This is a genomic window from Streptacidiphilus sp. MAP12-33 (assembly GCF_041261265.1).
Taxonomy (GTDB): domain Bacteria; phylum Actinomycetota; class Actinomycetes; order Streptomycetales; family Streptomycetaceae; genus Streptacidiphilus.
The window spans coordinates 1-113,010 of sequence record NZ_JBGCCA010000034.1 but is presented as its reverse complement, the minus strand read 5'-3'; the positions used below and the strand labels follow the sequence as shown (position 1 = coordinate 113,010).

Below are 113,010 nucleotides of genomic sequence, written 5' to 3'. Positions count from 1 at the left end.
TGCTGCGCCTGGTCGGCAAGCGCGGGCTGGCGCAGCTGAACACCTTCGACCTGGTCGTGATGCTCCTCCTGTCGAACGTGGTGCAGAACGCCGTCATCGGCAACGACAACTCCGTCAGCGGCGGGATCTTCGGCGCGGTGGTGCTGCTGCTGACGGACGCGGTGCTGGTGCGGCAGGGGGCGCGGTGGCCGTGGATCGCGCGGCTGCTGGAGGGGTCGCCGACGACGCTGGCGCAGGACGGGGCACTGAACCTGCCCGCGATGCGGCGGCAGGGCATCTCGCGCGGTGACGTCGCCCTCGCCGTGCACACCCAGGGCGGCGACGGGATCGAGGAGACCTCGCTCGTCCAACTGGAGCCGAGCGGTGCGGTGCTGGTCCGCCTGCGCCACGGAGACCAGTTCGCCGACAAGGACGACGTGGCCGCGCTCCGCGCGCTGCTGGAGCGCATCGAGGCGCGGCTGCCCGGCGAGGGCCGGACCTGACGTCAGCGGGGCACCCTGTTGAACACGTCCGGGCCGAAGTCCGAGGCCGACGCGGCGAAACCGAGGTGGCCGCGGCCGTCGGCGCCACCGGTGGTCAGGCCGAGCAGGTCCTCGAAGGTCCGCAGGGCCGAGTAGTGGTTGTAGGCGCCGGTGGTGTCGACGCTGCCCGGGGTGATCCAGAAGCGGTTGAACAGCACCGCGCCGACGCGGCCGCCGCCCGGCATGGTGCCGGCGGGAGGCTGCTGGCCCGGGGTCAGGCCGGTGACGCCGAGGAGCTGGTAGTAGGTCGCGCCGCCGAACGCCGGGATCGGCGTGTTGAGCAGCGGCGAGTAGCCGGGGTTGGCGTTGCCGGGACCGGGCCGCTCGTTGTCCGTGGCGGCCGTGTCGGTGTCGTCGCCCTCGTCGAAGGTGACCATGACCAGCATCGACCCGTCCCGGTAGGCGGGCGAGTTCAGGATCAGTGGCATCCACGCCTTGAGGAAGGCGTCCGCGCCGGCCAGGCCGCCCGTCGTGGTACCGGCGGCGTTCACGCCCGCGCAGGTGGCGTCGTGGCCGTCGTCGCAGACGTTCGGGCTGATCATGGCGAAACGCGGGGTGGTGAAGGGGCCGGCCAGGTCTCGGGCCAGGTGTCCGGAGTAGCGGTAGCCGCCGGAGGGCTGTGCGGTGGCGGCGCCGAGGGGCACCACGTGCCGCGCGCAGGAGGCGGCGGCGTCGGTGACGGAGTGGAAGTAGACGAAGGGGTTGTGCCGGTCGACGTACTGGTCCGTGATGCCGGACCTCACCTGCGAGCCCGTCGCGTTGGGGCCCTCGGCGTTCCCCGTGGCGTCGGCGGCGGACCCGGCGGTCTGGGTCGGATGGGCGCAGTCGGTGCCGCCGAGCGGGTCGGTCGCGCCGCCGTCGCGGGCCGGGTCGTTGCCCATGTCCTCGGCGTACTCGCGCCAGTCGACGACGGTGGGGAGGCCGGGCAGGTAGGAGGCGGACTGCAACTGGTCGCCGATGGTCGGTACGCCCGCCGGGTAGACGCAGCCCTGGCCGTCGACCTGGCCCGGGTAGCGCGTCTGGTCCGGGTCGGGCGTGCCGGGGCGGACGTCGAGGTAGCCGGCGCCGGTGGCGGTGCCGCAGTCGCTGCTGGTGACCAGGTTGGGGGCCTGCCCGGAGACCTGGGCGAGGTAATTGTCCAGGCTGACGTGGCCCACCGCGGCGTAGTTCTGCACCAGTTCGCCCTGCGGCAGCAGCGTGCCGTTGAGGTAGGCCGCGGGCGAGCCGGGGCCGAAGGTCGCGGCGTAGCTCTCGTTCTCGAGGTCGATCACCAGGACGTGGCCGACGGCGCCGGCGGGCGGCAGCGCTCCGGCGGAACCGCCGTGGTGTCCGGCGTGGGCGGCGGCCGGTGACGCCGCGGTGAGGGAGAGGGCCAGCCCGGTGGCGGCGACCGCGAACAGGGCGGCCTTGCGGGGCGTTCGTCGTGTCATGAGGGTTCCTCGTTCCGTGTGCGGGTCGGGGATGGTGACACGTGCAAGCGGAGGCGCCCGAGCATGATGGGGCGCCGGAGCGGAGAACACAAGACGTCCGGCACGACCGCGTCGGGCCACGTCGGGCCTTGCTCCGGCTCTACGCCACAGCGCTCGATTGGTGCCGGTATCACCGGATTCATCCGTTCGCGACGTACCCTGTTGCGGACCACAGGCAGGCAGCAGGCGGGCGGAACGGGGGCAGGGATGACGGCGGCTCACGACGCGGGCCCGGCGTGAGCGCGCTGCAGCTCGCCGCCGATCCCGGGACCCCCGAGGCGGTGGGCGCACCGGCACTGACGCTCCTGGTCGCCTTCGGCTCGGTCGTCCCGATCGTGCCGACGGCCGCGCTGGTCAGTGCGACGGCGGTGGCGGCCTTCCACTCCTCCTGGGCACCCCTGGACGTGCCGCTGGTCGTGCTGGCGGGCGCGGTCGGCGCCTGGTGCGGGGACGTGACGCTGTACAGCGTGGCCGGGCGGGCCGAGAACCGCTGGGCGGCCGCGATCCAGGAGAAGATCGACGGCAGTCGCCACGGCCACCGCGCCCGTGAGGCCCAGGCCCGGCTGGACGCGCACGGCGCGGGCGCGCTCGTCGTCGCCCGCCTCGTCCCCGGCGGCCGCGTTCCCACCTTCGCCGCCTGCCTGCTCTCCGGCTGGCCGAGGCGCCGGTTCGCGCTGGCCGACCTGCCGGCGGCGCTGGTCTGGGCGATCGCCTTCGTCGCGGTCGGCGTGGTGGGCGGCGCGCTCTTCCCCGAGCCGTGGGAGGGCGTCCTCGCCGCCTTGGTCCTGGTGCTGCTCGCGGGCGCGGTCCCGCCCCTCTGGCGCCGCCTGCGCCGCAGGCCGCGACGCGTCGACGGCGGCGACCGGGACCGGCCCGCACCGACCCGGACCTGAGCAGACCCCGGACCCGAGCAGACCCCGGCCCGGCTGCCGTCCCGCCGGTGAGTCATAGACTCGTGCGATGACCGACGAGGACGACGCGCTCACGGCCCTGGGAACGCTGGGCGATCCGGTCCGGCGCGGGCTCTACCGCTTCGTCGCCGCGGCGCCCGCCGAGGTCGGGCGGGACGCGGCGGCCGAGGCCGTCGGGATCTCCCGCGCGCTGGCCGCGTTCCACCTGGACAAGCTCGTCGAGGCGGGACTGCTGGAGGTGGCCTTCCGTCGGCTCTCCGGGCGGACCGGCCCGGGCGCCGGGCGTCCGGCCAAGGTGTACCGGCGGGCGGGGCGCGAGCACGCGGTCTCGATGCCGCCGCGCTCCTACGACACGGCGGCCGGGCTGCTGGCGGAGACGGTCGAGCAGGCCGGACTGGACCACGCCCTCCAGAGCGCCGCCCGCGCGCGCGGCGCCGCGCAGGCGCCGCAGGGCGATCCCGTCGCGGCGCTCCGCGCCCGCGGCTACGAGCCCTGCCCGGACGGCGAGGACGAGACCGTCACGCGGTTGCGCAACTGCCCGTTCCACGCGCTGGCGCAGGAGTTCCCGGCGCTGGTCTGCGGGATGAACCTGGCCCTGATCGAGGGGCTGCTCGCTGCGGGCGCCTCCGCGTCGCCGGAGTCGAGGGGCTGGAGCGCCGAGATGTCGCCCGGCCCGGACGGCTGCTGCGTCGCGCTCCGACGGATCGCACCTGGCGATCTCTAAAACAAAAAATCATTGACGATAGAGCAGCGTGGCCGCCATCCTGGCTCCATGACTGGCTTTCATCTCGCCCAGGTCAACGTCGGGCGCATCGTCGCCCCCATCGACAGCCCCGAGCTCGCCTCGTTCGTGGAGCAGCTGCCCGCCGTCAACGAGCTCGCCGAACAGTCGCCGGGGTTCGTCTGGCGCCTGGTCGACGACAGCGGCGCGGACGCGACGATGCTGCGCCCGGAGGACACCGACGACCTGCTGCTGATCAACTGCTCGGTCTGGGAGTCCGTGGAGGCGCTGCGCGCCTATGTCTACCGCAGCGACCACCTGCGCGTGCTCAGCCGCCGCCGCGAGTGGTTCACCCGCATGACCGAGCCCCACGCGGTCCTGTGGTGGGTCCCGGCCGGCCACCGGCCGACCGTCGGCGAGGCGATGGAGCGCCTCGCCCTGCTGCGCGAACGAGGCGAGGGCCCCGAGGCCTTCACCTTCCGCGACCCCCACCCGGCCCCGGCCTCCGCCGGCCGATGACGGACCGTCATCGCGTCTGCGCGAAGCTCCGGCGGTAGTCCGCCGGGGCGACGCCGACCGCGCGGCGGAAGTGGTGGCGCAGCATCGCCGCCGTGGCGAAGCCGCAGGCACGGGCGATCTCCTCGACGCTCATCGGCGTCTGCTCCAGCAGGCGGCGGGCGTGCAGGATGCGCTGGGCGGAGAGCCAGCGGTGCGGGGTGGTGCCGGTCTCGGCGACGAAGCGGCGGGCGAAGGTGCGCTCCGACATGTGGGCCTGACGGGCCAGGTCGGCGACACTGTGCTCGCTGTCCAGCCGCTCGGAGAGCCAGGCGATCAGCGGGTCCAGGCTGTCCGCGCAGTGCTCGGGCACCGGCTGGACGATGAACTGCCGCTGCCCGCCGTCCCGTTGCGGTGGCACCACCATCCGGCGGGCGATCGCGGTGGCCGCCTCCGAGCCGAGCTCGCGGCGGACCAGGTGCAGGGCGGCGTCGATGCCGGCGGCGGTACCGGCGCTCGTGGTGATGGAGCCGTCGTCGACGTAGAGCACGTTCGGATCGAGCCGCGCCAGCGGGAAGCGCGTGGCGAACTCCTCGGCGTGGCGCCAGTGCGTGGTGCAGGCGCGCCCGTCCAGCAAGCCCGCCTCGGCCAGGGCGAACGCGCCGCTGCAGACCGTCAGCAGCTGCGCGCCGCGCGCGTGGGCGGCGCGCAGCAGCTCGATCAGCTCGGGCGGGTACGCGGCGCGGATCAGGTAGGCGGGGACGCCGATCAGATCGGCCTCCAGGGCGGCGTCGAAGCCGTACGTGGTCGTCATGGTGGTGCCGACGGTGGTGCGGACCGGCTCACCGGGCCGCGCGGAGCAGACCCGGAAGTCGAAGGGCGGCACACCGTCCTCGGTCCGGTCGATGCCGAAGACCTCGGCGAGGACGCCGAACTCGAAGGGGGCGAAATCGTCGATCAGGGCGACGGCCACGGTGCGCAGCATGCGGACATCGTACGGCGCCCTTGGCAGGATATCGATGCACCTGGACACTTCTGCCACTGGTGGCAGGATCTGAACGAGCGCAGGATTTATGCCATGGGCATCCTGATTCTCCTCATCGTCGTCGCCGTCCTCGTCCTCGGGCTGGAGCGCAACGCGCGCCTCACCCGACGTCAGCCCCCCTCCAGGTCCGCCGGCTCGGCCTGGCCCGCCTCCGCCGACCGGCGCGACCGCGACGCCGAGCGACTTCTGGACGAACTGCGGGCCCGGGGCTAACCTCTGTCAGCCCGCCGTGATCGGCACGACGGAGAGGCCGGACCCTCGGGCCAGGCCGTTCACTTCCGAGGAGTGCAGAACCATGGTGTTGGGCGTCGTGGGCGTCGTCGTGGCGGTGGTCTTCCTGATCGGGCTGCTGAACAGCCTGCGGGTGGTGCAGCAGTACGAGCGCGGTGTGGTGTTCCGGTTCGGCCGGGTGCGCCAGGCGGTGCGGCAGCCCGGACTCACGCTGCTGGTTCCGGTCCTGGACCGGATGCGCAAGGTCAACATCCAGACCGTCACCATGCCGGTCCCCTCCCAGGAGGGCATCACCCGCGACAACGTCTCCGTCCGGGTGGACGCGGTGCTCTACTTCCGGGTCGTCGACCCGGTGACCGCGTCGGTCAAGGTGCAGAACTACACCTTCGCGATCGGCCAGGTCGCACAGACCTCGCTGCGCTCGATCATCGGCAAGAGCGAGCTCGACGAGCTGCTCTCCGGCCGCGAGGCCCTGCACCAGGGCCTGGAGGTGATGCTGGAGAGCCCGGCCGCCGAGTGGGGCATCCACATCGACCGCGTCGAGATCAAGGACGTGGCGCTGCCGGAGTCGATGAAGCGCTCGATGGCCCGTCAGGCCGAGGCCGACCGCGAGCGCCGCGCCCGCGTCATCACCGCCGAGGGCGAGCTGGAGGCCTCGCAGAAGCTGTCGCAGGCCGCGCGCGAGATGTCGGCCACGCCCGCCGCGCTCCAACTGCGTCTGCTGCAGACGGTCGTCGAGGTGGCGGCCGAGAAGAACTCCACCCTGGTGATGCCGTTCCCGGTCGAGTTGCTGCGCTTCTTCGACAGCATGACGCCCAAGGACGCCCCCGGCACCCCGACCCTTCCGGCGCAGCGCCAGGAAGCCCCCGACGAGGGCTGATCGCCCGCCCCACACGGCCGCTCCTCCCACCCGGGAGGGGCGGCCGTCGCGTTGCCGGACAGCGGCACCCGGACGGCGCGAACTCACCCGTTCGGGGAAAAAGGCTTGGACGCCCCGGACGGCCCGGCGGGACACTCGTTGACCCACCCCTCCGTACTCGCACGGATGGTTCCGCATGCCCTACGACACTTGGGACCTGCGATGTCCAAGCCGGAATCCACCGAGGGACGACCGCGTCGCGGCGCGGTCCTCCTCGCCCTTCGATATTACGGCCGGGAACTGACCCGGCTTCGGCTACTGACCCTGCCCGCCATGCTCGGCCCGGCCGTCGGCAACATCGGAATCGCCTACGTGGCACCGCTGTTGGTCGCCAAGCTGGTCGCCAGGATCGCCAACGGACCGGGCACCGGCGGGCCGGGCGCCGGGACCGGCCTCTCCGCCCTGCTCCCCTACGTGCTCGGCTTCGGCGCCGTGCTGCTGGTCTCCGAGGCCCTGTGGCGCGTCGGCCTGCACTGCCTGAACCGCGTCGACGCCCTCGGCATCGAGCACCTCTACGTCGTCGGCATGGACGAGCTCTTCGCCAAGGACTCCGCCTTCTTCCACGACAACTTCGCCGGCTCGCTCACCAAGCGGGTGCTCAGCTTCGCCTCCCGGTTCGAGGACGTCATCGACACGCTGACGTTCAACGTGGTCGGCAGCGTGGTCCCGCTGGTCTTCGGCTCGGTGGTGCTGTGGCACTACCAGCCGCTGCTCGTGGTGACCCTGCTGGCGATGATCCTGCTGACGGCCGTGATCGTGGCCCCGCTGATCCGCCACCGCCAGGCGCTGGTGAACCAGCGCGAGGAGGCCATCGCCAAGGTCTCCGGGCACGTCGCCGACAGCCTGATGAACATGGACACCGTGCGGGCGTTCGCCGCCGAGGCGCGCGAGGCGGCCGAGCACCGGGCCCGCGTCGCGGAGTCCCGGCGGCTCTCGCTGCGCTCGTGGGACTACGGCAACCTGCGCATCGACACCCTCGTCGCGCCGATGTCCGTGCTGGCCAACGCGGTCGGCCTGCTGCTGGCGGTCGTCGCGGCGACGGACGGGCACGGCGGCGTGGAGGAGGTCGTGGTGGCCTTCACCTACTTCTCCAACGCGACGCGGATCATGTTCGAGTTCAACCAGATCTACCGGCGCCTGGAGAGCTCGATGACGGAGGCGGCGCAGTTCACCGAGCTGCTGATGACCCCACCGACCGTGGTCGACGTGCCGGAGCCCGAGCCGCTGCGGCCGCGTGGCGCGGACGTGCGCTTCGAGCGGGTGGTGTTCACCCACGGCGGCGCCGACAAGCCGCTCTTCTCCGGCCTGGAGCTGGCGGTGGCGGGCGGCGAGCGGATCGGCCTGGTCGGCCGGTCCGGCGGCGGCAAGACCACGCTGACCCGGCTGCTGCTGCGGATGACGGACATCGAGGGCGGCCGGATCCGGATCGGCGGCCAGGACATCAGCCGGCTGCGCCAGGCCGACCTGCGCAGCCTGATCTCCTACGTGCCGCAGGACCCGGCGATGTTCCACCGCACCCTGCGGGACAACATCGCCTTCGCCCGCCCGGACGCCACCGAGGCGGAGATCCGCCAGGCGGCGGAGGCGGCCCACGTCACGGAGTTCGCCGACAGCCTGCCGGACGGCTTCGCCACGATGGTCGGCGAGCGCGGGATCAAGCTCTCCGGCGGCCAGCGCCAGCGGGTCGCGCTCGCCCGCGCGATCCTGCGCGACGCGCCGATCCTGCTGCTCGACGAGGCGACCAGCGCGCTGGACTCCGAGAGCGAGGTCCTGGTCCAGGAGGCGCTGTGGCGCCTGATGGAGGGTCGCACCGCGCTGGTCGTCGCCCACCGCCTCAGCACGGTGGCCGGCATGGACCGCCTGGTCGTGCTCGACCGCGGCCGGATCGTCGAACAGGGCTCCCACGCGGAGCTGCTGGCGGCGGAGGGTGCCTATGCGAGGCTGTGGCAGCACCAGTCCGGGGGCTTCCTGGAGGAGTCCGGCCTGGACGAGCACGGGCTGGACGAGCACAGCGAAGCCGTGGTCTGAAGCCGTGGTCTGAACGCGGCGGGCCGAACGCGACGGGCCCCGCACCCGTGACGGGTGCGGGGCCGGTTCGCCTGGCTACCGGAATGCGACGGGGATCAGACCGCCGGGGCCGGGAAGGTCGGGTACTCGACACCGGAGACGTACTGGACGACCCGGATGACCTGGCAGGAGTAGCCGAACTCGTTGTCGTACCACAGGTAGAGGATGGCGTTGTCGCCCTCGACCTTGGTGGCGCCGGCGTCCACGATCGACGCGTGACGCGAGCCGACGAAGTCCATCGAGACCGCGTCGGGCGCCGTGGTGAAGTCGATCTGGCGGCGCAGCGAGGAGGTCAGCGAGACCTCGCGCAGGTAGTCCAGCACCTCGTCGCGGTCGGTCTCGCGGGCCAGCTGAAGGTTCAGGATGGCGATCGAGACGTCCGGGACGGGGACGCGGATGGAGCTGCCGGTGATCTTCGCCTTGAGGTCCGGCAGGGCCTTCGCGACGGCGGAGGCGGCACCGGTCTCGGTGATGACCATGTTGAGCGGGGCGGAACGACCGCGACGCTCGGCCTTGTGGAAGTTGTCCAGCAGGTTCTGGTCGTTGGTGAACGAGTGGACGGTCTCCACGTGGCCGCGGAGCACGCCGAACTTGTCCTCCATCGCCTTCAGCGGCGGGACGATCGCGTTCGTGGTGCAGGAGGCGCAGGAGATGACCTGCTCGTCCGGCTTGATGGTGTCGTGGTTGACACCGTGCACGATGTTCGGGACGTCGCCCTTGCCCGGCGCGGTCAGGACGACCTTGGCGATGCCCGGCTGCAGGTGCTTGGACAGGCCCTCGCGGTCACGCCAGCGGCCGGTGTTGTCGATCAGGATGGCGTCGTCGATGCCGTACGCCGTGTAGTCGACGGTGGTCGGGTCGTCCGAGTAGATGACCTTGATCGCGTTGCCGTTGGCGATGATGGTGCTGTTCGCCTCGTCGACCGTGATCGAGCCGTTGAACTGGCCGTGGATCGAGTCGCGGCGCAGCAGCGAGGCGCGCTTGACGATGTCGTCGTCCGCGCCCTTGCGGACCACGATCGCCTTCAGGCGCAGCCCGTTGCCGGAGCCGGCCTTCTCGATCAGCAGGCGGGCCAGCAGGCGGCCGATCCGGCCGAAGCCGTAGAGCACGACGTCGCGGGCCTCGCGACGCTCCAGCTTGTTCTCCCCGGTGGCACCGGCGACGGCCTCGGCGGTGAATGCCTCGACGGTGAGGCCACGCGAGTCCGCCTTGTACATCGAGGCGAGAATGCCGAGGTCGATCTGGGACGGACCGAGGTCGAGCGTGGTGAGCGCCTGGAGGAAGGGAAAGGTCTCGGTGACCGAGAGCTCCTCGCCGGCGATCTGGCGGGCGAACCGGTGGGTCTTGAGGATGCTGACCACCGACTTGTTCACCAGGGAGCGGCTGTGCAGCAGGACGTTGACGTCCTTCTCCCGGTGGAGTCGGCCGATGATCGGAATCATCGACTCCGCGATCTCCTCGCGGTTCATCCAGTCCGTGAACACGTCGTCATTGACAGTCACAAAATCATCTTTCGCGGTAATCGAGCCGGGCGACGCCGACCATGCTATCTTCCGCCCGCACGGCTTCCGCTCTCAGCCGGACGTGAGCTACGCCGCAACGGCGGGCGCGGGGGGCCGGGACAGGCCACGAGAGGGACGGACGCCTGCGGGGCCCGGCCGGGCGTTTCCGCTGCCCGAGGACGGCCGCGCCGTGCCTGCGGTCACGGCGACGAGCGGGGGCGGGCCGACCAGGTGTTAGCCCGAGGCCATCGACGGGTGGCTTCGCCGCGCGGGGGTGCTCAGCCGGCCTGGTACGCGGCGATGTGCGGCGGGAGCGCGATGCCCGGGGCGAGGTCCGGCGCCGGGACGGGCGCGTCCAGCACGGTGCGGATCGGGACGTTGCCGGCCCACAGGCCGAGCTCCGCGTCGGGGCCGTCGCCGTCCTCCGGCGGGCCGGAGGCGATCTTGACGGAGGCCTCGGTCAGGTCGAGCGCGAGCAGCGCCGTGGCGGCGAGCTCCTTGCGGTTCGGCTGCCGGGCGTAGTCCCACTGGCCGGGCGCGCTCTGCTCGGTCAGCACGCGCAAACCCTCCAGCTTCTCGTCGCCCTCCACCAGGCGCGGGGTGCCGTAGACCATCACGCAGCGGTAGTTGATCCCGTGCTCGAACACCGACCGGGCCAGGCTCAGGCCGTCGACGTGGGTGACGGTCACGCAGACCTCGGCGGCGGGGTCCTGCCGCAGGCTGCGGCTGGCGACGGAGCCGTGGAAGTAGAGCGTGTCGGCGGTGGCGCCGTAGCAGGTGGGCACGACCATCGGGGTGCCGTCCACGACCACGCCCAGGTGGCAGACGAAGCCCGCCGCCAGCACCGCGTCGAGGTCCTCGCGCCGGGTGCTGCCGTTCTCCCGCATCCGGCGGTGGCGCGTACGGTCCGTGACTGCGATTTCTGACATCTCATGCCCTCCGGGGCAACCGTTTTCGTTTCGCTCTTACAGATCAGACACTGATTTCGTACTTCTGATCGTCACGGTAGACGAGAGCGGGGCACGGAATCAATGGTCTTTCGGCCGGTGGTCCGCCGCCAGCAGGCCGTACACCAGGTCGTCCGTCCACTCGCCCTTCATCCAGGTGGCCTGCCGCAGCCGGCCCTCCCGGGCGAAACCGACGCGTTCGAGCAGCGCTGCCGAGCGGACGTTGCGGGCGTCGCACTCGGCGGAGACCCGGTGCAGGCCGCGCGCCTCGAAGAGGTCGTCCAGCACGGCCCGGACCGCCTCGGTCGCGTATCCGCGCCCGTGCGCGGCCCCGGCCAGGGTGAAGCCGAGCTCGGCCTGGCGCAGGTTCTCGTGCATCCGCACGCCGATGTCCCCGATCAGGCGGCGCTCCGCCGTCAGCTCCACGGCGTACTGGAACCAGCCGGGCCGCTCCAGCGAGCCCGCCGCGAAGTCACGCACCCACGCCCACGCGGTCTCCGGCGCGACCGGCGCCGTCCAGCTCTGGTAGTGCGCCACGTCCGGTTCGGAGCGGTAGGCCGCGAGCGCGGCCGCGTCCTCCTCGCGGAACCGGCGCAGGGTCAGTCGGGGTGTGTGCAGCGACATCGGTGTCCCTCCCTCGGGTGGTCCGTCGAATCTATGCGACACCCGAGGGGGAACCCCCGAAACCGGCCGCCGTCAGGCGGTGTAGCCGAGGCGGCGGGCGGCGAGGGCGGTGAGGATCTCGTCCGCGCCGCCGCCGATGGCGAGGATGCGGACGTCGCGGTAGTGGCGTTCGATCTCCGCGTCCCGGAGGTAGCTGCGCGGCAGCTCGCCCTCGCGCTCCCAGGCGTCGAGGTGTGGCAGCACCTCGGTCTTCACGAAGCGCCGGACGGTCTCGCGCAGCAGGACCCGCTCGGGTGTCTCGCTCATACGGCTCCCCCACACTGCTCGGTCGGCTCCGGTCCGCGCCCTCGACCGGGCGGGCCCGCGAAGGCCTGGGCGAGGCCCAGCCAGGTGCGCGCGTCCGGGCCGAGAGCGACCAGGCCGGTCGCCGCCGCGTCGACGCGCTGGGTGACCACGAGGCAGAACTCCAGCGCGTCGCCGCTCACCCGCTGGGCGGCGTCCTGCGGGCCGAACACCCAGATCTCCCCCGACGGCGCCCGCAGCTCGACGCGGAACTCCCCGGCCGGCGGCGTCAGCCCGTGCAGGCCGAAGGCGAAGTCCCGGGTGCGGAAGCCCAGTCGCGCGATGTGCCGCAGCCCGCTGCCCGGCCGCGGCCCGAGGCCGAGCGCGGCGCGGACGTCGAGGCCGTGGGCCCAGGTCTCCATCAGCCGCGCGGTCGCCATCGACGCGACGCTCATCGGCGGCCCGTACCAGGGAAAGCGGGCACCGGGCTCGGCCTCGGCCAGCGCCGCCGCGAGCGCGGTCCGCCCGGCACGCCACTCCGCGAGCAGCCGCGTGCCCGGCTTGCGGGCCTGGGCCCGTGCGGCGGCGTCGACGAACTCCTCGCCACCGGCGAGGGCACGGCCCACCTCCTCGCCGAAGGCCTCCGGGCTGCGGACGGCGATCAACGCCCGCCGGTCCGTCCAGGCCAGGTGGCCGATCTGGTGGGCGACCGTCCACCCCGCCGCCGGGGTCGGCGCGGCCCAGTCGAGCCCCTCCCCGGCCACCAGGGCGTCGAGTGCCCGCGACTCCGCGTCCAGGTCCGCCAGGACCGGCGCGGCCTTGCCCGACGGTGACAGTGACTGCGCCACGGCGTCGCCTCCTTCGGCTTCGCACGTGACGATGACACCGGACGAAGATCCAATCAACGGTGCCTCAGGACGGCTCTCCGAACTGTTCGCGCAGCACCCGCTTGAGGATCTTGCCGGTGGGGTTGCGCGGCAGTTCGTCGAGGAAGTGGACCTGCTGGGGCTTCTTGTAGGAGGCGATGCGCTCCCGCGTGAACGCGATCAGCTCCTCCGGCTCGACCCGTCCCGCGTCCGGACGCAGCACGACCGCGGCGGTGACCGCCTCGCCCCAGCGCTCGTCGGGCGTGCCGAAGACGGCCACGTCCAGCACCGACGGATGCTCGGCGAGGGCTGCCTCCACCTCCACCGGGTAGACGTTCTCTCCGCCGGTGATCACCATGTCCTTGATCCGGTCGGTGATGTAGAGGTAGCCCTCCGCGTCGAGCCGGCCCGCGTCGCCGGTGCGCAGCCAGCCGTCCTCGCCGAAGAGGCGGGCGTTGTCGTCCTCGCGGTGCCAGTAACCGGGGGTGACGTAGTGGGAGCGGGTGCAGATCTCCCCGACCGCGCCAGTGGGCAGCGGCTCGCCGGTGAGCGGGTCGGCGACGCGGATCTCCACGTCGGCCCGCGGGTTCCCGGCGGAGCGCAGCAGATGGGCGCGGGGCCCGTCCGGGTCGTGGTCCTCGGGCAGCAGGCGGGTGGCGGTGCCGGCCGTCTCGGTCTGGCCGTAGATCTGCAGGAAGCCGCAGCCGAAGCAGTCCATCGAACGCCGCAGCAGCGCCGGGGTGATCGGTGGTGAGGCTCCGTAGGCGATCAGCCGCAGCGCGGAGAAGTCCCGCTTCTCGATGTCCGGCAGCGAGGTCAGCATGTGCAGCACCGCCGGGACGAAGAAGACGTGGCTGATCCGCTCCCGCTCCATCAGCTCGACGACGTGCTGCGGCACCAGGTCCGGCACGGTGACCGTGTGCGCGCCCGCGACCAGCGCGTGGGCCAGCCACGCCGTCCCGGCGATGTGGAAGAACGGCATCGCGTTCATGCTCACCGCCTGCTCGTCCCACCCCACTTCGCGCATCAGGTGGTCACCCGCGTCGAGGTTGCGCAGGGTGAGCTGGACGCCCTTGGGCTGCCCGGTGGTGCCGGAGGTGTAGAGCTGGAGGCAGACGGTACCGCCCTCCCCCGCACCGCCGCGCCCGGGGTCGGCGTCGGAGGCGGCGGCGAGCCAGGGCTCGTAGGCGAGCCCGTCCGGCCCCGCCGTGCCGTCCGCCTCCGCCGTGTCGGCCACGTCCACGATCAGGCGCGCCCCCGGCAGCGCCGCGCGGACGGCGAGCGCACCGGACAGGAACTCCTCCTGAGTGATCACCGCCGCAAACCCGGCGTCCCGGGCGACCGCCGCCAACTCCGGCTCTGCAAGCCGCCAGTTGAGGGGCGTGGCCACCAAACCGGCCTTGGCGCAACCCAGCAGGAACTCGGCCGAAAGGATGCCCGGCCGCACCAGGCAGGCGACCCTGGCCCCCGGCTCGATCCCCTCGGCGAGCAGCGCCTGACCGAGGCGGTTGCTGCGCCGGTCCAGGGCCCGGAAGCCCACGGTGCGGTCGCCCTCGCTGACGGCGGGCGCGTCGGGGCGGCGCACCGCCTGGTCGCGGACGGCATCGGGCAGGAACGGGCCCATGAGGGAACCCCCATCTTCGGCGGCGCGGAGCGGAACACGGCGGGGAGCTGCGGGAGCACGAGGCTTTCACGCACGTACCGCGCTACGGAAGGCAGCGGGCACGCCTCGTTCGGCGACTCAGTCGGCGGCTCGTGCGGCGGCTCGTTCGGCGACGGCCGGGTTCCCCTCGCTGTGGGGAACCGGGCAGCCCCCGCCCGCGGGAAACACCCCGAGCTCGGCCAGGCGGTAACCGCCCGAACAGCCGCGGACGTTGGGGCCCTTGCGGGCGGGGAACGGCTCCCGGCGCGGCGGCAGCAGCCGCACGATCCGCCCCCGCAGCCGCATCCCGCCGCGCACGGCCGCGACGAGCGCGCGGCGGCGCGGGATACCGGAAGGCCTCGCGCAGCTCGTCGTCGAGCAGGCAGACGGTGGCGTGCCGCATCAACCGCCCCACCGGGCCCGGGTACCAGGACCGGACGATGTCCAAGGTGGCGTCGGAGACCGCCCGTCCGCCCGCGTCGAAGGCGAAGCGCTCGCGCTCGTAGGCGTCCAGCAGCGCCTCGAACCCGGCGTAGCTCTCCGGGAGGCCGGTGATGCCCAGGTGCCGGCCGAGGGTGCGGTAGTGAGCGCATCGCCGCGCACGTCGGGACGCCACCCACCGCCGCCCATCGGCGATGATGGACGGGCACCCCGTCCAGCCTGCGAAGGAACCCGTCCGTGGCCCAGATCGTCCTCTTCCACTCCACCTACGGCCTGCGTCCGGCCGTCCACGCCGCCGCCGAGCGCCTGCGTGCGGCCGGGCACACCGTGCACACTCCGGACCTCTTCGACGGCCGGACCTTCGACGACGTCGAGTCGGGCCTGGCCTACCGGGACGAGATCACCCGCGAGGAGCTGCTGCACCGCGCGGTCAAGGCGGTCGCCCCGCTGCTGGGCACGGACGGCCCCGGCCTGGTCTACGCCGGGTTCTCCCTGGGCGGCGCGATCGCACAGAACCTCGCCCTCGCCGACGACCGCGCCCTCGGCCTGCTGCTCCTGCACGGCACCTCGGACATCGCCGACGACGCCGCCACCTCGATCCCGGTCCAGCTCCACGTCGCCGAGCCCGACGTGTACGAGACGGAGGACTGGCTCAACGCCTGGTACCTGCGGATGCTCCGGGCCGGCGCCGACGTCGAGATCCACCGCTACCGGGGCGCCGGCCACCTCTTCACCGACCCCGAGCTCCACGACTACGACGCCCAGGCCGCGGACCGCACCTGGGCGGCCGCGCTGGACTTCCTCGCGGAGCTGGACGAGCGCTGACGCCGGGTCGGCGGCACGGCTTTCGGCGGCACCGGCGGCGGCACTGGCAGGGGGCAGGTCGCGGTCACGGTGATCGTTGTGCCTACGATGCCCTCGCCACCGCTGTTCGCCGAAAGGCCGTTCCCCCGAAAGACCGCTCCCCGAAAGACTGCTCCCGAAAGGATGTGCTCGTGCCGTTGCGACCCCGTCTGACGCGGCGGTGGACCGCCGCCGCCGTCGCCGCCCTGGTCGTGCTGGGCGGGGGGACCGCCGTCGCGGCGAGCGGGGGTGGCGGGGCCGTGGCGGTGACGGAGCAGGACCAGGTGTTCACCATGCCGGAGACGCCCGGGAGCTCGCAGAGCGTCAGGATCGACACCGCGTACTTCACCACCGGGGACGCCACGCCGCGGCCCGCCGTGCTGCTCGCGCACGGGTTCGGGGGCAGCAAGGACGACATGGCCGCCGAGGCGCGCTTCCTGGCGCAGCACGGGTACCGGGTCATGACCTGGTCCGCGCGCGGCTTCGGGAAGTCGACCGGCGCGATCGGGCTGGACGCGCCGGACCGGGAGGTCGCGGACGTGCAGCGGCTGATCGACTGGCTGGGACACCGCCCCGACGTGCTGCGGGACGGACCGGACGATCCGCGGGTCGGCATCGCCGGGGCCTCCTACGGTGGCGCGATCTCGCTGCTGACCGCCGGTCACGACCGCCGGGTGGACGCGATCGCGCCGCAGATCACCTGGTGGGACCTGAACGACGCGCTCTTCCCGGACGGGGTCTTCAAGAAACTCTGGGCCGGGGTCTTCTTCACCACCGGTGGCACCGGCAGCACGAACGGCGGGCACGGCGGCACGGGCGGCACCGACGCCACCGGTTGCCGGTTCACCACCGCGCTGTGCCAGGTCTACGAGCGCGCCGCGCTCTCGGGCACCTCGGACCCGGCCGCGACCGCGCTGCTCGCGCAGTCCAGCCCTGACTCGGTCGCCGGGTCGATCAAGGTGCCCACCCTGATCACCCAGGGTCAGAACGACTCGCTCTTCCCGCTCTCCCAGGCCGACGCGATGGCCCGCGCGATCCGCGCCAACGGCGCGCCGGTCGCCGTGGACTGGTCCTCCGGCGGGCACGACGGCGGGGACCAGGAGAGCGCCCGGGTCCAGGCCCGCACGCTGGCCTGGTTCGACAGGTACCTGAAGCACGACCAGGGCGTGGACACCGGCCCGGCGTTCCGGGTCACCCGGACCGGGGGCGTGTCGGTGTCGGCCGGACAGGTGGTGCAGATCGGCGCGAGCGCGGACCGCTACCCGACCGTCGACGGCACCGGACGCCGGACAGTCGCACTGGACGGGCCGCCGCAGGCGGTGGCCAACCCGGCGGGCGGCATGCCGCCCGCGATCTCCTCGGTGCCGGGGCTCGGCGCGCTCGGACAGCTCGGCGGCCTGCTCGGCGGGAACGTGTCACTGAGCCAGGACATGCCCGGCCAGTACGCCGCCTTCCAGTCGGCGCCCCTGGGCAGCCCGCTGCAACTGACCGGCTCACCCGGCGTGAAGGTCCAGGTGACGGTGGACGGCACGGCCCCGGCCGTGCTCTTCGCCAAGCTGTACGACGTCGCCCCGGACGGCACCACCACCCTCCCGCACCAGCTGGTGACGCCGCTGCGGGTCACCGCCTCCGGCCCGGTCGAGGTGCGGCTGCCCGCCGTGGACCACGACTTCGCCGCCGGTCACCGGCTGCGCCTCGTGCTGGCCAGCACCGACCTGGGCTTCTCCTCCCCCGCGCAGCCCGCCGTCTACCGGCTCTCGCTGGCGCCCGGCACGGCGCTGACCCTGCCCACGGACGCGGCGCTGACCGACGACCGGTCCTCGCTGCCGCTCTGGGTCTGGCTGGTCCCGCTGGTGGCCGCGGCCCTCGCGGTCGCCCTCGTGGTCACCGGCCGCGGGGCGCGGCGCCGTCGGGTGACGCGGGCGTTCGACCAGGAGCTCGCCACGCTGCCGCTCGTCGTCGAGGGGCTGTCCAAGCGCTACCAGGGCTCGACGGACCGCTACGCCGTCAAGGACCTGTCCTTCCGGGTCGAGCGCGGCCAGGTTCTGGGCCTGCTCGGTCCGAACGGCGCGGGCAAGACGACGACGATGCGCATGCTGATGGGCCTGATCCGGCCGGACGCGGGCAGCGTGCACCTGTTCGGGCACCCCGTCACCGCCGGGGCGCCGGTGCTGTCGCGGGTGGGCGCGTTCGTCGAGGGCGCGGGCTTCCTGCCGCACCTGAGCGGCCGGGCCAACCTGGACCTGTACTGGCGCGCCACCGGCCGCCCCGAGGCGGACGCGCACGTCGCGCAGGCGCTGGAGATCGCCGACCTGGGCGAGGCGCTGGAGCGCCCGGTGCGGACCTACTCGCAGGGCATGCGGCAGCGCCTCGCCATCGCCCAGGCCATGCTGGGCCTGCCGGAACTGCTGATCCTGGACGAGCCGACCAACGGCCTCGACCCGCAGCAGATCCGCGAGATGCGCGCGGTGATCACCCGCTACGCCGCCGGCGGCCGGACGGTGATCGTCTCCAGCCACCTGCTCTCCGAGGTCGAGCAGACCTGCACCCATCTGGTGGTGATGACGCAGGGCCGGCTGCTGGCGGCGGGCCCGGTCGCGGAGATCACCGGCAACGACGACGAACTGCTGGTCGGCACCGGCGAGATGAGCGCCGAGGCGATCGACTCGGCGGTCACGGAGCTGCGCAGGCTGGACGGCGTCGCCTCGGTGGCCCCCGCCACGGAGGAACCGGGGCTGCTGGTCCGACTCGACGCCGGGGGCGGCTTGCCCGTGGCCGGCCTGCTGGCCGAACTGCTGCGCCTGAACGTGCCGGTGGAGCGGGTCGGCCCGCACCGCCGCCTGGAGGACGCCTTCCTGACCCTGACCGGAGACCGCGCATGAGCAGCACCGAGACCGTCAACGTCCAGACGTCCGGCGCCGCACCGGGCTACCGCCCCTCCCGCACGCTGCCGTTGCGCGTCGAGGCGCGCCGACAGCTGTCGCGGCGCCGGACGTTCGTCGTCTTCGGCATCATGGTCGCGCTGCCGGTCATCGTCTGGGCCGCCTTCGCGGTCGGCGGGACTCCCTCCGGGCGGGACGGCAGCCCGTCGCTCATCGCGGCGGCCACCGCCTCCGGAGTCAACTTCGCCTTCGCGGTGCTCTTCATGGCCAGCGGCTTCCTGCTCAGCGTGCCGGTCGCGCTCTTCTTCGGGGACACCGTCGCCTCCGAGGCGAGCTGGTCCTCGCTGCGCTACCTGCTGGCCGCGCCGGTGCCGAGGGCGCGGCTGCTGGCGAGCAAGCTGACGGTCGCCCTGGGCTTCAGCGCCGTCGCGGTGCTGGTGCTGCCGCTGGTCGCCCTCGGCGTCGGCACCGCCGCCTACGGATGGGGCGAGCTGCACCTCTCGCTGGCCGGCTCGCTGCCCGCCGGCACGGCGGCGGGACGGCTGGCGCTGGTCGCGGTCTACCTCCTGGTCTGCCAGCTCTCGATCGCGGGCTTCGCGCTGTGGATGTCGACGCTGACCGACGCGCCGCTGGGCGCCGTCGGCGGCGCGGTCGGCCTGGCGATCCTCTCCGGCATCCTCGACAACATCACCGCGCTCGGCTCGCTGCGCGACTTCCTGCCCACCCACGGCATGTACGCGTGGGTGGACGTGCTCCAGCCGAACCCCGACTGGACCGGCGTGGTCGAGGGCCTGTCGATGGCGGTCGCACTCGCGCTGGTCTTCGGCGCGCTGGCGTTCCGGCACTTCCGCGCCAAGGACGTCGTGTCCTGAGCCCGCCCCCATGACGGGTGCTCAGGTGGCGGCCCGGCGCGGCTGCGCGCGGACGTGCATGCGCTCGCCCTGCGGGCCGAACAGGCTCAGCACCTCGACCGGCGCCGTGCCGGTGCTGCCGAACCAGTGCGGCAGACGGGTGTCGAACTCGGCGGCCTCACCGGCCTTCATCACCAGGTCGTGGTCGGCCAGGACCAGCCGCAGCTCTCCCGCGAGCACGTAGAGCCACTCGTAGCCCTCGTGCGTGCGCAGGTCGGGCTCACACCGCTCGGGCGGAATGATCATCTTGAAGGCCTGGACGCCGCCGGGGTTGTGCGTCAGCGCCATGATCGTCGCGCCGTGCCGGTGGACCGGCTTCAGCCGCACCCGTGGATCGCCGACCTCCGGCGCACCGACCAGCTCGTCCAACGGCACCTGGTGGGCGCGGGCGAGCGGCAGCAGGAGCTCCAGGGTGGGCCGGCGCTCGCCGGACTCCAGCCGGGACAGGGTGCTCACCGAGATCCCGGTCGTCTCGGCGAGCCCGGCCAGGGTCGTGCCGCGCTTCTTCCGCAGCTCCCGCAGCCTCGGGCCCACCAGGGCCAGCACCTGTGCGTCGTCGTCGCTCTCCGGATTTGCCATATCGGCAACGTTACTTTGCCGATCGCGAGGGTCGGGAGCACCGTGGCGGGGACAGGTCGGAACGGCGAGAGGAGTCCCCGGTGAACGAGGCGTACGACGTGGTCGTGGTGGGTGGTGGCGCGGCCGGACTGAGCGGCGCGGTCGCACTGAGCCGAGCGCGACGCTCGGTCCTGGTCGTCGACGCGGGCGAACCGCGCAACGCGCCCTCCGGGCACGTCCACGACTACCTGGGCCGCGAGGGCGCCACCCCCACCGAGCTGCTCACGGACGGCCACGCCGAGCTGGCCGACTACGGCGGCGAGCTCGTCGCCGGGCGGGTCACCGACGCCGCCAAGGACGGCGAGGGCTTCGTCGTCACGGTGGCCACGCCCGGGGACACCGTCGCCGTGCGGGCGCGCAGGCTGCTGGTCACCACCGGCCTGGTCGACGAACTCCCCGACGTTCCGGGGCTCGCGGAGCGCTTCGGCACCGACGTGCTGCACTGCCCGTACTGCCACGGCTGGGAGGTGCGCGGCCGTGCCGTCGGCATCCTCGCCACCGGCCCGGCGGCCTGGCACCAGGCCGAACTGTGGCGGCAGTGGACCGAGTGCGTCGTCGTGCTCCGGCACCGGGCCGAGAGCCCCGACGCGCGGCAGGCCGAGCGCCTGGCCGCGCGGGGGATCCACGTGGTGGACGGCCCGGTCGTGGCCGTGGAGTCGGCCGAGGACCGTCTCACCGGCGTCCGTCTCGCCTCGGGTGAGCTGGTCGCGCTCGACGCGCTGGTCGTCGGGACCCGGATGACCGCGCGGGCGGAGCTGCTGGAGTGCCTCGGGCTGTCGACCGTGCCGGTCGAGTTCGCCGGCCAGGTCGTCGGCAGCCGCGTCCCGTCGGACCCGACGGGGGCGACGGACGTGCCGGGCGTCTGGGTCGCGGGCAACGTCGCCGATCCCGCCGCCCAGGTGGTCGTCGCCGCCGCGGCGGGCCTGCGCGCGGGCGCGACGATCAACGCCGACCTCGTCGAGGCGGACACCCGCGACGCGGTCGAGGCCTACCGCGAGCAGACGCGGACCATGTTCGAGCAGGACGCCTGGGAGGACCGGTACCGCGCCCGCCCGACCCTGTGGAGCGGCAACCCCAACGCCCAGCTCGTCGCCGAGGCCGCGTCGCTCACCCCCGGCCGCGCGCTCGACGTGGGCAGCGGCGAGGGCGCCGACGCGATCTGGCTCGCCGCGCGGGGCTGGCAGGTCACCGGCACGGACATCTCCACCGTCGCCCTCGCCCGCGCCGCCGAGCACGCCCGCGCGGCCGGCGAGGAGACCGCGGGCCGCCTCACCTGGTCCCACACGGACCTCCGCGAGGCCCCGCCCGCACCGGGCTCGTTCGACCTGGTCACGGCCCAGTTCATGCACCTGCCGACGGACCCCCGCCGGGCGCTCTTCGCGGCGCTCGCCGACGCCGTCGCCCCGGGCGGCACCCTCCTGATCGTCGGCCACCACCCGCGCGACAAGCGCGACGGCGGCGGGCCGGGTGTCTTCCTCGACATGATGTACACCCCGGAACAGGTCGCCGCCGACCTCGACCCGGCCATGTGGCAGATCCACGCGGAGACCCGCGCCCGCACTCTGCCGAACGGCGAGACCCTGCACGACGCGGTAGTTGTGGCACAGCGGAAGTAGGCACTACCTCAGGGGCGCGAGGCTCTGCGCGACAAGCCACTGACATGCGGACGGTCCGGAACGCGCAGGGCCATTCGCACAGGGTGGTTTCTCGCGCGGAGCCTCGCGCCCCTACGGGGTCACTCGACCGAGACGAGGCCCGCCTCGTAGGCCAGGATGACCAACTGCACGCGGTCCCGCGCGCCCAGCTTCGCCAACAGCCGCGTCACGTACGTCTTCACCGTGGTCACGCTGAGGACCAGCGCCTCCGCGATCTCCGTGTTGGAGAACCCCCGCCCGATCAGCGTCAGCACCTCCTGCTCGCGGTCCGTCACCGCCAACCGGGCCGATGTCCGCGCCGCCCGAGGCCGGGCGAACGCGCCGATCAGACGCCGCGTCACGCTCGGCGCCAGCAGCGCGTCGCCGGAGGCGACGACGCGGACCGCGGTGAGGATGTCGTCCAGGGCCATGTCCTTGACCAGGAAGCCGGATGCGCCCGCACGCAGCGCGCCGTAGACGTACTCGTCGTCGTCGAAGGTGGTCAGCATCAGGACGCGGCAGGTCCCGTCCGCGTCGACGATGCGGCGGGTGGCCTCGATGCCGTCCATGCCGGGCATACGGATGTCCATCACGACGACGTCCGGGCGCAGGTCGCCCGCCACGCGGACGGCCTCCGCTCCCTCGCCGGCCTCAGCGACGACGGTGAGATCGGGCGCGTCGGTCACGACCATCTGCAGCGAGGCGCGGATCAACGGCTGGTCGTCGACGAGGACGATCCGCACGGGCGCGGCGGCGCTCACGCACCCACCTCAGCCAGCGGCAGGCGGGCGGTGACGCGGAAGCCGGTCCCGTGCGGGCCCGCGTGGAACTCACCGCCGAGGAGGTCCACGCGCTCGCGCATGCCGAGCAGACCGTAGCCGGGCGTGGCGCCCTCCCCTCGCGCGCCCGGCCGGGCACCGCCGGGATCCGCGACCTCCACCAGCAGCGAGCCCTCCCCCCTGCCGACCGAGACCCGGCAGGACCTCGCCCCCGCGTGCCGGACGACGTTGGTCAGCGACTCCTGCACGATCCGGTACGCGGCCAGCTCCACCTCCGGTGCCAGCGGCGGCCGTTCACCCGTCATGTCCAGCTCCAGCGCGACCCGGACCCCCGCCGCCGTCGTCGCGGCCGCCAGCCCGGGCAGGTCGTCGAGGCCGGGCGCGGGATGCAGGGGGGCGGCACCGCTCCCGGACGCGGAGCCGTCGACCGCGCGGAGCACGACGAGCATCCGGCGCAGGCCCGCGAGCGTCTCCCGGCTGGCGTCCTCGACCGCGCCGAGCGCCTCCCTGGCCCGCTCGGGCTGGGTGGCGATGACGCGGCGGGCCGCGCCGGACTGAAGAGCGACGATGCCGAGCGTGTGGGCGACCATGTCGTGCAGCTCGCGGGCGATCCGCAGCCGCTCGTTCACGACCGCGTGCTCCGTGGCGTGCACGGCCTGCTCGGCCTGGCGCTCGCGCGACTGGCGGGCCGAGCGGCCGAGCAGCACCGCGACGGCGACGGTCAGCAACGCCGACAGCTCGTCGGGGGTACCGATGGCCCAGCCCTTCGCCAGCCGCGCCGCGCAGTACCCGATCACGACGCAGACCGCCATGGCGGTCGCGATCCGCGTGCGCAGCACCGGCCGCGTCGCCGCCACGAACCAGAGCGCGACGTCGCAGGCCAGCAGGTTCGGCACCTGGATCGCCGAGGAGTTGTGCACCATCGCGGAGCACACCGCGCCGGTCAGCAGCAGCGCCATCGCGGTCAGCGGGCGGCGGCGCAGCAGCGCGCTGCCGCCGAGTGAGAAACCCGCCGCGACCAGCAGCGTCGTCAGATTTCCCGGCGGCAGGCTCAGTCCGGGGTGGAAGTCCTGCGGCGACTCCCCCGGCAGGGGGACCAGGACGAGGAGCACCGAGACCATCCCCGCCGCCCACGCCAGCGCCGCCCACACGCCGACCGGCACCCGCCGCAGCAGCGGTTGCGACGTGGCGGGCTCGGCGGGGAGCGGGGCGGAGGCAGACGGAGCGCTCATGCGGTGATCGTACGTGGACCGCCCTCACCGGACATCGGCCCGCGGGCGTACGACCAGGGGTGACACCGACGGTCTCCAGATGTCCGCCCTGGGCCGACGACGCGGCACCGTCCGCACGGGCACGGTGGTTCGTGTGATCGAAGTCAACCACCTCACCAAGCGCTACGGCTCGACGACCGCCGTGGACGAGCTGACCTTCACCGTGCGGCCCGGCTGCGTCACCGGGTTCCTCGGCCCCAACGGCGCGGGCAAGAGCACCACGCTCCGCATGATCATCGGGCTGAACGACCCGACCGGCGGCTCCGTCAGCGTCCAGGGACGGCCGTTCCGGCAACGGCCGCGCGGCCTGCGGCACGTGGGCGCCCTGCTCGACGCCGGCGACGTCCACGGCGGCCGGAGCGCCGCCGCCCATCTGGGCATGCTGGCCCGCACCAACGCGATCCCGCTGCGCCGGGTCGGCGAGGTACTGGCCGAGGTCGGCCTGACCGACGCCGCGCGCCGCCGGATCGGCGGTTTCTCGCTCGGTATGAAGCAGCGCCTCGGCATCGCGGCGGCCCTGCTCGGCGACCCTCCGGTGCTGCTCTTCGACGAGCCGTTGAACGGCCTGGACCCGGAGGGCGTCCGATGGGTGCGCGACCTGTTCCGGCGGCTGGCCGCCGAGGGCCGGACGGTCTTCGTCTCCAGCCACCTGATGAGCGAGATGGAGCACACCGCCGACCGTCTCGTCGTCATCGGCCGTGGCCGGCTGATCGCCGACGAGCCGCTGGCCGCCTTCGCCGCACGCGGCCAGGGCTCCGGCGTCCGGGTCCGCACGCCCGACGCGTCGGCGCTGGCCGGGACGCTCCAGGCGGGGGGCGCGGACGTGACCCGCGACGGCGCGGGAGTCCTGCTGGTCACCGGCATGGACAGCGAGCGGGTCGGCGACCTCGCCTTCGAGCACGGCCTGCGGCTGCACGAACTCGTGGTCACCACTGCCTCGCTGGAGCGCGCCTTCATGGAACTGACCGCTGACAGCGTCGAGTACGCCACAGGAGAAACCCGATGACCGCCCTCAGCACGGCCCCCGCCGCCACGACCGCGCCGCGCGCCGAACCCGACGAGCCGAGCGCCCGGTTCCGCGACCTGCTCGCGGGCGAGTGGTTCAAGCTCTGGTCGATGCGCTCGATGCGCTGGGGCTACGCGCTCGGCGCGATCGGCATCGTCTGGCTCAACGCCAACTCCGCGCTCGCCGACGTGCAGGACTGGGACCACTTCTCGGCGGCCCAGCGGGCGGGCTTCGTCCCCGGCAGCGCGTTCGCGGACACGTTCACCAACAACGCCGGGATCACCGTGCTGCTCGTGGCCGGCGTGCTCGGGGCGATGTCGCTGGTCAGCGAGTACTCCTCGGGCCTGATCCGGGTCAGCTTCGCCGCCGTGCCGTCCCGGCGCGCGCTGCTGGGCGCGAAGATCGCGGTACTGACCGCGGTGATGCTGGCCTTCGGCCTGGTGCTCACCTTCACGTCCTTCGGCCTGTCCGAGGCCATCCTGTCGAGCAAGCACGCCGGCATCTCGCTCTCCCAACCGGGCATCCGGTCCGGCCTGACCGCGGCGATCCTGCTCCCCGTCGTGAGCGGCCTGGTCGGCCTGGGCCTGGCCGCGGTGATCCGGCACAGCGCCGCGACCGTCGTCGCGGTGGTCTCCCTCCTGCTGCTCATCCCGGACTTCCTGACCGACCAGCACTACTGGTCGGCCTGCCTCGACCACGCCATGCCGTTCCGGGCGTTCCAGTTCCTCCACGACCTGACGCCGTACCGGGTCAACCCCTACATGAAGTACCCGGTGCACCCGCGGGGCGAGTGGTGGGTCTTCCTGCTGTGGCCACTCGTCTCGGTGGTCGTCGCCCTCGTCCTGGTGGAGAAGCGCGACGTGTGAAGCCGGATCGGCGCAAGTCCGGCGACGCCGCACCCGGCGTCCTCGTACCATCCTGCGTATGCGATCCGACGTGCAGCGAAGCCCCAAGCTCTCCCCCGGCGACTCCGTCGCCGTCGTCTCACCCTCAGCCGGGCTGCCGGCGCTGTTCCCGGCCCCGTTCGAGCTGGGCCTGCGCCGGCTGGCGGAGGAGTTCGGGCTGGTTCCGGTCTGCTACCCGACGACGCGGCGGATGGGCGCGACCCCGCAGGAGCGCGCGGCCGACCTGCACGCGGCCTTCGCCGACCCGCGGATCAAGGCGGTGGTGGCCAGTATCGGCGGCGACGACCAGATCCGGGTGCTGCCGTACCTGGACCGGGACCTGCTGCGGGCCAACCCCAAGCCGTTCTTCGGCTACAGCGACAACACCAACCTGCTGGTGCTGCTGTGGAACCTCGGCGTCCCAGCCTACCACGGCGGGTCGGTGATGACGCAGTACGGCCGCCCCGTCGCGATGCACGCGCTCACCCTCGACACGCTGCGGGCGGCGCTCTTCGAGAGCGGACCGCGCGTGCTCACCGAGCCCGACCGGGTCGACTGCGTCGTCGGGAACTGGGCCGACGCCGGGACCTTCACCCGCGAGCCGGAGACCGAACCCGCCGAGCCGTGGCACTGGCACCACGCCGACCGCCGCGTCGAGGGCCGCACCTGGGGCGGGAACCTGGAGATCCTCTCCTGGCTGCTGATGGCTGACCGCGAGATCCTGCCGCCGGACGCCTACGAGGGCTGCGTCCTGCTGCTGGAGACCTCGGAGGAGATGCCGAGCGCGACGGAGGTCCACCGGATCCTGCGCTGCATGGGCGAGCGCGGCCTGCTGCGGCGCTTCCCCGCACTGCTCGTGGCCCGGGCCAAGGCGTGGAACTTCGACCGCCCGCTCGGCCCGGCGGAGCGCGCCGCGTACCGCAAGGACCAGCGCGAGGCCGTCCTGCGGGCGCTGGCCGAGTACGCGCCGGACACGATGGCGGTCTTCGACGTCGACTTCGGACACACCGATCCGCAGCTGGTCCTCCCCTACGGCGGGCTGCTGACCGTCGACGGCCCGGCCCGGCGGATCACGGCCCACTACTGAGACGCGGTGCCCGCGCAGAGCGGAAAACCAGGTGCCGGACGTCGGCGCGCGTGGCACCCTGCGTCCGGTGAACCGTGACCAGCTCTCCCTGATCGCCCATACCGACCACCCCGTCGCGGCGCCGCTCGACGACGACACGGTCGGCTCGCTGATCGACCACGCCGTCGCCCACGCGGCGGCCCGCGAGGACGGCGGCCGCGTCCTGGATCTCGGCTGCGGCAGCGGCGAGTGGCTGCTGCGGGCGCTCATCCGGCACCCCCGGCTCCGCGCCGTGGGCGTGGACCTCTCCGCCCGCGCCCTCGCCGAGGCCCGCGAGCGCGCCGAGCGCCTCGGCGTCGCCGACCGGCTGACCCTGGTCCAGCAGGACGCCGGGGCCTTCGCCGACCCGAACGGCGGTGACGGCTTCGACGCGGTCCTCTGCGTCGGCGCCGCTCACGCCTTCGACGGCCTGCCGGGTACCCTCGCCGCCACCTCCGCGCACCTCGCCCCCGGCGGCCGCCTCCTCGTCGGCGACGGCTACTTCGAGCGCGAGCCCACCGCAGAGGCCAGGGAGATGCTGGGCGACTCGGGCGACCTCCCCACCGTGCTGGCCCAGGTCACCGCCGCCGGCCTGGTTCCGGTCCAGGGCCACCTCTCCACCCGCCGCGAGCTCGACGCCTACGAGTGGTCCTGGACCGGCTCCCTGGCCGCTTGGGCCCTGGACCACCCGCAGGACCCCTCCAGCGCCCAGGCGTTGGAGCTCTCGGCGACCCACCGCGAGGAGTGGCTGCGCGTCTACCGCGACACCTGGGGCTTCGTCACCCTGGTCCTGCGCCGCCTGCCGCAGGCGTAGCGCCGACACGCGACGCGGCGGCCCGGCGACGCGGCGCGGCAGCGCGCCAGCGCGGCGATATCCGCTGGCTCCGGACGGCAAGGCCGCCTAGGGTCGGCGGGAGGGTCCCGAACAGGTGGCGAGTCGGGCAGGAGCGAGGAGCGACACCGTGCCCCCGATCATGCGTCCGGCGGCCTTCACCCTCGACTGCCCCGACCCGGCGGCCCTCGCCGCGTTCTACGCGGAGGCGACCGGGCTCGCCCTCCACCCGGGCTCCGACGCGGAGTTCGCCGGGCTGATCGGTGAGCACGGCCTGTTCCTCGGGTTCCAGCGTGCTGCGGACCACCGTCCGCCGACCTGGCCCGACCCGACCGTCCCGCAGCAGGCGCACCTCTGCTTCGAGGTCGCCGACCTCGACACCGCGGAAGCCGCCCTGCTGCGGCTCGGCGCCACCCGGCCCGAGGCCCAGCCGAACCCGGACCACTGGCGCGTCCTGCTGGACCCGGCGGGCCATCCGTTCTGCCTCTGCGCGAAGAGCTGACGGACCGACAACTCCGGCTGCCGCCACCGCCTCGGAGAACGTTCCCGCTCTTGACATGACCTATGCGCCTCCGCACACTGCTCGTGCGAGAGAGCGCTCTCTCAGGCTGGCCGCCGGGAAGCCTCCCCCTCACTCTCGCTGCGCGTCCCACCCACCTGCACGCACGCGCGCCTGAGGAGTCGCCGTATGCCCGGAGCACAGTCACTGACACGCGGAAGGGCGTCCCTGCGCGCCCTTCTGGCGGTGGCCGCCCTGCTGGCCAGCCTGCTGCTGGCCCTCGCACAGTCCCCGCCCGCCCACGCCGCCGCGACCCTGCTCTCGCAGGGCAGGCCCGCCACCGCCTCGTCCACCGAGAACGCCGGCACGCCCGCCTCGGCGGCCGTCGACGGCAACACCGGGACCCGCTGGTCCAGCCAGTTCAGCGACCCCCAGTGGCTCCAGGTCGACCTCGGCGCGAGCGCGACCATCAGCCAGGTCGTCCTCCAGTGGGAGACCGCCTACGCCACCGCCTACCAGATCCAGACCTCGCCCGACGGCAGCAACTGGACCACGATCTACTCCACCACGACCGGCACCGGCGGGACCGAAACCCTCAACGTCACCGGCACCGGCCGCTACGTCCGCATGTACGGCACCGCCCGGGCCACCCAGTACGGCTACTCCCTCTGGGAGTTCCAGGTCTACGGAACGGCGGGCGCCACCAGCGGCTGCGGCACCACGAACGCGGCGCTGAACGCGCCCGCCACCGCCTCGTCGACCGAGAACGCCGGCACGCCCGCCTCGGCGGCCGTCGACGGCAACACCGGGACCCGCTGGTCCAGCCAGTTCAGCGACCCCCAGTGGCTCCAGGTCGACCTCGGCAGCAGCCAGACCATCTGCCAGGTCGTGCTCCAGTGGGAGACCGCCGCCGGGAAGGCGTACCAGATCCAGGTCTCGGACGACGCCACCAACTGGACCACGATCTACTCCACCACCACGGGTGCCGGCGGCACCGAGACCCTGAACGTCAGCGGCACCGGCCGCTACGTCCGCATGTACGGCACCGCGCGAACCACCCAGTACGGCTACTCCCTCTGGGAGTTCCAGGTGTTCACCGCGAACTCCGGCACCACAGACCCGTTCTGGGGTGACACCAGCAGCATTCCGCCCGCGCAGAACGTGCTCATGGTCAAGGTGCTCAACCGCACCAACGGCGCCTACCCGGACAGCCAGGTGTACTGGAGCTTCAACGGGCAGACCCACTCCATCGCGGACCAGCCCTACCTCGACATGCCCGCCAACTCCTCCGGCCGGATGTACTTCTACCTCGGCTCACCCACCAGCAAGTACTTCGACTTCATCGAGTTCACCGTCGGAGCCGGCGTCTTCAACGGCAACACCACCCGCGTCGACGCCTGGGGCCTGCCCATCGCCATGCGGCTGCACGCGAGCGACGGCTACGACGTCCAGGTGGGCGACACGCAGCAGGTGTTCGACGAGAGCCGTGCGCAGGTGTTCACGGACTTCCAGAACGCGGTGCCACAGGAGTTCAAGGTGCTGGCACAGACCCAGGCGCCCTACCGGATCATCGCGCCCGGCTCCGACCCGAGCTTCCAGACGGGCGGCGTGAACGCGAACTACTTCACCGCGTACGCGAACTCGGCCGGCGTCAACGAGACCACCTCGAACATCTTCGGCTGCGCGGGCACCCTGGCGAGCAACGCCGCCGAGTGCGCGGCGCTCAACCGCCACGTGGCGACGCTGCCGCAGGCCCAGTGGTCCGACCCGAGCCAGTACTACCTGGCGGCCCCGGCCAACTACTACGCCAAGTTCTGGCACGACCACGCCATCAACGGCCTGGCGTACGGCTTCCCGTACGACGACTACGCGGGCCAGTCCTCGTACATCTCGCACGCGAACCCGCAGTGGCTCGAAGTCGCCGTCGGCTACTGAGCGCCTCCACGAGCGAAAGGACGTCATGAACGCACAACGCTCGCCGGGGTTCGCTCCTGCACCCCGACGGACCGTCAGATCACTGTGGACGGCGACGCTCGCCGTCCTGGCCCTGCTCACCGCGCTCGTCGTCTCCGGTGCGCCCGCCGCGCACGCCGCGGGGACGCTGCTGTCGCAGGGCAGGACCGCCAGCGCCTCCTCCACCGAGAGTGCCGCCTTCCCCGCCTCGGCGGCCGTCGACGGCGACACCACCACCCGCTGGTCCAGCGCGGCCAGTGACCCGCAGTGGCTCCAGGTCGACCTCGGCGCGAGCGCGAGCATCAGCCAGGTGGTCCTCCAGTGGGAGACCGCCTACGCCACGGCCTTCCAGATCCAGACCTCGCCCGACGGCAGCAACTGGACCTCGATCTACTCCACCACGACCGGCACCGGCGGCACCCAGACCCTCGACGTCACCGGCACCGGCCGCTACGTCCGGATGTACGGCACCGCCCGGGCCACCCAGTACGGCTACTCCCTCTGGGAGTTCCAGGTCTACGGCACCACCGGTGCCGGCGGCGGTGCGTCCTGCGGGACGACGAACGCCGCGCTCGACCAGCCCGCGACCGCCTCGTCCACCGAGAACGCGGGCACGCCCGCCTCGGCGGCCGTCGACGGCAACACCGGAACACGCTGGTCCAGCGCGTTCAGCGACCCGCAGTGGCTCCAGGTGGACCTCGGCAGCAGCCTTCCCGTCTGCCAGGTCGCCCTGGACTGGGAGACCGCGTACGCCACGGCGTTCCAGATCCAGACCTCGACCGACGGAACGAACTGGACCTCGATCTACTCCACCACCACCGGGACCGGAGGCAACCAGACGCTCAACCTCACCGGCACCGGCCGCTACGTCCGGATGTACGGCACCGCCCGCGCCACCGGCTACGGCTACTCGCTGTGGGAGTTCCAGGTGTTCACCGGTGGCAGCGGCAGCTCGGGCGGCGGTGGCGGCGGCGGTGGGACCGGCAACTGCGGCACCACCAACGCGGCCCTCGGCCACCCGGCGACGGCCTCCTCGATCCAGGACAGCAACCCGGCGTACGACCCCTTCTACGCCACCGACGGCAGCACGCTGACCCGTTGGTCGAGCGCCTCCTCGGACCCGCAGTGGATCGACGTCGACCTCGGCGGCAGCCTGCCGATCTGCCAGGTGGTGCTCCAGTGGGAGAACGCCTACGCCTCCGGGTTCCAGATCCAGACCTCGACCGACAACACCAACTGGACGACGATCTACTCCACCACCACCGGGACCGGCGGCACCCAGACCCTCGACGTCACCGGCACCGGTCGCTACGTCCGGATGTACGGCACGGCGCGCGGGACGGGCTACGGCTACTCGCTGTGGGAGTTCTCCGTCTACACGGTCGGGAACCAGACCGTCACCATCCCACCGCCCACGCCTCAGCCAGCACCGGGCAGCTGCCCCTGGATCAACGAGCCGAACGTGGCCGTCTCGACCCGCGTCGCCCAGCTGATGGGCGCCATGACGCAGGACCAGAAGGACGCCATGCTCTACGGCGACGGCTCGAACGTCTACATCGGGCAGATCGCCGGCCAGCCCTCGCTCTGCATTCCGAGCGTCAACCTGGAGGACGGGCCCAGCGGAGTCGGCGACGGCCTCGGCGGGGTCACCCAGTTCCCCGACGGCGAGGTCTCGGCGGCGACCTTCGACACCGACTACGAGCACAGCTTCGGTGTCGCGGTGGGCCAGGAGTTCGCGGGCAAGGGGGTGAACGTCTCCCTCGGCCCGACGATCAACATGGTGCGCGACCCGCGCTGGGGCCGCGCCTACGAGACCTTCGGCGAGGACCCCTACCTGACCGGCGAGATCGTCAGCGCCGACGTCCAGGGCATGCAGAGCCAGGGCGTGATGGCCGAGGTGAAGCACGCGGCCGCGTACAACATCGAGCAGCCGAACGCGCCCGGCAACGAGATCATCGACCCGCGCACCCTGCAGGAGATCTACCTGCCGGGCTTCCAGACCGCCATCGAGAAGGGCGGCGCGGCGGCGCTGATGTGCGGGTACAGCATGGTCAACGGCAACTACTCGTGCCAGAACCCGGCCATCGAGAACGTCCCGATGTACCAGCAGGCCGGGTTCCAGGGCTTCATCACCTCGGACTGGGGCGGCATCCACTCCACCGTGCCGTCGGCGAACGCCGGTGAGACGGTCGAGATGCCCTTCGGCGGGTTCTTCGCCTCCTCGCTGGAGCAGGCGGTCGCCGCAGGGCAGGTCACCCAGGCGACCTTCGACACGATGGTGTCCCGGGTGCTGACGCAGATGTTCCGGTTCGGCATGTTCGACAAGGCGCCCAGCGGCTCCACCACCGCGATCGTCGCCACGCCGGCCCACCGGGCGGTGGCGCTGCGCGGCGACGAGGAGGGCACGGTGCTGCTGAAGAACAACGGCGTCCTGCCGCTCGACCCGAACGGGTCGGAGTCCATCGCGGTCATCGGCACGGACGCCTCGTCCGGGGCGATCACCGGCGGCGCCGGCAGCGGCAGCGCCACCAGCACCGGCACCTACGACCCGCTGTACAGCCTCCAGCAGCGCACCGCGGGGACCAACGTCCAGGTCGCCTACAACGACGGCTCGGACCAGGCCTCGGCGGTGGCCCTGGCGCAGTCCTCCAAGGTGGCGATCGTCTTCGCGGCCGACAACTACGGACACGAGGAGTCCGACAACACCACGCTCAACCTGCCGAACAACCAGGACGCGCTGATCTCGGCCGTCGCCGCGGCCAACCCGAACACGATCGTGGTCCTCAACGACAACTCGGCGATCATGATGCCGTGGCTGAACCAGGTCGCGGGCGTGTTCGAGGGTTTCTACCAGGGCCAGGAGTTCGGCCAGGCGATCGCGGCGCTGCTCTTCGGCGACGTGAACCCCTCGGGGCACCTGCCGATCACCTTCCCGACCTCGCTCACGCAGGTCCCGGCGAACACGGCCGCGCAGTGGCCGGGCGTCAACGGGACGGTGCAGTACTCCGAGGGGCTGGACATCGGGTACCGGTGGTACGACGCGAACAACGTCACGCCGCTGTTCCCGTTCGGCTTCGGGCTGTCGTACACCAGCTTCTCGTTCGGCAACCTTCAGGTGGGAGCGGTGAACAACGGTCAGGCGACGGTGACGGCCACCGTCACCAACACCGGCAGCCGCGCGGGGACGGAGGTGGCACAGCTCTACGTCGCCGATCCGGCGTCCGCGGGTGAACCCCCGCACCAGCTCAAGGGGTTCCAGCGGGTCACCCTCAACCCGGGCGCCTCCACGACGGTCACCTTCACGGTCACTGCTCACGACCTGGCCTCGTGGGACACGACCAGCAACCACTGGATCGCGGGCGCGGGCACCTACCAGATCCTGGTCGGCGACTCGTCCCGCAACCTGCCGCTCTCGGGCGGGCTGACGCTCGGCTCGGCGATCACCGCGGACGCGATGGACTAGCGAACAGCGAGGGTCCAGCACAGAAAGCGCCCGCGTGCCGGCCTCCCCCTCGGGGAGGCCGGCACGCGGCGTTGTCAGTCCTCCCGGATAGGTTGATCGTGTTCCGCCGGGTCCGGCAGGAGCATCTCCCTTTTCGCCTCGAGGAGGCTTTGCCTTGCCCGTTTGGGAGGAGTCGAGCCTGGTGCGCGTGGTGCAGCCCGCACGGCCGCGCAAGCTCGCGAAGGTCCCGTTCGTCGAGCTCGCCGACGGCCGGCTGCAAGGAGTGGTGTCGAGCGGCTCGGACATCTCACGCGTCTACGTGTCGTCCGTGGCCGCCGGGGACTTCGCGTACGCCTGCCGCACCAACAACAACCGCCCCTGCGGCGGGATCCGGGGCGGGTTCTGCAACCACATCGGCGCCCTGATCGGTGAGGCCGTGCTCCAGTACGGCGGCGAGCGGGTGGCCCGGTACCTGCGGACCGACGTCACCGACGTGTCCCCGGAGGCGCACCAGGTCTCGGCGGCGATGAGCGCGGCGCGGCCCCAGCAGGCCGCCGACGCGCCGGCCGTCACCGGGCAGGTCTTCTCCCGGTTCCTGCGTCACCTGAGCTATCTGGAGCTGCCGGTGACCACCGCGCCGCTGCCCGAGATGCACTGGTTCCCCTCAGCCGGGGCGGTGGCCTGATGCGCGCCGAACTGCTGACGGGTGCCCTGCCCGGGCTGGACGAGGCGCTCGCCGCCGTCGACGCGTTCGACCGGGTCCTGGCGGGCGGGCTGATACGGCCTCAGCCCGCCCAGGCCGCCGGCTTGAGCGCGCTGGTCGACGCCGTCTGCGGGTCCCCCGTCGACGCGCTGGTCGCCGAGGCGGCCGAGAAGGCGGCGGCCGGGATCGCGGACGAGCAGCACCTCACCGCCCTCGCCGCTGGGCGGACGGCGCTGCTGGGCGCCGTGCACGACGCCCTGGTGGCCCGGGTCGACGAGGCGACGGCCCGCTCGCGCGCGGTGGCGCCGCCGTTCGAGCCGGGTGCGCCGCTGCCGGTCAACCTGCTGGCCGCGGCACGGGCGTGGCTGTGCGATCTGGCGCGTGCGGGCTGGTCGGGCATGGACCACGAGCTCGTGGCGGGGGCGGCGCCGGTCGTGTCGGCGCTGCTCCCCGAGCCCGGGCTGCGGCGGCTCGCCGTGCTGCTGGACGGCTTCGCCGCCGAGCTGGCCGCGTCCTGCCCCGGCCGCACGCTGGAGCGGCCACCGCTGCGCCGCTGGGCCGACCTGTGGGCCAGGGGCATGCTGCTGACCCAGCCGGGTGCCCTCGGCGCCCAAGCGACGACCACCACCTCGGTGACGGGTCGGCTGCTGCCGCTCGGGGTGGACCTCCAGGAGCACGCGACGGCGGTCCAGGCCCAGGTGCACGGGGTGTTCGAGCCGGCGGACGGCGGTCCGGCGCGCCTGGTGCGCGCGTCCGTGTCCGCGCCGAAGCCGGACACCGTCGTCGGGGCCGGGGGCTGGCAGCTGCTGCGCCCGCACCTGTCGCTGCTGGCCGCCGCCGGTGAGGGCCGGGCCATGGAGCTCACGGAAATGCCCCTCACCGACGAGGGGGATCTGCTCTGGAGCGAGGGTCGGGCCGCCCCGGGTGCGCACGCGGACGCGTTCGCGACCGCGCGCGTCGCCCTGCCCGCGGTCTCCGGCCCGGCGACAGCCGCGTTGGACCGGCACCCGGCGCGGATCGCCGAACCGGTGCTCGTCGAGGGCTACACCGTCGAGCGCGAGGCGGACGAGGGGAGCGTGGCGTTCCTGATCGGCGGTCAGCGGCTCGCGGTGGACGTCGACCGCCTGCCGGCGGCCTCGCCGCTCACCGCGGAGGCGCTCTCCACGTCCTCGGCCTGCATCGCCCTGCTGCGCTGGGACGGGGGCTCGTTCCGGCTCCAGCCGCTCGCGGTCCAGGCCACGGTGCGCAAGAAGCCCGTCGCGGTGCACGCCGGCGCCTGGGCCGGTGGGACGACCGACAAGAACGGCGCCAAGGCCGAGAAGGCGGCCACCGACGCCGTCGAGGTGCTGCGGGAGCGCGCCGGAAAGCTGCTGCGCTCATGACCGACGACGCAGCCCTCACCCACGCCGCCCTCACCACCACGGCCACCGGCACGCCCGGTGCCCCGCTGCCGGACCCGGAGGCCAACCGCCGTCAGGTCCTGTACTGGCGGCTGCTGGCCCGGCTCTTCGACCACGACGAGCAGCCGGCGCTGGAGACGGCGTCGCTGGACGTCGTCGAGGCCCTCGGCCTGCCGTCCGCGCTGTTGGACCCGCAGGCGTCCGTCGACGCGGTCGTGCAACGCCATCCGCAGCTCGCCGAGGAGTTCGACTCGGTGATGGTCCCCGCCGAGGACACCGGACGCGACCGGGCCGCGGAGGTGCGGCGGGCGGCGCTGGTGTCCAAGGTGCTGCTGAACACCTTCGCCACCGGTCGCGGGGAGGTGACCGCAGGCCAGTTGGCCCGCTGGCAGTCCGACACCGCGTGGCTGGAGCGCGCGCTCGGCTGCCGGCCCGGGGAGCTGCGCACCAACCCGCTGGGCCCGGAGGTCGCCGACATCGAGGCCGACCTGGTCCGGCGGATGCGTCTGCGCGAGGTGCTGGCCGACAACGCCCTGGCCGCGCAGCTCACCCCGAGCATGTCGCTGATCGAGCAACTGCTGCGGGACAAGGACAACCTGGACGGCGTCGCCCTGGCCAACGCCAAGCGACTGATCCGCCGGTTCGTCGACGAGGTCGCCGAGGTGCTGCGCACCCAGGTGGCGCAGGCGAGCGTCGGCGAGCTGGACCGGTCGGTCCCGCCGAAGCGCACCTTCCGCAACCTCGACCTCAAGCGCACGGTCTGGAAGAACCTCCCGAACTGGGACCCGGAGGGCGAGCGGCTCTACGTCGACCAGCTCCACTACCGCCACACCGCGCGAAAGACGACACCGCAGGACCTGATCGTGGTCGTCGACCAGTCCGGTTCGATGGTCGACTCGATGGTCAACTGCACCATCCTTGCCTCGATCTTCGCGGGGCTGCCCCGGGTCCGGGTGCACCTGGTCGCCTACGACACCCGGGCGCTGGACCTGACCCCGTGGGTGCGCGACCCCTTCGAGACGCTGTTGCGCACCAAGCTCGGCGGCGGGACCGACGGCACGGTCGCGATGAACCTGGTCCAGCCGATGATCACCGATCCGCGCAACACCGTCGTGGTGTGGATCAGCGACTTCTACGAGTCGCGCTGCGAGCCGCTGTTCGCGAGCATGGCCGCGATCCACCGCTCCGGCGCGAAGTTCATCCCCGTGGGCTCGGTCACCAGCTCCGGCCGGGCCGCCGTCAACCCCTGGTTCAAGGACCGGTTCAAGGACCTGGGCACGCCGGTGATCTCCGGCCATATCCGCAAGCTCGTCCGCGAGCTCAAGACCTTCCTCGCCTAGCACCGCGCCCACCAGCGCCGCGCCTAGAAAGGCCACACCCCGAACATGTCCGACCTGCTGCGCGCCCCCGCCGAGACCAAGTACGCCGACGAGCTGGCCTGGCTGGAGTCCGTCGACACCGGCACCAAGCCGTTCACCTGGCGGCTGTCCCCGAAGATGATCCGCACCTTCGTGCTCGGCTCCCGGCCCGGGGACGGGCTGGACCGCACGGTGGAGCAGAAGTGGTTCGGTGACGCCTCGATCGTGGAGCGGGCGATCGTGACCCTCGCCTCCGACCGCGGGCTGCTGCTGATCGGCGACCCGGGCACCGGCAAGTCCTGGCTCGCGGAACTGCTGGCGGCTGCGGTCTGCCGCGACTCCACCCTCGTGGTCCAGGGCACCGCCGGCACCACCGAGGACCACATCAAGTACTCGTGGAACGTGTCGATGGTCATCGCCCAGGGCCAGTCGCGCGCGTCGATGATCCCGTCCCCGATCATGACCGCCATGGAGACCGGTGCGGTCGGCCGGTTCGAGGAGCTCACCCGGGCCACCAGCGACGTCCAGGACGCGCTGATCTCCATCCTCTCCGAGAAGTACATCTCCGTCCCGGAGTTGGACGAGGACGGCATCGTCTTCGCCAAGCCCGGCTTCTGCGTGATCGCCACCGCCAACAGCCGGGACCGGGGCGTCAACGACCTCTCCTCCGCGCTCAAGCGCCGGTTCAACTTCGTCCGCATCCCGGTGGTCACCAACCGCAGGAGCGAGGCGGAGATCGTGCGGTTCCGCACCGAGGAACTGCTGCGCCGCCACGAGATCGAGCTGGACGTCCCGCCGACCCTGCTGGACGTGCTGCTCCAGTCGTTCAGCGACCTGCGCGAGGCCGCAGCCGCGGCCGGGAGCGACGACGAGCGGCTGGAGTCGGCGCTGTCCAGCGCCGAGCAGATCGGCGTGCTGGAGGACGCGATCCTGCACAGCAACTTCTTCGGCCGCAAGGCGCTGGGCGCGGACGCGCTCGCCTCCTCGCTGGTGGGCTCCCTGGCGCGGCGGGACGAGGACACCTCGATCCTGAACAAGTACCTGCACGGTGTCGTCGCCCCGCGCGGCGAGAAGAGCGAGGAGTGGACGCAATTCCTCCACGGTGGCCAGAGCGCGCTGAAGGCCCTCGCGTGAGCCCGGCGCCCGACGGCGTGTTCGACGCCCTGCGCGCCCAGCTCCACGACGCCGCCACCACGCTCGCCGACGGCCCGGACGCCCTGGAGGGCATCCTCCTCGGGATGGTCGACGACGTGGACCGGGCGGCGCGCGAGCCGCTGGAGATCTTCCCCGTCTGCCACCACTCCCCCGCCTCCGCGGCCGCGATGGCCCGCCGCCTGCGGGAGAAGCAGCCCAAGGTGGTCTACCTGGAGCTGTGCGAGGACATGGCGCCGCTCCTGGCGGAGCTGCACAACTGCGCGCTCCCGGTGGCGGTGCAGGCCTTCGCGACCGAACTCGACGGCTTCCCGGCCGATTGGGCCCCGCTGTCGGTGGTGGCGCCGATCACGGAGGCCTCCGCCGAGTACCAGGCGATCGCCTACGCGGCGACGACGCCCGGCGTCGAACTCGTCCTGGTGGACCGCTCCAGCGACCACGTCTTCCAGTGGGAGCCGCGCCGGACGGAGCCGGGGCCCGCCGCCGCCGAGCCGGACGAGGAGGAGGGCGCCCTGCACGGCGACGCCGTCGGCGTGGAGATCGGCGACCTGCGCCCGCGCTTCGCGGAGCTGGAGGAGCACCTGCTGCGCAACGGGCGGGTGCGGCGCTGGTCCGAGTGGTGGCACCAGTACGTGGAGCTGCCGCTCGGCGACGCCGACCACGAGACCTACCGCCAGGTCATGTTCCTCATCGGCTCATTGTTCCGGCGTCTCGCGCCGGGCGACACGCGACGCGTGCGGGTCGACGAGGACCGCGAGCGTTACATGTGGACGCGGATGCGCGCCCACCTGGCGGCCACCGGCACCGCTCCGGGCGAGGCCGTGTACGTGTGCGGTGCCTTCCACGCCGCCAGCCGCGTCGCCGAGTTCGGCTTGGAGGGCGCGGACGGCTTCGAGATCGCTCCGCGTACGGCCACCAAGTGGCAGTACGGCCTGATCCCTTCGAGCCACACCGCGATCGAGGCGCAGTTCGGGCTCGCTCCCGGATCGGTGTCGATCGCCGCGACGCAGTGGACGAAGAACCTCAAGCGCACCCGCGTGGTGCCGTTCCGTCTGGCGGGGCAGGCCGGCGGCGGGAAGAACGCTCCCGCCCTCCCCGCCGCTCCCGCGCCGGTCGCCGGCGAGGCCGTGCGGGAGGACCGGCTCTCGGGATTCCTGCGGCGCCCTCCGGCGCTCGACCAGCTGGACCAGGCAGAACTGCTGGGGTGGTGCGTGGGCATCGTCCACGCCGCGCGCCGGGCCGGCTACCTGGCCTCCACCGCGGACGCGATCGCGGTCTTCGAGACCTCCGTGCTGCTCGCGGGGATGCGGGACCGGGCCAAGCCCACCCCGTACGACTTCCAGGACGCCGCGGTCACCTGCATCGAGAAGGACACCGTGCCCGGCCGCCGGGACGTGCGCCGTCTGGTGGAGATCATGATGGGCGGCGACAGGATCGGCCGGGTCGGCTACGACGCGCTGCCGCCCCTGGCCCGCGACGTCCACGACCGGCTCGCCCCGCTCGGCCTGAACCTCCAGCAGCGCGGTGTGAAGCGCGCCCTGCTCGACATCGCCTCCCGGCCCGAACTGGAGCGCTGCTCCGACCTGCTGTGGATGCTGCGCTACCTCATGCCCGTAGGGGCCGCCCGCCCGATCATGGGCGAGCGGCTGCTCGGGCAGCGCCCGATCCAGGAGTCCTGGGACGTCGCGCTGGGCACCCACCAGCGCTCCCTGATCGAGCTCGGCTACGAGGGCATCAGCATCGAGCAGGTCCTCGAACAGCGCCTGCGCCGCAAGGCCTACCACCCGCTGGCCACGACCGCGACGGTGCTCGAGGCCGTCGAGGACGCCGTCCTCCACCTGCGCTCCGCCCGGTTGGCGGACGAGCTCGGGTCGCGCGCCCTGAAGGTCCTGGCCACCGAGCGCAGCGTCGACAGCGCCCCGGAGGTCCTTCGGCGGGTGCGTCGCCTGCTCGCATTCTACCGCACCAGCGAGCCCCGCCTGCCCACGTGGATCGAATCGTTCGTGACGGCCGGGTACGCGCACTACTGCACCCTGCTGCCCCGCGCGTTCGCCGACGAGGACGCGACGGTTCGTCAGGTCGCGGCGATGCTGGGGTTCCTGTTCACCATGGAGTCCCTCGCCCTGTCGCTCGGGTGCGACCGGACGCAGCTGGAGCTCGCCGTCGACCAGTCCCACCCCGCGGAGCCGTCGAAGCTGGCGCTGCTGTGGGCCGCCCAGGTGCACCTCGGTCGGCTGCCCCGGGCCGAACTGCGCAGCCGATGTGACGAGCTGCTGGACAACCCGCTGCTGCTGCCCGCCTACCCGCAGTACCTCAGCGGCCTGGTCCAGGCGCTGGAGCCGGTCCCGGGGTTGACGGACCTCGTGGTGGAGGCTGTCTCCAACGCGTTCGGCCGCCTTCCCGACCCGGTGCTGCTCCCGTGGCTGCCGACGCTGATCACCGCCCTGCGCGACGGCGGCGCCGATCTCGCACCGTTGCTGATCCGCGAGGCGGGTCGGGTCTTCCCCGACCGGCTCGAAGCCCTGGACGCCTTCGTCCCGCCGTGGCGCGCACCCGCGCCTGCCCCGGGCCGGCACCCGGGCGAGCACAGACGGGGCACGGGAGGGGTCGCCCTGTTGGCCTCCCATCCGGCCGCTCTCGAAGCGGCGGCGCGGCTGCTGGGATGCGAGGGGACGTGGTCGGCCGGGCCGTCCGGTCCGGCCGGAGTCGGCGTTCTCGCCGATCACGCGACGACCGCCCGGGCCCTGGAGGCGCTGCTGGCCGGGCGGTGAGCCGGGGATCAGCGCGGGAGCGACGCGGCCTCGTCGGCGGCCCGGCGGAGTGCCTCCGCCGGGTAAGGAGTCTGCCGACTCCTTCGCTGGAAGCCGCGGTTGAACTCGGACATCACCGCGGCGACCGGCGCGAGCCGGGCGAGGAGGGCCGCGGCTCCCGCCGGAATTCCGGTCGGGAGCTCGCCGTCCGCGTACGCGCGGACGAGCGCGAGGCGGGCGTCGCGGTCCTCCCGCCGCAGCCCGCACAGGGCCGTGACCAGCCAGTTGACCAGGTAGGTCGCGGTGTAGCAGCGGTCGTAGCCCTGGTTGCGGTCGAAGAACTCGGCCTCGTGCGGCGTCAGTTCGAACCGGTCGGCGAGGGCGAGGCCGTAGTCGGCGAAGTAGAGGCGACGGCCGTCGGTCAGGATGTTCTCGAAGTGGGCGTCGAAATGGAGCAGCCCGCGGCTGTCCATGAACCTCACGCCCGCCTCCAGCTCCCGCTCCACCATCGCGCAGGCCCGGTCCACGGCCTCGTCCCCCGCCTCCACCTGGGCGGTCAGCCACTCGTGCAGGTTCTGCGGGAGGTACTCCAGGAACAGGGCGACGCTCGCGGAGGAGCGCTCGAGGGCCTCGATCCGGTCGCGTACCTGCGGCGATCCGTCCCAGTAGGCGACAGCTCGGTCGATGTCGGCCAGTTCGTCGGGCAGGGGCGCCGAGTCCGGCAGCACCCGCCAGTGGTGCATCAACGGGAAGCCTTCGAACTCCCCCGCCAGCACCCAGTTGGTCGTCATGCCGTGCACGGCGAGCTCCCGCCAGGCTCCGAAACCCGGCCCCCCGATCAGGCCGACGCCGTACTGGCAGGACAGCGGGACCCCGAAGAGGTTGGCCGTGGAGCGGACGTGCTCGGGGCGGCGCTCGAGGTCGGTGAGCGGCACCCGCTTGACGAAGACCGGCCGTCCCTCGACCTCCAGCAGGGCCGACTTCCCGCCGATGCCGGCGCCGACGGGGGCGGCGGCGTCCAGCAGCTCGGCCAGCGCGCGGTCGCTGTGGAGGGCCAGGGCCGTGGAGACGGCACCGTGGGCGGTCAGCCGGGCCTCGCGCGACAGGTCGGGGAACTCGGTCATGTCCGCACCCTACGGGTACGGACCGACGCCGTCCACGCTTTCAGCGGGGGGTGAGCAGGCAGAACTCGTTGCCCTCCGGGTCGGCCAGCACGGTCCACGAGATCGAGGCCTGGTCGATGTCCGGGTCGGTGGCCCCCAGGGCGCGCAGGCGGGCCGCCTCGGCGGCCGGGTCGTCGCCGGGGTACGGGCGGACGTCGAGGTGGACGCGGTTCCACACGGTCTTGGCGTCCGGGGTGCGGACGAAGTCGAGGTAGGGGCCGACGCCCTTGGCCGAACGCAGGGTCGCGTACTCGTCGGTCACCTCGTGCAGCGTCCAGTCCATCGCCTCGCCCCAGAACCGGGCCATCGCGTGCGGGTCGGCGCAGTCGACCACCACCGACGCGACCGGCCCGGTGTCCCGGTACATCTCGCGCGGTTCCAGGACGCAGAACTCGTTGCCCTCGGGGTCCGCCATGACCGTCCACGGGACGTCGCCCTGGCCCACGTCGGCGCGCGTCGCCCCGAGCGCCTCCAGTCGGGCGACCAGCTGCTCCTGGTGGGCGGTCGAGGTGGTGGCCAGGTCCAGGTGCACCCTGTTCTTGACCGTCTTGGGCTCGGGCCTGGCGACCAGGTCGATGCAGACGGCCACCGGGTCGGGGTAGGTGAAGCCCAGGGGTTCGAGGTTGGTCACGCCGGGCCCCTCGCTGTCGACCCCCCAGCCGAGTGCCTCGGCCCAGAACCGGCCGAGTGCGGAGTCGTCCCGGGCCTTCATGTTGATCTGCACGAGTCGCGTCGCCATACCGCCGATCCTAGGCCGGACCGGCCGTGTCACGCGCTCTCACGCACCACCAGAGTCGGCTGGAAGACCCGGGACTGGAGCGTGCGCTCCGGCGCCGCGATCTGTTCCAGCAGCAGTTCCGCCATCTGCCCCGCCATCGACTCGACCGGCTGGCGGACGGTGGTCAGCGGCGGGTCGCAGGTCAGGGCCGCGCTGCTGTCGTCGAAGCCGACCAGGGCCATGCGGTCCGGGATGGCGATGCCCGCGCGGTGGAGCACGGCGACCGCGCCGAGCGCCATCAGGTCTGAGGCGACGAAGACCGCGTCAGCGTCGGGCGCGGCGGCGAGCAGCGCCCGCATGGCGACGCCGCCGCCGGCCTGGGTGAAGTCGCCCTCGACGTGGGCGGCCTCGGTGAGGCCGTGGTGGGCCAGGCGCTCGCGGAACGCGGCGTAGCGTTCACGGCCGGCGGGGGTGTCCAGCGGGCCGGAGGCGTGGGCGATGCGACGGCGGCCGAGCGCGACCAGGTGGTCGACGGCAAGGAAGACGCCCGCGCGCTGGTCGAGTTCGACGAAACTGATCGGCAGCGGCTCGCTCGGGCGGGCGAACAGCACCGCCGGGACCCTGGCCTCGGCCAGCGCGGCCGGCAGCGGGTCGTCGGCGTGGGTGGAGACGAGCACGACGCCGTCGACGTGGCCCTGGCGCAGAAAGTTGATCAACTGCCGCCGGGAGGGCTCGTCGTCGACGATGGCCAGCACCACCTGGACCCCGCGCGGGCGCACGGCCTGGGTGACGCCGCTGACGACGCGGCCGAAGAACGGGTCGGCGAAGATCTGGCCTGCGCTCATGTCGGACACGGCGAGCGCGATCGACCCCGTCGTCCGGGTGACCAGCGAGCGAGCGGCGAGGTTGGGCGTGTAGCCGGTCTCCGCGATCGCCCGCTCGACGGCCTCGCGCAGGCTCGGCGCCACCGAGGCGTTGCCGTTGACCACCCGGGAGACCGTGGCGCGCGACACCCCGGCGACCTTGGCGACATCGACGAGCGTGACCACGTCCGGTGCGGGCTTCTTCGACATGGATGAGTTATACACGCCGCCCCTGGGCGGCGGGGCGGGCACCGGGGATCACCCGGGCCCGCCCCGGCCGGTGGGCGCCGCCGACCCGCCCCACGGGTCGGCGACGCCACCTCTCACCGGCGGCGCGTCAGCCGAGCGTCCACTGCTGGAGCGACGAGCCGGCGTTCGCCTGCTGGGTGAGCAGCGCCCCGTCGGCCGTCGAAGCGGTCGTCAGCAGCAGGCCGGTGTGGACGTTGGTGAGGGTGTAGGCACCGGAGGCCGCCCGGGCGAGGGTCCACTCCTGGTTGGGGTTGCCGGTGCAGGCCCACTGGATGACGGCGGTCCCGGCGGCGGTGTTGCCGCCGTAGTCGTCCATGCAGAGCTTGGAGTAGGCGTTGACGACGGTGTAGTTGCCGTCGGTCTGCCGGGTGAGCGTCCAGCTCTGGTTCTGGCCGCCGTTGGTGGACCAGGTGTCCAGCTGGGTGCCCTGCGTGGTCGACCAGTTGGGGTCGTCGAGCGCCTCGCCGCCGATGGTCAGCGTGTGCGTGCCGCTGAGGTCGCCGGCGACGGTCCAGGTGAAGGTGGTGTGCCCGGCCGCGCCGGTGGTGTCGGTGGCGGTGACCGTCACCGTCGCCGTGGTCGCGGCGGTCGGGGTGCCGGAGACGGTGCCGGTGGCCGGGGCGATCGACAGCCCGGCGGGCAGGCCGGTCGCGGACCAGGTGAGGGTCTGCCCGGAGGCGGAGTCCGTCGCACTGAGGTGCAGGGGCGTGATCGCGGTGCCGAGCGCGGCGCTCTGGTTGCCGGGCGGCGCGACGGTCACGGTGTCGCCCGCGGAGCCGCCGACCGCCGTGAAGCCGAGCGTCTGCGCGGCGGCGGGCCGGGTGTCGCCGGACGTGCCGCTGTTGTCCCAGCCTCGCTGCGGGGCGGTCGCCACGGCGGAGCTGCCGGTGGTGAGGCTGAGCGCGAGATCGCTGTACCGGTTGACCAGGCGGTAGCCGCCGGTGGGCGTGGAGGAGCCGCTGGAGGCGGGCGACTGCACGATCGTCTGGATCGACCACTGCTGGCCGGTCGTCGGTCCGCCGCTGCCCGGCGCGCCGAGGGAGACGGCCGCGTCCCAGGCCCGCCCCGCGTTCTTCGTCGCGTCGACGCCCAGCAGTTGGCCGCTGCCCGCGTTGGCGACGGTGAAGAAGCCGTCCCCGGTGGGCGTGAAGGTCCACTGCGCGGCGGTCCCGGTGGGGGCCGTCGTGGTGGTGAGGGTGCTACCGCTCTGGGCGAGGGAGGCGCCGTTGCCCGCGCCGAGCTGGTAGTCCACCCCGCTGCTGACCGGCGCGGCCGGGAGCCCGGCCGAGGACGCGGGGGCGACGGTGAACTGCGTGTACTGCGAGTCGTTGGGCGTGCAGGAGTACTCGCAGTAGGAGCGGAAGGTACGGCCGACGACGGCGCCGCCGGTCAGGCTCGTCGGGTCCAGGAACCAGCGGTACCAGGAGCTCTGCGCGGGCCCGGCGGAGCCGATGTCGGTCCACTTCTCGGTGGCGAGGTCGTCGCTGACGTAGAAGTGCTGCGGCTGGTTGCTGCCGGCCTCGTTCTCCGGAGTACCGATGTACTTACCGAGGTAGGCGTCCCAGGCGATGTTCAGCACCGACAGCTGCGAGCTGACGGGCGTGGTCCCGGCCGCGACCTGGCTGCTGATGCTGCCTGCCGTGCTCGGCGAGTAGCCCTGCGCGGGCGGCACCCACCCGGAGCCGACCCCGTCGGCCGGGATCACGTCGCTCTCGCTGCCACCGACGCCCGGCTGGGACCACGTGCCGTCGTACCACTTGCTCCAGGAGGCGGAGCTCATCTTCTGCGCGATCGGCGCGCGGGCGACGTGCTCCTGGAACCCGCCCCAGCCACCGGTCTTGTCGACCAGGCGGGACATGTAGAAGACGTAGAAGTACCCGGAGCGGTAGTCGACGAAGAGCCGCGGGTCGCCGTCCCCGTAGTAGTACGTCGAGTTCGGGAAGGTGGTGGTGTCGTTGCGGACGGTGCTGTACGGCGTGGTGATCGCGTGGCCCTGGATGGTCCAACTGGCGCCCTGGTTGCTGGAGGAGGCGTAGTCGACGGCGTCGTAGTGCGTGCCGTCGCCGAAGGGCTGCGGGGTGAACTCGTTGTGGACCAGGCCGTACCAGGTGCCGGTGTCCGGATCGACCCAGACGCCCACCAGATCGCAGTAGTTGCGCTCGGCGTAGCCGGAGCCGGACGGCGCGTCGGTGGCGTTCACGCCCGTCGGGCTGTTGTTGCAGAAGGCCGTGGTGTCCTTGTTGGTACCGGACTTGGCGATGGACGCGGTGGTGGCGGTGTCGAAGTTGCTGCCGGTGTAGAAGTCCCAGGACCGGCCGTCGGTGGCGCCGTAGAGCGAGTGCGCGGACTGGTAGTAGAACTGTCCGTTCTTGTCGAGGTACGGGAACGCCGGGGTGTCGTCGCCGTTGATGCCGTTGGTGGCGGAGGCACCGGCGGTCAGCGTGTAGCCGGCGGCGGGCGCGGTGGCCGCCTGCCAGGTCTCCAGCGCCTGGGAGGGGTCGCACGGCTCCAGCCCGACACCCTCCCCCGCGGCGACGGAACTGCCCTGCACCTGGAGGCACTTGCCGGACTGCGCGCTGAGGATCGTGCTGTCCGGCTGGAACGCGAAGTGCTGTTCCGGCGCGGCGCCGGAGCAGTTCGCCAGTTGGAGCAGCGCACCGTTGGCGTCGGACCCGCCCGCGACGGCGAGGCAGTTGCCGAGGACGGTGACGGTGCCGTCGGAGTTCCAGCCGAAGCTCTGCTCGGCGGAGCCGTCGCAGGCCGCGAGCTGGATCGGATTCCCGCTGGTGGTGGCGGCGTTGGTGTCATCCAGGCACTGGCCGCCGATGGTGATGGTCCCGCTGGGGGTCGCGGCGGCGGCGGGGAGTTGGGGTAGGCCGGCGGCGAGGACCGCGAGCACGGTCGCGGCCAGCAGACGGGGTCGGGGGGAGCTACTCACGAGGGGTCCTTCCGCGTGGGAGCGGAGCGAAGAGAATAGTTCCGCTAGAATCCGAACTAATCGAGCCCGCGTCAACCCCCCGTGCAGTTGCACTATCCGGGGGCGCGAGGAACTGCGCGAGCAACCTCGCGCCCCCGAAGGCGGCTGCGCCGCTAGGCGAGCTGCATGATCGCGATCGGGTCCTGGTAGACCGCGTCCAGCGCGAGGTACGCGCCGCCGCGCGCAGGCGCGGTGAAGCCGAGGACCGAGGGCACCAGCTCACAGCCGCCCGCGTCGGGCGCGATCACGGTGTCGCGGACGTCGTCCCTTATGGCGTCCACCAGGTACGTCCCGAAGACCGCGAAGTGACCACCCAACACCAGCAGTCGCGGGTTGAGCACGTCCACCAGCAGCGCGACCCCCGAACTCAGCGCGCGCGCCAGCGCGTCCAGCGCGGCGAGGGTGCGCGCATCGCCCGCCTCCGCGCGGCGCCGCAGCTCGCCCAGGCGCTGCTCGACGTCGACCGAGGGGTCGTGGACCGGGTCGTAGCGGTCCGCCGCCAGGCGCAGCAGCGCGGCGAGGCCGACGGCCGTCTCCCAGCAGCCGCGGCGACCGCAGGGGCACTGCTGCTCCGGGTCGCCCAGTGGCAGGTGGCCCACCTCGCCGGCGAAGCCGGAGTTGCCGCGCAGCAGGTTGCCACCGGCGATGATGCCGGCGCCGACGCCGGTCGCGCCGGTGAGGTAGACCAGGTCGCGGACGCCGGGGGTGTCGGTGGTGACGAACTCGGCGATCGCGCCGAGCTTGGCGTCGTTCTCCAGGTGTATCTCCGGCGCGGCACGGCCCAGACGGCGGCGCAGCCCGGCGACGGCCGGGACCTCGCGCCAGCCGATGTTGGACGCGTAGGTGACCACGCCCCGGACCGGGTCGATGACGCCGGGCGCAGCGAGCGTGACGCCGATCGTCCGCACACCGGCGGCGGCCAGCTCCTCCATGGTCGCGGCGACCAGCTCCCCGACGGTGTCGAGCACCTGCTCGGCCGGGACGCCGGCGACGTCGACGGCGAGGCGGCGCTGCGCGACGACATCACCCGGCAGGTCGAGGGCGATCAGGCTCACGTAGTCGACGTTGATCTCGACGCCGACCCCGCACAGGCTGCGGCCGTCCAGCTCGACCACCTGCCCGGGCCGCCCGACGGCGCCCTCGCGCTCGGCGCCGCCCTCGCGGACGAGGCCGCCCTCCATCAGCTCGGCGATCAGATTGGTGACCGTCGCCTTGGGCAGGCCGGTGTCCGCCGCGATCCGGGCGCGCGAGCGGCCGCCCTCGGTGTGCAGCAGGTTGAGGATCAGGCTCTGGTTGGCGCGGCGCGTCGAGGACCGGTCCTTGGCCCCCGGCGGCCCGGCCATGGCCAGCTCACGCGGGTACGTCTCGACAGCTCGGGTTGCCACGGCTGCTGCCCTCCCCCTTCGTCGGTGGGACTGCCGCTCCAGACGAAGTGACTGTAGCGGTCCTGCTGGGTGTCTTGACTGTGACTCTCTTTTGTTCCAACAATAGCCGAACTAATCGAGCACGCCTCCTTCTCCTCGCTGTGTTCCCCTCACTGAACATGGAGCCCTGCCTTGACGATCCACTCCGGAAGAGCGCTGGCTGCGGCCGCCGCTCTCGTGACGGCCACCGCCCTGCTCGCCGGCTGCTCCAGCAGCGGCTCCTCCACCGGATCCGACGCCGCCTCTGCCGGGCCGGTCAAGCTGGACTTCTGGGGCTGGGCGCCCGGCTACGACCAGTCGGTGGCGCTGTGGAACAAGTCGCACCCGAACATCCAGGTCACCTTCGACAAGACCGCCTCCGGCTCCAAGGGCGGCTACACCAAGATGCTGACCGCCGTTCAGGCCGGCAACGCCCCGTGCCTGGCCCAGGTCGGCTACGAGACGCTGCCCAGCTTCGCCGCCGCGGGCGCGCTCCAGGACGTCACCGACGCCACCGCCTCCGCGAAGAGCCAGTTCGCGGACTGGACCTGGAACCAGGTCACCATCGGCGGCAAGACGTACGGCGCACCCGTCGACACCGCGCCGATGGCGCTGATGTACCGCAAGGACCTTTTCGCCAAGTACGGCATCAGCAAGCCCCCGGCCACCTGGGACGAGTACGCGGCCGACGCCGCCAAGGTGCACGCCGCGGACCCGAGCGTCTACCTCGGCGACTTCGGCAACGACGCCTACAACTACGCCGGTCTCGCCTGGCAGGCGGGCGCGCCGTGGTTCGGCACGGCGAACCAGCAGTGGCAGGTGACCATCGGCAGCGCGGCCAACACCAAGGTCGCCTCCTACTGGCAGGGCCTGCTCGACAAGAAGCTGCTGAAGACCGACCCCAGCTTCGACCCGTCGCTCTACAGCGACATGGCGAACGGCAAGATCCTCTCCGACGTCAACGCGGTGTGGGACACCCCCATCATCGCCTCCAGCGTCAAGGGCACGAGCGGCAAGTGGGCCATCGCGCCGATGCCCGTCTGGGACGCGGGCAACCCCGTCTACGGCAACGACGGCGGCTCGGCCACCGCGGTCCTGAAGGGCTGCGCGCACGCCAGGGAGGCGGCGCAGTTCGCCCTCTGGATGAGCACCGACCCCGACAGCGTGGCCAACCTCATCAAGGTCACCGGCATCTACCCCGCCGCGACGTCGGGCCTCGGCAACCCGGCCCTGTCCGCGCCGGACCCCTTCTACGGCGGCCAGAAGATCTACGACGTCTTCAACGCGGAGATGTCCCACATCAACACCTCCTGGCAGTGGGGCCCGACGATGACCCAGACCTCGACGGACCTCGGCGACGGCCTCGGCCAGGCCGGCACGGGCGGCGCGAAGCTCCCGGACGTGATGGGGACGGTGCAGAGCAAGACGGTTGCCCAGATGAAGCAGCAGGGCCTGACCGTTTCCGGCTGACCTCACGTGGCAGCGACCTCAGGGGCGCGAGGAACTGCGCGACAAGCCACCGTGTGTGGTCAGTTCCCGAACGGTCAGGGCCATCCGCACAGGGTGGTTCCTCGCGCAGTTCCTCGCGCCCCTGGAGGGTGCAAGCACAGGGAGATTGAAAGTTGACCACCGCCACGTCGCGCCAGGCGACCACAGCAACACGTGCACCCGTTCGCCCAACGCAGTCCCGCCGCGCGCCGGCGCACGTACGGAGGCGGGCGCGGACCGCCGCGCTGTTCCTCGCGCCGTTCCTGCTGCTCTTCGCCGCCATGTACGCGGCACCCATCGGCTACACCGTGTACCAGAGCCTCTTCCGGATGCACCGGGACGGCCTCGGGCTGACCGCGCCCACGCAGGTCTTCGCCGGGCTCTCCAACTACGGGACCGCGCTGGCCGATCCGGCCTTCCGCGCCTCCCTGCTGCGGGTCCTGCTGATCGGCATCGTGCAGGTACCGGTGATGCTCGGCCTCGCGCTCGGCCTCGCGCTGCTGCTGGACGCGAGGACCACGCTCTTCAAGCGGTTCTTCCGGCTCGCGTTCTTCCTGCCCTACGCCCTGCCCGGCGTGGTCGGCGCCATCATGTGGTCCTACCTGGTCGCGCCGGGCCTCAGCCCGATCACCGCCGCCGCCCACCACCTGGGCCTGCACCTGGACCTGACCTCGAACGCGATGCTCGCGCCGACCATCGGCAACATGCTGACCTGGGGCTGGACCGGCTACAACATGCTGATCATCTACTCCGCGCTGCAGGCCATCCCGACCGAGCTCAGCGAGGCAGCGACGATGGACGGCTGCTCGGCCTGGGGCATCGCCTGGCGGATCAAGATCCCGCTGGTGCGCCCCGCCCTCGTGCTGACGACCGTCTTCTCCATCATCGGCACCGCGCAGCTCTACAACGAGCCGGCCATCCTGCGGAACGTCGCGCCGAACCTCAGCAGCACCTACACGCCCATCTACGCCGCCTACGACGCCGTGGACGCCAACAACTTCAACGCCGCGGCCACCGAGTCGGTCATTCTGGCACTGCTGGCGTTCGTCCTCTCCTTCGGCTTCCTCAAGCTCGTCCAGCGCCGGGGAGCAGCCCTGTGAACACCGCCCTCCGCAACCCCGCCCGCTGGGTCACGCTCGGCGTGCTGATCGTCGCGTCCGTCTACTTCCTCGTCCCGGTCTGGTGGCTGCTCGTCTCCTCCACCAAGACCAACGCCGACCTCTTCTCCGGCAACGGCTTCTGGTTCGGCCACTTCGCGTTCTTCGCCAACCTGCGGCAGGTCTTCACCCAGCAGGGCGGCATCTACTCGCAGTGGCTGCTCAACAGCGCCCTCTACGCCGTCGGCGGCGCGGCCGTCAGCACGCTGATCTCCTCCCTGGCCGGGTACGCGCTCGCCAAGTACCCGTTCCGGGGCCGGGAGGTCACCTTCAACGTGGTGCTCGCCGCCGTCCTCGTCCCGCAGCCGCTCCTCGCCATCCCGCTGTACCTGATGTTCTCCAAGGTCCATCTGGTGAACACCTACTGGGCTGTCCTGCTGCCCAGCATGGTCAGCCCGTTCGGGGTGTACCTGGCCCGGATCTACGCGGCCGCCTCCGTGCCGGACGAACTGCTGGAGGCCGGGCGGATCGACGGGGCCGGCGAGGTACGGATCTTCGGGACCATCGCCCTGCGCGTCATGGCCCCGGCGCTGGTGACCGTCTTCCTCTTCCAGTTCGTCTCGATCTGGACCAACTACCTGCTGCCGGTACTGATGCTGGCCAACGACCGCCTCCAGCCGGTCACCGTCGGCATCGTCGGTTGGCAGTCGCAGCGCGGGATCGGCCCGACCGCCGTGCCGTTCAACATCGTGGTCACCGCCGCGATGGTCTCCGCGATCCCGCTGGTCGTCCTGTTCCTGTCCCTGCAGCGCTTCTGGCGTTCCGGCCTGACCGCCGGCTCCGTCAAATGAGCCCCCTGTCAACTGAAGCCCATCCGAGGAGGCCCCGCGTGCCCGCCCGGTACCACCTGCGGTTCCAGCTCCACCCCGGTCCGGACGCCGCCGCCCAGGCCGCCGAACTGGCCAAGTTCTGCGGCGAGGCGGGCGTGGACGAGGTAGTCCTGCTGCTGGGCGCCGAGGAGTTGTACGCCGGCCATCCCGCCGGCCCGGCGGAGGACCTGCTCGTGGAGACCGCGGCCACCGGCGCCTCGATCCTGCGCGAGGCAGGGCTGGAGGTCAGCCTCAACCCGTGGGTCACCGCGGGCCACGCCGACCGGGGTCGCGCCGACGCCCTCGGCTTCACCCCGATGGTCGGGCCCGACGGCACGGTCGCCGCCGCGCAGGCGTCCTTTGCCTGCCCCCGCTGGCGGGCGTGGATCACCGCGCACTACGCGCGCTTCGCCGCGCTGGGCTTCCGGGTGCTGTGGCTGGAGGACGACTTCCGCTACCACAACCACGCCCCGCTGCCCTGGGGTGGCGGCTTCGAGCAGCCGATGCTGGACCGGCTCGGGCAGTTGGCCGGCGAGCCGGTGACGCGCGAGCGGGTCGTGGCGGCGCTCACCGCGCCCGGCGCGCCGCACCCGTGGCGTGAGCTGCTCCAGCAGGTGTGGCGCACCGCGCAGTTGGAGGTGGCTGCGGAGCTCGCCGACACCGTCGCCACCCACTCCGGCGGACGGTCCGGGCTCGGGCTGATGAGCTCGACCCTGGGCCTTCACTCCGTCGAGGGCCGGGACTGGCCCGCGCTGTTCCAGGCGCTCTCGGTCGGTGGCCGCGTCTCCCACCGCCCGCACTTCGCCCCCTACAGCGACACCCCGGGACGCGAACTCAGCACCTCCGTCTGGATGCTGGAGCAGCAGCGGGCGCTGCGGCCCGCCTTCGCCAGCAGCGAGCCGGAGATCGAGAACTGGCCGCACACCGCCTGGTCCAAGTCCGACGCGCAGACCTGGTCCGAGCTGGTCACCGCCCAACTCGCGGGCTCGGACGCGCTCTTCCTCAACCTCCACCCGATGCACTCCGGCCGCGCCCAGCGCCAGCCGCGCATCGCGGAGTTGCTGCGCCGCTCACGTCCGGCCCTGGACCTGGTCGCGGACGGGCACGGCGCCGACGAGGGATTCGAGACGCTCGGGGTGGGCCTGCCGTTCCGGCAGGACGCCGCCGCCCATGTCCGCACCCGGACCGGAGACGGGCTCGCGGGGCTGTCCACGGACCCGGGCCCGGCGGCCGGCTTCCTGCTGCGCTACGGCGTTCCGGTCGCGGCGGGTGTCAGCCGCGTCAACGCCGTGTTCGGTCCGCTCGCCTGGGCCTTCGCCGACGCGGAGGTCGAGCGACTGCTCGGCGGCGGACTGCTGGTGGACGGCACGGCCGCCGCGATCCTGGTCGAGCGCGGCTTCGGGCCGCTGCTGGGCGTCGACGCCGCCGAACTCGTGGACCGCGAGCAGCACCCGGTCCCCGAGCCCGGCCCCTACGCGGTCGAGCGCCACCGGGCCGAGGACGGAGAGATCTGGCTCAGCGTCAACACCCAACCGGCCCTGGCCCGCCTCTCCCCCGCCCCGGACGCCACCGTCACGACGCGGATCACCACCCCGGACGGGCAGGACTGGGGCCCAGGGCGGCTGCGGTTCACGAACGCGCGCGGCGGGCGCGTCGTGGTGCTGGCCGCGACCGCGCCGGAGCAGTTGCCCTTCGACGACGACGGTCAGCGGCTGCTGCACGAGGCCGTCCGCTTCCTGGAGGGCGACCGGCCGGAGCTGCCGCTGGTCAGCGGCGGACCGCACCTGATCCCGCAACTCGTCCGCACGACCGCGGGGACGCGGCTCGCCGTCGCCAACGGCAGCGCCGACCCGGCTCGACCGCGCGTCACCTTCCCCGGCGCGGCGCCGCCGCAGGCGACGGCGACGCTGCTGGCCCCGCTCGCCGAGCCGGCCCCGGCGGCCTGGGGGGCCCGCGACGGTCGTCTGCTGGAATCGGACGCGGAGCTGCCGCACCGCGGCTGGCTGCTGCTGCACTGGAGCTGACCGCCCTCGGACCCCGCTCCGACCCTGCCGCCGATCCCGTGCGGCGGCGGGGACGGAGCGGTCACCACCTCATCGGCCCGCGTCGGGGCTCCCGTGCCGGGCCGGGTTCTGCGACGCGAGGTTCTCCAACGCGAGGTTCTCCAACGCAAGCGCCAACGCCACGTCGAGCGCCTCCTCGGCGGCGCACGGCACGTCCGGCTCGACGCCGACGCCCTCCCAGTTCGTGCCCGAGACCGGGTTGAGCGCGCGGGCGACCGGCACCGACACCTCCAGGTGCGGGTGGACCGTCCACCCCTCGCGCGGATGCGCGCCACCGCCGGTCACCTCGCCGACGACCGGCGCGCGGCCCAGCTGCTGCAGGTCGTAGGCGAGTTCCTCACCCGCGGAGAAGGTCCGGCCGCTGGTGAGCACGTAGAGCGGCTTGCGCCCGCCGAAGCGCGCGCCCGGCACGTGCGGCGGCGTCCAGAACTGCTCGGCCACCGCGCCCTGCTGCGACAGCAGGGTGTTGAGGTGGGTGCGGCGGTCCAGCAGGTAGCCGCAGATGAAGGCGACGGTGTCCGGGTCGCCGCCGGTGTTCCGGCGCAGGTCCAGGATCAGCGCCGAGGCGGGCGCCACCAGCGTGAGCGCGGCGGCGAGCGGCTGCGCCGCCCATTCCAGCGGGAACATCGCGGGCGCGACCTCCAGCAACGCGACCCCGCCCTCCAGCAGCTCCACCCGCGGCACGCCGCCGAGTCCGGCGTCGAACCGCCGCCGCATCGCGGTCATGGCGGCCGCGCCCTTCTGGCCCTCGCCGTCGGCCGGGACCGGCTCGGCGTGGTGCTTGAGCCGCAGGTGCAGGTCGCCGTTGACGGACTGCAGATCGGCGGTGACGGCCTCGGCCAACTCCTCCGGGCCGACGGCCCCGTAGGCACCGTCAGTGCTGCGGCGCCGCAGCAGGGCGGCGAGTTCGGCGCCGATCTCAGGAAAGACGTAGTGCTCGGCGACGCGTGCGGCCGCCGCCTCGACGACGGTGCCGACGTCCAGCGTGGTGGTGGTCATGGAGGGAGTAGACCAGCGGCTTGCGCAAGCGTCAACGGCGTTTAACACTTGGCCGGGTGAGCGCCAACGAGGACGAGGACGTCCAGCGGATCAGTACCCCCGAGCAGCATGCGGCCCTGGCCCACCCGGTCCGCCAGCGGCTGCTGTTCGCACTGAAGCGGCAGCCCTCCACGATCAGCCGCCTGGCGGCCCGGCTCGGCGTCAACAAGGGCGGCGTCTCCCACCACCTCAAGGTCCTGCGCGACGCGGGCCTCATCCGCGAGGCCGGCACCCGAACGGTCCGCGGCGGAACCGAGCGGTACTACCGCCTCACCGCCCGCCACCTCCTCGTCGACGCCCCGCAGCCGGAAGGCACCGCCGCCCTCCTGGGCGCGGTCGCCCAGGAACTCGACCGCTCCCCCACGGACCACACCCTCCTCCTCCGCCACCTCCGGCTCTCCCCCGCCAAGGCGGCCCGGTTCGCCGAGGCCCTGACCCGCCTCGTCGACGACCTGGAGGAGGACCCTGAGGGCGAGCCCACGCACGGCATCCTCGTGACGCTCTACCAGCAGAGGTAGGTGCAACCCCTTCAGGGGCGCGGGGAACTGCGCGACAAGCCACCCACGGCATTGAGATCCCGTGCGGACAGGGCCATCCCCCTCGGGTGGGTTGCTCGCGCAGTGCCCCGCGCCCCTGAAGGATGGTGCAACTGATCCATCGCGAGCAGACCCGCGCCGATGCAGCCCGCGTCACGGCCCAGGCCGGCCGGGACGATCTCCGGGGTGGTCTGGAAGCCGAGGCGCTTCTCGAGCGCCGCGCGCAGGGGTTCGACGTACGGGCGGCCGACCTGGGCCACGCCGCCGCCGACGACGATGCGGCGCGGGTCGAAGAGGGTGACGGCGGCTGCGAGGCCGTCGGCGAGGGCGGGGACGGTGCGGTCCCAGAGCCACTCGGCGACGTCGTCGCCGGCCTGCGCCCGGCGCCAGACCTCGTCCGCGCCGACCTGCTCGCCGGTCGCGCGGCTGTACGCGCCCGCGAGCGCCGCGTCGGAGGCGACCGTCTCCAGGCAGCCGCGCTTGCCGCAGGCGCACAGGCGGCCGCGCGGGCGGACGGTCAGGTGGCCCAGCTCGCCCGCCGAGCCGTGGCCGCCCACGAGAATGCGGCCGTCCAGGACGAGCGCGGCGGCGATGCCCGCGCCCATCTGGACGAAGAGGAAGGACCGGCAACCGCGCCCGGCGCCGAGGCGGGCCTCGGCCCAGGCGGCGGCCCGCACGTCGTGGCCGAGGGCGACGGGGATGCCCAGCTCCTCCGCGGCCCACTGCCGGATCGGCACCTCCCGCCAGCCGAGGTTGGCGGAGAAGGTGCAGATCCCGGCCGCCTGGTCGATGACGCCGGGGACGGCGATGCCCGCCGCCACCGGGTGGTGGGTCTGCGCGAGCGTGGAGGCCAGGTCGAGGACGGTCTCGACCACGGCGTCCGGCCCTCGCTCGACGCCGGTGGCCACGCTCGCGCGGTGCAGCACGGTGGCGTCGGGCGCGAGCACGGCGGCCCTGATCCGGCTGCCCCCGGCGTCGAGTGCGAGGACCACCCCGTCAGTGGTGTGTGTCATGTCGAATCTCCCCCGGTGGTGCCGCGCGCGAAGTTGGGTCTTTTATAGGGACGACGCTCAAGACCGCGCAACGGGCGCGGCACCACGCCCTGGGAAGACGCGGGCCGCGCTACTGCGGCAGCGACCAGGTCTGGTTCGCCTGGTTGTACCCGCACGGCCAGATGTCGAGCCTGGTGCCGTCGGCGGAGCCGCCCCCATGGACGTCCAGGCAGTCGCCCGAGTTCGGGTTCACCAGATTGCCCGCCTGGTCGTACGTCCACTTCTGGCCGGCGGAGCCGTCGCAGGCGTGGAGGTCGACGTAGGTGCCCGCCGCGGTGGCCGAGCCGGGCACGTCCAGGCACTTGCCGAGGGCGCGCACGGTGCCGTCACCCGGCAGGGTCCACTGCTGGTTGGCGGTGCCGTAGCAGCCGTAGACGATGATCGGGTTGCCGTCGGCGGTGCCGGAGCCGGAGTCGTCGAGGCACTTGCTGCCGACGCCCGTCACCTGGCCCAGCTGCGCGGTGCCGCCGCAACCCGCGCTCGGGCTGATCCGCAGCAGCGCGGTGCCGTGCGCCGGGATCGACGCCGAGAGCGCGCCCGTCGTCGTGGAGCTGGCCCCGGACCACAGGTCCTTGACGCCGAAGGTGCAGCCGCTGCCGCCGGTGAGGCCGATCGCGGCGGCCGTGGTGCTCGCCGAGACGGTGGACGCCGAGCGGTTGAGGATCGCGACGGCGCGGTCGCCGTTCGCCAGCGGACGGGTCAGCACGTCGAGCGTGCCGTTCTGCGAGACGACGTAGCCGGGGTGGCCGAGGGAGTCCTGGTCGACGGCGATCACGTCGCTGTTGCCGAGGTCGGCGACCGAGGCGGCGCTCAGCTGGGTGACGTCGTCGCTCAGGATCATCGGCGCGCCCATCTCCGCCCACAGCGAGAGCTGGCTGCGCGACTCGGTGGCGGTCAGGCCGCCGTCACCGGCGATGAGGAAGTCCGGGTCGTTCCAGTTGCCGGGGCTCTCGTAGCGGTGGATCGGGTTGTTGTAGCCGTAGTTGGTCAGCACGCTGCTCCAGCGGCTGGTGTTCGGCTTGCTCGCGTCGTAGGTGGCGACGTCGTAGCCCTCGCGCCACAGCTGACCGTACTGGCCGACCCAGCCCAGCACGGTGTCCCAGTCCGCGGTGCCCTCGAAGTAGGCGGGCGCCGACTCGGAGAAGACGATCGGACGGCCGGTGGCCTGGAGCGCCTGGCTCATCTGCTGGTAGGCGCTCTGGTAGGTCTGCACGGAGGTCTGCCCGCTGACGGAGGGCACGTTGCACCCGTCGAGCTTGAGGTAGTCCACGCCCCAGGACGCGAACAGGTTCGCGTCCTGCTGCCAGTGGCCCCAGCTGCCGGCGTAGCCGCCGCAGGTGGAGGTGCCGGCGTCCTCGTAGATGCCGAACTTGAGTCCGAGCGCGTGCAGTTGCTGTCCCACGTAGGCCATGCCGTCGGGGAACCGGCTCGGGTCGGCCTGGAGGCTCCCGTTGGCGTCGCGGGCGGTCTGCATCCAGCAGTCGTCGGTGGTGACCGTGTTGTAGCCCTTGGCCGCCAGGCCGGTCGAGACCAGCGCGCGGGCGTTGGCCAGGATCGTCGACTCGGTGTAGCCGCACTGGAAGTGGGCCCAGTCGTTCCAGCCCATGGGCGGGGTGAGGGCGAGCGCGCTGGTGGAGGTGGCGGTCGGGGAGGCGTTCGCCTGCGGGGCGGCGGCCAGGCCGGTCGTTAAGGCGGCGACGCCGGCGGTGACCACGGCGACGAGGCCGCGCAGGCCGCGCGCGGTGCTCGATCCAGAACGGGGCACGGTTGTCCCTTCGGGGAGATGGGGATGACGTCACGTCACGCGCGTGGGGCGCACGTGAGGGAGGCACTCGCACAGGGCTGCGACGTCCGCACCGATGCTAGGGAAAGGCTGAGCGAATGCCTAGACATCTGTGCGCAATTCTGCGCGGTGATCCATATTCTGCGCAGTTCTGCGCAACACACCCGGCAGTTGCCACCCCGCCGACGAATCGGGACGTTCGGCACTGGACACTCTTCCTGAGGACTGTGGAGGATCTGCTGCGCGGGGAGATTCCCCCGTGGCCGGAGAGGCGAACTGCGGAGGGCTTGGGCTCGTGAACGAGGCGATCTTTGTGCGCGCCGACGGGGTGGCGCTGGATCTCGCCCACGAGGTGCGGCGGCGGGTCAGCGATCTGGTCAGCGGCACGGACGGGCTGGTCGAGGCGCTCCGGGTGCGGCTGAGCCGCACCCACGACGAGGAGGCGGAGCAGACGCTGTGCCAGGTCGACGCGGAGGTCGACGGCCGTCGCGTCCGCGTCCAGCGGCTCGCCGCGGACGCCCGCCAGGCGGGCGACCGCCTGGTCGAGGGCCTGCGGCAGCGCATCACCGAGGTCTCCAACCGCGAGTGGCGGCCACGCCCCTGGACCGAGCGCGCGGACGCGCCCGAGGAGCTGCCCGCGGCGACGACCGGCACGGCCGGCACGGCGGTGGGCTGGGCGGAGCGGGCCGGCCGCGCGGGGCGGGCGATGCTGCCCGCGATCGCGCGGATCAAGGAGCCGCTGCTGGTCTGGTGCGCGCCCGAGGTCGCCGTCCGCACACTCGACGCGATGGACTACCAGGCCCACCTCTTCACCGACCCCACCACCGAGCAGGACTCCGTCGTCTACCGCGCGGGCCCCACCGGCTACCGCCTGGCCTCGACGCGGCCCGCGGACAGCCCCCGCTACGACGCGTCCCTGCTCACCCTGTGCCCGCGCCCGGCGCCCCGCCTCTCCGACGACGAGGCGGTCCGCCGCTGCGCGGACGCGGAGCTGTCCGCGTTGTTCTACGCCGATCCGGACTCGGGGCGCGGCCGCCTGCTCTACCGCCGCTTCGACGGCCGGTTCGGCCTCGTCCGCGGGGAGTAGGCACCTGCCGCACTGCCCTACCCAGGGGCGCGAGGAACCGCGCGACAAGCCACTGACGTGCGGATGGCCCTGCGCGTTCGGGGCTCTACCCGGGTGAGTGGCTTGTCGCGCCGACGCAGGGGGCACCTCGGGGGCACCTCCCGGCCGAAGGCTGGGGGACGAGCCGCACCTCAGCAGAGCTCCGCGCCCTGAGGTGGTGCGACTAACCCTTCAGAGTGACGGTGAAGCACGCGCCGCCCTCCGGGCCGTGGCCGCGGACGGCGATGGTGCCGCCGAGGCGGGTGGTGAGGCGGTGGGCGATGGTGAGGCCCAGGCCGCTGCCCGCCGGGCGGGTCGTGCGGTAGCGGGCGTGGAGGGCGCCCGCGTCGAAGGCGACGCAGACGTCGTCCTCGGTGAGGCCGGGACCGCCGTCGCGGACCTCGAGGACGGCCGCACCGCCCTCGTCCCGCAGCGCCAGCACCACGGGCGCGCCGGAGGGTGTCGCCCGGAGCGCGTTCTGGGTCAGGCCGTCGATCAGCTGGCGGACCCGGAACGGGTCCGTGGCGAGGACCACCGGGCTGTCCGGCCGTTCCACCCGCAGCTCCACACCGTGCTGCGCGCACGGACCGGACCAGAAGGCCGCCGCCTCGGCGAGCACCTCGCCGAGCTCGGTGTCGACGCTTTCGAGCCGGAAGTCGTCCGCCTCCAGGCGGGCGAGAGCGAGCAGGTCGGCGAGGAAGCGGTCCAGGCGGCGGGTCTCCTCCGCGAGGGTGCGGCCCACCTCCGGGACCTGGTCCGGCTCGATCATGCCGTCGGCCAGTGCCTCGGCGTAGCCCTGAACGGCCGTCAGCGGGGTGCGCAGCTCGTGGGAGACGGAGAGCAGGAACTCGCGCTGCCGGCCCTCGCTGCGGGCCAGCGCGGCGTCCAGGGTGGTGAGTGCGCGGCCGATCTCCGCGGCCTCGCGCGGGCCGCCGGTGGGGGCGGCGAGGCCGCGTTCACCCTCCGCGAGCCGGTGGGCGACGGCCGCCGAGGCCGTCAGCGGCCGGGCGATCCGGCGCGCCAGCAGCCCGCCCGCCAGCGCCGCGCCCAGCAGCCCGACGAGCAGCGGCAGCCCGATGTCGCGGCGGATCTGATCCGTGTCGCGATCCACCGTCGCGTACGGCTCGGTCAGCACCACCGCACCGCCGCGCGGGGTGGGGCTGCCGACCAGCAGGACGTCCTGGCCCGCCAGCAGGCCGTCGGTGGAGACCGAGCGCCCGGCCAGCAGGGCCGCCTTGGAGGCGAGGTCGAGGGCGGGGGCGGCCGCGCCCGTCACCGTGCCGTCGGGGGCGACGGCGGCGAACTGCTCGCCGTTGGGGCCGGCCAGGCGCTCGGCGCCGTGGAAGACGACCGGGGAGAGCGCGGGGAGTCGGCTCAGCAGGGTGGCCTGACGGGTCAGTGTGTCCCGCTCGCGCTGTTCGGCGGCGTGCGCGGCGGACTGCCAGGCGACCAGCCCGGTCAGCAGCGCCGCGACGGCCGCCACCACGGTGGTCAGCAGGACCAGATGCGCCACCAGCGTCCGGCGCGGACGACCCCCGCTCACGGACGCGGTCCGTTCGCGCCCGGTCCGTTCGCGCCCGGCGCGACGGCGCTGTAGCCGACGCCGCGCACCGTGCGCAGCGGGCTCGCCCCGCCGAGCTTGGCCCGCAGTTGGGAGACGAAGACGTCGACCATGCGGGTGTCGCGGTAGCCGGGGTAGCCCCACACCTGGGCGAGCAGCTGGTCACGGGTGAAGACCCGTCCGGGGTTCCGGACCAGGTGCGCCAGCAGCCCGAACTCGGTGGCCGTCAGCTCGACCGGCTCGCCGTCGCGGAGGACGGTGTGGGCGGCCGGGTCGAGGGTCAGCCCGCCGATGCGGAGCACCGGCTCCGTGCGGGGGACGGACGCGCGGCGCAGCACCGTGCGGACCCGGGCGACCAGCTCGCGCGGGGAGAAGGGCTTGACCAGGTAGTCGTCCGCGCCGAGCTCCAGGCCGAGGATGCGGTCGGTCTCCTCGCCGCGCGCGGTGACGAGCAGGATCGGCGTCCAGTCCCCCGCGTCGCGCAGGGTGCGGCAGAAGGTGATGCCGTCCAGGCCCGGCAGGCCGATGTCGAGCACGATGGCCACCGGGTGCATCCGCCGCGCGGCGGCCAGCCCGGCGGCGCCGTCGGACTCGACGTGGACGCCGAAGCCCTCCCGCGTCAGGTAGAGGCGCTGGACGTCGGCGATGTGCCGCTCGTCCTCCACGATCAGCACCAGGCCGTGCGAGGCGGCTCCAGGGGGCGGGGTCTGCATGCGGGTGGGCCTCTCGGGGTCGTGCGACAGGCCGATGCTAACCGGGCGACCCACCCGGACCGGGCGTGCGCCGCCGCCCTTACACTCCCCGAACATTCCGCCAACACCGCGCCCACCGCGCCCCGCCAGAGTGAGGCCCATGATCACCGAAGCGGGCCCGAGGCCCGACATCACCGGCGCGCCCGGCCTGCTGCACCGGATCGGGCGCTGGTGCGCCCGGCACGGGGTGCGGGTCGTCGCCGCCTGGCTGGTCCTCCTCGTCGGCGTGGGCGTCGCGAACCACCGGTGGGGCGGCACCTACGCGGACAGCTTCTCGCTGCCCGGGACGGCCTCGCAGACCGGCAGCGACCTGCTGAAGGCCCACGGCGGCGCGGGCTCCTCCGGCGTCGAGTCGCCGATCGTCCTCGACACCGCGGGTCACGGCGCGCTGCGCGACCACCAGGCCGCGATCGAGGCGGCCGTGACGAACCTGCGCCACCTGCCCGACGTGCTCTCCGTCGCCGATCCGCTGACCGCGCCCGGCGCGATCGCGGCCAACGGCACGATCGGCACCGTGGACGTGCGCTTCTCCAGCAACCCGGCCGCGTTCGACCCGTCCTACCTGGCGAAGGTGGACGCGGCGGTGCGGCCGCTGCGCGCCGACGCCGTCACCGTCGAGTACGGGGACCCGCTCGGCCAGCTGGCCCAGCCCAAGTCGGCGGACGCCGCCTCGGAGGGGATCGGACTCGGCGTCGCGCTGCTGGTGCTGCTGGTCGGCTTCGGCAGCGTGGCGGCGACGGGCCTGCCGCTGCTCACCGCCGTCCTCGGGCTGGGGGTCGGGCTGAGCGGGCTCGGCCTGATCGCCGCGCACGCCGGCTTCGCCCAGGCCGCGCCGACGCTCGCCGCGATGATGGGCCTCGGCGTCGGCATCGACTACGCGCTCTTCCTGGCCACCCGGTTCCGCGCCCTGCTGCGCGCCGAGGAGTCACTGGACCCGGCCGAGGCGGTGGGCCGGACGGTGGCCACCAGCGGGCGCGCGGTCCTCGTCGCGGCGGCGACCGTGGCGATGGCGCTGGCCGGCCTCTACGCCTCGGGGATCGGCTTCATCGGCGCGCTCGGCGCGGCCGCCGGGGTGACCGTGGTGGTCGCCGCGGGCGCCTCGCTGACGCTCACCCCGGCGCTGCTCGGCCTGCTCGGCCGCCGCATCGACAAGCTCCACGTCCGTACGCCCGTCGCCGAGCCGACCGGCGACGGCGACGTCTGGCACCGCTGGGCCGCCTTTGTCGGCCGACGTCCGTGGCTCCTCCTCGCGGGCGGTGCCGCTCTGCTCGCCGTGCTCGCGGCGCCGGTCGCCTCGATGCACCTGGGCCATGTCGACGCGGGCGCGCAGCCGACCTCGCGCACGGACCGGCGCGCCTACGACCTGATCGCCCAGGGCTTCGGCACCGGCGCGAACGGGCCGCTGACCGTCGTGGTGCAGCTGGACGGCGACGAGGTCGCCGACGCGTCCCGGCGGCAGCAGCTCGCCTCAACGCTCCACACCGACCTGGCGGCCGTGCCCGGCGTCGCCTCGGTGACCCCGCCCGCGACGAGCGCCGACCACGTGCTGCTGATCAGCACGGTCACCCCGGCCACCGGGCCGCAGGACGCCGCCACCACCGACCTCTTCCACACCCTGCAACGCACCACCCTCCCGCGCACGTTGGACGGCACGGGCGCCACCGGCTACGTGACCGGCGTGACGGCGGCCGGGCTCACCTTCACCGACCAGCTGGTCGCCAAGCTGCCGCTGATCATCGCGGTGGTCGTGGGCGCGGCCTTCCTGCTGCTGCTCACGGTCTTCCGCAGTCTGCTCGTCGCGCTGAAGGCGGCGGTGCTGAACCTGCTCTCGATCGGCGCCGCGTACGGCGTCGTCGTGGCCGTCTTCCAATGGGGTTGGGGCGGCCCGGTGTTCGGGGTGACCGAGAAGGTGCCGGTGGAGTCCTACGTGCCGATGATGATGTTCGCCATCGTCTTCGGGCTCTCCATGGACTACGAGGTGTTCCTGCTCTCCCGGATCCGCGAGACCTGGCTGCGCCACCACGACAACCACCGCGCCGTCGCCACCGGCCTGGCCGTGACGGCCCGGGTGATCACCTGCGCGGCGCTCATCATGACCAGCGTCTTCCTGGCCTTCCTGCTCTCCACCAACACCGTGGTGAAGATGCTCGCGCTGGGCCTCGGCGTCAGCGTCGTCATCGACGCGACCGTGGTCCGGCTGGTGCTGGTCCCGGCCACGATGTACCTGTTCGGACGGGCCAACTGGTGGCTGCCCGGCTGGCTCGACCGCGTGCTGCCGCACCTGGACCCGGAAGGGGCGGAGCAGTGAGCGCCTCCCGTCCGCGCCGGCGCCGGATCGTCGCCCTCGCGGTGGTGCTCGCCGCGACCGCGGTGACCGCCGCCGGGGCGGGCGAGTACGCGGCCGACCGCCTGATCCACGACCGGATCGCCTCGGCCGCGCCCGGCCTCGGCACCGATCTGGCGGTCGCCGAGAGCGGCTCCGCCCTGTGGGACGTGGCCCGGCAGCAGATCCCCCGGCTCGACCTCACCAGTGACGACGCCACGGTGGGTCGGCTCGGCCCGGTGAGCGTCCGGGCGAGCCTGGACGACGTCCGCCTGGGCGGCACGACCCCGACGGTCGGCGGCACGACGGCCGAGGTGTCCGTCCCGGACCAGGCCGTGGCGGACGCGGTCCAGGCGGCGGCGCCGTCCGTGACGGTCGACGCGGTGACCGCGCAACCGGCTGCGGGGACCCTCGTGGTGGCCCTGGGCCCTGGCGGCGTCGCCCAGCTGACGCTGCGCCCGACCCTGACGGACGGACGCGTCGCGGTCACGACGGTGTCGGCCACCGTGCTGGGCCGGCCGCTGCCCGCCGACCGGCTCGCCGCCCTGACCTCCGGCCTGGCCCGGCAGACCGCTCACGCCTACCCGTTGGGCCTGCGGGCCACCTCGGTGACGGTCACCGCGGACGGCCTGCGGGTCCGCCTGGCGGGCGGGCCGAGCCCGCTGCGCCGCCAGTGACCCGGCGCCGGTGAAACCCCGTCAGTAACCGGCCGGCCGCACCAGGCCCGTCTCGTAGGCGAAGACGGCCGCCTGGGTGCGGTCGCGCAGGTTCAGCTTCACCAGGATGCGGCTGACGTGCGTCTTCACCGTCTGCTCGGCGACGACCAGCCGGGTGGCGATCTCGGCGTTGGAGAGCCCGTTGGCGATCAGGGAGAGCACCTCCGTCTCCCGCTCGGTCAGATCGCCGACGCGGTCCTTCAGCGGCGTGCGCGGCGCACCGGGCAGGCGGGCGAACTCGGCGATCAGCCGCTTGGTCACCGTCGGCGCGAGCAGCGCCTCCCCCGCCGCCACCACCCGGACCGCCTGGGCCAGTTCGGCCGCCGAGGCGTCCTTGAGCAGGAAGCCGCTGGCACCCGCGCGCAGCGCCTCGTAGACGTACTCGTCGAGGTCGAAGGTGGTCAGCACGAGCACCTTGACGGTGCTCTGCGGCGGGGAGGTGAGCCGGCGGGTCGCCTCGATCCCGCCCAGCTGCGGCATCCGCACGTCCATCAGCACGACGTCGGGGCGCAGTTCGGCGGCCTTCTCCAACGCGTCGAGCCCGTCCACGGCCTGGCCGACGACCTCGATGTCGGGCTCCAGGTTCAGCAGGACCGTGAAGCCCTGACGGACCATCATCTGGTCGTCGACGATCATCACCCGGATGGTCATCCGCGGTCCTCCACGGGTCGGTAGTCGGTGGGGAGTTCGGCCAGCACCTCGAAGCCGCCGTCGGGCGTCGCCCCGGTGGCCAGCTCGCCGCCGAGCATCGCGGTGCGCTCGCGCATGCCCAGCAGGCCGTGCCCGGCGCCGGGCGAGGGGGCCGGCGGCCGGGTCGGCGCGGCGTTCGTGATCCGGACGCCGAGGCCGCTGACCCGGTGGTCCAGCCGCACCCGCACGGCCGCGCCCGGCGCGTGCCGCATGGCGTTACTGAGCGCCTCCTGCACGATGCGGTAGGCGGAGAGCTCGACACCGGGCGGCAGCGGGCGCGGCTCCCCCACCGAGGCGAGCTCGACCGTCATCCCGGCCGCGCGGACGTTCTCCAGCAGCTCGCCGAGCCGGGCCAGGGTCGGCTGCGGCGCGTCCTGCGTGTCGTCCGCGACCGGCTCCTCCGAGCGCAGCACGCCCAGCACCCGGCGCAGTTCGGTCAGCGCCTCGACCGCGTTGGCGCGGATGCCGGCGAGGTTCTCGAGCAGTTCGGCAGGCGGGTTCTCCACCAGGTGCGGGGCGACCTGCGCCTGGATCGAGATCACCGACATGTGGTGCGCGACGACGTCGTGCAGCTCGCGCGCGATCCGGTTGCGCTCCTCCAGCAGCGTGCGCCGGGCGCGCTCCTCCGCGGTGAGCTCCTCCTGCTCCACCAGCTTCGTCCGCGCGACGCGGCTGGCCCGCACGGAGACCCCGAGCAGCACCACCACGGCGAAGACGACCACCGCGAAGCCGATCGCGGTGGCCAGGTCCGGTGGCTTGTAGAGCTGCGCCAGGACCCCCGCGAGGACGGTGACGGCCAGGGCCTCGATCGCGACGCGGGCGCGGACCTGCAAGGAGAGCAGGAACAGGACCACCGCCTGGATCGCGATCGTCGCGGGCGTCCAGCCCGCCTGGACGTTCCGGTCCGGGTTCGCGATGGTGAAGGCGACTCCGTGTCCCGGCGCGAGCGCGCTGGACGTCCAGGCCCCGAGGAGCATCACCAGCGTCGACGCCCACCACGCCCGCAGTGGGTGCCAGAGCACCCCGACGAGCGCGGCGGACTGGACCCCGGCGTAGACGAGCCCGAGGGGGACGCCGAGGCTGTAGGCGAAGGCGTACTGGTTGGTGTTGACGCCGAAGAGGATCGCGGCGAGGACGGCGAGGGGCACGAGCACCCACCGCGACACCCGCTTCGCGCGCGGCTGCGCGCGCGCGAGCGCCGGTGCGACCAGATCCTCCCGCGCGGTGCGCAGAGCGGTGCGCACGCGCTGCTTGCCCAGACCCCCGTCTTCACTCATCGGGACCACCTTATGTCGTGCTGGATATGTCGTGCCGGGTCTTGATCTAGGGACGTTGCACGATCCGGGGGCGCGGGGCTCTGCTCGATGTACTGCGTGCGCGAGAACCACCCGCGGCGGATGGCCCCGCGCGTTCGGGACCATCCGCTCGTCAGAGGGGGCACCCCCCGGCCGAAGGCTGGGGGAATGTCGCGCCCACGCAGGCGGCACCTCCCGGCCGAAGGCTGGGGGAGGAGCCGCGCATCAGCAGAGCCCTGCGCCCCTGAAGGCGCTTGCGGTGCCTGGGGACCGTGCAACTAACTCACCGTCGAAGCCACGGGCTGGAGGCGCTCGGAGCCCGGGGAGCCCGCCACGCGGATGGTGCGCTGCCGGCGCCTGCCGCCGCCCTGCTCGTGGTGACGGAACGTCGCCCAGCAGAGCGTCAGCATCGTGGCGAAGACCGGCAGCCAGCACAGGCGGGCCAGGATCCAGGACGTCGTGTCCGGCGTCGTGTGGAGACCGAGAAGCGGGTGCCCCGCGAGAAGGCCGAGGGCCGTGACCGCGATCATGGACGTCTGGTGCCAGAGGAAGATCGTCATCGCGGAGAGGTTGACCAGCGCCACCGCCGCCCACGCCGCCGGGCGACGCAGCGTCCGCCGCAGCGGGCCCAGCAGCAGGAGGGCAAGCCCGCACTGCGCGAGGCCGAAGGTCGCCGCCGCCAGCGTCGGCGGGTTGAGGTTGGAGATCTTGGCGCCGGGGACTCCGACCATGGAGGCGGGGTAACCGGCCTGGGTGATCAGCAGCGCCGTCGCGGCCACGCCGCCGACGAGCAGGACCCAGCCGGTCGTGCGGCCGCGCAGGCCCTCGCGGGCCCAGAGCGCGCCGAGGCAGTAGGGAACGAGCCAGCCCGCCGGCAGGTTCAGCCAGCCGAGCCAGGAGGGGCCGGCGTGGAAGGCGAAGCGGATCAGGTCGACGTGCAGCACGACGGCCAGCGGCCACAGCGGGTGGACCTTGCGGACCAGCGGAGTCGCGGCGGTGAGCGCGGCGAAGACCAGCAGGAACCACATCGGCGACAGCACCAGCTTGACCAGCGACTCCACCGTGCCGAAGCTCACGCCCGCCAGCAGCAGCGCGGAGGCCGTGACCGTCCAGACCGCCAGCACGGCCAGGACCGGCCGGAAGAGCCGGAAGAGCCGGGCCCACAGCCAGGTGAGGTAGCCGTCGCCGCGGGCCTTCGCCGAGTCGTAGCTCTTGGTGGCCACCTGACCGCCGACCAGGAAGAAGACGGCCAGGGTCTGGAAGGCCCAGGAGACCGGCGTGAACGCCGGCAGGTGCTGCAACGGGCTGACCACGTGGATGCTGCCGCTGTCGACGACGAGCGCGGTGACCAGCCAGTGGCCCAGGACGACGCCGAGGATGGCGAAGGCCCGCAGGGCGTCGATCGCGCGGTCGCGCTCGGGGGGTGTGGCGGCGTCGATGCGCGCCGCGAGCCGGCGCAGGGAGGTGGTACGCACGGGTTCTTCTCCTTGGAAGGGCGTGGCTCGGGAGGATCAGGAAGAGGTGGGGCGGTGGTCGGCGGCGCCGGAGACGATCGCCGCGATGCTGCGCAGCGGGACCGAACCGGGCTTCAGGTAGTCGCTGTGGCCGCCGTCCCCGGCGGCGAACAGGTGAGCGCCGAAGCCCGGGGTGACCGGGTCGGTACCGAGGCCGAGCGTGGTGAACAGGACGGGCATGCGCAGGTGCGGGACGTCTGCGATCCAGTCGTGGCTCGCGCGGCCGGCCCAGACGGTGGCCGTGGTGTGCAGGCCGGAGACGTTCGCGAGGTCGCTGCCGACGCCGGGGCTGCCGTACAGGACGAGGTCGGCCACGTGCAGGCCGCCTGCCGCGCGGGCGCAGACGGTGGAGCCGTAGGAGTGGCAGACGACGGAGGTGCGGGCGGCGGGCGCGAAGGCCTGCACCTGCCGGACGAAGTCCTGGAGGACCGGGGCCGCCTCGTCCGCGCGGCCGTCGGTCAGCACCGCGGGGCTGACGGTGTCCGGCGTGGCGTAGCCGAGCCAGGCGATGACGGCGGCATGCGCGGCGTCCCCGCCGAGCTGCGCCTCCAGTGCCTGCGCGCCGGAGGCGAAGCGGTCGTAGGTGCTGAGGCTGGTGTCCGAGCCGGGAACGTAGACCGCGACGGTACGGGCGGTGGCGAGGTCCCCGAAGACCTCGACCGTGCGGCCGCCGTCGCGGCCGTCGAAGGAGAGGAACTGCCGGTCGGACTGCGCCAACTCCTGGAGCTCAGCGGCTCGTTGCCGGTCACCGTACTGCGCGGCCATGGCCTCGGCGGCCACGATGCCGGCGCGGTTGGCGGCGTAGCGGTGCGTCAGCTCCGCCTCGCCGCCGCCCGCCGTGAGGGGCCCGAGCGCGGCGGGCGCCGGGGCCGGCACCGCCGACGCCTGGGCGGCACCGGCCAGCGGCACGGCGACGGACGCGGCGACGACGGCCGCGAGCAGCCCTCGACGGAGCCGCCGGACGACGTTCGGACGCGATGCCATGACCGGACTCCTCCTGTTCCCGGAGCGCTTGTGCGTTCCGGTACTGAAGCTAGGAATCGGGCCTCGTGGTCGGCGTCCCGCCCAGGGACGCACCTGCGGCGTAGCTCCCTGGTACTACGGGGTGGCAGGGAGACCCCCGTCGGGGTGCGGTGGCCGGCGGGCGGGAACGGCCCTTGCGCAAGATCGCGAAAATGCTTGCAGTCGTGCGGGGAAGGGTGTTTGACTCTCCCTCACGCGCCCGCCCCGGGCGCGAAGGCGCTGGTGAGGACGGTGGGGATGAGCGCGGACATCGACGTGCTGGTGCTGGGCGGCGCCGGCGTGGACACCATCGTCCACGTCCCCGAGCTGCCCCTGCCCTTCGCCGACAGCTGTCCGATCCGCCCGGGGATCGAGACCAGGGCGGGCCAGACGGGCGACTTCCTCGCCCTCGGGCTGCATGCCCTGGGACTACGCGTCCACCATCTCGACCTGCTGGGGGACGACGACGCGGGCGCGCTCGTCCGCGCGCTGCACGCGGAACGTGGCATCCCGCTCACCGCGATCCCCCAACCCGCGGGCACCAAGCGGGCGGTGAACCTCGTCGACCCGCTCGGGCGACGGCTGTCACTGTACGACGAGACGCGCTCCGCGCCCGGGGACCGCCTGCCCGAGGACATCGTGGGCAAGCTCGCCGCGGCGAGCCGTCACGCGCACGTCTCGATCACCCACCCGTGCGCGCTCGCGCTGCCCACGCTGCGCGGGCACGGGCTCACGATCTCGACCGACCTGCACGACTGGGACGGCGTGAACCCGTACCACGAGCCCTTCGCCCACGCGGCGGACGTCGTCTTCCTCTCCGCGACTCGGCTCGGCGACGATCCCGAGCCGGTCATGCGGCGCGTGGTGGAGCACGGACGGGCGGGCATCGTGGTCGCGACGGCCGGCGCGGAGGGTGCCCACCTGCTGACCGACGGCGTCCTGCACCACGTCCCGACGGCCGTCCCGCCCGCGCCCGTCATCGACTCCAACGGTGCGGGCGATGCCTTCGCCGCCGCCTTCCTGTGGGCCTGGCTCGCCGGAGAGACGCCCCTGCGGGCGGCCCGCTACGGGGCCGTCGCCGGGGCCCATGCCTGCACCGTCCCGGCGACCCGGCACGACCCGATCACCCGCGAACACCTGCTCGACCGCGCCTGAGCCCGCGCCCGGAGTGGTCCAGGTCACGCCTGACCTGCGGATTTCGCCCGTTTTGTGCTTCAAACTGTGGCCTGGCCCACTTTCGGGGCTGATTTCCTTGCCCGTCCGATCCGTTCCGTGTTTCCGTCGATGACGTCGGACGGCATCGGCAACGAGCCGTCGCAGACGACACCCGCGGCCACCTCGGCGCGGGCCGGGGCCGGATGCCCCGAAGGCGGGGTAGACCCCGCCGCGCAGACGGATCGCGATCCCGCGGTTGTGCGGCCGCGTGCACGGTCCTCATGTCTGCGCCTCCACCGAACGGCAATCGAACCGCGGCGCCCACGCCGCCTGTGCCGTTCCCTGTCTCTGGAGTGACATGCAGCGCAAGTCCCGTCTGGCCGTCCGTCTCGCCGTCGCCGGTGCCATCGCCGGTGGCGCCGTCCTGGGCACCGTCGGTGCGGCGAACGCCGCGACCCCCTCGTACGGAAACGACCTGAGCGGCTGGGTCGCCCAGGCCCAGGCCGTCCTCGCCGCCAACGGCGACCACGTGCCCTCCGCCGCCGCGATCGAGGCCCGTGCCATGACCGAGTCCTCCGGCAACCCGAGCGCCGTGAACAACTGGGACTCCAACGCCGCCGCCGGCACCCCGTCCGAGGGGCTGATGCAGACCATCGTGCCGACCTTCGACACCTACGCGCTGCCGGGCCACAACGACATCTGGAACCCGGTCGACAACATCGTCGCCGCCGTCCGCTACGCGAACGCCACCTACGGCGCCTTCGAGAACATCGCCTACGGCACCTACGGTTACTGATCCACCTCAGGTCGAACCGCCTGGGCGCCAGCCCAGCACGGGGCCGAGCGACGTCGCGATGTCCGTCAGGATCTGCACGTAGTCCTCGGCCCCGAAGGTGAACGGGAGGGCGAACGCCACCTCGTCCACCTCACGGAAACCCGCGTGCGCGTAGAGCCGTTCGGCGATCTGCGCGCTCGGGCCCACCAGGTCGGGGGCGAACAGCAACCGCCCCGGCCCCTGCGGCGCCGCCGTCCGCGGCAACCGCCGCGCCGCGTACGCCTCGTAGCGGGCGCGCTGCTCCGCCGTCGCGCTGTCCGTCGGGATGACGACCAGCCCCTGCGAGACCCGCGCCCGCGCACCCTCGGGGTGCGCCGCGCGGAAGGCGCGGATCTGCTCCGCCTGGATCGCCGCGAAGTCGAACGTCCCTTCCTTCGACGGATCCCCCTCCGCCTTGACCACGCTGCTGGTCAGCAGGTTCATCCCGTTCTCGGCGGCCCACACCGTGGAGCGCGTGCTCGCGCCGCCGTACCACATCCGCCGGATCAGGCCCGGCGCGTACGGCTCGACGCGCTCGGAGAAGACCTCGAAGCCCTCGGTGCCGCTCTGGTCGCTCGCCTTTTCTCCCGCGACGAAGTCCAGCAGCCGCCGGACCCGCCCGTAGCCGAAGTCCTCCGCGTCGCCCGTGTCCGGGTAGAGCGCCTGCCGCACCTGGTCGTAGTGCGTCGGCGGGCCGACGCTGACCCCCGGGTTGAGCCGCCCGCCCGAGAGCAGGTCCACCGTGGCCAGGTCCTCCGCGAGCCGCAGCGGGTTCTCCCAGCCGAGCGGGATCACCGCCGTGCCCAAATCGATCCGGCGGGTGCGCTGACTCGCCGCCGCCAGCACGGCGACCGGTGAGGAGATGCCGTACTGCAGATGCCGGTGGCGCAGCCACGCGCTGTCGAAGCCCAGGCGCTCGCCGAGCTCGATCAGCTCCAGCGTCGACTCGTGCCCGGCGCGCGGGTTCTCCCGGTCGAACAGCCCGATGGTGAGGAAGCCCAGCTTGCGCAGCGGCTCCGAAAGAGGCGGCACGACAGCCCTCCGTCCGTGGTGGTCATCGACTCGGACGAACCTGCTCCCGGAAGCGATTGTTCCAGGACGGAGGACTGTTCACACGACTGCAAGGAATCAGGCCAGCAGCTTCAGCGCCCCCGGCAGCAGCGTGATCCGCGCCGGGAGGGTGGCCACCTCGTCGCCGTCCGCGCAGACCGGCACCGGCCGGTCCGCGTCCACGGTGACCGAGGTGCCCGTCAGCAGCGTGACCTCGGGGCGCCCGGTGTGCGTGCCCTTCTTGGCCTGCTCCATGAAGCTGACCACCTGGCGGCGCGGACCGTCGCCGACGACCATCACGTCCAGCCTGCCGTCGTCCGGCTCGGCCGGCGGGACGATCCGCAGACCGTGGCCGTAGGCGCCGGAGTTGGCGACGACGACGGTGTGCGCGCGGACCTCGCGGCGCTCGCCGTCGACCTCCAGGGTGTAGCCGGCCGCGCGCCAGCGCAGGATCGCGCGGACCGGCGCGAGCCGGTAGACCAGCAGCGCGGGCAGCCGCCGGTTGGCGTTGATGATCTGCGTGGCCAGCGAGTCGATGCCGATGTAGACGTTGCCGGGCGCGATCGCGCCGTTCACGTCCAGCACGTCGAAGGCCCGCGGCTCGCCCTCCAGCAGCAGCCGGGCCAGCGCGGCCGGGTCGCCCGGCAGGCCGAGCCGCCAGGCGAGGTCGTTGCCGCGCCCGGCGGGCACCATGCCCATCACTCCGCCGCCGCGCACCACGCCGTCGGCGACGTCGCGCACCATGCCGTCCCCGCCGACCGCGACCACCACGTCGCCGCGCTCGGCGGCCTGGCGGGCGACACTGATCGCGTGCTCGCGGTCCCGGGTCGGGATCGCCCGGACCTTCGCGCCTGCGGCGAGCAGCCGGTCGGCCACCGGCTGCCAGTGCTCAAAGCTGTGCCCACCACCGGAGATGGGGTTGACGACCGCGGTGAAGGCTCTCGTCCGTACGGCGTCCTGCTCCGTCACTCGGTCACCGCCGCGTCGGCGCACAGCGGCAGGTTCTCGATGAGCACACCGGGGTTGAGCACCCCGGCCGGGTCGAGCGCGCGCTTGACGGCGTGCAGCGCGTCGACGGCCAGCGGGCCGATCTCCTCGGCGTAGGTGGCGCGGTGGTCGGTACCGACGCCGTGGTGGTGGGTGATCGCCGCCCCGCAGGCGCGGATCGCCGCGTTGGCGGCGGCCTTGGCGACGGCCCACTGGGCGACCGGGTCGTCGGTCTGCGCGCAGGCGACGGTGAAGTAGAGCGAGGCGCCCGTCTCGTACAGGTGCGAGATGTGGCACAGGACCAGCGGCGGCGTGCCCTGCCCGCTCAGCGAGTCCGTGAGTGCGTCGGTGACGGCGGCGCGCAGCGCGTGCAGGTTGGACCAGAAGGTGACGGTCTCCAGCGTCTCGATCAGCACGCCCTCGTCGAGCAGCGGGTCGCGCAGGTAGGGGGCGCGGTAACGGCCCTGACGCCAGCTCTCGCCACCCTCGGTGCCGAGCAGTTCGCCTCCGGCGTCGCGCAGCACGGCCGTGGCTCCGGCGCGGCGGGCCTCCACGTCGGCGGCGGTGCCCTCGTAGCCGGCGACGGCCAGGCAGCCGCCGGGGCCGCCGCCGAACATCGCGGCGGGATCGGCGAGGTTGATGCCGGTCTCGGCCTCGTCGGACAGGCGCAGCACGGTGGGCTCGGGGCCGTCCTGGACCAGGCGCCGCAGCGCGGTGGCGCCGGTCTCGAAGTCGGGGAAGCGCCAGGACTCGAAGACCCGCACCTCGGGCCTCGGCCGCACGCGGACGGTGACGGAGGTGATGACGCCGAGCGTGCCCTCGGAGCCGAGGACCAGCTGGCGCAGGTCCGGCCCGGCGGCCGACTTGGGCGCGGTGCCGAGCACGACGGTGCCGCGCGGGGTGGCCAGGGTGAGGCCGACGACCATCTCGTCGAAGCGCCCGTACCCGGCCGAGGACTGACCGGCGGAACGGGCGGCGGCGTAGCCGCCGATGCTGGCGCCCTCGTAGGACTGCGGGAAGTGCCCGAGGGTGAAGCCTTCGGCGCCGAGCACCGCCTCCACGGCCGGACCGCGCATGCCCGCCTGGAGGGTCGCGGTCCGCGAGACGGCGTCCAGCGCGAGCATGCCGTCGAGGCGCCTGAGGTCGAGCGCGACCACGCCCGCGAAGCCCTCGCGGACCGGCGCCAGGCCGCCGACGACGGAGGTGCCGCCGGAGTAGGGCACGACGGCGACGCGGTGACGGGCACACAGCTGAAGCAGCGTCACCACTTCGTCGTGGGAGGCGGGGTAGAGGACCGCGTCCGGCGCGTCCGAGGCGTCGCCCGCGCGCAGCTTGAGCAGGTCCGGGGTGGACCAGCCGCGGGTGTGGGCGAGGCGGGCCTCGTGGGCGGAGCTGAGGTGCTCCGCTCCGACGACGGCGCCGAGCTCGGCGAGCACGGCCGCGTCGATCGCGACGGCGGGCAGCTCGACCTGCGCGGGCTCCAGGGCCTGCGCGGGCTGCTTGACGCCGAAGGCGCCGAGCGTCTCCTTCGCGGCCTCGGGCAGGTGGGTGGCGTGCGCGGGGTCGCCCCAGCGGAAGGGGTGGAACGCCACGACGGGCAGGTCGTTCTCGGAGGCGGTCATCGCGCTTGGATTCCTCGGCTGGGTCGAAGCAGTTCTGCGGCAGCGAAAGTCTCGCTGATACACTTCTACATGTGATGTCGCAGCGAATCAACAGCACCGGCAGCGGGTCGGGCGAGCTCAAGGCGGCCAACGCGATCCCCGAGGAGCAGATCCTCGACGCGGCCTACCGCCTGCTGCTCACCATCGGCCCCCAGCGGATGACCATGGCCGACCTGGCCCGGCAGGCCGGCGTCTCTCGCGCCACGCTCTACCGGCGCTGGGGTTCCGTGCGGGAGGTGCTGGCCACGCTCACCATCCGCGCCTGGACCGAGCTCGCCGAGGAAGCCTTCCCCGCCCGCGCGCGGACCGAGGTCACCCGCGCCCGCATCGTCGACGGGGTGGTCGCGCTCGCCCGGGGCATCCGCACCCATCCGCTGCTGCGGAAGATCGTCGAGACCGACCCCGAGTTCCTCACCCCGTACCTGCTGAAGCGGCGCGGCACCAACACCGACCACCAGCTCGCGCTGCTGGAGCTCGCCCTGGCCGCCGGCATCGCGGACGGCTCGGTGCGCGAGGCGGACCCGGTCCTGCTCTCGCAGTCGGTACTGCTCACCACCTGGTCGTTCACCCTCACCGGCCCGGTCCTCGCCGGCTCCGCCGACGGCGAGGGCCCCGGCGTCGACCGGCTGGACGCCGAACTGCGCCACCTGCTCGACCGCTACCTCGCCCCCTGACCGTTCTCCCCCTCCGGCTCGCCCCCGGCTCGGCAGACAGGACTCCCGCGTGAACCCGCAGCAGCACAGTCACTCCGCCTCCCTGAACGCCGCCCGCCGGGCGCGCGATCTCGCCGCGCTGCGCGAGGCCGCGGGCCGCCCCGGCCCCGCCGTCGACGTGCTGGTGATCGGCGGCGGTGTCACCGGCGCGGGCGTCGCGCTCGACGCCGCCTCGCGCGGCCTGTCCGTCGTCCTCGCCGAGAAGCACGACCTCGGCTTCGGCACCAGCCGGTGGAGCTCCAAGCTGGTCCACGGCGGCCTGCGCTACCTCGCCTCCGGCGCCGTCGGCATCGCGCACGAGAGCGCGGTCGAGCGCGGCGTGCTGATGGAGCGGACGGCTCCGCACCTGGTCCGCGCCCTGCCGCAGGTGGTGCCGCTGCTGCCCGGTACGCGCGCGTCCGGCGCGGCCCTGGTCCGCACCGGCTTCCTCGCGGGCGACGCGCTGCGCATCGCGGCCCGCACCTCCTCCGGCACGCTCCCGCGCTCGCGCCGCCTCTCCCGCGCGGAGGTGCTGCGCTACGCGCCCACCGTCGAGGCGGCGGGCCTGCGCGGCGGTCTGGTCTTCTGGGACGGCCAACTCACCGACGACGCACGCCTGGTGACCGCCATCGCCCGCACCGCCGCCGCCCACGGCGCGCGCGTGCTGACCCGATGCTCCGTCAGCGACGCCTCCGGCGACGGGGCGACGCTGACCGACACACTCACCGGCGAGACGCTGACGTTGCGCGCGTCCATGGTGGTCAACGCCGCCGGGGTGTGGGCGGGCGAGATCGCCCCCGACATCACGCTGCGGCCGAGCCGTGGCACGCATCTGGTGTTCCGTCAGGAGGCCTTCGGCGGACTGACGGCAGGGCTGACCATCCCGATCCCGGGCGAGACCAACCGCTTCGTCCTCGTGCTGCCCGCACCCGACGACCGCGTCTACGTCGGCCTGACCGACGAGGAGGCGCCCGGCCCGATCCCGGACGTCCCCGAAGCCACGGACGCCGAGGTGGAGTTCCTGCTGCGCACCCTCAACACCGCGCTGCGCGCCCCGCTCTCGCGCGAGGACGTGATCGGCACGTTCGCGGGCCTGCGCCCGCTGCTGGACACCGGCGCCGGCCGCACCGCCGACGTCTCCCGCAAGCACGCCGTGCTGACCGCGCCCGACGGCCTGGTCACCGTCGTCGGCGGCAAGCTCACCACCTACCGCCGCATGGCCGAGGACGCGCTCGACGCGGCGCTGACCGCCAACGGCGGCACCGCGGCCCCGTGCCGAACCCGCGACATCCCCCTGGTCGGCGCCGCCGACCGCGCCACCCTCTCCCACGTGGCCGCGCCGCTGCGCCTCGTCCAGCGCTACGGCACCGAGGCGGTCGCCGTCCTCGCGGAGGCGCAGGGCGACCCGAAGCTCCTGGAACCGATCGCCTCCGGCACCCACACCACCATGGCGGAGCTGCTCTTCGCCGTACGCCATGAGGGCGCCCTCGACACCGCCGACCTCCTCGACCGCCGCACCCGCATCGGCCTCGCCCCGGAAACCCGCGCCACCGCCCTGGCCGCGGCGCAGGCCGCGCTGGCGGGGTGAGCCGACAGTCAGGCAGAAGCCTCCGCCCACTCGGATTCGTCGTGGCCATCGCCGGGACGGAGCGGCCGCACGCACCGGTGATCGGCGAAGTCCGTCAGGAACTGCTCCGCGAGCGCTCCGTCACGCAGGGCGGCGGGAAGGCGAGCGGCCAGGTCGAAGGCGTCCGTCATGATCCGCACCCCAGGACGCCGGACTGACAGTGTCCTCAGCCGCGGGGCGGCAGCTCGATCCAGAGGGCCTCGGCTTCGCCGAGGAGGCGGCCGGTGTCGGTGTAGAGAGCGGTGCAGGTCGTGTACTTGCGGCCGTCCTGGCCCACGAGCCGGGCCGTCACCACGCAGGGCTGTCCCACCGAGGGGGTTCCGTGCACCTCTGCGGTGATGCGGCCGAGTACGACGTCGCGGGTTTCGAGGTCGATGGTCCACGCCCCCGGGCAGTCCAGCGCGGCCCAGACAAACTCGGGGCGGACGTGGACGCCGTCCGGGCCCGCCAGGGACGCCTCCGGCGTCCAGGTGCAGGCGTGGAGGCCGTCGCCCGAGCGGAGCGGGCCCGCGGAGAGGTGGAGGCCCGGCGCGGAGCCGCGCTCCGTGCCGCAGGCGAAGCAACCCGGGAAGGGGTGGCGGGACAGGCCGCGGTAGGACTGCTCCGCCGCCTTGGCCTCCTCGAAGGCGACCGGCTCCGGCGTGCCGTGCCCGGCCAGGACCGCCGGGACGGCCTCACCGATCAGGGTGTCGTCGTGGTGCAGCACCACCCCGCCGGCGTCCGTCGCGGTGACCCGCATCGCGGTTCCCAGCGGCGGCGGCTTGCGCAGCGACACCGTCGCCGAGGCCGGGGCGCCGGGCAGGAACGCGGCCAGCGCCCCGGCGAAGTACCCGCCGTTGGCCGAACCGGGCGGGCCGTTGAAGAGCGGCGGAATGATCAGTTCGGCGGTGGCGGCGGGCTCGGTCATCCCCGGATCACGCCTCCTCGGCGGACTGCGCGGCCTTGGCGGCGCGGCGCTCGGCGTCCACGACGTGCTTCTCCTTGATCCGCACGGTCTCCTTGCGGACCTCCTCCTGGGTGTCCCGCTCCAGCTGCAGCCAACGCGGGTTCTCGGCCTTGATGGCCTCGATCTCGTCCGTGGTCAGCGGCTCGCTCAGGCCGTTGCGGACCAGGCCGGAGACGGAGACGCCGAGCTTGGAGGCGACCACCGGGCGCGGGTGCGGGCCGTTGCGACGCAGGTCGGCGAGCCACTGCGGCGGGTTCGCCTGCAGCGCGTTGAGCTCGTCCCGGGAGACGACACCCTCCTGGAACTCGGCCGGGGTGGCCCCGAGGAACACGCCGAGCTTCTTCGCCGCCGTGGCGGGCTTCATGGTCTGGGTCGTCTTGGGCTTGCTCGCAGTCATGGGACAAGGGTATCGAGCGCCGGACCCCCCTGGTCACCGCCGGTGCCGCGACCCGACAGTAAAGTGACCCTGTGACCGAGACGCCCGCTTCCTCCTCCTTCCGCCTCGCCTACGTCCCGGGCGTGACGCCCGCCAAGTGGGCCAGGGTCTGGACCGAGCGGATCCCGGAGACCCGCCTGGACCTGATGCTGGTCGAGGCGTCGGGCGGGGAGCCGGCCGTGCGTTCGGGTGACGCGGACGCCGGGCTGGTCCGGCTGCCGGTCGACAAGACCGACCTGCACGCGATCCCCCTCTACACCGAGACCACCGTCGTGGTGATGCCCAAGGACCACCGTCTGGCGGAGGCTGCCGAGGTGCCGGTGGCCGAGCTCGCCGAGGAGCTCGTGCTCCACCCGCAGGACGACGTGCTGGACTGGACCGGGCAACCTCCCGGCCAGGCCGCCAAGGAGCGGCCGGAGACGACCAAGGACGCGCTGGAGCTGGTGGCCGCCGGGATCGGCGTCGTCCTGGTGCCGCAGTCGCTGGCCCGCCTGCACCACCGCCGCGATCTCACCTACCGTCCGGTGCCCGAGGGCGAGGCGCCGCAGTCGCAGATCGCACTCGCCTGGCGGCAGGACCGCGGCTCGGAGCTGGTCGAGGAGATGATCGGCATCGTGCGCGGCCGCACGGTCAACAGCTCGCGCGGCAGCACGGCCACGGCCGCGGCGAACCAGGCCCCGCAGCAGAAGGCGAACGCACGCAAGCAGACGCCACAGCGGTCCCAGCAGAAGTCGCCGCAGCAGCGCGGGCAGAAGCCCGCGGCCCGCGGCGCCAAGCCCGCCGCGAAGCGCGGCAAGCCGGGCCGCCGCGGCTGAGCCCTTCGTCCGTCGTCCGTGCCGCCGATCGGTGCCCCCGGTCACGCGGAACGCTTCGGCGCTCCGCCGCGCGGGGACACGTCCCCGGACACCGGCACGGACCGGACCGGACCAGCGCGGACGGGCGCGGACCGGACCAGCGCGAACGGAGCGACGCACATGACAGCGACGCACATGACACAGGACGCCACGGGACCGGCCCCCACCGTGGGCTTCGTCGGCCTGGGGGCGATGGGCCGTGCCATGGCCGGACGGCTGCTGCGCTCCGGCCACGCCGTCCGGGTGTGGAACCGCTCCCCCGAACCCGTGGCCGAGCTGGTCGCGCAGGGCGCGGAGCGGGCGGCCGATCTCGCCGCCGCCCTGCGGTGCGACGTCGTCGTGTCGATGCTGGCGGACGACCGCGCCGTCAACCTCCTGCTCGACCCCGGCCTGCTGGCCGGGGCCCGACCGGGCCTGGTGCACGTCAACATGGCCACCGTCTCGGTCGAGCTCGCCCAGCGCGCGACCGCCGTGCACACCCACCACGGCCTCGGCTACGTCGCCGCCCCGGTGCTGGGACGGCCGCCGGTCGCGGAGGCGGGTCAGCTGACGGTCCTCGCGGCGGGCGCCCCGGAGCTGCTGGACCGCGTCGAGCCGCTGCTCACCGTGCTCGGGCGCCGTGTCTGGCGCCTGGGGGACGAGCCGTACCTGGCGAGCGCGCACAAGTTGGCCGCCAACTACCTGATCGCCTGCGCCATCGGCGCCATGGCGGAGGCCGCCGCCCTGGTCGACGCGGTGGGCGGCGAACCGGCCGACCTGATCGGCGTCGTCACCGACAGCGTCCTGCCCGGTCCCGTCCACACCGGCTACGGCACGATGATCGCGGAGCGCCGCTACGAGCCGGCCGGGTTCCGGGCCGTGCTCGGCCTCAAGGACGTGAACCTCGCCCTGACGGCCGGCGCGGAGGCCAACGTCCCGCTGCCGCTCGGCGGGGTGCTGCGCGACGCGCTCCTCGATGCCGTCGCCCACGGTGAGGGGGACCACGACTGGGCCGTGCTGGCCGAGGTCGCGCGGCGCCGGGCGGCGCTGGACTGAAGCGGTTCACGGGGAAGTGGTGCGCGGGGAAGTGGTCCAACCGGACCGGTCCGCATTGGATCTCCCCGGCGGTGGCGCCGTGGGGCGAGACTTTCGGTGACCGACCGAACCACGTTCCGATGGGGCCCTCATGTCCTACCCTCCCGCCCGCTACCTCGACGAGGCCGGCCAGGTGAGCGCCACGCTGCGCCGCGCCGAGACGGGTCCGGACCTGCTGATCGGCACCCGCACACAGGTCCACCACCTCGCCACCGGCGCCATGACGGACGGCCAGTTCGGCCTGTACCGCTGGGACATGAGCGCCGACCGCAAGAGCGGTCCGAGCGGCCACTTCCACCGGACCATGTCCGAGTCCTTCTTCGTGCTGGGCGGCACCGTCTCGCTCTACAACGGCGACGCCTGGACCGACGCCACCGCCGGGGACTTCCTGTTCGTTCCACCGGGCGGCGTCCACGCCTTCACCAACGAGTCCGGCGCCCCCGCCTCGATGCTGGTCCTGTTCACCCCCGGCGCCCCACGCGAGGCCTACTTCGAGGCCCTCGCGGAGATCGTCGCCACGGACCGCCGACTCGCCGACGAGGAATGGCTGGAGCTCTGGGCCCGCCACGACCAGTACCCCGCGAAGCTGTGATCGACTCCCCTGACCGTCCATGACAGACTGTTGGCCGCCGTCGGGCCGCCACCCGGCGCGGCGGCGGGATGACAGTCGTTCACATCCGGTACGGGGGCGGACACATGTGGACTCAGGGGACGGTGCTGGGCGGCCGTTACACGCTGACCCGGCGGGTCGGCGGTGGCGCGATGGGCGACGTGTGGCGCGCCGACGACCGGGTGCTGGAACGGCAGGTCGCCGTCAAGATCCTGCTGCCGACGCTGCTGGAGGACGAGTCCTTCGCGGCACGGTTCCGCCGCGAGGCCAAGGTCCTGGCCGGACTCGACCACCCCGGCATCGTGCGGGTGCACGACTACGGCGAGGAGGAGGTCGACGCCGGGACGCAGGTGGCCTACATCGTCATGGAGTTCGTCGCGGGCAAGCCCCTCGACGTCGTCCTGCGCGAACGCGGCCCGCTGCCGTCGACGGAGGCGCTGGGCATCGCCGCGCAGGCGCTGGACGCGCTGCACGCCGCGCACCGGCGCGGGGTCGTGCACCGGGACGTCAAGCCCGCCAACCTCATGGTCGGCGAGGACGGCCGGGTGACCGTCACGGACTTCGGCATCGCCCGCGCGCTCAGCGCGACCAAGCTGACGGCGGCGCACGAGGTCCTCGGCACCGCGCTGTACATCGCCCCCGAGTCCGCGGAGGGCATCGCCACCGTCCCCGCCTCCGACCTGTACTCGCTGGGCGTGGTGCTGCACGAGATGCTGACGGGCGAGTGCCCGTTCACGGGCGAGACGCTGCTGGAGATCATCCTCAAGCACATACGCGAGCCGGCGCCCGAGCTCCCCGAGGGCTTCCCCGCACCGGTCCGGGCCCTGGTCGCCCGCGCCCTGGAGAAGCGCCCCGAGGACCGCCACCCGAGCGCGGCCGCCATGTCCGACGCCGTCCGCCGCGCGTCCGACCCCGGCTCGGCCGTGGCGCTCCGCCCCACCAGCACCCTCGCGCTCCGCGCGACGTCCCCGCGCCCGAGCTCCACGCCGGACCCGGGCATCATCGCCGGCCCAGCCGGCCCGGCAGACGCGGGCGGCGGCGCGGAGGGGAGCGTGCCTCCCATGCCTGCCGCTCCCCCGGCGGTCGGTCCGGCCGTGGTGATCGCGGCCGCACCCGACGCCGGGACCGTCCCGTCGGGGGCCGCGGAGACGCGGTCGCGGAAGCCGCCGCGCTGGCGGCGGCCCTCGCTGGTCTTTCCTCTCGTCATCCCGATCGTCGTCGCCTCGACCGCCGGGACGGTCCTGCTGATGCAGACGACCCCGAGCATCGGCCAGGCGGGCGCACCGTCACGCCCGGCCGCGACCTCGACGACGACGCCGGTCGCGGCCGGCAGCTCCGGCGCGGGCGGCGGTGGCACGAGCGGGGCCCCGAGCGCGTCCGCCTCGCCGGGCACGGGTACGCCGGGCACCTCGGCGCCCGGCGGCAAGGGCGGCGGTGTCCTGCCCGTCCAGCCGGGCGGCGGCAGCAACGGTGGCGCCAACGGCGCACCGGCCGGCGGCGGGAAGGGCGGCTCCGGGACCGGGAGCGGCTCAGGGAACGGCGGCGCGTCGGGGTCGAGCAGCGGATCAAGCTCTGGCGCGGGCCCGGGAAGCAGCGCGGGAAGCGGCGCGGGCTCGGGAAGCAGCGCGGGAAGCGGTTCGGGAAGCGGCAGTGGCGCCGCCGCCGGCTGCGGTGGCTCGGGGTGGGGCGCGATCACCAACGTGGGAGACGGCGAGCGGCTCGGCCTGGCGTCCGGCTCCCTCGACGCGGGCACCGCCGTCGTACTCGGCGGACACACCGCCTTCGGCTGGACGGCCGTGCCCGGCGTCAACCAGGTGAGCCTCCACGCGTGCAACGCGAACGGCCCCGCCCTCGGCTACTCGTACTCGAAGGCGGGCAGCGGTGCGGAGCTGGCCGGTGCCGACTCGTACGGTGACTGGACCGGCTGGTCACTGGTCCAGTCACCGCACGCGGGTGCCTACTACCTCCAGGCGCCGTTCTATCCGCCGGCCTGTCTGACCGAGCACGGCGGGGGCGCGCAGGTCACCGTGGAGACCTGCGCGAGCGGACTCCCCGCCCAGGAGTGGCGCCTGCCCTGACCCTGATGCGTCTCACTCGCCCTCCCGGGCGGGGATCCGCAGGGTGAAGCGTGCGCCGCCCTGCGGGGAGGCGCCGGCGGTGAGGCGGCCGTCGTGGGCGCGGGCTACCCAGGAGGCGATGGAGAGCCCGAGGCCGGTCGATCCCGACCCGCTGCGGAACCGCTCGAAGAGCGAGTCCGCCACACCGGGCGGGATGCCCGGACCGGCGTCGTCGACGGTCACGGTGGCGACGGCGCCCGCCAGCAGCAGTCCGGCCACCGCGGGGTCGAGCTGCGGCCGGTGCACCCACTCCCGCACGGCCACGAGGTCCAGATCGGCCTCCCCGCCGGGAACCAGGACCAGGGCGTGGCGCTCGCAGTGGGCGGCCAGGGACCGTTCGTCGGCGAAGGCGAGCGGCCGGGCGTGCGCGTCGACCAGGAACGTGTCCGGCGCGTCGTCCCGGCCCGGTCGCCACAGCAGGGTGAGGTCGCCGTTGCGGCTGCGGACGGAGTATCGGTAGTGGCAGTTCATGCGCGGTCCCGGTTCTCGCTCGGCACGGTCGGCAGGTCGTGCCCGCCGCGGCGTGGTCGAGCGTGGTCAAGTGGACCGTCGCAGCGTGTCAGGCGGATGCTGAGGATTTGCTGAGCGCGCTCAGCCGCTCGTCGCCCGGGGTCCCCGGGCCGATCGGCGGGCGATGTCCAGGAGCAGCCGGGCCGGGGCGGCCGGCTCCGTCCCACTGCGCCAGACCGCGCGCAGGATGCGTGCCAGCTCGACCTCCGGCGCGACGGGCACCTCCACCAGCCGCCCCGCCGCCAGATCGTCCGCGACCGCGAGCAGCGACAGGACGGCGGGTGCGGCGCCCTGCGCCGCCGCGCTGCGCAGGGGGCCGGTCGCCCCCAGCTCCAGCACCGGCACGGAGGGCCCGACCCACGGGCGCAGAGCCCGTTCCAGCGTCTCCCGCGTGCCAGAACCGGGCTCGCGCAGCAGCAGCGGCGTCTCCGCGAGCTCGGCGCCCGTGACGGGCGTGCCACGCCGGGCCCATGGGTGGTCCGGCGCGGTCACCACGGCGAGGCGGTCCCGTCCGACGGCGAGCGAGCGCAGGTCCCGGGGGACGAACGGGCCCTCGATGAACCCGAGATCGGCCTCGCCGTGCCGCAACGCCTCGATGACCTGGTGGCTGTTGGTGACCCGCAGCCCGACATGTGTCGCCGGGCTGAGCTGACGCAGGCTCACCAGCCAGCCGGGCAACAGCTGTTCGGCCAGCGTCAGGCTCGCGGCCAGGCGCAGTTCGCCGCGCTGCTGCGCCTGGAGCGCGGCGAGGCCCTCGGCGAGGGCGTGGGCCTGGTCCAGCACGCCGCGCGCCCAGTCGGTGACGACCAGCCCGGCCTCGGTGAGGCGTGAACCCCGCCGCGACCGGTCGAGCAGTTGCAGCGCGAGCTTGCGCTCCAAGGTCCGCAGGCGGGCGCTCGCCGCGGGCTGGGTGATCTGCTGCTGCGCGGCGGCCCGCCCGATGCTGCCGGCATCGGCGACGGCGACGAGCAGCTCGAGGGTCTCCAGGTCGGGCAACCGCCGCGACGCCGGCAGTCCCGCGGCACCTCCCGCCTCGCCACCCGCGCCGCCAAGGGCGGACCCGCGACCAGGCCGTACGCCCTCCCACCCGTTCGCCACCCCACCGCTCCGGGGCACGCCCGTGTCGCGGCGCTCCCGGCCGCCTCGCCCTGCGCCGCCCTTCCCGCCCTCACTCCGGCGCGCGCTCGTGCCCTCGCCCCGCCCGCCCGTCCCGCCCTCGCCGCCAGTCATAGGGAAACCCTATGACGTGCGCGCCGGTTTCCGGCTACCGCCCCCGCGCCGCACGCCCAAGAGTGGACCGGTGACGATCATCCCCGCACGCCTCGGCCACACCCCCGCCACACCCCACCGCCGCTCCGCACGCGTCACCCGCTCGCGCGCGGCGGTCCGCGCGGCCGCGCCGGGGCTGGGGGCGGCGGCTCTCGCCGTGGCCGTCGCGTCGGGGGTGCACCGGCTCGCGCCGGCCGTCTCGCCGATGACCGCCGCCGTCGCGCTGGGCGTGCTCGTCGGGAACCTGCGGGCGGGCAGCGTGCGGGCGCTGCCCGAGGCCACCCGGCCGGGGCTGGCCGTCGCCGCCAAGCGGGTGATGCGCCTGGCCGTCGTGCTGCTGGGCTTCAAGCTCGCGCTGGGGGACGTCCTGGCCCTCGGCCGGCCGACGCTCCTCCTGGTCTGCCTGACCGTCGCGGCGACGTTCTTCGGCACCCAGTGGCTCGGCCGCAAGGCCGGCCTGCCGGGCGACCAGCCGCTGCTCATCGCCACGGGCTTCTCGATCTGCGGCGCCTCCGCCGTCGCCGCGATGAACGGCGTGACCGAGAGCGAGGAGCGCGACACCGTCACCGCCGTCGCGCTGGTGACCCTGTGCGGCACGCTCGCCATCGCGGTGCTGCCCCTGCTGCACCACCCGCTCGGGCTGACCGACCTGCAGTTCGGCCGCTGGACCGGGGCCAGCGTGCACGACGTGGGCCAGGTGGTCGCGATCGGGCAGACGGCCGGGGCCGCCGCACTCGGGCAGGCAGTCGTGGTCAAACTGATGCGCGTCGCCCTGCTGGCGCCGCTGGTGACCGGCGTCGCCCTGGTGCGCAACCGCCGCGCGGGCGGGCGCACCGCGGGCGGGAAGCGCCCGGCCCCGCTGCCGCTCTTTCTCCTGGGATTCCTCGCGTGCATGGCACTGCGCAGCAGCGGCGCCCTCTCCGGCGGCTTCGTCGACACCGCGAACACCCTCGACGAGCTGCTGATGGCGGCGGCTCTCTTCGCCCTGGGCAGCACCGTCGACGTGCGGCAGCTGCTGCGGACCGGGCGCCGGGCGCTGCTGGTCGGGCTGGCCTCGTGGGCGCTGATCGCGGCCGTCTCCTACGCGGGCGTCCTGCTCACCACGTGACCCCGCGCGGGGGCGGAAAACACAAAAGCCGGGATTGCATCCCGGCTTATCCGCTCGTATATTGAGAGATTCCTTTGCGGTGCAGATCATTGCTAGGAAATCTTTATGGCTTCACTATATCCGAGCGGGAGCGGCTTTGTCAAACGACGGAATTCGCCAGGAACAGGAATTCATCGACCTGCTCCGTGCGCGTCTGGGCGTACTGGAGAACCAGGCCGAGGCCGCCGTCCAGGCCGCGCTGGGCCAGGAGGTGACCAACGCTCAGACCCGTCTCGAACGCGACGTGCTCGTGGCCGAGAACTCGGATCTGCTGGCCGCCTACGCCTCCGGCGAGCACGGCCTCTGCTTCGGTCGGCTGGTCTTCCGTGACGGCGCCGACCACCACATCGGGCGCCTCGGCATCCGCGCGGACGACGAGGAGCGCACTCCGCTCGTCGTCGACTGGCGGGCGGACGTCGCGCGGCCCTTCTACCTCGCCACCGGATACGAACCGATGGGCCTGCGCCGACGCCGGCACATCACCACCGAACGCAACAAGGTCACCGCGCTGCACGACGAGATCCTCGACCTCGGGGACGCCGAGCGCTCCGGCTACGAGGGCTCTGACGCCGACGACGTGCTGCTCGCCGCGCTGGACGCGGCCCGCACCGGCCGCATGCACGACATCGTGCAGACCATCCAGGCCGAGCAGGACCGCCTCATCCGCGCCCCGCACCAGGGCGTCCTGGTCGTCGAGGGCGGCCCCGGCACCGGAAAGACGGCGGTGGCGCTGCACCGCGCCGCCTACCTCCTCTACGCCCAGCGCGAGCTGCTGGCCCGCCGGGCGGTACTGATCGTCGGGCCCAACCCGGCCTTCCTCGCCTACATCGGCCAGGTGCTGCCCTCCCTGGGCGAGACCGGCGTCCTGCTGGCCACCCCGGCCGAGCTCTTCCCCGGCGTCCACGCCACCGGCACCGACACCCCGGCCGCCACCGCGGTCAAGGGCGGCGCGGCCATGGCCGACGCCCTCGCCGCGCACCTGCGCGACCTGCAGGCACTGCCCGACCCCGCCCTCGTCGTGGAGCACGACGACGGCGTGCTGATCCTGGACCGCGACATCGCCGCCACCGCGCGAGAGCGCGCCCGCGCGACCCAACTGCCGCACAACCTCGCCCGTCCGCACTTCGCCTTCGCGGTCATCGACGCGCTCACCGAGCAGTTGGTCGAGCGCCTGGGCCACGACCCCTTCGGCGGCCCGAACCTGCTGGGCCCGGACGACCAGGCCCTGATCGGCAAGGCGGTCGCCTCCAGCTCGGCGGTGCACGCGGCGATCGACGAGCTGTGGCCGCAGCTGACTCCCGAACGGTTCCTCGCCGACTACCTGGAGGACCCGACCCACCTGCCGGACGCGGACGCCGACGCGATCCGCCGCCCGCACGACTCCCGTCCCGAACGGCCCGCGCACTGGGAGTGGACCCCGGCGGACGTCCCGCTGCTCGACGAGGCGGCGGAGCTGCTCGGCGAGGACGACGCCGCCCGCCGCGCGGCGGAGGAGGCGCTGCGGCAGGAGCAGATCGCCTACGCCCAGGGCGTCCTGGACCTCTCCTACGGCTCCCGCACCCAGGAGTTCGAGGACCGCGACGACGAGGACTCGGAGCGGCTGGCCGCCCATGACCTGATCGACGCCGAGCGCCTGGCGGACCGCCAGGAGGAGGCGGACCACCGCACGGCGGCGGAGCGCGCCGCCGCCGACCGCACCTGGGCCTTCGGCCACGTCATCGTGGACGAGGCGCAGGAGCTCACCCCGATGGCCTGGCGCCTGCTGATGCGGCGCTGCCCCACCCGCTCGATGACGCTGGTCGGCGACCCCGCCCAGACCAGCGAGCCCGGCGGCTGCGGCAGTTGGGCCGCCGCCCTGACCCCGCACGTCCAGGACCGGTGGCAGCGCGTGGTCCTGGACGTCAACTACCGCACCCCTGCCGAGATCATGGACGCAGCGGCAGCGGTCCCCCGCGCGTCGGACCCGTCCTTCACCCCGCCCCGCTCCGTGCGCAGCACGGGCGTCCGCCCGTGGTCCCGCGCCGTCCCGACGCCGGACGAGCTGCCCGGCGCGGTGGCGAAGGCGGTCGCCGAGCACACGGCGCCGGACCGGCGCCTCGCGGTGATCGCGCCGGAGCGCGAGCTGGACGCGGTGGCGGCGGCGCTGCCGGAGGCGGCGTTCGGTGCGGAGCCGGACCTCACCCAGCCCGTGGTCCTGCTGGCGCCCTCCCAGGCGAAGGGGCTGGAGTTCGACACGGTGCTGGTCGTCGAACCGGCCGACTTCGGCGCGAACGAGCTCTACGTCGCGCTCACCCGCGCGACCCAGCGCCTGGGCGTCCTCCACACTGCTCCGCTCCCCTACCGCCTGGAGTTGCAACGCCTTTAGGGGCGCGGGGTTCTGCGCGGGCAACCCACCCCAGGCGGATGGCCCTGTCGGCTCGGGATGTCAGTGACCTGGGTGGCTTGCCGCGCCCACGCGGCGGAGCCGCAAGTCAGCGGAGCCCCGCGCCCCCAGGCCCGAGGTGGTTGCTGTTGATGCCACCAGTGCGCGCAACCCCACCACCGCCGTCGCCCAGAACGCCAGGAACCCGCAGCCGATGGCCGCTCCCGCGGCCACGGCCGTGGCGTGGCCGATGTGCAGGGCGCGCTCGAACGGGAGGACGCAGGCCGCCGAGAAGACCGGCGCCAGGCACAGCGCGACCAGGTGGATGCCCCACTCCTCGCGTGCCCACGTCCTGCCCTCCCGGCCGGCCACGGCCATGCGCCACACCATCACCGCGGCCGTGACCGCGAACGGCACGAGGTAACCCACCGCCAGCCGGTGGTTCTGCACGCCGCCTGCCGACACCAGCGACCAGGTAAGCCACGCCAGCGCCGCCGTACCGGCGAGCGCCGCGGGGACCAGGACCCACCAGGGGACCCAGCTGCGGCCCATGCCGGGCAGCTCCACCCGCCGGTCCAGGCGCCGGGAGGCGACCAGCGCGCCGAAGGCGACGACCGAGCCGAGGTGCATCACCGCGATCTGGTTGATCTGCGTCATCGGGATGCCGGGGAAGAGCACCGGCAGCGCGCCCCACTCGAACCGCAGCAGCGGAGCCGTCATCAGGAACGCGTAGCAGAGCAGCATCCAGCGCTGGTGGATCTCCGGCATCCGCCGGACCGCGGCGACGATGCCGAAGGTGACGCTGAAGACCGTGCCGACCAGGATCGTCGCCAGGACGATCCAGAACGCCGGGCCGCTGAACGCGTCGCGCGGGGCCGTGCGGAGCAGGTAGACCGCGGCGCCAGCCATGCAGACGTAGACCGTGACGGCGAAGACGACGCCCAGCGTCCGGTGCAGGCGCACCCTGCGCCGGACCGCGGTGAGGAGTTGGAGAGGGCCCAGCAGCATCAGCAGGCCGCCCAGAACCGAGTGGACGACGAGCGCGGCGAGGCTGTGCTGGTAGGGCTTGATGCGGGTGGCGAGCGCGTCGGCGACGTAGCGGGGGTTGGTGACGTGGGCGAGGAGGGACTGGCCGATCGCGGGCGCGCCGCGGTGGGCGTAGGGCCAGAGCTCGGTCATCGCGATCGGCGCGTAGCCGACGCCGACGGCGATGACGACGATCGCCGCCCATCGTCCCCAGCCGATGCCTCGCAGACGGTTCACGGCGACCCCCTCGCTCGCTTGATAGTCCTTCCTGGACTATCGAGAAGGTAGGGCGGAACCACGGGGCGGTCAAGAGGTTGTTACTCGCCGGTCAGAACTCGCCCCGACCTTCCACCCACTGCCAGAAGTCGACCATCATCCGCTCATACCGGATGCCGAACTCCAGCGCCTCGCGCTGACCACGGGTGATCAGCTCTCCGACGGACTCGGCCAGGCCCTCGTACTCCGCCAGCGTGCGCTCGTGCTCCTCGACCTGCACGGGCGCGTGCACCTCGGGGCGGGCGCCGAACCAGAGCTTGAGGATGCCGCGTTCGCGCGCCTCGACCGGCACGAAGGCGGAGTCCGCGAGCCATCCGGCCAGCGCCTCGGCGCCCGACTCGGTCAGCCGCATGACCCGGCGATTGCGGCCGCCCTCCTCTCGCACCTCCGACAGCAGCCCGGCCGCGAGCAGCCGGTCGCACTGCGCGTACACCTGCGCGTGCGGCACCGCCCAGAACGGCGCCACCGTCCGCGCGGCCTCGACCTTGACGTCGTACGGGCTCGCCTCGCCCAACTGGTCGATGATGCCGAGGACGAGGTAGGAGGAGGTGGTCAACCGGGTCTCAGCCATGCGGTGACGGTATCGTGAGACGGCATTGACAAATTGTTGAAGTTGGGGCTTCCCTGCTGACATGCAGATACGGATCATCTGGCCCGCCGGCACCGCGACCGCGACCCTGCGCTCGACCCCGACCAGTGAGGCCCTGCGGGCCGCCCTGCCCGTCCAGTCCACGGCGAACACCTGGGGCCAGGAGGTCTACTTCGCCACCTCCGTCAGCGTCCCCGTGGAGCCGGACGCGCAGCAGGTCGTCGAGCCCGGCACCGTCGCCTTCTGGACCGACGGCGACAGCCTTGCCCTCCCGTTCGGCCGGACGCCGATCTCGCGTGGTGACGAGTGCCGCCTCGCCAGCCCCTGCAACCTGCTCGGCGCCCTCGACGGCGACCCGCAGGCGCTGCGCACCGTCCGCGACGGCGACCCGATCCGGGTCGAGCTCGTCGGCTGACGCGCCTCTCCCCACGGCCTGAACCCCGCCTCGACTCGACCTCAGCCGAACACGACCAGCAGCGCGGCCGCCAGCAGCACGGCGTACACCCCGGCCCCGACCAGCGGGCGGGCCACGCCGACCGCCCCAGCCGCACCCGCGCCAGCCCCACGCCGAGGCCGGCGCCCGCCCCGGCCAGCAACCCGGCCCACGGCAGCGCGACCACCAGCGTCCAGGTGCCACCGTCGCAAACCACCGCATTCCCGCTGGGCGCGCCCGTGCCACAGCTGTCGGTGGCGAACACCATCCCGAACGAGAACATCGCGTTCACCACGGCCGCCGCCACCGCGCACACGACCCCGACCGCCACCGCCCCACCCACCGCGGGCCGCGACGGCCCGGGCCGCTGTCCGTACGGGTTCATGCCCACCCCCTGCGACCCTTACGGCTCCAGCCGCGGATCGTCGATGTCCACCGTGGTGATGCCCGGTGGGTACAGGTCCTGCCGAGCCGTCAGGATCAGATGCTGCACTGGGCGCAGCGGCGTGGGAAGGCTCGCGGCGATGGCATGGGCGACATCGGGGCCGCCGTATCCGTCGCGCACCATCGTGGCGACCACCACGGTCGTCGTGGCGTCGAGCGGCTCGAACTCGATCGCGGGCAGGGCCGGCACCGCCGCGGCGACGCCCTCGTCCTTGGCCTCGGCTTCGGCTTCGGCTTCGAGCAGGCACAGCACCGGGACCAACAGGTGCTGGAACGGAGAGCGCAGCGCCGCGTCGACGATCCGGTGAAGCCGGGCATGACCGGCAGCCAGCGCGGACAGGGCGCTGGTGTCGAGAACGATCACGCGCTGCGCCTCGGCGCGACCTTCGCGCGCGCGTCCTCGGCGGCGATGCCGTAGACCCGCTGGAGGAGGTCCGGCCCCTGGTCGAGCGCGTCGTCCGTGAGCGTCATGCCGAACTGCTCACGCAGCAGGCGCCGGCCCTGCGCGACCCGCTCGGCAATCTGCTCCGGCGTCGGCTGTTGCTCGACCAGCAGGGCGACCTGGGCTCCTATGGTCGTTCCCCGCGCGGCGGCCAGCGCGGCGAGCCGGTCGCGTGTCTCCGCGGACACCTTGATGGTCGTGTCAGCCATGGAACCAACGTATACCGCTCGGCCACCAGGGGTATACGGCGCGCGCACGGGCTCGCCACCGCCTCCCCGCCGATCTATCGTGACCGCATGAGCAGCCAGGAGCAGCCGCTGAGCATCCGGACCGCGCGCGCCGACGACGTCGACGCCGTGGTCGCCGCCCTGACCACCGCGTTCTTCTCCGACCCGGTGTGGGGGCCGGCCTTTCCCGACCCCGGGCGGCGCGCCGCGCAGGCCGGGGCGTTGTGGCGGCTGTTCGCCGCGTCCGCGCTGCGGTACCCGTGGCTGTTGGTGACCGAGCACGTCGAGGCCGCCGCGCTGTGGATCCCGCCGGGCGGCACGGAGCTGACCGACGAGGAGGAGCACGGCTTCGAGGCCTTCCTCCGCGAGACCACCGACGCCGGGACGGCCGCCGGGATCGTCGGGATCCTGGAGCCGATGGAGTCCGCGCGCCCGCAGGAGCCGCACTTCTACCTGAGCCTGCTGGGCACCCACGACGACCACCGCGGCAAGGGCCTCGGCATGGGCCTGCTGAGCGCGAGCCTCGACCGGATCGACGAGATGAACATGCCCGCCTACCTGGAGTCGAGCAACCCCGTGGCGAACGACAAGCGCTACGCCTCCCTCGGCTTCGAGCCGATCGGCGAGCTGACGATGCCGACGGGGCACCGGGTCACCACGATGTGGCGCCCCGCGCGCGACTGAGCGGGGAGGCGTAGCAGCCGCGCGCGGAGCGTGAGTGGTCCAAGCGGCGTCGTCGGGACAGCTACGGGTAGCTGACGACGTCGCTCGGGCCGCCGAAGGTGGAGCTGACGGGGGCGCCGGTTCCGTTGATCACGGTGTCGATCCCGCCGCTGCCGTTGAGGAACACGCTCAGCAGGTCGTGGAACTGGACGCCCGAGGTGTTCGGGGCCTGGAAGGCCATCGAGCTGTGGATGTCCTGGCCCTGGTTGAAGTACGAGTAGCTGCCCATGCCGTAGCCCTGGAAGCTGGTGACACCGGGCGCGACGTAGAAGGCGGGGTAGCCCTTCTGTGTCGAACTCGCCATCCAGGAGGCCTGGTTCGGCACCTCGTAGGGGTTCTCGTTCTGGAAGAAGACGACCTCGCCGCCCTGGCCGTTCCAGACCGTCTCGTTCTTCTGGAAGTGCTCCACCGCCAGGCCCGTCGCCAGGACGTTGTTGCCGTTGACGAGGAGACCGGTGTCGCTCTGGTCGCCGGTCCAGGTGCCGGCGCCCGCGCCGTGGTCCGCGCGCCAGATCCAGGCGTCGTCGATGATGGAGTTGTTGCTGTCGTCCTCCAACGCGGTGGTCGCCGAGCCCGCCGTGGCGCCGCCGATCCGGAAGAAGACGTCGTCGAGGGTGACCGGGTCGGCCGCGTGGCTGACGCCCGAGCCGGGCGTGCCGACGGTGACCAGGGTCGGCGAGTTGACCGGGCCCGCGTCGAAGATGACGCCGGTGACGTTGACGCCGTTCACGTCCGCGATGTTCAACGTGGTGTTGCCGTTGGACGGGACCAGCGTCGGGAAGCCGAGGCCGACGATCTTCGTGTCCGCGTGGGTGACCGCGATCGTGCTCGGCACCTGGTAGACGCCGGGTGTGAACAGCAGGTTGTCACCGGCCCCCAGCGCCGCGTTGATCTGGTCGACGGTCGCGGTCGGCTGCACCACGAAGAACGTGGACAGCGGCAGCGAGACGCCCGGCGTGGAGCCGTTCAGCCAGCTCGGGCCGGAGGAGTTGGTCTGCAGCGAGGGCACGAAGACCTGGTAGTTGCCGCTGCTGTCGAGGTAGAGGTAGGGCGCTTCCCGGGTCTGCGGGCAGGTGTTCAGCGTGGTGTAGGAGTTGGGGCCGCCGCTGTCACCGGAGTTGGTGGCGAAGGACTGCGCGGGCGCGCCCGGGTCGCCGCAGAAGACCTGGTTCCAGACCGCGTTGCTCCAGCCGTCCAGGCTGGAGTTGCGGGTGAAGAACTGCTGCTGCGAGCCGTTGGTGACGGTGCCGCCGGTGAACTGGGAGTCGGCGACGAAGCCGCCGCTGGCCCAGTCGGGGGAGCCGGTGCAGTAGTCCATCAGGCTCAGGTTGCCGTTGATGTGCACCCGGCGCAGCGGCGCGGCCTGGGAGACGGCCCAGAAGTCGTCGCCCGCGTAGCAGCCGGTCATGCCGGTGACGTTGATGGTCAGGTTGGTCAGCGAGCGCCAGAAGTTGGTGGTGGCGTAGCACTGGGTCTGCACGCCGCCGTTGCACTGGTTGTACACGTCGACGGTGCCGTTGATGACCGTGTCACCGGGGTTGAGACCGAGGCCGGCGACGCTCTCGTAGAAGCCGACGGAGAAGATCAGCGGACTGGCCGTCGATCCGTAGGTGCCGGGCTTGAACAGGATCGCGTAGCGGGCGGTGCCGAACTCGTTGCCGCCCTGCGCGTTGGCGATGGAGTTCAGCTGGCTCTGGATGGAGGCCTGCGACATCGTCGGGTCGAAGACGATGACGTTGGAGCCGAGGCTGCCGCCGGTGGGCGGGGGCGGGGTGCCGCCACCGGAGCCCGAGCCGTAGACGGAGAACTCCCAGAGGCTGTAGCCCCACTGGGTGTTGCGCGCGGTCCCGTACATCCGGACGTAGCGGCCGGAGCCTGCGAGGTTGAGCGTCTCGGTGCCGCCGGGGCCGGTGGTGGTGGAGTAGACCGTGGTCCAGTTGGTCGCGTCGTTGGAGGTCTGGATCTGGTAGGCCTTGCCGGAGGCGGTCTCCCAGTTCAGCACAACCTGGCAGATGGTCTGGGTCGAGCCGAGGTCGACCTGGAGCCACTGCGGATCGGAGAAGGCGGAGGACCAGCGGGTCCCGGTGTTGCCGTCCACGGCGTTGGCCGCCGGGAAGCTCGCGCTCTCCGTCGAGGAGGCGGTGGCGGTCTTGTTCAGCGCGAGGTTCGTGGTGCCGCAACTCGCGGCGGAGGCACGGGTGGCGACGCCCGCCTGGGCCGCGAGCGCGGCCAGCAGCAGGGCCAGCACGCCGAGCAGGGCGGCGAGCGGGCGTCCCCGCGTGCGGCTGCCGGCGGGGAGGACAGCGACGGATCTCATGGCTCTCCTTGCACGGTGGGTGGGTGTGGTGCAGGGGTGAGAGAGCGCTCTCTGCGCTGAGCATCGTGAGGCCGTGTCGAGCCGCTGTCAATACGGAAGTTGAAGATATGTCGCTTTCGCCACGCGCTTGGCGCGCGCCGCGCGACGGGCGGCGACCGTCCTACGAGCCGGCCTCCAGCAGCCGGGCCACCGGCAGGGTCGCGGCGCCGCGGGCCACCGCGTCCGCCCCCAGCGCGCCGAGGTCGATCGAGGTCAAGGCGTAGGGCAGGCGCAGGGCGTGCTCGCGGACGACCTCACGGATCTGCGGCAGCAGGCTCGGTGCGAGGGCGAGCCCGGCCCAGCCGCCGATGATCACGCGCTGCGGGTTCAGGAAGTTGACCACATTGGCGATCCCGATCCCGATCCGGACGGCCGTCTCGTCCAGCACCGAACGCGCGGCCTCTCCCGCCGCACCGGCCTGGTCCGCCGTCGCGAGGATGCCGCGCAGCGCCTCCTCCTCGTCCGCGACCACGTCGTCCGCCACGCCCGCCGCCGCGGCCGCCTCGGCGTAGCGGGCGATGATCGCCTCCGCGCCCACGTAGGCCTCCAGGCAGCCGCGCGCACCACAGCGGCAACGGCGGCCCTGGTACTGGACGTTGATGTGGCCCCACTCCCCCGCGCTGGTCGTCGAGCCGCGGAAGGGCGCGCCGTCGGCGATCACCGAGGCGCCCGCTCCGGAGCCGAGCAGCAGGAAGACGGCGCTGTCGACGTCCCGTCCGGCGCCGAACCACATCTCGGCCTGCGCCATCGTGGTCGCGCCGTTGTCGACGAAGAGCGGCAGCGTGGTGTGCTCGCGCAGCAGTTCCTCCAGCGGGAAGGCGTCCCAGCCGACGGTCTGCCCGTGCACGACGGCCAGGGGCTGGTGCTGCACGATGCCGGGGACGCCGATGCCGACGCCGAGGACGGGGGCCTCGGCGCCCGCGCCGAGCTCGTCCAGCCCCGTGGCGATCGCGGGGATCACCGCCTCCGGGTCGAGCGACCCGCCACGGAGCGGCACGTCCAGCGCCTCGAGCTCGTTCAGGCCGAGGTCGAAGCGCTCCAGCCGGATGCCGGTCTCGCCGACGTCGATGCCGATGACCTCGAAGCAGGAGGTGTCGACGCGCAGCAGGATGCGGGGGCGTCCGCCGTCCGACTCGACGGCTCCCGCCTCCACGACCAGCCCCGCGTCGAGCAGGTCGGCCACGACGTTGCTGACCGAGGCGGAGCTGAGGCCGGTGGCCGCGATGAGGTCCTGACGACTGAGGGGGCCGTGGAAGTACAGCCGCCGCAGCAGCCGGGCGCGGTTGGCGCGCCGCAGGTCACGGACGTTTCTGCGGCCTTCGTCGGTCATCCCGCCCCACTCTCCAAGCTCTGCCCTGGTGTGGCACCCTACTGGGTCACAACCGGGTTACGGCCGCCCAACCTGTTGACGGCTCATTTTCTCACAGGTTAAATCACGGCTCGAACTAAGTCATGAGCAAAGCCTTCAGTCCGCAAGGGCACCCCTCAAGGGCCTCGCCGATCCGCCCCCACCCGAAAGGCTCTCCGATGCGTTCGTCCAGACCAGCTCTGCTGACCCTCGCCGTCGCCACCGCGCTGCTCGCGTCCGCCTGCTCCTCCTCCGGCGGGTCGGGCGGGTCCGGCGGGTCGAGCGGCTCCGCGGCGGGGACCACCCTCACGTACTGGGCCAGTGACCAGGGCGGCTCCATCGCCCAGGACGTCAAGGTGCTCACGCCGGAGCTCGACGCCTTCACCAAGCAGACCGGGATCAAGGTCAAGCTCGAGGTCATCGGCTGGAACGACCTGCTCAACCGGATCCTGGCCGCCACCAGTTCGGGCCAGGGCCCGGACCTGGTCAACATCGGAAACACCTGGTCGGCCTCGCTCCAGGCCACCGGCGCCTTCCTGCCGATCAGCGACGACGTGATGAAGCAGATCAACGGCACGGGCCGCTTCCTGCCGGGCGCGCTGGCCGCGACCGGTGCACCCGGACAGCCGCCCGTCGGCGTGCCGATCTACTCGATGGCGTACGGGCTCTACTACAACAAGGCGATGTTCCAGGCCGCCGGGATCGCCCAGCCGCCCACCACCTGGGACGAGTTCGTCGCGGACGGCAAGAAGCTGACCAAGTCGGGGCAGTGGGGCACCTCCGTGGAGGCCGCGCAGACCCCCGAGAACGCCCACCACGCCTTCACCTTCGCCAAGCAGCTGGGCGGCAGCTTCTACGACTCCTCCGGCAAGCCGACGTTCGACACCCCGCAGAACGTGGCCGGCATCAAGCGGTACGTCGACTTCATGGCGGCCGACAAGATCGCCAACCCGAGCGACGCCGAGTACTCCAACGGCACCGAGGCGGTCAAGGACTTCGCGACCGGCAAGGCCGCGATGCTGCTGTGGCAGTCCGCGGACGCCACGCTCGCCCAGTACGGCATGAACCCGAGCCAGTACGGCGTCGCGCCGGTCCCGTTCGACGCGGCCTCCCCGTCGGGCCCGAACCACGTCGACTCGATCGTCGCCGGCATCAACCTGTCGGTCTTCGCGAACACCAAGCACAAGGACGCGGCGCTGCAGTTCATGAAGTTCATGACCAGCCAGCAGACGCAGATGGACCTCAACAAGGCCTACAGCTCGCTGCCTTCGGTCTCCGACGCCTACGGCGACCCGGCGTTCCAGACCCAGACCGTCAAGACGCTCCAGAGCGTGCTGGCCAACTCGGCGGCGCCGATGCCGGCCGTGGCCACGGAGAGCCAGTTCGAGACGGTGATCGGCGCGGCGGTGCAGAACCTGTTCGCCGACGCGGCGGCCGGCAAGCCCGTCACGGACGCGAGCGTCGCGGCGCAGCTCGACCAGGCGCAGCAGAAGCTCCAGGCCGGTGGCTGAGGCGCGCACCCCGGCCGCGCACCCGAGCCGCAACTGGGCTCGGGTGCGCCGCGCCGGCCTCCCCTACCTCCTGCTCCTGCCGGCGGTGCTCTTCGAACTGCTGGTGCACGTCGTGCCGATGCTCGTCGGCATCTACATGAGCTTCAAGCACCTGACCGAGTTCTTCATCCGCAACTGGGGCGCCGCCCCTGCCGCCGGTTTCGGCAACTACCGCTTCGCGCTGGACTTCAACGGCGCGATCGGCAAGCAGTTGCTGGAGTCCTTCGGCACCACCTGCGAGTTCACGGTGCTGACGGTCGGACTGTCCTGGCTGCTGGGCACCGGAGCGGCCGTGCTGATGCAGGACCCGTTCCGCGGCCGCGGGCTGCTGCGCACCTACTTCCTGGTGCCGTACGCGCTGCCCGCCTACACCGCCGCGATCACCTGGGAGTTCATGTTCCAGCGGGACACCGGCCTGGTGAACACGCTGCTGGTCAAGGACCTGCACCTGTTCAGGACCGCGCCGTTCTGGCTGATCGGCGGCAACTCCTTCTGGGCGCTGCTGATCACCGCGGTCTGGCGCACCTGGCCGTTCGCGTTCCTGGTCGTGACGGCCGGTCTGCAGAACATCCCCGGCGACCTGTACGAGGCGGCGGCGCTGGACGGCGCCGGCATGTGGCAGCGGATCCGCTCCATCACGCTGCCGCAACTGCGTCCGGTCAACCAGGTGCTGGTGCTCGTGCTGTTCCTGTGGAACTTCAACGACTTCAACACCCCGTACACGCTCTTCGGCAACGTGCCGCCGCCGCAGGCGAACCTGATCTCGGTGCAGATCTACGACACCTCCTTCCAGAACTGGAACTTCGGCTCCGGCTCGGCGATGTCCGTGCTGCTGCTGCTCTTCCTGCTCGTGGTCACCGCGGTGTACCTGCTGCTCACCAACTGGAGGAGGAGGTCGTCGGATGCCTAGGCCACCCCGCAGTCCCCTGGCCCCGCCGGTCTCGTTCGTCTGGACCCGCCGGATCGTGCTCACGCTGCTGGGCCTGTTCACCTTCATGCCGCTGTGGGTCATGGTCAGCGGCTCGCTGAAGCCGCTGCGGGACGTGCAGGCGGCGTGGAGCTGGATCCCGACGAACCTGACGCTCCGTCCCTACGTGGACATCTGGAGCACGGTGCCGCTCGGGCACTACTTCGTCAACAGCCTCATCGTCTCGTCCTGTTCGACCGCGATCTCGGTCGTCATCGCGATCCTGGCCGCCTACGCGGTGAGCCGGCACCGCTTTCCCGGACGGCAGTTGTTCAGCGTGACGGTGCTGTCGACGCAGATGTTCCCCGGCATCCTCTTCCTGCTGCCGCTGTTCCTCATCTACGTCAACATCGGCACGGCGACGGGAGTGCAGCTCGACAACTCCTGGCTCGGCCTGATCATCACCTACCTGACCTTCACGCTGCCCTTCTCGATCTGGATGCTGGTCGGCTACTTCGACTCGATCCCCAGGGAGTTGGACGAGGCCGCCAAGGTCGACGGGAACGGCCCGATCGGGGCGCTGGTCCGGGTCATCGTGCCGGCCGCGCTGCCCGGGATCGTCACCGTGGCCGTCTACTCGTTCATGACCGCGTGGGGCGAGGTGCTCTTCGCCTCGGTGATGACCGACGACTCGACCCGCACGCTCGCCGTGGGCCTGCGCAACTACGCGTCGGAGAACGACGTGTACTGGAACCAGATCATGGCCGCCTCGCTGGTCGTCAGCATCCCGGTGGTCGTGGCGTTCCTGCTGCTGCAGCGCTACCTCGTGGCCGGGCTGACCGCCGGATCGGTCAAGTAGCCCTCGGTCGTCCATTTCTTCCTTCCCCCTTTCACCTGGACTTTTCTTCCCCCGCACCGTGAGCTGAGGAGAACCATGCCTGCGCCCGACACCTCCGCCCTCGGCCCTGAGTTCCTCTGGGGGGCGGCCACCGCCGCCTTCCAGATCGAAGGGGCCGCGGCCGAGGACGGCCGGTCCCCGTCCATCTGGGACACCTTCTGCCGGGTGCCCGGCGCCATCGACAACGGCGACACCGGAGACGTGGCCACCGACAGCTACCACCGCTGGCCCGAGGACGTCTCGCTGATGCGCACCCTCGGCCTCGACAGCTACCGCTTCTCCCTCGCCTGGCCGCGCATCGTCCCCGAGGGCACCGGCGCCGTGAACCAGGCCGGGCTCGACCACTACGACCGCCTCGTCGACGGCCTGCTGGAGGCGGGCATCCGCCCGAACGCCACCCTCTACCACTGGGACCTGCCGCAGGCCCTCCAGGACCGCGGCGGCTGGCCCGAGCGGGCCACGGCGGAGGCCTTCGCGGAGTACGCGGCCGCGGTCGCGGCCCGGCTCGGTGACCGGGTCACCGACTGGGCGACGCTCAACGAGCCGCTGTGCAGCGCGTGGATCGGGCACCTGGAGGGCACGATGGCCCCCGGCCTGACCGACCTGACCGCGGCGGTGCGCACCTCCGTCCACCTCCACCTCGGCCACGGCCTGGCCGCGCAGGCGCTGCGCGCGGCCTCCCCGGGGCAGGTGCGGCTGGGCATCACCAACAACCTCAGCCCGATCGAGCCCGCCACCGACTCCGAGGCCGACCTGGCGGCGGCCCGCCGCGCCGACGGCCACATCAACCGCTGGTGGCTCGACCCGATCTTCGGTCTCGGCTACCCCGAGGACATGGTGTCGCTGTACGGCGTCGAACTCCCGCTCCAGGGCGACGACCTGAAGACGATCGCACAGCCGCTGGACTGGCTGGGCGTCAACTACTACTTCCGCCAGATCGTCGCCGACGACCCGACCGCCGGCGTCCCCGGCTTCCGCCAACTCCCCGGCCCCGGCAGCCAGACGGCGATGCCGTGGGAGGTCCACGCGCCGGGCCTGGAGCAGTTGCTGCTCCGGGTCACCCACGAGTACGGCGCACGCGAGCTGATGGTGACGGAGAGCGGCGCCGCGTTCGACGACGTGGTCGGCGCCGACGGGCGGGTCGACGACGTCGAGCGGGCCGCCTACCTGGACTCCCACATCGCGGCGTGCGTCCGGGCGGTGGCGGCGGGGGCGCCGCTGTCGGGGTTCTACTACTGGTCCCTGCTGGACAACTTCGAGTGGGCGTACGGGTACGCGAAGCGCTTCGGCATCGTGCACGTCGACTACGCGACACAGCAGCGCACGATCAAGCGCAGCGGCGAGCGCTACGCGGAGATCATTCGCACCCACAAGGGGACCAACTAGGAGCGCGAGGAACTGGGCCTCATGCCCCGGCGACCGCGCCCGCGGGCTTGGGGAGGGGCCAGACGAAGTGGGCCGGCATGCCTGTCGGCCGCGCGCCCGGGAAGTCGAGGGTGAGCTGGGTGAAACGGACCTGGCCCGGGTGGCCGGTCCAGGGGACCGGCTGGTCCAGGCGGACGTCGACCGGGAAGTCGTGGAAGTGGCCTGCGGCGCAGTACGGCTTGCAGTCGTTGGCCACGTCCGTCGCCGTTGCCGTCGCGGACTGCGCCGACCACGCGGACCAGTGGACACCGGTGAGGTAGTTGTTGCCGTCCCCGCACGCCAGCACGTACTTCGACGGCCGCGTCAGCGGACTGCCCACGCAGTCCAGCACCACCGGCGCCGACGCCGCCGCGGGCTTCGCCGCCGGGGCGGACGTGCCCGAGGTGGAGGAGGAGGTGGCCGCTGCCGCGGGCACCAGGGTGGCACCGCCCGCCAGGAGTATCGCTGCCAGTTTCAGTAGTGCCATCGCGCGCTCCCCTGGGGCTCTCGGGTTGGCCCAAGGCTACGTCGCCGTTCGCGGATCCGCCTATCGCAACACGGCTTCGAGCAGGTCCGCCCCGAGCGAGGCGGTGACCGAGCTGTCCAGCTCGTAGTGCACGTAGCGGCCGCGCCGCTCCGCGCTCAGCAGGCCCGCGCGACGCAGCACCGCGAGGTGGCGGGAGACCTCGGGGGCGGTCAGCTCCCACGCGGTGGCGAGCTCCCCCGTCGTGTGCGGGCCGCGCGCCAGCGTGCGGACCAGCCGGAGGCGGACCGGATGCGCCAGCGCCTCCAGCCGCCGGGCCACCACGGCCATCGGCACCGGCGCGGCGGCGTCCGGCACGGCGACGGGGTACTGCAGGACCGGTCGCCAGCCGGGCGCGTGGACGCAGACCAGATGCGGGTCACCGAAGACGGAGGGGATGAAGGTGACACCGTCCCCGGCCGCGCCGGTCGTGTTGTCCTGCAGCTTGTCGACCACGATCCGGCGCCGCGCGCCGCTCCCCCCTGGCGTGGTCTCCACGCTGATCGCCGCCGAGACGGCGTGCAGCATGTCGGCGAGGCCGCGCCGGGCGCGCAGTTCGGCCTTGTGGCGCAGGTCGGCGGCCAGCTGCGGGCGGATCCGGTGCCACGCGGCGTCGAAGAAGGCCGGGCCGCACGCCTCCAGCGTGCGCCGCAGGCGGGCGCGGACGGCTCGCGGATCGTCCATGAGCCGCTCGGCGAAGGCCGCCTGCGCGGGTCCGCGCGCCTGGGCCCGCTCCAGGGCCCGGTCGCGGGTCCCGGTGTCGTCCAGCGGCGAGGGCGTGCCGAAGAGCACCCGGTCCGAGCCGCAGGTGGTCACCAGGGCGGCGCTCACGAAGCGCGCGTCCTCGATCGCGTCGACGGCGTCGAGTTCCTCCTCCAGGGTGGCGGCCGGGTGGGGCGGCAGCAGGAAGTCGGCGCGGGACGAGCGCCACAGGAACTCCGCCTCCCCGAGCCGCTCGGCGAGCTCGGCGCCGAGACCGGCCCGGACCCGGGCGGCCCACGGCCCGCTGGAGGGATGGTGCGGCGGCGCGGCCAGCACGTGCAGCATCGCGGTCAGCTCGGCCAGCGGCGAGGCGGCGAACAGCAGCCGTTCCTCCGGCAGCCCGGTGATGTCGACGACGAGGCTCATGGGTTCATCCTGCCTGGTCGGCGCTGGGCGGCCGCCGTCGGTTGACGGGGATCGTCAATCGACGTGACCGGCGGCCCGGGCCGGGACGACGGTGAGCGGCATGACCACCGCCATGAGCCGTCCCCTCGTCCCCGCTCCTGCGACCACCCCCGAAGAGCCCAAGCGGCCCAAGCGGCCCCAACGCCCCGGCTGGCCCGCTCTGCTGCGTGCCGGCGGGGGCACCCGCTACGTCGTCGCGCTCGCCGTCGACGCGGTGGGGTCGGGGCTGCTGCGTCCGTTCCTGCTCCTGTACGGGGTCGAGGTGGCGCACCTCGGGGTGGCCCGCTCCGGTCTGGCGATGACCTTCGGCTTCCTCGCGGCCCTGTCCTCCGTGCCGTTCGTGGGCCGCTGGATCGACCGGGGCGCGCGCTCCGCCGCCGTGGCAGGGGCGATGCTGGTGCGGGTGGTGGGCGTGCTCCTGCTGATGGCGGCCCCGCTGCTGGGCGGGCCGCCCCTGGCCGGGTTCGCCCTCGCCGCGTTCTTCCTCGGTGTCGGCAACCAGTGCTGGCCGCCCGCCCACGCCGCGCTGGTGGCGGCGGTCGCCGAGGAGCACCTGCGGGACGGTGCCCTCGCCGCCGGGCGCGCGGTGCGCAACGCCGGGTTGGGGGTCGGCGCGCTGGTCGCCACCGTGGCCACGGCGGGCGGCGCGGGCGCGCTGCGGATGCTGGCGGTGGTGGCGGCACTCGGCTACCTGCTGGCCGGTCTGCTCGTCGCCTCGCTCCGGGTGCGCGAGTCCGGCTCGGCCCGCCCGACCGTCTCGGTCGGCCCGAAGCGGCGCCGCGAGCCGCGCGGCGGACTCACCGCACTGGACCTGGCCAACCTCCCCTACTCCTTCAACTTCAACGTCCTGGAGGTGGCACTGCCCGCGTTCCTGGTGACGACCCTGCACGCCTCGACGGCCTGGGGAGCGGGGATCTTCGTCGGCAACACCGTCCTGGTGGTGCTGTGCCAGGTCGGCGTGGTGCTGTGGCTGGCGCGGTTCGGGCGCAGGACGGCGATGGCCGTGTCCGGCGTCGTCCTCGCCGTCTCCTACCTCGGCTTCTGGCTGGCGGGCCTGGCCGGCGGGGTCTGGGCCGCCGTCGGCGTGGCGGCGGTCTCGGTGGTGCTCACCGCGGGCGAGATCATGTACACCGGCAGCGCCACCGCCCTCGTGGTCGCCACCACCGAGCCCGCCCGGCTCGGCGCGGCCCTGGCCCGGTTCCAGCTCTCCAGCGGCGTCGGCCTGGCCGCATCCCCGGCCGTGCTGACCGCGCTGCTCGCACTGGGTCCGGCGCCGCTGTGGCTCTCCCTGGCCGCGGCCACGTTGCTCGCCGCCGCGGCGATCAGCCGCTGGAGTCCGCCGGTAAAACATTCCTGACGGTGGTTCAGCCGGGTTCAGACGTGCAGCGGGGGTTCGATCTCGACGAGGAAGACCGAGGCCCCGGTGGCGTCGACGGAGAAGCGCAGTGAGCCGTCGAGCCCGGCGGCAAGGCGGGTCAGCAGCGCGAGGGTGACCACCACGTCGGCGCCCTCGATGCGCTCGACCGTGCGGTTGGAGAGGCCGATGCGCGAGGCGAGTTCGGCGATCGACAGGCCGAGCTCGACCCGGCGGTCGTGGACGACCTTGGCCAACGCCATGGTGAGCCGGTGCTCCTGGCGTTCCTGCTCCAACTCCAGCGACTCACGGTGGCCGTCGACCCGGCGCCGTTCCCCGGCCAGCTTCCAACGGCTGTGCGCGCCACCATGCGGGCCGCTGTGGGCCCCGGCCGGTGTCCCGCCGATCATCCGCCGCCCCCGTCCCCCTCGCGAACGAAGATCCCGTGCGCGGCGCCGTGTGCGGCCCGGCACTCCTGCTTGGCGCGCACGGCGCGATCGATCTGCGCCTGCTCGTGCGTGCGCGTCTTGCGGAAGACGGTCAGCAGCACGATCCGCCGGGCGTCCTCGTCGATCCAGTAGGTGACCCTGGTCGCCACCCCGTCGAGCGAGGGCCGCAGTTCGGCCACGCCGTCGCGCAGGACGCGCGCGTGTGGCGAGGGGGTGTCCGGCCCGAGCTGGGCGAGGAGCTCCGCGTAGGTCTCGACGCGCCGGAACAGCCGGCCGGGCAACAGCTCCAGCCAGGCGCGGACCTCCGGCTCGACCTCCACGGTGTATCCGGCGGCCACGGTCCCCATGGCTCCCATAGGGCAAGGGTAGGTGGCACCGGTCCGCCCGGCATGTCGACTGCGACCTGGGCCGCCGGGCATCCGGGCATCCGGGCATCCGGGCGCGGCAGGGTCTTGCGAAATCTTGTAATGGTGTAATCATCGATACATGAGCAACACGAAGAGCACGACCGGACAGTCCGTCGCCGAGTGGTTCGCGGCGCACCTGCCCGAGGGTCTGTTCGGGGAGACGCCGGAGGTGGTGGTCGACCGTGAGGAGATCACGGTCGTCGGCCCGCTTCCGGCCGAGGCGGCGTCCGGGGAGGACGCCGTCGCCCAGTATCGGGAGAACACGCGCACCGAGCGGATGCGCGTCGCGCAGGCGGCGGAGGACCTCTTCGGCCGCAAGGTCTCCTGGGGCGTCCGCCACGAGGACCGCCGCCTGATGTTCACCCACCTCGCGGTCCCGGCGATGACGCGACTGCGCCAGCCGGAACGCCAGGTCCTGGACACCCTCGTCGCCGCGGGCGTGGCCCGCAGCCGCAGCGACGCCCTCGCCTGGTGCGTCCGCCAGGTCGGCGAGAACACCGAAGCCTGGCTCGGCGACCTCCGCGACGCCCTCCGCCACGTCCAGGAGGTCCGCAAGCAGGGCCCGGACCACGGCAAGGGGTGAGGCACACGCCCCGTCAGGGGCGCATCGCCCTGCGGCCGGCCGGGTATAGGTGACCCCTCGGTCCACGGGAGCATGCGGGATGGACTCGCCGTGCCGTGCGCAAGGGGAAGGCCGTGCGCAAGCGGAAGGCCGTGCGCAAGGGGAAGAAGGGACGGCACGCGATGACGGGCCGTTTCCGGCCCCTGCGTCAACGCGTGCGCGGACGACCTGGCATGGTCAGCTCCTCGGTGGGTCGCGTCAGCCCAGCAGGGCGTAGACCGCCGTCGCCTGGGCGACGAGCGCGCCGCCGGCCGTCAGTGCGATGTCCGCGAAGGCGAGGCTGCGGCCGAGCTTGGTCAGGCGGGCGTGCACCAGCACGTCCGCGCCGAGGACCGGGCGCTGGAAGGACGTGGACAGCTGCACCGTCGTCATCGGTACGAAGCCGCCGCGCGCCGAGGCGACGGCCACGATGGTCGCGGTGTCGGCGGCGGCCATCAGGGCCTGGCCGGAGAGCGCGCCGCCCTCGCGGGCGAGCCGGTCGGACCAGGGCAGCCGCAGCACCGCGTGGTCCTCACCGGTCGCGTCGACGCCCAGGCCGAGATCGAGCACCCAGGGCGCCAGGTTCTCGGCGAGCAGCTTTCCTGCCTCGTCCACGGTGATCGCCATGCCACCAGCATGACGGCACGTCACCCCGCCGCGCCAGTCCCACCCCTCAGTCGGAGGAGGCCCGCGCCGCGTCCACCAACTCCCGCAGGGCCGCGCGGAACTGCGCGAAGCGCTCGGCGCCGAGGAGCTCGGCCTGGCGGCGCTCGTAGGCGGTTATCACCTCGGCGGCGGCCGCGCGCTGGGCCAGACCCCGCTCGGTGGGGACGACGAGCTTGGCCCGGCGGTCGGCCGGGTCCGGCCGGCGCTCGACGTAGCCGAGGGACTCCAGCTCGTCGACGATCGTGCCGACGATCTGCTTGTGCTGGCCCGAGGCCCTGGCCAGCTCCACGGCGCGCACGCCCTCGGGGCGCAGGTGGGCCAGGACCGAGCCGTGGCGAGCTCCCAGGTCGGCGAAGCCGCGCCGCGAGAGCGCCTGCCAGAGCTCGCGCTCGAAGCTGCGGTAGAGGGAGGAGATGAGCACCCCCAGGTCGTTGGCGGGTCCGGACGCGGGCCCGGATGCGGGCCCGGGCAGCTCGTCACTGTTCTTGACCGTCATGTCTCGTGACCATAGCGCAGCAGCCGCCGATCCGAAAGTAGTCACGATCCTTGACGGTCACGATCAATGACTATATTGTTCTGGGTGTCGGCAGAACGCCGACGACAACGGAGAGGACATCCGATGCTCACCCAGCTGAACCCCCAGGCCGCCCGCACTCTCGCCCGCGAGCAGAGCGCGGACCTGCGCCGGAGCGCCTGCCGCATCGCCCTGATCCGCCGGGCGACCAAGCGCCCCCAGCGCTGACCCGCTCCACCTCCGCCTCCACCGCCGAACCTCCACCGCCTGAACCCCCACCGACTGAACCCCCACCGACTGAACCAGAGAGCAGGAAGACACCCGTGACGACGACCACCGACCGCGCCACCGTCGACTTCTACTTCGACCCCGCCTGCCCCTTCGCCTGGATCACCTCCCGCTGGATCCTGGAGGTCGAGGCCCAGCGCGAGATCGACCTCACCTTCCGGCCGATGAGCCTGTACGTGCTCAACGAGGGTCGCGAACTGCCGGACTGGTACCGCGAGCTGGTCGACAGGTCGATCGGCCCGGTGCGGGTCGCGGTCGCGGCGGCCGAGCGCCACGGCCCGCAGGTGCTGCGGGACCTCTACACCGCGTTCGGCGTCCGCATCCACCAGCACAAGGAGCGGGACTTCGACCTGGTGATCCGCGAGTCCCTCGCGGAGGTGGGCCTGCCGGCGGAGCTCGCCGAGGCCGCGCACGACCCGTCCTTCGACGAGGCGGTCCGCCGCAGCCACCACGAGGGCATGGACCCGGTCGGCGAGGACGTCGGCACGCCGACCATCCACGTCGACGGCGTGGCCTTCTTCGGCCCCGTCCTCAACTCGATCCCGCGCGGCGCCGAGGCGGCCCGGATCTTCGACGGCGTCCGGGCCCTGGCGAGCTACCCGGACTTCTTCGAGCTCAAGCGCACCCGCACCGGCTCGCTGAACTTCGACTGAGCGCCGCCCGGGCGCGAGGGCCCTCGGCCCGAGAGATCGACGGCGGGAGCATGTATCTTGATGTCGAGACGTTCCACACGTGACGGCAGACGCGAAAGCGGGAGCACCCGGTGACTGACTCGACCATCATCTACACGCACACCGACGAGGCCCCGGCGCTGGCGACCTATTCGCTGCTGCCGGTGATCCAGGCGTACGCCTCGACGGCCGGCGTCACCGTGGAGACCCGCGACATCTCCCTGGCCGGGCGCATCATCGCCAGCTTCCCCGAGCGTCTCACCGAGGCCCAGCGGATCCCGGACGCGCTCGCCGAGCTCGGCGAGCTGGCCAAGACGCCGGACGCCAACATCATCAAGCTGCCGAACATCTCCGCCTCGATCCCGCAGCTCAAGGCCGCGATCGCCGAGCTCCAGGCGCAGGGCTACGACCTGCCCGGCTACCCGGACGAGCCGAAGACCGACGAGGAGCAGGACGCCAAGGCCCGCTACGACAAGGTCAAGGGCTCCGCGGTCAACCCGGTCCTGCGCGAGGGCAACTCCGACCGCCGCGCGCCGCTCTCGGTCAAGAACTACGCCAAGACCCACCCGCACCGCATGGGCGCCTGGTCGGCCGAGTCCGAGACCAACGTCGCCACCATGGGTGTCAACGACTTCCGCCACAGCGAGAAGTCCGCCGTCATCGCCCAGGACGACACCCTGCGCATCGAGCTGGTCGCCAACGACGGCACCGTCACCGTGCTGCGCCCGGCCGTCAAGGTCCTGGCCGGCGAGGTCGTCGACGCCTCGGTGATGCGCGTCGGCGCGCTGCGCGAGTTCCTGGCCGCGCAGGTCGCCCGCGCCAAGGCCGAGGGCGTGCTGTTCTCGGTGCACCTGAAGGCCACCATGATGAAGGTCTCCGACCCGATCATCTTCGGCCACGTCGTGCGCGCCTTCTTCCCGAAGACCTTCGCCCAGTACGGCGCCACCCTGGCCGCCGCCGGGCTGAACCCGAACAACGGCCTCGGCGCGATCCTGGCGGGCCTCGCCGCGCTGCCCGAGGGCGACGCGATCAAGGCCTCCTTCGACGCCGAGATCGCCGAGGGCCCGGCGCTGGCCATGGTCGACTCCGACCGCGGCATCACCAACCTGCACGTGCCGTCCGACGTCATCGTCGACGCCTCGATGCCGGCCATGATCCGCACCTCCGGCCACATGTGGGGCCCGGACGGCAAGGAGGCCGACACCCTCGCCGTTCTGCCCGACAGCAGCTACGCGGGCGTCTACCAGGTCGTCGTCGACGACTGCCGCGCCCACGGCGCGTTCGACCCGGCCACCATGGGCTCGGTCCCGAACGTGGGCCTGATGGCGCAGGCCGCCGAGGAGTACGGCTCCCACGACAAGACCTTCGAGATCGCCGCCGACGGCCTGGTCCGCCTGGTCGACACCGAGGGCAACACCGTGCTGGAGCAGAACGTCGCCGCCGGTGACATCTTCCGCGCCTGCCAGACCAAGGACCTGCCGATCCGCGACTGGGTCAAGCTGGCCGTCTCCCGCGCCCGCGCCACCGGCTCCCCGGCCGTCTTCTGGCTGGACGAGACCCGCGCCCACGACGCGAACCTGATCGCCAAGGTCAAGCAGTACCTGCCGGAGCACACTGCGCAGGACGAGCTTGGGGGCGACGGCCTGCAGATCGAGATCATGTCCCCGGTCGAGGCCACGGCCTTCTCGCTGGAGCGCATCCGCCGCGGCGAGGACACCATCTCGGTCACCGGCAACGTGCTGCGTGACTACCTGACCGACCTGTTCCCGATCCTGGAGCTGGGCACCAGCGCCAAGATGCTCTCGATCGTCCCGCTGATGAACGGCGGCGGCCTCTTCGAGACGGGCGCGGGCGGCTCCGCCCCGAAGCACGTGCAGCAGCTGGTCAAGGAGGACTACCTGCGCTGGGACAGCCTCGGCGAGTTCTTCGCCCTGGCCGCCTCCTTCGAGCACCTGGCCGGCGCCACGGGCAACGCCCGCGCCAAGGTCCTGGCCGACACCCTGGACCGCGCCACCGGCACCTTCCTCAACGAGGACAAGTCGCCGACCCGTCGCATCGGCGGCATCGACAACCGTGGCAGCCACTTCTACCTGGCCATGTACTGGGCCCAAGAGCTGGCCAAGCAGTCGGACGACGCCGCGCTCGCCGAGGCCTTCGCCCCGCTGGCGAAGACCCTCACCGAGCAGGAGGCGACGATCGTCGCCGAGCTCAACGCCGTCCAGGGCAACCCGGTCGAGATCGGCGGCTACTACCAGCCGGACCCGGCCAAGGCCGCGGCCGTCATGCGCCCGTCGAAGACCCTCAACGAGGCGCTGGCCCAGCTGGGCTGAACACCTGCCGCCTGAACGCGAAGGCCCCGTCGCACCCACGCGGTGCGGCGGGGCCTTCGCCGTACCCCGTCCGGGAGCGGCCGGTCGGCCGGTCGGCCAGTCGATCAGTCGGGCAGTGCCCGCACGGCGGCGCGGATCCGGTCGAAGGGGGCGAGAAGGTTGTTCCGGGGTCCGGGCAGGACCACCCCCAGGCAGACCAGCTTCCACGATCCGTCGCCGCGACGCAGGCCGGTGAAGACCGGCGCCCCCACGCAGCCGACCGGCATGTCGCCGCCCCAGCACAGGCCGTCGTCCGCGTGGCGGAGGACCTCACCCGTGGCGACCAGCTGACCCCGTTCGCCGTCCGGGCCCACGTCGTGCCCGAGCACGAACGCGGGCACGGGGGCGTCCGCGATCGTCGATAGGTCGTCCGAGGTGGCACCGATCCCCTCGGTGATCTCGTCCGTCGACCAGCGCCAGCCCTTCCGGGCCGCGAGCTGGTGCAGACCCCCCGCGGGCAACACCGAGACACCGAGCCCGGGAAGCGCGGTCCACTGCTCCTGGAAGTCAGGCACCATCAGCAGCTCGGCGCTCATCTGCGGCTCGCACAGCTGCGGCCGGAGCGTCCACTGGGCCAGCTCGTAGCCGGTCACCCCGGTCGCGGTGACCAGGAACTGGCGGTACTGCTCCGACTCGGCCGTCTCGCTGACAAGGTCGTTGTACCAGAAGGCGGTTCCGCGGTGACGACCGGTGTGGGCCTGCTCGAACGGCAGGGTGGCCCGTCCCGCGTGGCGGACGACGGCGTCGATGAGCGACCGGGTGGGAAACGAGGTCTCAGGCACGGGCGCCGAGCTTACCCACGCTCGCTCCTGGCCTCGAACGCCCGCAGGACGGCGGCCATGTCCTCGCCGCCGTGGCCCCGTTCCGCCGTTTCGGCGTAGAGCGCCTCGCAGGCGTCCAGGAGCGGGGAGGCGATCCCGGCCGTGTGCGCCGCGTCCACGATCAGGCGGTTGTTCTTCAGCACGTCCAGGATCGCGGCCTGGACGGAGAAGTCACCCTTCGTCAGCTTCTCCGCCTTGGCCCGGGAGACGGCGCTCGCCATCGGGCCGGCGTCCAGGACGTCTCGCAGCAGAGAGGTGTCGAGGCCGTGGCCGGCCGCGAAGTGGAAGGACTCGGCGAGTCCGGTGACCGTGGCGATGAGGAAGACGTTCACCGCGAGCTTCATGAGCAGCGCGCCCGGGACCGCACCGCAGTCGAACATCTCCTGGCACAGCGGCGCGAGCAGCGGCCGCACCTCGGCCACCGCCTCCGGCTCCCCCGCCAGCATCGCGACCAACCGGCCCTGCTCGGCCGGGACTCGGGAGCCCGAGACCGGGGCCTCCAGGTAGCGGCCGCCGGCCGCGCGGATCTCGCGCTCCAGCCCGCGCGACCACTCCGGCTCGGCCGTCCCCATGTGCACGATCGTGCGCCCGGCCACCCGCGTGGCGAACTCCGGCGTCCCGCGACCGAGCATCAGATCGGCGACCGCCGCGTCGTAGGGCATCAGCACCACCACCCGAGCCGCGCGGAACACCTCTCCGGGGTCGGCGGCGACCCGCGCGCCCGCCGCGCGCAGCGGCTCGGCACGTTCCGGGGTGCGGTTCCAGACCACGAGCTCAGTGCCCGCCCGGGCCAGGTTGAGGGCCATCGGCCCGCCCATCACCCCGAGCCCGACAAAGCCGACCGGACCAGTCATCGCGACACCGCCGTCCTGTGCACCCCTTGCGACTATGACAGTCGTCATAATAATGGGTTCTATGATGTCTGTCATAGAACTCCCGATGCCCACGCTTCCCTTCCGGATCGACCCGGTCCGGCCGAGCGACCGCGAGGGCGTGCGCCGCCTCTTCGCCGCCTGCTCGGACGCGACGATCCAGCACCGCTTCCGCGCCCGACTGCCGGCCTTCCCCGCACGCCACCTCGACGAGCTGCTGGCGGGACCACCCGAGCGGCACGACGCCCTGGCCGTGCGCGGAGAGGGGGACGGCGAGCTGATCGCACTCGGCAGCCTGGCCGTGCCCTACGACCGCACGGACGGACGGACCGGCGAGCTGGGGCTGCTGGTCGTCGACCACTGGCAGCGACACGGCATCGGAAGGGCCCTGGTCGCCGCCCTCACCGAGCGCGCCGCCCGGCGTGGCCTGCGGCGGATCGTCGCGGAGGTGCCGCACGGACGCGGCCCCCTGCTGACCTCGCTCGGCCGGGGACTCCCCCTGCTCGCCCGCAGCTGCGACCGCGACGGACTGACCGGCGTCTACGTGATCCCCACGGCCGCCGCGCTCTATAGGCTGGAGCCATGACCCAGCAGGCGGCGGCCCGGCAGGCGGCGCGCACGTACTCGCCGCGCGAGCGCATGGTGTTCAGCGCGGCGCAGCTGATCCGCCGCGACGGCGTCGGCGCCACCGGCATGCGCGACGTCGCCGCCCACGCCGAGGCGCCGCGCGGCTCGCTGCAGCACTACTTCCCCGGCGGCAAGGACCAGTTGGTCGGCGAGGCGGTCGCCTGGGCAGGTCGCTACGCGGCGCGGCGGGTCTCCCGCAACCTCGCCGCGCTCCCCCCGGACGACCGCCGCCCGAGCCGGCTCTTCGCCGCGCTCATCGCGCAGTGGACCGACGAGTGCCTGGCCACCGACTTCGCCCTCGGCTGCCCGGTCGCCGCCGTGACCGTGGACTGCGCGGACGCCTCCGACGCGACCCGCACCGCCGCCGCCCAGGCCTTCACCTGCTGGCGCGAGCCACTCACCTCGGCACTCGCCGAGCTCGGAGTCCCGCAACCCCGCGCCGCAGCGCTGGCGACGCTGCTGGTCAGCGCCCTGGAGGGCGCCCTGCTCATCGCCCGCGCGGAACGCGACGTCCACGCCCTGACCACCGTCGCGGACGAGCTCGGCCCCCTGCTCGACGCCGCCGTCGCGCCGCAGTGACGTAAGCCATGGCACTCAGTGCCTTGGCAGATGGCACTCAGTACCCTTATGGTGCGAGTAACCGGCCGCTTCGTTGGACGACGCTGAGGCCCGTTCACTGAGTCATGAGGTAGGAGACAGGTCGTGAGCTTGAGGATCGTTGTCTGTGTGAAGTACGTGCCGGACGCGACGGGTGACCGTCGGTTCGCGGAGGATTTCACGACCGA

At 73.0% G+C, this 113,010-nt stretch carries 102 protein-coding genes and 3 pseudogenes (1 of these 105 only partly in view); 56 read left to right on the top strand and 49 right to left on the bottom strand.

The annotated features are described in order from the left end of the window. A protein-coding gene (locus tag ABH931_RS29505) for a DUF421 domain-containing protein (protein WP_370119770.1) crosses the window boundary here: on the top strand, positions 1-482 show its 3' portion. The gene continues 85 nt to the left of window position 1, outside the view; 482 of the gene's 567 nt are visible here — the last part of the coding sequence; the start codon falls outside the window, past its left edge; its stop codon occupies positions 480-482. Between the two features lie 2 nt (positions 483-484). Here ABH931_RS29505 and ABH931_RS29500 read toward each other — a convergent pair whose 3' ends face one another. Then, positions 485-1,951, bottom strand: a complete 1,467-nt coding sequence (locus tag ABH931_RS29500; RefSeq protein WP_370119768.1) for a hypothetical protein — start codon at positions 1,949-1,951, stop codon at positions 485-487. A 275-nt stretch (positions 1,952-2,226) separates the two neighbouring features. On the opposite strand from ABH931_RS29500, the gene ABH931_RS29495 reads away from it, so the two are divergent. The 3 genes from ABH931_RS29495 (at position 2,227) to ABH931_RS29485 (ending at position 4,141) form a co-directional block, all read left to right on the top strand. Beyond that, the gene (locus tag ABH931_RS29495; protein ID WP_370119765.1) at positions 2,227-2,883 is read left to right on the top strand and encodes a DedA family protein; all 657 of its coding nucleotides are present in this window, start codon (positions 2,227-2,229) and stop codon (positions 2,881-2,883) included. 67 nt (positions 2,884-2,950) lie between these two features. Continuing rightward, positions 2,951-3,625: a helix-turn-helix transcriptional regulator gene (locus ABH931_RS29490; RefSeq protein ID WP_370119762.1), complete on the top strand. Its 675-nt coding sequence runs from the start codon at positions 2,951-2,953 to the stop codon at positions 3,623-3,625. Between the two features lie 48 nt (positions 3,626-3,673). Continuing rightward, positions 3,674-4,141, top strand: a complete 468-nt coding sequence (locus ABH931_RS29485) for a DUF3291 domain-containing protein (protein ID WP_370119760.1) — start codon at positions 3,674-3,676, stop codon at positions 4,139-4,141. Positions 4,142-4,148: 7 nt separating this feature from the next. Here ABH931_RS29485 and ABH931_RS29480 read toward each other — a convergent pair whose 3' ends face one another. After that, the gene (locus ABH931_RS29480; RefSeq protein ID WP_370119758.1) at positions 4,149-5,102 is read right to left on the bottom strand and encodes a GlxA family transcriptional regulator; all 954 of its coding nucleotides are present in this window, start codon (positions 5,100-5,102) and stop codon (positions 4,149-4,151) included. Between the two features lie 93 nt (positions 5,103-5,195). Between ABH931_RS29480 and ABH931_RS29475 the strand changes: the two genes are divergently transcribed. The 3 genes from ABH931_RS29475 (at position 5,196) to ABH931_RS29465 (ending at position 8,340) form a co-directional block, all read left to right on the top strand. Continuing rightward, positions 5,196-5,375 (top strand): hypothetical protein, encoded by a 180-nt coding sequence (locus tag ABH931_RS29475; protein WP_370119756.1) that lies wholly within the window; start codon positions 5,196-5,198, stop codon positions 5,373-5,375. Positions 5,376-5,457: 82 nt separating this feature from the next. After that, positions 5,458-6,273, top strand: a complete 816-nt coding sequence (locus ABH931_RS29470; RefSeq protein WP_370119754.1) for a slipin family protein — start codon at positions 5,458-5,460, stop codon at positions 6,271-6,273. Between the two features lie 201 nt (positions 6,274-6,474). Continuing rightward, positions 6,475-8,340: an ABC transporter ATP-binding protein gene (locus ABH931_RS29465; RefSeq protein WP_370119751.1), complete on the top strand. Its 1,866-nt coding sequence runs from the start codon at positions 6,475-6,477 to the stop codon at positions 8,338-8,340. Positions 8,341-8,435: 95 nt separating this feature from the next. Here ABH931_RS29465 and ABH931_RS29460 read toward each other — a convergent pair whose 3' ends face one another. The 8 genes and pseudogenes from ABH931_RS29460 to ABH931_RS29425 all read right to left on the bottom strand — a co-directional run. Then, on the bottom strand, positions 8,436-9,881 hold the full coding sequence (locus ABH931_RS29460) for a glyceraldehyde-3-phosphate dehydrogenase (protein ID WP_370119749.1): 1,446 nt from the start codon (positions 9,879-9,881) through the stop codon (positions 8,436-8,438). Positions 9,882-10,159: 278 nt separating this feature from the next. Beyond that, complete coding sequence (locus ABH931_RS29455) at positions 10,160-10,810, bottom strand: pyridoxamine 5'-phosphate oxidase family protein (protein ID WP_370119746.1); 651 nt, start codon at positions 10,808-10,810, stop codon at positions 10,160-10,162. A gap of 99 nt (positions 10,811-10,909) precedes the next feature. After that, positions 10,910-11,452, bottom strand: a complete 543-nt coding sequence (locus ABH931_RS29450; protein ID WP_370119743.1) for a GNAT family N-acetyltransferase — start codon at positions 11,450-11,452, stop codon at positions 10,910-10,912. Positions 11,453-11,524: 72 nt separating this feature from the next. Then, positions 11,525-11,758, bottom strand: a complete 234-nt coding sequence (locus tag ABH931_RS29445; protein WP_370119741.1) for an acyl-CoA dehydrogenase family protein — start codon at positions 11,756-11,758, stop codon at positions 11,525-11,527. Continuing rightward, complete coding sequence (locus tag ABH931_RS29440) at positions 11,755-12,582, bottom strand: TIGR03084 family metal-binding protein (RefSeq protein ID WP_370119738.1); 828 nt, start codon at positions 12,580-12,582, stop codon at positions 11,755-11,757. The genes ABH931_RS29445 and ABH931_RS29440 overlap by 4 nt, the downstream gene beginning before the upstream one ends. A 64-nt stretch (positions 12,583-12,646) precedes the next feature. Beyond that, positions 12,647-14,224 (bottom strand): long-chain-fatty-acid--CoA ligase, encoded by a 1,578-nt coding sequence (locus ABH931_RS29435; protein WP_370119736.1) that lies wholly within the window; start codon positions 14,222-14,224, stop codon positions 12,647-12,649. Between the two features lie 117 nt (positions 14,225-14,341). After that, entirely contained in the window at positions 14,342-14,560 is a 219-nt protein-coding gene (locus tag ABH931_RS29430; protein ID WP_370119804.1) for a hypothetical protein, read from the bottom strand. Between the two features lie 49 nt (positions 14,561-14,609). Continuing rightward, a pseudogene (locus tag ABH931_RS29425) lies at positions 14,610-14,858 on the bottom strand (oxygenase MpaB family protein); the annotation flags it as partial. A 62-nt stretch (positions 14,859-14,920) separates the two neighbouring features. Between ABH931_RS29425 and ABH931_RS29420 the strand changes: the two are divergent. The 3 genes from ABH931_RS29420 (at position 14,921) to ABH931_RS29410 (ending at position 19,280) form a co-directional block, all read left to right on the top strand. Continuing rightward, positions 14,921-15,508 carry a dienelactone hydrolase family protein gene (locus ABH931_RS29420; RefSeq protein ID WP_370119733.1) on the top strand — a complete coding sequence of 196 codons (588 nt, stop codon included), beginning with the start codon at positions 14,921-14,923 and terminating at the stop codon, positions 15,506-15,508. A gap of 170 nt (positions 15,509-15,678) precedes the next feature. Further along, on the top strand, positions 15,679-18,408 hold the full coding sequence (locus ABH931_RS29415) for an alpha/beta fold hydrolase (RefSeq protein WP_370119731.1): 2,730 nt from the start codon (positions 15,679-15,681) through the stop codon (positions 18,406-18,408). Next, on the top strand, positions 18,405-19,280 hold the full coding sequence (locus tag ABH931_RS29410; RefSeq protein ID WP_370119728.1) for an ABC transporter permease: 876 nt from the start codon (positions 18,405-18,407) through the stop codon (positions 19,278-19,280). The genes ABH931_RS29415 and ABH931_RS29410 overlap by 4 nt, the downstream gene beginning before the upstream one ends. A 21-nt stretch (positions 19,281-19,301) precedes the next feature. Here the strand turns inward: ABH931_RS29410 and ABH931_RS29405 are convergent, their stop codons facing one another. Then, entirely contained in the window at positions 19,302-19,898 is a 597-nt protein-coding gene (locus ABH931_RS29405) for a helix-turn-helix domain-containing protein (RefSeq protein ID WP_370119725.1), read from the bottom strand. 80 nt (positions 19,899-19,978) lie between these two features. On the opposite strand from ABH931_RS29405, the gene ABH931_RS29400 reads away from it, so the two are divergent. Beyond that, positions 19,979-21,553 carry a methyltransferase domain-containing protein gene (locus ABH931_RS29400; RefSeq protein WP_370119723.1) on the top strand — a complete coding sequence of 525 codons (1,575 nt, stop codon included), beginning with the start codon at positions 19,979-19,981 and terminating at the stop codon, positions 21,551-21,553. Between the two features lie 119 nt (positions 21,554-21,672). Here ABH931_RS29400 and ABH931_RS29395 read toward each other — a convergent pair whose 3' ends face one another. Together ABH931_RS29395 and ABH931_RS29390 are read right to left on the bottom strand one after the other, a co-directional pair. Beyond that, a complete protein-coding gene (locus tag ABH931_RS29395) occupies positions 21,673-22,332 on the bottom strand; it encodes a response regulator (RefSeq protein WP_370119720.1) in 660 nt (219 codons plus the stop codon). After that, positions 22,329-23,582 carry a sensor histidine kinase gene (locus tag ABH931_RS29390; protein ID WP_370119717.1) on the bottom strand — a complete coding sequence of 418 codons (1,254 nt, stop codon included), beginning with the start codon at positions 23,580-23,582 and terminating at the stop codon, positions 22,329-22,331. The genes ABH931_RS29395 and ABH931_RS29390 overlap by 4 nt, the downstream gene beginning before the upstream one ends. Before the next feature lie 133 nt (positions 23,583-23,715). On the opposite strand from ABH931_RS29390, the gene ABH931_RS29385 reads away from it, so the two are divergent. From ABH931_RS29385 to ABH931_RS29325, 13 genes and pseudogenes are all read left to right on the top strand, one after another. Further along, positions 23,716-24,627, top strand: coding sequence for an ABC transporter ATP-binding protein (locus tag ABH931_RS29385; RefSeq protein ID WP_370119715.1), 912 nt, complete (start codon positions 23,716-23,718; stop codon positions 24,625-24,627). Then, positions 24,624-25,493 carry an ABC transporter permease gene (locus ABH931_RS29380; protein WP_370119712.1) on the top strand — a complete coding sequence of 290 codons (870 nt, stop codon included), beginning with the start codon at positions 24,624-24,626 and terminating at the stop codon, positions 25,491-25,493. Before ABH931_RS29385 ends, ABH931_RS29380 begins: the two co-directional genes overlap by 4 nt. 58 nt (positions 25,494-25,551) lie before the next feature. After that, on the top strand, positions 25,552-26,598 hold the full coding sequence (locus tag ABH931_RS29375) for a S66 peptidase family protein (protein WP_370119709.1): 1,047 nt from the start codon (positions 25,552-25,554) through the stop codon (positions 26,596-26,598). Positions 26,599-26,665: 67 nt separating this feature from the next. Continuing rightward, a complete protein-coding gene (locus tag ABH931_RS29370) occupies positions 26,666-27,430 on the top strand; it encodes a cyclopropane-fatty-acyl-phospholipid synthase family protein (RefSeq protein WP_370119706.1) in 765 nt (254 codons plus the stop codon). Positions 27,431-27,590: 160 nt separating this feature from the next. Beyond that, positions 27,591-27,950: a VOC family protein gene (locus tag ABH931_RS29365; RefSeq protein WP_370119801.1), complete on the top strand. Its 360-nt coding sequence runs from the start codon at positions 27,591-27,593 to the stop codon at positions 27,948-27,950. A 186-nt stretch (positions 27,951-28,136) separates the two neighbouring features. Next, positions 28,137-29,069: pseudogene (locus ABH931_RS29360) on the top strand (discoidin domain-containing protein); the annotation flags it as partial. Between the two features lie 45 nt (positions 29,070-29,114). Continuing rightward, positions 29,115-29,882, top strand: a complete 768-nt coding sequence (locus tag ABH931_RS29355) for a glycoside hydrolase family 64 protein (protein WP_370119799.1) — start codon at positions 29,115-29,117, stop codon at positions 29,880-29,882. 25 nt (positions 29,883-29,907) lie between these two features. Next, positions 29,908-33,363, top strand: a complete 3,456-nt coding sequence (locus tag ABH931_RS29350; protein ID WP_370119704.1) for a discoidin domain-containing protein — start codon at positions 29,908-29,910, stop codon at positions 33,361-33,363. 154 nt (positions 33,364-33,517) lie between these two features. Next, positions 33,518-34,027, top strand: a complete 510-nt coding sequence (locus ABH931_RS29345) for a hypothetical protein (RefSeq protein ID WP_370119701.1) — start codon at positions 33,518-33,520, stop codon at positions 34,025-34,027. Next, positions 34,027-35,427, top strand: a complete 1,401-nt coding sequence (locus tag ABH931_RS29340; protein ID WP_370119699.1) for a hypothetical protein — start codon at positions 34,027-34,029, stop codon at positions 35,425-35,427. The genes ABH931_RS29345 and ABH931_RS29340 overlap by 1 nt, the downstream gene beginning before the upstream one ends. Then, positions 35,424-36,785 carry a VWA domain-containing protein gene (locus tag ABH931_RS29335; protein WP_370119696.1) on the top strand — a complete coding sequence of 454 codons (1,362 nt, stop codon included), beginning with the start codon at positions 35,424-35,426 and terminating at the stop codon, positions 36,783-36,785. Before ABH931_RS29340 ends, ABH931_RS29335 begins: the two co-directional genes overlap by 4 nt. Positions 36,786-36,830: 45 nt before the next feature. Next, positions 36,831-37,937 (top strand): AAA family ATPase, encoded by a 1,107-nt coding sequence (locus tag ABH931_RS29330; RefSeq protein ID WP_370119693.1) that lies wholly within the window; start codon positions 36,831-36,833, stop codon positions 37,935-37,937. Then, on the top strand, positions 37,934-40,726 hold the full coding sequence (locus ABH931_RS29325; RefSeq protein WP_370119690.1) for a hypothetical protein: 2,793 nt from the start codon (positions 37,934-37,936) through the stop codon (positions 40,724-40,726). The genes ABH931_RS29330 and ABH931_RS29325 overlap by 4 nt, the downstream gene beginning before the upstream one ends. Positions 40,727-40,734: 8 nt before the next feature. Here ABH931_RS29325 and ABH931_RS29320 read toward each other — a convergent pair whose 3' ends face one another. The 5 genes from ABH931_RS29320 to ABH931_RS29300 form a co-directional block, all read right to left on the bottom strand. Further along, positions 40,735-41,829: a protein kinase family protein gene (locus ABH931_RS29320; RefSeq protein ID WP_370119687.1), complete on the bottom strand. Its 1,095-nt coding sequence runs from the start codon at positions 41,827-41,829 to the stop codon at positions 40,735-40,737. A gap of 40 nt (positions 41,830-41,869) precedes the next feature. Continuing rightward, a complete protein-coding gene (locus ABH931_RS29315) occupies positions 41,870-42,607 on the bottom strand; it encodes a VOC family protein (RefSeq protein WP_370119684.1) in 738 nt (245 codons plus the stop codon). 29 nt (positions 42,608-42,636) lie between these two features. Beyond that, a complete protein-coding gene (locus ABH931_RS29310) occupies positions 42,637-43,659 on the bottom strand; it encodes a LacI family DNA-binding transcriptional regulator (RefSeq protein ID WP_370119681.1) in 1,023 nt (340 codons plus the stop codon). A 127-nt stretch (positions 43,660-43,786) separates the two neighbouring features. Continuing rightward, positions 43,787-46,636, bottom strand: coding sequence for an RICIN domain-containing protein (locus ABH931_RS29305; protein WP_370119679.1), 2,850 nt, complete (start codon positions 46,634-46,636; stop codon positions 43,787-43,789). Positions 46,637-46,788: 152 nt separating this feature from the next. Further along, positions 46,789-48,060 carry an ROK family protein gene (locus ABH931_RS29300; RefSeq protein ID WP_370119676.1) on the bottom strand — a complete coding sequence of 424 codons (1,272 nt, stop codon included), beginning with the start codon at positions 48,058-48,060 and terminating at the stop codon, positions 46,789-46,791. A gap of 171 nt (positions 48,061-48,231) precedes the next feature. Here ABH931_RS29300 and ABH931_RS29295 point away from each other — a divergent pair, with 171 nt between their 5' ends. From ABH931_RS29295 to ABH931_RS29280, 4 genes are all read left to right on the top strand, one after another. After that, entirely contained in the window at positions 48,232-49,548 is a 1,317-nt protein-coding gene (locus ABH931_RS29295; RefSeq protein ID WP_370119673.1) for an extracellular solute-binding protein, read from the top strand. A 152-nt stretch (positions 49,549-49,700) separates the two neighbouring features. Continuing rightward, on the top strand, positions 49,701-50,666 hold the full coding sequence (locus tag ABH931_RS29290) for a carbohydrate ABC transporter permease (RefSeq protein WP_370119671.1): 966 nt from the start codon (positions 49,701-49,703) through the stop codon (positions 50,664-50,666). Further along, entirely contained in the window at positions 50,663-51,514 is an 852-nt protein-coding gene (locus tag ABH931_RS29285) for a carbohydrate ABC transporter permease (protein ID WP_370119668.1), read from the top strand. The genes ABH931_RS29290 and ABH931_RS29285 overlap by 4 nt, the downstream gene beginning before the upstream one ends. 38 nt (positions 51,515-51,552) lie before the next feature. Then, a complete protein-coding gene (locus ABH931_RS29280; protein WP_370119665.1) occupies positions 51,553-53,556 on the top strand; it encodes a hypothetical protein in 2,004 nt (667 codons plus the stop codon). 69 nt (positions 53,557-53,625) lie between these two features. On the opposite strand, the gene ABH931_RS29275 is transcribed toward ABH931_RS29280, so the two are convergent. Continuing rightward, positions 53,626-54,594: a S41 family peptidase gene (locus tag ABH931_RS29275; protein ID WP_370119662.1), complete on the bottom strand. Its 969-nt coding sequence runs from the start codon at positions 54,592-54,594 to the stop codon at positions 53,626-53,628. 56 nt (positions 54,595-54,650) lie between these two features. Here ABH931_RS29275 and ABH931_RS29270 point away from each other — a divergent pair, with 56 nt between their 5' ends. Continuing rightward, complete coding sequence (locus tag ABH931_RS29270; RefSeq protein WP_370119659.1) at positions 54,651-55,151, top strand: ArsR/SmtB family transcription factor; 501 nt, start codon at positions 54,651-54,653, stop codon at positions 55,149-55,151. 11 nt (positions 55,152-55,162) lie between these two features. Here ABH931_RS29270 and ABH931_RS29265 read toward each other — a convergent pair whose 3' ends face one another. Together ABH931_RS29265 and ABH931_RS29260 are read right to left on the bottom strand one after the other, a co-directional pair. Continuing rightward, positions 55,163-56,182, bottom strand: a complete 1,020-nt coding sequence (locus tag ABH931_RS29265) for an ROK family protein (RefSeq protein ID WP_370119656.1) — start codon at positions 56,180-56,182, stop codon at positions 55,163-55,165. 109 nt (positions 56,183-56,291) lie between these two features. Continuing rightward, complete coding sequence (locus ABH931_RS29260) at positions 56,292-57,986, bottom strand: ricin-type beta-trefoil lectin domain protein (protein WP_370119654.1); 1,695 nt, start codon at positions 57,984-57,986, stop codon at positions 56,292-56,294. A gap of 313 nt (positions 57,987-58,299) precedes the next feature. Between ABH931_RS29260 and ABH931_RS29255 the strand changes: the two genes are divergently transcribed. Further along, the gene (locus tag ABH931_RS29255; protein WP_370119651.1) at positions 58,300-59,091 is read left to right on the top strand and encodes a sigma 54 modulation/S30EA ribosomal C-terminal domain-containing protein; all 792 of its coding nucleotides are present in this window, start codon (positions 58,300-58,302) and stop codon (positions 59,089-59,091) included. Positions 59,092-59,293: 202 nt separating this feature from the next. On the opposite strand, the gene ABH931_RS29250 is transcribed toward ABH931_RS29255, so the two are convergent. Together ABH931_RS29250 and ABH931_RS29245 are read right to left on the bottom strand one after the other, a co-directional pair. Then, positions 59,294-60,652: a sensor histidine kinase gene (locus ABH931_RS29250; protein WP_370119648.1), complete on the bottom strand. Its 1,359-nt coding sequence runs from the start codon at positions 60,650-60,652 to the stop codon at positions 59,294-59,296. Continuing rightward, positions 60,649-61,383: a response regulator transcription factor gene (locus ABH931_RS29245; RefSeq protein ID WP_370119645.1), complete on the bottom strand. Its 735-nt coding sequence runs from the start codon at positions 61,381-61,383 to the stop codon at positions 60,649-60,651. The genes ABH931_RS29250 and ABH931_RS29245 overlap by 4 nt, the downstream gene beginning before the upstream one ends. A gap of 139 nt (positions 61,384-61,522) precedes the next feature. On the opposite strand from ABH931_RS29245, the gene ABH931_RS29240 reads away from it, so the two are divergent. Next, entirely contained in the window at positions 61,523-63,730 is a 2,208-nt protein-coding gene (locus ABH931_RS29240) for an MMPL family transporter (protein WP_370119642.1), read from the top strand. After that, positions 63,727-64,422 carry a hypothetical protein gene (locus ABH931_RS29235; protein ID WP_370119639.1) on the top strand — a complete coding sequence of 232 codons (696 nt, stop codon included), beginning with the start codon at positions 63,727-63,729 and terminating at the stop codon, positions 64,420-64,422. The genes ABH931_RS29240 and ABH931_RS29235 overlap by 4 nt, the downstream gene beginning before the upstream one ends. A 21-nt stretch (positions 64,423-64,443) precedes the next feature. On the opposite strand, the gene ABH931_RS29230 is transcribed toward ABH931_RS29235, so the two are convergent. From ABH931_RS29230 to ABH931_RS29215, 4 genes are all read right to left on the bottom strand, one after another. Further along, entirely contained in the window at positions 64,444-65,112 is a 669-nt protein-coding gene (locus tag ABH931_RS29230) for a response regulator (protein WP_370119636.1), read from the bottom strand. Next, positions 65,109-66,428 carry a sensor histidine kinase gene (locus ABH931_RS29225; RefSeq protein WP_370119633.1) on the bottom strand — a complete coding sequence of 440 codons (1,320 nt, stop codon included), beginning with the start codon at positions 66,426-66,428 and terminating at the stop codon, positions 65,109-65,111. Before ABH931_RS29225 ends, ABH931_RS29230 begins: the two co-directional genes overlap by 4 nt. A gap of 296 nt (positions 66,429-66,724) precedes the next feature. Next, positions 66,725-67,921: an acyltransferase gene (locus tag ABH931_RS29220; protein WP_370119630.1), complete on the bottom strand. Its 1,197-nt coding sequence runs from the start codon at positions 67,919-67,921 to the stop codon at positions 66,725-66,727. A 36-nt stretch (positions 67,922-67,957) separates the two neighbouring features. Further along, on the bottom strand, positions 67,958-68,944 hold the full coding sequence (locus ABH931_RS29215) for an alpha/beta hydrolase (RefSeq protein ID WP_370119627.1): 987 nt from the start codon (positions 68,942-68,944) through the stop codon (positions 67,958-67,960). Positions 68,945-69,220: 276 nt separating this feature from the next. On the opposite strand from ABH931_RS29215, the gene ABH931_RS29210 reads away from it, so the two are divergent. After that, positions 69,221-70,117: a PfkB family carbohydrate kinase gene (locus ABH931_RS29210; RefSeq protein ID WP_370119624.1), complete on the top strand. Its 897-nt coding sequence runs from the start codon at positions 69,221-69,223 to the stop codon at positions 70,115-70,117. A 358-nt stretch (positions 70,118-70,475) separates the two neighbouring features. Beyond that, positions 70,476-70,913, top strand: a complete 438-nt coding sequence (locus tag ABH931_RS29205; protein ID WP_370119622.1) for a transglycosylase SLT domain-containing protein — start codon at positions 70,476-70,478, stop codon at positions 70,911-70,913. A 6-nt stretch (positions 70,914-70,919) separates the two neighbouring features. Here the strand turns inward: ABH931_RS29205 and ABH931_RS29200 are convergent, their stop codons facing one another. The 3 genes from ABH931_RS29200 to ABH931_RS29190 form a co-directional block, all read right to left on the bottom strand. Next, positions 70,920-71,963 carry an LLM class flavin-dependent oxidoreductase gene (locus ABH931_RS29200; RefSeq protein ID WP_370119619.1) on the bottom strand — a complete coding sequence of 348 codons (1,044 nt, stop codon included), beginning with the start codon at positions 71,961-71,963 and terminating at the stop codon, positions 70,920-70,922. Positions 71,964-72,059: 96 nt separating this feature from the next. Continuing rightward, on the bottom strand, positions 72,060-72,950 hold the full coding sequence (locus ABH931_RS29195) for a diacylglycerol kinase family protein (protein WP_370119616.1): 891 nt from the start codon (positions 72,948-72,950) through the stop codon (positions 72,060-72,062). After that, complete coding sequence (locus ABH931_RS29190) at positions 72,947-74,590, bottom strand: FAD-binding oxidoreductase (RefSeq protein ID WP_370119614.1); 1,644 nt, start codon at positions 74,588-74,590, stop codon at positions 72,947-72,949. The genes ABH931_RS29195 and ABH931_RS29190 overlap by 4 nt, the downstream gene beginning before the upstream one ends. A gap of 74 nt (positions 74,591-74,664) precedes the next feature. Between ABH931_RS29190 and ABH931_RS29185 the strand changes: the two genes are divergently transcribed. Together ABH931_RS29185 and ABH931_RS29180 are read left to right on the top strand one after the other, a co-directional pair. Further along, positions 74,665-75,303 (top strand): TetR/AcrR family transcriptional regulator, encoded by a 639-nt coding sequence (locus ABH931_RS29185; protein WP_370119611.1) that lies wholly within the window; start codon positions 74,665-74,667, stop codon positions 75,301-75,303. Positions 75,304-75,352: 49 nt separating this feature from the next. Next, positions 75,353-76,909, top strand: coding sequence for a glycerol-3-phosphate dehydrogenase/oxidase (locus ABH931_RS29180; RefSeq protein WP_370119608.1), 1,557 nt, complete (start codon positions 75,353-75,355; stop codon positions 76,907-76,909). 8 nt (positions 76,910-76,917) lie between these two features. Here the strand turns inward: ABH931_RS29180 and ABH931_RS29175 are convergent, their stop codons facing one another. From ABH931_RS29175 to ABH931_RS29165, 3 genes are read right to left on the bottom strand one after another with little or no spacing between them, the layout of a single operon-like run. Further along, positions 76,918-77,079 (bottom strand): hypothetical protein, encoded by a 162-nt coding sequence (locus ABH931_RS29175; RefSeq protein ID WP_370119605.1) that lies wholly within the window; start codon positions 77,077-77,079, stop codon positions 76,918-76,920. A gap of 35 nt (positions 77,080-77,114) precedes the next feature. Continuing rightward, the gene (locus tag ABH931_RS29170; RefSeq protein WP_370119602.1) at positions 77,115-77,855 is read right to left on the bottom strand and encodes a hypothetical protein; all 741 of its coding nucleotides are present in this window, start codon (positions 77,853-77,855) and stop codon (positions 77,115-77,117) included. A 7-nt stretch (positions 77,856-77,862) separates the two neighbouring features. Further along, on the bottom strand, positions 77,863-78,291 hold the full coding sequence (locus ABH931_RS29165) for a DUF5997 family protein (protein WP_370119600.1): 429 nt from the start codon (positions 78,289-78,291) through the stop codon (positions 77,863-77,865). 71 nt (positions 78,292-78,362) lie between these two features. Between ABH931_RS29165 and ABH931_RS29160 the strand changes: the two genes are divergently transcribed. The 4 genes from ABH931_RS29160 (at position 78,363) to ABH931_RS29145 (ending at position 82,946) form a co-directional block, all read left to right on the top strand. Continuing rightward, the gene (locus ABH931_RS29160; protein WP_370119597.1) at positions 78,363-79,145 is read left to right on the top strand and encodes a LysR substrate-binding domain-containing protein; all 783 of its coding nucleotides are present in this window, start codon (positions 78,363-78,365) and stop codon (positions 79,143-79,145) included. A 159-nt stretch (positions 79,146-79,304) separates the two neighbouring features. Then, positions 79,305-80,219 (top strand): NAD(P)-dependent oxidoreductase, encoded by a 915-nt coding sequence (locus ABH931_RS29155; RefSeq protein WP_370119594.1) that lies wholly within the window; start codon positions 79,305-79,307, stop codon positions 80,217-80,219. Positions 80,220-80,349: 130 nt separating this feature from the next. Beyond that, entirely contained in the window at positions 80,350-80,850 is a 501-nt protein-coding gene (locus ABH931_RS29150) for a cupin domain-containing protein (RefSeq protein ID WP_370119592.1), read from the top strand. A 104-nt stretch (positions 80,851-80,954) separates the two neighbouring features. Further along, positions 80,955-82,946 carry a serine/threonine protein kinase gene (locus ABH931_RS29145; RefSeq protein ID WP_370119589.1) on the top strand — a complete coding sequence of 664 codons (1,992 nt, stop codon included), beginning with the start codon at positions 80,955-80,957 and terminating at the stop codon, positions 82,944-82,946. Positions 82,947-82,958: 12 nt separating this feature from the next. On the opposite strand, the gene ABH931_RS29140 is transcribed toward ABH931_RS29145, so the two are convergent. Beyond that, entirely contained in the window at positions 82,959-83,456 is a 498-nt protein-coding gene (locus ABH931_RS29140) for a sensor histidine kinase (protein ID WP_370119586.1), read from the bottom strand. Between the two features lie 120 nt (positions 83,457-83,576). Then, positions 83,577-84,491 carry a LysR substrate-binding domain-containing protein gene (locus ABH931_RS29135; RefSeq protein WP_370119583.1) on the bottom strand — a complete coding sequence of 305 codons (915 nt, stop codon included), beginning with the start codon at positions 84,489-84,491 and terminating at the stop codon, positions 83,577-83,579. Between the two features lie 304 nt (positions 84,492-84,795). Between ABH931_RS29135 and ABH931_RS29130 the strand changes: the two genes are divergently transcribed. Beyond that, positions 84,796-85,872, top strand: a complete 1,077-nt coding sequence (locus ABH931_RS29130) for a YeiH family protein (protein ID WP_370119581.1) — start codon at positions 84,796-84,798, stop codon at positions 85,870-85,872. 151 nt (positions 85,873-86,023) lie between these two features. Beyond that, entirely contained in the window at positions 86,024-88,276 is a 2,253-nt protein-coding gene (locus ABH931_RS29125; protein ID WP_370119796.1) for a helicase, read from the top strand. A 60-nt stretch (positions 88,277-88,336) separates the two neighbouring features. Here ABH931_RS29125 and ABH931_RS29120 read toward each other — a convergent pair whose 3' ends face one another. Continuing rightward, on the bottom strand, positions 88,337-89,536 hold the full coding sequence (locus tag ABH931_RS29120; protein WP_370119578.1) for a DUF2306 domain-containing protein: 1,200 nt from the start codon (positions 89,534-89,536) through the stop codon (positions 88,337-88,339). A 91-nt stretch (positions 89,537-89,627) separates the two neighbouring features. Next, complete coding sequence (locus ABH931_RS29115; RefSeq protein WP_370119575.1) at positions 89,628-90,146, bottom strand: helix-turn-helix transcriptional regulator; 519 nt, start codon at positions 90,144-90,146, stop codon at positions 89,628-89,630. Positions 90,147-90,207: 61 nt separating this feature from the next. Here ABH931_RS29115 and ABH931_RS29110 point away from each other — a divergent pair, with 61 nt between their 5' ends. Next, on the top strand, positions 90,208-90,579 hold the full coding sequence (locus tag ABH931_RS29110; protein WP_370119572.1) for a cyclophilin-like fold protein: 372 nt from the start codon (positions 90,208-90,210) through the stop codon (positions 90,577-90,579). A gap of 421 nt (positions 90,580-91,000) precedes the next feature. On the opposite strand, the gene ABH931_RS29105 is transcribed toward ABH931_RS29110, so the two are convergent. Continuing rightward, positions 91,001-91,405 carry a hypothetical protein gene (locus ABH931_RS29105; protein WP_370119569.1) on the bottom strand — a complete coding sequence of 135 codons (405 nt, stop codon included), beginning with the start codon at positions 91,403-91,405 and terminating at the stop codon, positions 91,001-91,003. Continuing rightward, complete coding sequence (locus ABH931_RS29100; RefSeq protein ID WP_370119566.1) at positions 91,402-91,692, bottom strand: hypothetical protein; 291 nt, start codon at positions 91,690-91,692, stop codon at positions 91,402-91,404. The genes ABH931_RS29105 and ABH931_RS29100 overlap by 4 nt, the downstream gene beginning before the upstream one ends. Positions 91,693-91,779: 87 nt before the next feature. Between ABH931_RS29100 and ABH931_RS29095 the strand changes: the two genes are divergently transcribed. Beyond that, positions 91,780-92,394, top strand: coding sequence for a GNAT family N-acetyltransferase (locus ABH931_RS29095; protein WP_370119563.1), 615 nt, complete (start codon positions 91,780-91,782; stop codon positions 92,392-92,394). Positions 92,395-92,455: 61 nt separating this feature from the next. On the opposite strand, the gene ABH931_RS29090 is transcribed toward ABH931_RS29095, so the two are convergent. Together ABH931_RS29090 and ABH931_RS29085 are read right to left on the bottom strand one after the other, a co-directional pair. After that, the gene (locus ABH931_RS29090) at positions 92,456-94,750 is read right to left on the bottom strand and encodes a discoidin domain-containing protein (protein WP_370119560.1); all 2,295 of its coding nucleotides are present in this window, start codon (positions 94,748-94,750) and stop codon (positions 92,456-92,458) included. 160 nt (positions 94,751-94,910) lie between these two features. After that, entirely contained in the window at positions 94,911-96,119 is a 1,209-nt protein-coding gene (locus ABH931_RS29085) for an ROK family transcriptional regulator (protein ID WP_370119557.1), read from the bottom strand. A gap of 197 nt (positions 96,120-96,316) precedes the next feature. Here ABH931_RS29085 and ABH931_RS29080 point away from each other — a divergent pair, with 197 nt between their 5' ends. The 4 genes from ABH931_RS29080 (at position 96,317) to ABH931_RS29065 (ending at position 100,878) form a co-directional block, all read left to right on the top strand. Then, on the top strand, positions 96,317-97,648 hold the full coding sequence (locus ABH931_RS29080; protein WP_370119554.1) for a sugar ABC transporter substrate-binding protein: 1,332 nt from the start codon (positions 96,317-96,319) through the stop codon (positions 97,646-97,648). Next, on the top strand, positions 97,641-98,597 hold the full coding sequence (locus ABH931_RS29075) for a carbohydrate ABC transporter permease (RefSeq protein WP_370119552.1): 957 nt from the start codon (positions 97,641-97,643) through the stop codon (positions 98,595-98,597). The genes ABH931_RS29080 and ABH931_RS29075 overlap by 8 nt, the downstream gene beginning before the upstream one ends. Beyond that, positions 98,590-99,453, top strand: a complete 864-nt coding sequence (locus ABH931_RS29070; RefSeq protein ID WP_370119549.1) for a carbohydrate ABC transporter permease — start codon at positions 98,590-98,592, stop codon at positions 99,451-99,453. Before ABH931_RS29075 ends, ABH931_RS29070 begins: the two co-directional genes overlap by 8 nt. A 75-nt stretch (positions 99,454-99,528) precedes the next feature. After that, positions 99,529-100,878: a GH1 family beta-glucosidase gene (locus tag ABH931_RS29065; RefSeq protein WP_370119546.1), complete on the top strand. Its 1,350-nt coding sequence runs from the start codon at positions 99,529-99,531 to the stop codon at positions 100,876-100,878. 19 nt (positions 100,879-100,897) lie between these two features. Here the strand turns inward: ABH931_RS29065 and ABH931_RS29060 are convergent, their stop codons facing one another. After that, the gene (locus tag ABH931_RS29060; RefSeq protein WP_370119543.1) at positions 100,898-101,383 is read right to left on the bottom strand and encodes a hypothetical protein; all 486 of its coding nucleotides are present in this window, start codon (positions 101,381-101,383) and stop codon (positions 100,898-100,900) included. A gap of 60 nt (positions 101,384-101,443) precedes the next feature. Beyond that, complete coding sequence (locus ABH931_RS29055; protein ID WP_370119540.1) at positions 101,444-102,547, bottom strand: DUF5937 family protein; 1,104 nt, start codon at positions 102,545-102,547, stop codon at positions 101,444-101,446. A 100-nt stretch (positions 102,548-102,647) separates the two neighbouring features. Between ABH931_RS29055 and ABH931_RS29050 the strand changes: the two genes are divergently transcribed. Beyond that, the gene (locus ABH931_RS29050) at positions 102,648-103,943 is read left to right on the top strand and encodes an MFS transporter (RefSeq protein WP_370119538.1); all 1,296 of its coding nucleotides are present in this window, start codon (positions 102,648-102,650) and stop codon (positions 103,941-103,943) included. 17 nt (positions 103,944-103,960) lie between these two features. On the opposite strand, the gene ABH931_RS29045 is transcribed toward ABH931_RS29050, so the two are convergent. Then, positions 103,961-104,350 (bottom strand): helix-turn-helix domain-containing protein, encoded by a 390-nt coding sequence (locus ABH931_RS29045; protein ID WP_370119535.1) that lies wholly within the window; start codon positions 104,348-104,350, stop codon positions 103,961-103,963. Further along, positions 104,347-104,745: a type II toxin-antitoxin system RelE/ParE family toxin gene (locus ABH931_RS29040; protein WP_370119532.1), complete on the bottom strand. Its 399-nt coding sequence runs from the start codon at positions 104,743-104,745 to the stop codon at positions 104,347-104,349. Before ABH931_RS29040 ends, ABH931_RS29045 begins: the two co-directional genes overlap by 4 nt. 130 nt (positions 104,746-104,875) lie before the next feature. Here ABH931_RS29040 and ABH931_RS29035 point away from each other — a divergent pair, with 130 nt between their 5' ends. Then, positions 104,876-105,379: a hypothetical protein gene (locus ABH931_RS29035; RefSeq protein ID WP_370119529.1), complete on the top strand. Its 504-nt coding sequence runs from the start codon at positions 104,876-104,878 to the stop codon at positions 105,377-105,379. Positions 105,380-105,616: 237 nt separating this feature from the next. On the opposite strand, the gene ABH931_RS29030 is transcribed toward ABH931_RS29035, so the two are convergent. Together ABH931_RS29030 and ABH931_RS29025 are read right to left on the bottom strand one after the other, a co-directional pair. Continuing rightward, positions 105,617-106,024: a PaaI family thioesterase gene (locus ABH931_RS29030; protein WP_370119526.1), complete on the bottom strand. Its 408-nt coding sequence runs from the start codon at positions 106,022-106,024 to the stop codon at positions 105,617-105,619. 46 nt (positions 106,025-106,070) lie between these two features. Continuing rightward, positions 106,071-106,559 carry a MarR family winged helix-turn-helix transcriptional regulator gene (locus tag ABH931_RS29025; RefSeq protein WP_370119523.1) on the bottom strand — a complete coding sequence of 163 codons (489 nt, stop codon included), beginning with the start codon at positions 106,557-106,559 and terminating at the stop codon, positions 106,071-106,073. 123 nt (positions 106,560-106,682) lie between these two features. Here ABH931_RS29025 and ABH931_RS29020 point away from each other — a divergent pair, with 123 nt between their 5' ends. From ABH931_RS29020 to ABH931_RS29010, 3 genes are all read left to right on the top strand, one after another. Then, entirely contained in the window at positions 106,683-106,805 is a 123-nt protein-coding gene (locus ABH931_RS29020; RefSeq protein WP_370119520.1) for a hypothetical protein, read from the top strand. A 95-nt stretch (positions 106,806-106,900) separates the two neighbouring features. After that, positions 106,901-107,518: a DsbA family protein gene (locus ABH931_RS29015; protein ID WP_370119517.1), complete on the top strand. Its 618-nt coding sequence runs from the start codon at positions 106,901-106,903 to the stop codon at positions 107,516-107,518. Between the two features lie 110 nt (positions 107,519-107,628). After that, entirely contained in the window at positions 107,629-109,866 is a 2,238-nt protein-coding gene (locus ABH931_RS29010; RefSeq protein WP_370119515.1) for an NADP-dependent isocitrate dehydrogenase, read from the top strand. A gap of 104 nt (positions 109,867-109,970) precedes the next feature. Here ABH931_RS29010 and ABH931_RS29005 read toward each other — a convergent pair whose 3' ends face one another. Together ABH931_RS29005 and ABH931_RS29000 are read right to left on the bottom strand one after the other, a co-directional pair. Next, complete coding sequence (locus tag ABH931_RS29005; protein WP_370119512.1) at positions 109,971-110,687, bottom strand: hypothetical protein; 717 nt, start codon at positions 110,685-110,687, stop codon at positions 109,971-109,973. A gap of 11 nt (positions 110,688-110,698) precedes the next feature. Further along, complete coding sequence (locus ABH931_RS29000; protein ID WP_370119509.1) at positions 110,699-111,580, bottom strand: NAD(P)-dependent oxidoreductase; 882 nt, start codon at positions 111,578-111,580, stop codon at positions 110,699-110,701. Between the two features lie 85 nt (positions 111,581-111,665). On the opposite strand from ABH931_RS29000, the gene ABH931_RS28995 reads away from it, so the two are divergent. The 3 genes and pseudogenes from ABH931_RS28995 to ABH931_RS28985 form a co-directional block, all read left to right on the top strand. Beyond that, positions 111,666-112,184: an N-acetyltransferase family protein gene (locus ABH931_RS28995; protein WP_370119506.1), complete on the top strand. Its 519-nt coding sequence runs from the start codon at positions 111,666-111,668 to the stop codon at positions 112,182-112,184. Beyond that, complete coding sequence (locus tag ABH931_RS28990) at positions 112,181-112,804, top strand: TetR family transcriptional regulator (protein ID WP_370119503.1); 624 nt, start codon at positions 112,181-112,183, stop codon at positions 112,802-112,804. The genes ABH931_RS28995 and ABH931_RS28990 overlap by 4 nt, the downstream gene beginning before the upstream one ends. A gap of 123 nt (positions 112,805-112,927) precedes the next feature. Continuing rightward, positions 112,928-113,010: pseudogene (locus ABH931_RS28985) on the top strand (electron transfer flavoprotein subunit beta); the annotation flags it as partial.

What these genes read in the sequence shown, in the direction of transcription:
- ABH931_RS29085 (WP_370119557.1), bottom strand. Translation starts at nt 96,119, where the DNA reads ATGACCGACGAAGGCCGCAGAAACGTCCGTGACCTGCGGCGCGCCAAC.
- ABH931_RS29170 (WP_370119602.1), bottom strand. Translation starts at nt 77,855, where the DNA reads ATGACCGAGCCCGCCGCCACCGCCGAACTGATCATTCCGCCGCTCTTC.
- ABH931_RS29065 (WP_370119546.1), top strand. Translation starts at nt 99,529, where the DNA reads ATGCCTGCGCCCGACACCTCCGCCCTCGGCCCTGAGTTCCTCTGGGGG.
- ABH931_RS29410 (WP_370119728.1), top strand. Translation starts at nt 18,405, where the DNA reads ATGAGCAGCACCGAGACCGTCAACGTCCAGACGTCCGGCGCCGCACCG.
- ABH931_RS29390 (WP_370119717.1), bottom strand. Translation starts at nt 23,582, where the DNA reads ATGAGCGCTCCGTCTGCCTCCGCCCCGCTCCCCGCCGAGCCCGCCACG.
- ABH931_RS28995 (WP_370119506.1), top strand. Translation starts at nt 111,666, where the DNA reads ATGCCCACGCTTCCCTTCCGGATCGACCCGGTCCGGCCGAGCGACCGC.
- ABH931_RS29215 (WP_370119627.1), bottom strand. Translation starts at nt 68,944, where the DNA reads ATGGCATCGCGTCCGAACGTCGTCCGGCGGCTCCGTCGAGGGCTGCTC.
- ABH931_RS29465 (WP_370119751.1), top strand. Translation starts at nt 6,475, where the DNA reads ATGTCCAAGCCGGAATCCACCGAGGGACGACCGCGTCGCGGCGCGGTC.
- ABH931_RS29475 (WP_370119756.1), top strand. Translation starts at nt 5,196, where the DNA reads ATGGGCATCCTGATTCTCCTCATCGTCGTCGCCGTCCTCGTCCTCGGG.
- ABH931_RS29245 (WP_370119645.1), bottom strand. Translation starts at nt 61,383, where the DNA reads ATGCAGACCCCGCCCCCTGGAGCCGCCTCGCACGGCCTGGTGCTGATC.
- ABH931_RS29365 (WP_370119801.1), top strand. Translation starts at nt 27,591, where the DNA reads ATGCGTCCGGCGGCCTTCACCCTCGACTGCCCCGACCCGGCGGCCCTC.
- ABH931_RS29445 (WP_370119741.1), bottom strand. Translation starts at nt 11,758, where the DNA reads ATGAGCGAGACACCCGAGCGGGTCCTGCTGCGCGAGACCGTCCGGCGC.
- ABH931_RS29000 (WP_370119509.1), bottom strand. Translation starts at nt 111,580, where the DNA reads ATGACTGGTCCGGTCGGCTTTGTCGGGCTCGGGGTGATGGGCGGGCCG.
- ABH931_RS29450 (WP_370119743.1), bottom strand. Translation starts at nt 11,452, where the DNA reads ATGTCGCTGCACACACCCCGACTGACCCTGCGCCGGTTCCGCGAGGAG.
- ABH931_RS29060 (WP_370119543.1), bottom strand. Translation starts at nt 101,383, where the DNA reads ATGGCACTACTGAAACTGGCAGCGATACTCCTGGCGGGCGGTGCCACC.
- ABH931_RS29355 (WP_370119799.1), top strand. Translation starts at nt 29,115, where the DNA reads ATGGTCAAGGTGCTCAACCGCACCAACGGCGCCTACCCGGACAGCCAG.
- ABH931_RS29100 (WP_370119566.1), bottom strand. Translation starts at nt 91,692, where the DNA reads ATGGCTGACACGACCATCAAGGTGTCCGCGGAGACACGCGACCGGCTC.
- ABH931_RS29025 (WP_370119523.1), bottom strand. Translation starts at nt 106,559, where the DNA reads ATGACGGTCAAGAACAGTGACGAGCTGCCCGGGCCCGCATCCGGGCCC.
- ABH931_RS29165 (WP_370119600.1), bottom strand. Translation starts at nt 78,291, where the DNA reads ATGACTGCGAGCAAGCCCAAGACGACCCAGACCATGAAGCCCGCCACG.
- ABH931_RS29480 (WP_370119758.1), bottom strand. Translation starts at nt 5,102, where the DNA reads ATGCTGCGCACCGTGGCCGTCGCCCTGATCGACGATTTCGCCCCCTTC.
- ABH931_RS29435 (WP_370119736.1), bottom strand. Translation starts at nt 14,224, where the DNA reads ATGGGCCCGTTCCTGCCCGATGCCGTCCGCGACCAGGCGGTGCGCCGC.
- ABH931_RS29045 (WP_370119535.1), bottom strand. Translation starts at nt 104,350, where the DNA reads ATGATCGGCGGGACACCGGCCGGGGCCCACAGCGGCCCGCATGGTGGC.
- ABH931_RS29340 (WP_370119699.1), top strand. Translation starts at nt 34,027, where the DNA reads ATGCGCGCCGAACTGCTGACGGGTGCCCTGCCCGGGCTGGACGAGGCG.
- ABH931_RS29380 (WP_370119712.1), top strand. Translation starts at nt 24,624, where the DNA reads ATGACCGCCCTCAGCACGGCCCCCGCCGCCACGACCGCGCCGCGCGCC.
- ABH931_RS29485 (WP_370119760.1), top strand. Translation starts at nt 3,674, where the DNA reads ATGACTGGCTTTCATCTCGCCCAGGTCAACGTCGGGCGCATCGTCGCC.
- ABH931_RS29405 (WP_370119725.1), bottom strand. Translation starts at nt 19,898, where the DNA reads ATGGCAAATCCGGAGAGCGACGACGACGCACAGGTGCTGGCCCTGGTG.
- ABH931_RS29110 (WP_370119572.1), top strand. Translation starts at nt 90,208, where the DNA reads ATGCAGATACGGATCATCTGGCCCGCCGGCACCGCGACCGCGACCCTG.
- ABH931_RS29335 (WP_370119696.1), top strand. Translation starts at nt 35,424, where the DNA reads ATGACCGACGACGCAGCCCTCACCCACGCCGCCCTCACCACCACGGCC.
- ABH931_RS29030 (WP_370119526.1), bottom strand. Translation starts at nt 106,024, where the DNA reads ATGGCGATCACCGTGGACGAGGCAGGAAAGCTGCTCGCCGAGAACCTG.
- ABH931_RS29225 (WP_370119633.1), bottom strand. Translation starts at nt 66,428, where the DNA reads ATGAGTGAAGACGGGGGTCTGGGCAAGCAGCGCGTGCGCACCGCTCTG.
- ABH931_RS29500 (WP_370119768.1), bottom strand. Translation starts at nt 1,951, where the DNA reads ATGACACGACGAACGCCCCGCAAGGCCGCCCTGTTCGCGGTCGCCGCC.
- ABH931_RS28990 (WP_370119503.1), top strand. Translation starts at nt 112,181, where the DNA reads ATGACCCAGCAGGCGGCGGCCCGGCAGGCGGCGCGCACGTACTCGCCG.
- ABH931_RS29470 (WP_370119754.1), top strand. Translation starts at nt 5,458, where the DNA reads ATGGTGTTGGGCGTCGTGGGCGTCGTCGTGGCGGTGGTCTTCCTGATC.
- ABH931_RS29020 (WP_370119520.1), top strand. Translation starts at nt 106,683, where the DNA reads ATGCTCACCCAGCTGAACCCCCAGGCCGCCCGCACTCTCGCCCGCGAG.
- ABH931_RS29310 (WP_370119681.1), bottom strand. Translation starts at nt 43,659, where the DNA reads ATGTCGAAGAAGCCCGCACCGGACGTGGTCACGCTCGTCGATGTCGCC.
- ABH931_RS29455 (WP_370119746.1), bottom strand. Translation starts at nt 10,810, where the DNA reads ATGTCAGAAATCGCAGTCACGGACCGTACGCGCCACCGCCGGATGCGG.
- ABH931_RS29320 (WP_370119687.1), bottom strand. Translation starts at nt 41,829, where the DNA reads ATGACCGAGTTCCCCGACCTGTCGCGCGAGGCCCGGCTGACCGCCCAC.
- ABH931_RS29090 (WP_370119560.1), bottom strand. Translation starts at nt 94,750, where the DNA reads ATGAGATCCGTCGCTGTCCTCCCCGCCGGCAGCCGCACGCGGGGACGC.
- ABH931_RS29490 (WP_370119762.1), top strand. Translation starts at nt 2,951, where the DNA reads ATGACCGACGAGGACGACGCGCTCACGGCCCTGGGAACGCTGGGCGAT.
- ABH931_RS29035 (WP_370119529.1), top strand. Translation starts at nt 104,876, where the DNA reads ATGAGCAACACGAAGAGCACGACCGGACAGTCCGTCGCCGAGTGGTTC.
- ABH931_RS29185 (WP_370119611.1), top strand. Translation starts at nt 74,665, where the DNA reads ATGTCGCAGCGAATCAACAGCACCGGCAGCGGGTCGGGCGAGCTCAAG.
- ABH931_RS29330 (WP_370119693.1), top strand. Translation starts at nt 36,831, where the DNA reads ATGTCCGACCTGCTGCGCGCCCCCGCCGAGACCAAGTACGCCGACGAG.
- ABH931_RS29155 (WP_370119594.1), top strand. Translation starts at nt 79,305, where the DNA reads ATGACAGCGACGCACATGACACAGGACGCCACGGGACCGGCCCCCACC.
- ABH931_RS29240 (WP_370119642.1), top strand. Translation starts at nt 61,523, where the DNA reads ATGATCACCGAAGCGGGCCCGAGGCCCGACATCACCGGCGCGCCCGGC.
- ABH931_RS29070 (WP_370119549.1), top strand. Translation starts at nt 98,590, where the DNA reads ATGCCTAGGCCACCCCGCAGTCCCCTGGCCCCGCCGGTCTCGTTCGTC.
- ABH931_RS29175 (WP_370119605.1), bottom strand. Translation starts at nt 77,079, where the DNA reads ATGACGGACGCCTTCGACCTGGCCGCTCGCCTTCCCGCCGCCCTGCGT.
- ABH931_RS29145 (WP_370119589.1), top strand. Translation starts at nt 80,955, where the DNA reads ATGTGGACTCAGGGGACGGTGCTGGGCGGCCGTTACACGCTGACCCGG.
- ABH931_RS29230 (WP_370119636.1), bottom strand. Translation starts at nt 65,112, where the DNA reads ATGACCATCCGGGTGATGATCGTCGACGACCAGATGATGGTCCGTCAG.
- ABH931_RS29205 (WP_370119622.1), top strand. Translation starts at nt 70,476, where the DNA reads ATGCAGCGCAAGTCCCGTCTGGCCGTCCGTCTCGCCGTCGCCGGTGCC.
- ABH931_RS29115 (WP_370119575.1), bottom strand. Translation starts at nt 90,146, where the DNA reads ATGGCTGAGACCCGGTTGACCACCTCCTCCTACCTCGTCCTCGGCATC.
- ABH931_RS29375 (WP_370119709.1), top strand. Translation starts at nt 25,552, where the DNA reads ATGCGATCCGACGTGCAGCGAAGCCCCAAGCTCTCCCCCGGCGACTCC.
- ABH931_RS29265 (WP_370119656.1), bottom strand. Translation starts at nt 56,182, where the DNA reads ATGACACACACCACTGACGGGGTGGTCCTCGCACTCGACGCCGGGGGC.
- ABH931_RS29050 (WP_370119538.1), top strand. Translation starts at nt 102,648, where the DNA reads ATGACCACCGCCATGAGCCGTCCCCTCGTCCCCGCTCCTGCGACCACC.
- ABH931_RS29315 (WP_370119684.1), bottom strand. Translation starts at nt 42,607, where the DNA reads ATGGCGACGCGACTCGTGCAGATCAACATGAAGGCCCGGGACGACTCC.
- ABH931_RS29210 (WP_370119624.1), top strand. Translation starts at nt 69,221, where the DNA reads ATGAGCGCGGACATCGACGTGCTGGTGCTGGGCGGCGCCGGCGTGGAC.
- ABH931_RS29040 (WP_370119532.1), bottom strand. Translation starts at nt 104,745, where the DNA reads ATGGGAGCCATGGGGACCGTGGCCGCCGGATACACCGTGGAGGTCGAG.
- ABH931_RS29095 (WP_370119563.1), top strand. Translation starts at nt 91,780, where the DNA reads ATGAGCAGCCAGGAGCAGCCGCTGAGCATCCGGACCGCGCGCGCCGAC.
- ABH931_RS29140 (WP_370119586.1), bottom strand. Translation starts at nt 83,456, where the DNA reads ATGAACTGCCACTACCGATACTCCGTCCGCAGCCGCAACGGCGACCTC.
- ABH931_RS29150 (WP_370119592.1), top strand. Translation starts at nt 80,350, where the DNA reads ATGTCCTACCCTCCCGCCCGCTACCTCGACGAGGCCGGCCAGGTGAGC.
- ABH931_RS29275 (WP_370119662.1), bottom strand. Translation starts at nt 54,594, where the DNA reads ATGACCACCACCACGCTGGACGTCGGCACCGTCGTCGAGGCGGCGGCC.
- ABH931_RS29190 (WP_370119614.1), bottom strand. Translation starts at nt 74,590, where the DNA reads ATGACCGCCTCCGAGAACGACCTGCCCGTCGTGGCGTTCCACCCCTTC.
- ABH931_RS29350 (WP_370119704.1), top strand. Translation starts at nt 29,908, where the DNA reads ATGAACGCACAACGCTCGCCGGGGTTCGCTCCTGCACCCCGACGGACC.
- ABH931_RS29080 (WP_370119554.1), top strand. Translation starts at nt 96,317, where the DNA reads ATGCGTTCGTCCAGACCAGCTCTGCTGACCCTCGCCGTCGCCACCGCG.
- ABH931_RS29055 (WP_370119540.1), bottom strand. Translation starts at nt 102,547, where the DNA reads ATGAGCCTCGTCGTCGACATCACCGGGCTGCCGGAGGAACGGCTGCTG.